We start from the raw sequence: 115,343 nt of genomic DNA, 5'->3' as shown, positions 1-115,343 counted from the left end.
AAACGGCTGCGAGCCCCAAATGTGGGCGAGTGAGTTAATGAAAAATGTACTGTGATGACTCAAGACTAAACGCAGTGCGCCAACCACGAGTAACATGCCGACATAGTCTTGATGAAGGGCACCAAGTAACAAAGGAATACCTAAGTTGGTGGCTATGGCTAAAGGCACGTAGTAGCGATGTTGCCACATCACGATGGGATCTTTTTGTAAATCACGGCAGTTAGTGTAGTCAGAATAACTCTCTTGGTTGTAGTGACGTAGCATCCAGCCAATATGTGAAAACCAGAATCCGCGTGATGCAGAGTAGGGATCTTTCTCGAAATCATCGACATGACGATGATGGCGTCGGTGATCGGATGACCAATGTAAAATGCTGTTTTGCAGCGAAAAGGCGCCACCTATGGCGAAAAATACTCGAAGCAGCGAATGTGCTTCATAAGTCTTATGACTCCATAGTCGGTGATAGCCTGCAGTAATCGAAAGGTTGGTGAAGCTAAAAGCAACAAAAAACCAAAGTACATGCCAGAGCGTCAGTCCATGCTCCCAGGCATACCAAGGAGTCGCTACCAATGCTAACAAGAGTGAAAAGCTGAAAATAAAGATATTCAACCAGATGAGTGGTGGTTTTTGCGTCTCCACAGGACACCTCATTTTTGAGCTAACAATTGTTCGCTAGATTATCAGCGTACACGTGTAAGTCAAATTAATTGATAAATAATGTGAACGACATGTTTTGCTTTGTTGGTAAGAGGATGTAGTATTAATACTCTATAAAAGGATTTCTAATAGACGGACGGACTGTTAAATGGAATTTAAAACGGCAGAATATGTGGATTATGAAAGGGTCGCTTATCTGCATGCGGATAGCTTAAAGCGACATTACAGCAAGATTCTCAGCAGACGTTACCTGCAAAACGATGTACAAACGGAAAAACTGGCCCTGTGGCAAACTCGTTTGACTAATCCGCCTTTTGGCCAACACGTCATTTTGGCCGAAGAGGGGGGACTTCTGTTGGGTTTTGCTTGTGTTTTTGGCAACCATGACTTCGAACTCGGGACCTTTATCGATTCTCTGCATGTGGATGGTGATTTTCAGCGACGTGGGATCGGTAAGAAATTACTACAAGAAGTTGCTAACTGGCAGCAGCACTATTTTCCAGAACGCGGGCTTTATCTGGAAGTGAATGTCAGCAATCGAGATGCGATCGAGTTTTATCAAAGCATTGGTGGCACACTGACTGAGTGTAGAAAGCGACATGCCTCCGATGGTACCGAGATGATTGAGCAGGTAATCACTTGGCCGTCGGCAGAAAAGCTCTCCGCTGGGTTATTAGCCGCAGTGATTTTTAGCTGAGCGACAAGCTCCCATAAATGATAAATGAACAGGCCGCAATAAACGCGGCCTTTCTTTTTGTTCAATATGTCATTTTGTATAATCAGAAAAATCTTGCACTTAGCTGCGTTTTGCAGCTTTTCTTTGTTTACCATATCTCATAAGGATATATACTAACCAGTAATCGGGGTGATTACCTGAAAAATACCTATAAATAACAAGGCTTATGCAAGATTGCACTAACGCAATCTATGACATTAACCACTATTGGCTAGTAGTGACATGGAATCGATTCGCAAGGTTTATCAATACGCTAACCCTAATTTGACGCTTGTCGGCTGGATGGGGTTTCTCGGCTTTCCGACCTACTACTGGGTTTGGACGCATCTTTTTCCTCAGTCTTACGAGAATCTTCCGCTCAGGCTACTTTGTTCAGCTTTATTCTTGCTGCTGGTTTTGCGAGAGCGCTTACCCATGCCGATCCGCACGCGTATGCCCATCGTCTATTTGATAGTGATAACGACCTGTTTGCCTTTTTTCTTCTTTTTTATGCTGTTGATGAATGAATGGTCGAACGTTTGGGTCATGTCTTTTATGGCGGCGATTTTCTTACACATCCTGTTAGTCCATATGACTAAGGTGATGTTTAGTCAAACATTTATCGGCGTTGGCATGGCGGTGCTTGCGGCGTATGTGTGCAATGACTTCCATCTGGTGATTTCCGTCGACTGGCGTCATGTGCCGATATTTCTCTTTATCTATCTGTTTGGCAACTTATTCTATTTTCGCAATCAAGTTGAACATGAATCACGGATTTCGATCGCCAAAGCGTTTGGTGCCGGAATCGCCCATGAAATGCGCAATCCGTTGAGCGGCTTGGTTGCTTCTATCGATGTGATCCAATCAGTGCTTCCCAACGATAAAGTTGAGAAACGCAGCAGCTACGCGTTAAGTGCCAAAGACGTCGCTTTACTACGAGAAGTGAGTGAAGAAGCAATGAAGATTATCCATTCGGGCAATGAGACGATTGATCTGCTTTTGACTTCGATTGATGAAAATCGTGTCTCTCGCTCAACCTTTAAGCGGCATTCGGCCAATGAGGTAGTAAAAAATGCCATTGAGAGCTTTAGTTATAAAAAAGCCGCAGACAGGCAGTGCATTCGTTACCACGAGGAAGGGCAGTTTGAATTTTTCGGTAGCCACACGTTACTGAAGTACGTCATCTATAACCTTGTTAAAAATGCGTTTAACTATCGCAATCCCGATGTGTTCACCATTGATATTACGATAAGTCGCGATGAAACAGAGAACATGATTACCGTGCGAGACAACGGGCAGGGAATTGCGCCAGCGTCGATGGAACATATTTTCAAGGACTTCTATACCACAGGAAAAAGCGGTAACTATGGTTTAGGATTGCCATTTTGTAAAAAGGTGATGCGATCATTTGGTGGCACTATCGCTTGTCAATCGGAGCAAGGGCACTGGACGGAGTTTACGCTGACGTTTCCGTTGGTGAAATCTAAAGTAGTTGGTGAAATAAAATATGAGCTGATGAAACTCAAGTCGGTCTTTTTTATCAGTGAGCAAGAGCTCTTGTGTAAAAAAATGGTGGAATCAGCCCGCTCAAGTGGTTTCGCTCTCACGATAAAAACGGCCGAGCAAGCGTGCTTAATGGCCGAATATGAATTTGAATATGATCTTATTTTTCTTGATTTGAGTTCGGTCGACTTAAAAAACAGCCAGTTAGATAGGCTAGAATCTTTATTACATTTTACCGAAGCACGCATTGTTTACTTGTATCAGGATGCGATAGTCAATCGCCGCAACCAAAGTACATTACCGCTATTGTGGGTGGAAACGCAATCTTGGTTACTCAATACGGCACAGATTATCGACAGACTCATGTTTGACGCGAACTTTGATGCTTACATGCCCGCTCCGGTCAGAAAATCCGACGATGGCAAGCGGGTGATTATGGTGGTTGACGATAATGATTCGCTGCGCAAGTTCACCTCATTGCTATTGGAGAAACAGGGTTTTGAAGTGATTCAAAGAGAAGATGGTCAGGAAGCGATTCAGGCATTAGATAAACATCATGTTGATCTCATTTTGATGGATATTGAAATGCCGATATTAGATGGTATAGAAGCGTCAATTCAGATCCGTCAGTCAAATCAAAAATATGCCCATGTCCCAATTATTGCTCATACTGGTGACAGCACTCCTGTGACACTGGAGAGAATTAATCAGTCAGGTATGTCTGATTATTTAGTTAAACCCGCCGATAAAAATAAGTTACTAGATAAAATATCGCACTGGATATAAGAAGAGCCCATAGGGCTCTTCTTTATTGAGCGTAATTTCTAGACAAAGGTAAATTGTCCAGATTGATAAGCCGAGCGGCACACTTCTATTGTTTTTTCTATATCTTGTTCGCTAAGTGATGCGTTAATAGAAAATCGGATGATATTCTTATTTTTTCCTGTTGCTGGACGACAAAATACTGAGCCAAAAATACCGTTGTCCTCTAAATAGTCTCGCACATGCTCGGTGTTCCGCTCATCGGCCGTTTCAATGGCGACAATTTGAGATTGGCTGCGAACTTGAAAACCGATCTGCTTGAGCCCTAGACGAAGCTGTCTTGCCAAGCGTCCGACTTGGGCTCTTCTTTCATCACTTCCCCGAACAATTTCCAGTGTTTTCTCTAATCTGTCGATTTCATATGGCAGCAAAGTAGAGCTGAATATCGCCGGGTAGGCAACAAACGGCAGAGTTTGTGAGATGAGCTCGTGGCCAAGAATCGCCCCGGCCCGATAAGCAAACGACTTGGCTAGGCTGACAGTAATAAAGTCAACTTTACTAGTCAGTTCTAGCTCTTTGACTAATCCCGCACCTTGTGGACCGTGCGTTCCCAACGAGTGAGACTCATCGACGATAATGGCGCATCCATATCTTTCTGCGATGTCACACAGCTCCTTGAGCGGTGCGACAGTGCCAATTGTGCTGTAGACAGAATCAACGATGATGATCCCAGCACCGTAGCGTTCAACCTGTTTAATCAGGTGATTGAGGTTGTTATGCATAAAGGGATGGATGGCCGCATCTGCGATACGCGCTCCTTCCCAAAGTGACATATGGGTAAAGAAGTCAATGTAGACAGGGGTTGTGGGGGCACAAATAGTCTGCAAAAGACCAATATTGGCTGCCCAGCCTGATTGCGACAGTAGACAAGATGACATCTCGGTATAGCTGGCGAGCTGCTTTTCAAAATTGGGTTTGCTCTTTTCGCTTTGCAAAAATATAGCCGACATGACAACACTAGCATCGCATTTATTTATTGCATCAGTATGAACCTGTTTGATTTCTGGATGATTGGCAATTGATAAATAATCATTGCTCTGCATGATTATCGAATCACTTTCTGGGCTTTTACCCATGACTAAATGTGTTTTGCTCTTGTTACTATGAATCAGGTCTTCTACCTGAAATAATAATCGATTTGTTATAAATTCAGGTAATTGTTTAGGAAACATGTTATTCATAATTTTATTCTCTATAAAAATACACAGACAAGCGCCAGCTGACGAGTAATTTATCGATCAATATTCAACGAATGTCATTGGAGAATAATTATATTTTTGTGAGAAGTAGCAAATATAGTTGCTGCCTATTTGATACTTTTAATTTTTATCTACCCTTAGGGGGTATAACCTAAATAGAATTCTTAGAGATTGGTTATAAAAGCAATAAAAAAGGGACGTTAAATACGTCCCTGAGGAAATGAAGCGATAATGGTTAGAACAAACTTTTTTGGTTCAGCGTTTGTTTTTGAGGTAGCGTTTTCTACGCTCCTCTTTTTGCTTGGCTTTTTCTTCTTCGCGGCGTGCGGCTTCGATTTCAACTTCAATCAGTTCTTGAGTGATCATCTCTGGTCTTTCAAGCGTTATCTGCCCTAAAGTGCCACTACGCAGCTCATGCAGTAGGATCTCACTGGCTTTATGTAGGTCCACTCGGCCACCAGAGCGCAATGCACCACGATTGCGGCCAATCTCTTCCATCAGCTCGACATCAGATTCTGGAAGTTCCTCTATCTGATAGCGATCTTTGAGTTTTTGTGGATAGTGTTTGGCGAGATACTCGACGGTGTAAAAAGCCACTTCTTCATACTCCATAGCGGTATCTTTAACCGCGCCCGTCGCTGCAAGGCGAAAGCCGCTGTGCGGGTTTTCAACTTTAGGCCATAAGATCCCGGGAGTATCAGAGAGCACAATGCCGTTTTGCAGATTGATACGTTGCTGACGGCGAGTTACGGCAGGCTGGTTACCTGTTTGAGCGATGGCACGTCCAGCCAGCGTGTTGATGATGGTTGATTTGCCAACGTTCGGGATGCCCATAATCATGGTACGAATGTTTTTGCCAATCTCTTCTCGATGCGGGGCCAGCTTGCGGCACAGCTCCATGATCTTGTGCACTTCCTGCGTTTGAGAGGTGGTGATCGCCATCGCTTTCACGTTTTGTTCTTTTTCAAGATGTTCGATCCACAACTGAGTCAGTTCTGGGTCGGCCAAATCGCGCTTGTTCAGGACCTTAACCACAGGTTTGTCACCGCGAATTTTAGAAATAAGCGGATTTTCACTGCTAAAAGGAATACGTGCATCAAGCACTTCAATAATCACGTCGACTTGTGGAATGGCTTCTTCGATCTCTTTGCGGGCTTTGTGCATATGCCCAGGAAACCATTGAATTGAGTTGTTCACCATTGGGAATTTTAATCCTTAACTTTATCGATTTTTAAGTGACACCTTGCGGTTCACATAAAAAGAAATGCTTTGCGCAAATTGGATGTGGAGCATTGTACTTGAGATTGGCTGCGGTATCCATTTTGCTTAGGTTTATTGCTCATTTTGCTTAAGCTTTTATTGCAAAACTCTGCGGAAAAACGGCGCTTGCGAGAAAGGTACGGCCGGTAAATCGTTCGAACCATAAGGCTTAGGATGTATGGTAAACAATGCAAAAACAGTAAAATAACTGGACGAAAGGTTGCGCTGAGACAACAATCAGTCACTTCAAACTTACTTGCCAGCGGGATGCTTGATGGAATCACTTTTAGCTCAGTTGCAGTTTTCCTTGTCGGTCACAGGCCCTATCTGTCTGATGTTGCTGCTGGGAGTGTTTTTTAAACGTATCGGATTGATCAACGAGCCTTTTATCGAAGTCGGTTCCAAACTGGTGTTCCAAGTCACTTTGCCCACCATGCTGTTTCTCAGTCTGGTCAGCGCCGAACACGACTTTTCCGCCGCCAGTCATTTTGTCAATTTTGGCATTGTTGCCAACATCGTTTTTTTTGTTTTTACCTTCATCTCCGTCAAACTGTTGTTTAAATCCTCTCCTGATCAAGGCGTGGTGATTCAAGGTGGTTTTCGCGCCAATACGGGCATTATTGGTATCGCTTATGTGGCCAACGCCTATGGCTCTCAGGGTGTCGCGCTGGCTGCGATCTATGTTGCGGTGACCACTTTTATCTACAACGTTCAAGCCGTGATCTGTTTGTCGCCGAAAGGTAAAAACAGCGGTGACAAAGCGCTCAAAGTGGTGTTTAAAACCCTAACCAAAAATCCGCTGATCATCGCGATCCTCTCTGGTGTCGCATTTTACTTGTTGTCTATCCCCGTTCCACAAGTAGCGATAGATGCCGGTAACTATCTGTCTAAGATGACACTACCTTTGGCGCTTTTGTGTACGGGTGGCTCACTTAATTTCAGTTTGCTCAAAAATGAAAGTCGCCCCACTTGGTTTGCCAGCAGCTACAAACTGGTTTTTGCGCCAGTGCTTGTGACCAGCGCTGCATATCTGCTCGGATTTCGCGGGATAGAACTGGGCATTCTCTTTTTCATGAATGCTTCGCCTGTCGCCGCAGCAAGTTATGTGATGGCGCGCTCGATGGGAGGAAATGCGACATTAGCGGCAAACATTATTGCCTTGACCACGGTACTTTCAACCATCACCTGTACGATTGGGTTGGTGTTTTTAAAAACCTACCAATTGGTGTAACGAGCTTGGTGCGAAGAGAAGTATTTGGCGAAACGGCGAGTGATGTATTGGCCTTATTCTTTGCTTGAGTCTGGTTTTGTCTCTGAGCATGAGAGTTTTGTCACAAGGTGACGAATTCCATACGCCATACTGCCTGTATAAATCACCACTTCATTGTTGTGGCTTAGCAGTTAATTTATATTTCTATCATAAATGTTTTGCGGCGGTTTCGTTGGTTGCCGTTTGGTTTAAAACCGCAGTGAAGGAAAAAGACGTAATGAGTAAAGTAAATTGGGGAAATCCCTGCATGCAGTTCAGGCAATTGGTGATTTTGATGCTGATCGCTTCGTTCTCGACTTCTCTTTTTGCTCAGCCACTACGTCTATCCGATTACTTCTCTGAAACCTGGAGTTCAAATCAGGGGCTACCCCACAATAGCATCAACGCCATTGCTCAAACGCAAGATGGCTACTTGTGGTTTGCCACTTGGGAAGGGGTTGCCCGTTACAATGGTCTCAATTTCAAACGTTTTGATCGAAATCCGCAGACACATATGCTGGATTCCGGCACACGCTCGCTGGCTGCAGACAGCGCCAATCGTTTGTGGGTAGGCGGTGCACGCGGTAGTTTAGCTCTTCGGCAAGGTTATACTTGGCATGCGCAAACCCCGCTCCCAAGTTTGGTTAACTTCATCTTGGTCGATTTGCAGCAGAACTTATGGTTTGCCATTGAAGGAAAAGGGGTGGTGTTTCGCCCGCATCTCGATGATGGTCGTTATGGCGAAGACCAATGGCGATTGACCAATACGAGCGCTTATCGTCTTGCTCAGGATGCGACTGGTGCGATTATTGCGGCGACGGATGCCGGTCTCTATCGCCTAACGGATAATGCGGCACAAAAACTCTCTTCAACGCAATTTGAGCGCGTCTCTTATGTCTCATCTGCGCCGAACGGTGACATTCTACTGGGTACAAATCGTGGCGCTTGGCGCTGGGACGGGAAAATCCTCAGCCCTGTAGAGAATGCTCTGTTAAGCACCGTGGTTACGGTGGTTGAGCAAGACAGCGCGGGCAGTATTTGGTTTGGCACTATCAATCGAGGAGTGGCACGCTTGAGTTGGCATGGGCTGGAATGGCTAGACGTTCGTCAAGGGTTGCCGAATAACCGCGTGCTCTCTTGGCTTGAAGATCAGCAAGGTAACATCTGGATCGGCACCAATGGCGGGATTATCCGTTTACGAGAAGCTCCCTTTGTTTCTGTGACTCAAGAACAAGGTTTGATAGGCAACTATGTCCGCACTCTGCTGGAGATCGCTGACGATCATCTATTAATCGGTAGCAGCAATGGCCTGAGTGTGCTGGATAGCTCAGGGGCGCGAGCGGTACCGAGTCACGGTGAGAATCTCTCCGTGCTGAGCTTGGCAAAGCGAAGCGCAGACAGCGCTTGGGTTGGCACCTACCAACATGGTCTGATGATGTTCCAAGCTGGACAGCTGAGCTTATTTCTTAGTGAAAATAGTGGCTTACCGACTAATGAAATTCGAGCTTTGCTTCAAGATAGTCAGAATAATTTATGGATAGGAACGCCTGCAGGGTTAGTGAAACGTTCACCAGACGGTACTTTGCGCTATTTCAGTAAAGAGAATGGCGAGCTGGTTGATAACTATGTGATGGCGCTGGCGGAAGATGAATTCGGTAAAATTTGGGTGGGAACGGGGCTTGGTGTCAACTATCTCTCCGGTGAACATTTTGCCAGTCTCAATTTAGACAAGCTGGAAGCCGCCCAATACGCTTTCGGCTTTTACACCGAACCAGGCTATGTGTGGATCGCCACAGATCGCGGTGTGGTGCGCTATCGGCAACGGGATAAAACCACTGCGCTTGTTGGGCGTCCGCAGGGGTTGCCCATCGACAAATTTTTCCAAGTGGTCAACGATGGCCAAGGCCATTTCTGGTTGTCAAGTAACCGAGGTATCTGGCGCATTGGCTACGAGCAGGCACATCGCGTCGCAGACGGCATGTATGCCAGTTTAGAGTTTGAGCATTACGACGAAAATGATGGCATGGCCAGCAGTCAGGCCAATGGCGGTTCCAATCCGGCCGCAATAATCACCAAGGCAGGCCGTCTCTACTTTGCTACTGCAAAAGGCGTAACATCAATCCATCCTGACAGCTTGGCGCACGACACCAAACATCAACTTCCTGTGGTGCTCGAATCAGTAAAGTTTGATTCCACCAGTGTCGATGTCGACTCTCGCGGTCACGTTCCTGCAGGCACGACGCGCGTCTCCTTTTCTTACGTTGGGCTTGGCTATGTCATGTCTGAGCGCTTGCAATACCGAACGAAATTGGAGGGATTTGACAACGAGTGGTCCTATCGCGGCAATGCGACCACGGTCGAGTACACCTATCTGCCGCCCGGCAAATACCGTTTGTGCATCAGCGCCCGCTCGCCGTATGGTGAGTGGCATGATGCGCAGCATGTGTACCAATTTACCGTTTACCCCTCTTTTTGGCAGCGTACGGAAGTGCGCATTGCCGTTGTGCTGGCAGCACTGATCCTTCTCGTGGCTGCGATTCGCTGGCGGCTAAGCGCGCTTAAACGCAATGAGCTTCAATTGAAAAAACAAGTGGCACTGCAAACGCAAGAGATCCGAGCGCAAGCGGAGAAGTACGAAAGACTGTCAAAAGAAGATGTCTTAACTGGCTTGGCGAATCGCCGCGCCTTTGATAATGAGATCAAAGCGACTTTCAATCACGCTAAGGAAAATCAGCAGCGTTTCTTTGTTGCGATCTTGGATATCGATTTCTTTAAGCGAATCAATGATAAATATTCCCATCTGGCTGGTGACAAAGCGATTGTCGCTATCGCTCACATTTTGCGAGATTACGCGCAATCACCTGAAAAAACCGCAAGATGGGGCGGGGAAGAGTTCACCCTGTTGTACCAAGGCGACCAGCCGTACGCCTATTTTGAGCAGTTGAGAGAGCGTATCGAGCAGAGCCGTTTTGATGATATCGATCCGGATCTCACTATCACCGCCAGCATTGGTTTTGCCGATAGCGATAATGCGCAGAGTTATGAAGAAGTGCTTAAACGCGCCGATCACGCACTGCTCAAAGCCAAACGTAACGGGCGCAACCGCACTGAGTGCTAACTCTAATACCGGTCATCAACACAGTATGAGTTTGTGGGCGTTTCGCCCATTTATTGCCCTTTCAATCACTTCGGATATCAATTTCACCGCTTGATACGATGAAATGGCCGATTTTTCAGGCTATGCTATCGCCTGAAAAACGTGGCATTCCGTCATACGTTCGTTGGTGTAAGTGACAATCCATGAAGTTTATTCATACCTCTGACTGGCATCTTGGCCGCCAGTTTCACAACGTCTCTCTGTTGGAAGACCAAAGCGCCGTTCTTGATCAACTGATTGAATACATCGCGCAGCATCCGGTCGATGCCGTTGTTGTGGCGGGAGATATTTTCGATCGCTCAGTGCCTCCGACCGCTGCGGTGGAACTGCTCGACCAAACCGTTACGCGCGTTTGCGGCGAGCTGAACACGCCGATGATCCTCATTCCCGGCAATCATGATGGCGCGCAGCGACTTGGTTTTGGTGCTTCGCAAATGAAACAAGCCGGGTTACACATCATCAGTAACTTCAAGCAAATGCTGACTCCTGTGGTACTGGAAAGTGAGCAAGCGGGTCAGGTGGCCTTTTATGGCATGCCTTATAGCGATCCAGAGCAGGTGCGCTTTGCCTTTGACGCTGATGTGAAAGACCACGACCAATCGCACCAAGTATTGGTTGAAGAGATTAAGGCCCGTTTGCAACACGCGCAGAAAAACGTGCTGCTGAGCCACTGTTTTGTGGATGGCGGAGAGAGCAGTGATTCGGAGCGGCCGCTCTCCATTGGCGGTTCGGATCGAGTTAGTGCGGGCCATTTTCGCTGCTTTGATTACGTTGCGCTTGGCCATCTGCATCAGCCGCAGCAGCGCAGTGAAGCCCACATTCGATACAGTGGATCGCTGATGAAATACAGCTTTTCCGAGCAGGATCAAAAGAAAGGGGTTACGCTGGTAACGCTCGATGAAAACGGATTTGCCAACGCTGAGCATATCGCGCTCAAAGCACCGCGAGAAATGCGCGTGCTGGAGGGGGAACTGGAGGACATCATTGCGCGTGGCAAAACAGATCCTAACGCGGACGATTACCTATTGGTGCGCTTGCTGGATAAACACGCGATCCTCAATCCGATGGACAAGCTTCGTGCGGTTTACCCGAACGTTTTGCATTTAGAGAAACCGGGCATGTTGATTGGTGTAGAACAACAAATGGCGCAAGCAAAACTGGCGCGCAGTGAAGCGGATATGTTCCGTGATTTTTTTCGCGAAGCGCAAGAGAGCGAATTGAGCAGCGCGCAAGAGAAGGCGCTCAGCGCCATTGTCAAAGATTTGTTGAAACAGTAAGGGCGAGAGAGCATGAAACCCATCAAACTCACCATGCAAGCATTCGGCCCTTTTGCTGGCCGTGAAGAGATCGATTTTACCTTACTCGGATCTAACCCACTGTTTTTGATCAACGGGCCAACGGGATCAGGGAAAACCTCGATATTGGACGCCATCTGCTACGCCTTGTATGGCGAAACCACGGGCAATGAGCGGCAGGGTACGCAGATGCGTTGTGATCTCGCCGATGTGAAAACTCCGACCGAAGTCACTCTCGAATTTGTCTTACACGGCAGACGTTACCGCGTTCAACGTTCGCCAGAGCAAGAAGCGGCCAAGGCGCGTGGCGAAGGGACGACGGTAAAAAAACACACTGCGTCGCTCTATTTACTCGATGACGAAGAAAAACTGATCACCGCCAAAACCAACGAAGTGAAAGGCAAAGTCGCTGAGTTGATTGGTCTGAGCGAGACTCAGTTTCGCCAAGTGATGGTGCTACCACAAGGGAAATTTCGCGAACTGTTGCTTGCGAGTTCCAAAGAGCGTGAAGAGATATTTGGCCAGCTGTTCCAAACGGAAATATACAAACGCATCGAATTTGCCCTGAAAGAGAAAGCGCAGGCGATCAGCAGCGCCAAAGAGAAGTTTGATGAGCAGATCCGTGGTGCGCTGGATGTGGCTGAGGTCAGTGATGAATCGTCTCTGACAGAGACATTGAAAGAGCAGCAAAGCGTGCTCGCTGAGTTGAACCTGCAAGAACAACAGTACTTAGGTCACTACAACGACGCCAAACAAGCTCTCCTTACGGCCAAATCCTTGCTGGAAGAGTTCAATAAACAAGCCGCCGCGAAAAGTGTGCTCGATACTCATCTGGGCAAAAAGGAGTCGATGCAAGCTTTAGCGCTGCAGCTTGAGCATGCCCGCCAAGCGCAGCAACTCGATGGGCCTTATCACCAGTGGAAGAGTATCCTTAACGATATTGTTCAACAGTAAAGCAAGATTGATAAGCTTAATGCTTCACTAAGCAGTGCAACACAGCAAGCGAATGAGTTAGAGCAGCAACATACCCAAGCCCAGCAACAAGCTGAACGCATTCCTGAGCTACAGCAAGAAAAGTTTGCCTTAGAAACCGCCAAGGCCAAGCTGATGCAAAAAGCGCAATTTGAACAAGAGATTGTCCATTTAGGCATAGAAGTAGAAAAGCTGGAGCATCAATTGCAGCGCGTGCAAGCGCACAAAACGGTGATGCAGCAAGAGCTGCAATCGGCCACCAGCGCCTTTGACCAAGGCAAGCAGGCACTGGCGGAGCAGCCAAGGCTTGAAGCGCGTGAAGGGGAGCTGAAACGCCAGATCAACGACTACACGCACCACCTGAAACTTCAGCAAGGTTTGCAAGATTTGCACTCGCAGACACAAGCCAAGCAGCAGGCGCAACAACAGGCAAAGCAGCACTGGTTAAACGCTCAGCAAAGTGCCGATCGGGTTGAGCTGAGCTGGCACACTGAACAAGCGGCGATCCTTGCTGAACGTCTTAGCCAAGGCGACCCTTGCCCGGTTTGTGGCAGCCGAGAGCATCCGGCTAAAGCGACCTTTGCGGGAGAGCCGGTTAGTAAAGTGCAAGTGGAGCAGGCGCGCGAGCGGGAGAAAAACGCGCTCGCCGTTTTTAACCAGAGCGAGAATGCGCTGGCGTTACACCTGTCTAAAATCACTCAACAGCAAGAAGCGGTTGCACAAAGCGCAGCACTGATGGGCGCCTTGCTGGATACCTCAATTGAGGCGCTGCAAGCCCAGCTGCTGGAGCTGCAAGCCGAGCTCAAAAAAATGCAAGAGATTAACCTTACTCAGTTGGAGAGTCATGTTCAGCAACTGACCGAGCGCTGTGGCAAAGGTGATGCTATGGAGAAAGAGCTCACCCAACAACTCATTTCTGCCTCTGCGACGTTAAAAGAAAAGCGTGAACAGCTAAGCAAATTTAGTCAGCAGATTGCCAGCGAATGGAGCGACGTGACATTGGTTGAGCAGAGAATAGCCACGCTCAGCCAACAGATCGAAACATGGCAACAAGCCAAAGATCTCAGTCAAAAACGCCTTGATGAGATCAAACAAACGCTATCGGCACAGCGTAGTGAACTAAAAGCGCACAGCGACATGTTGTTGCAAATACAGCATCGGAGTGAACAACATCAATTAGCTTGGCGTGAGGCTCTCGACGCGTCAGCCTTTAGCGACGAGCAGCACTATTTGGCGCAGCGGGCAGAGCCCAGCCAGTTGGAGCAATGGAAGCAAGAGTTGGAGCAATTTCAGCAGCAGACCACCCGTTTGCAGCAGACTTATCAGGATTTCCAGCAGCGATTGCAAGATAAACAGCCACCGGAACTGGCGCAGCAAGAGCTGGCGGTGATTGAATCCGAGCAGTGCTATCTGCGAGTGAAAAATGAGCGAGATAGTGTGCGCTCTTTGGTCACCAAACTGGAAAGTGTGCAGCGCAAGATCGCCGAGTTACACCAACACAACCAACGTCTTGAAGAGGAATACAAGGTTTACGGTACGCTTTATGATGTCGCCAGTGGTAAAACGGGCAGCCGAATCAGCTTACATCGCTTTGTGTTGGGCGTGCTGCTAGATGATGTGTTGATCCAAGCATCGCAACGTTTGAGCTTAATGAGTCGTGGTCGATATATCCTCAGCCGCAAAACCGAAGGCTTTAAAGGCGTGGCGGGGCGTGGCTTAGATCTCGTGGTGGAAGACAGCTACACTGGCAAATCGCGCGATGTTGCCACCTTGTCTGGCGGAGAATCCTTCATGGCGGCGCTCTCTTTAGCGCTCGGTTTGTCGGATGTGGTGCAATCTTATAGTGGTGGTATTCGCCTTGATACGCTGTTTATCGATGAAGGATTCGGCAGCTTGGATCCGGAATCGCTCGATCTGGCGGTGCAAACGCTGGTGGATTTACAACAGAGTGGGCGGATGATCGGGGTAATTTCCCACGTCGCAGAAATGAAAGAGCAAATGGCGCAGCGTATTGATGTTGTGCCGTCACGCAGCGGCTCCGCGATTTCTGTTAAAGGGACACTTCATTGAGACGACTGAGAGTCGCGAAAAGATGGGCTCTGCATTCGTGCGGGTAAAGAAGTCGTGCAGGTAACGCCACGCTAGGCAACGTGAAAACGGCATCGCCAGAGACTCTGAGCGATGCCGACAAGCTTACTTTTTATTGGCGTATTTCATCGAGTCGAGTGCCACGGCGAAGACGATGATCGAGCCTTTGATAATGTATTGCCAGTATGGGCTGACACCAATATAAGTCATACCGTAGTTGATTACGGTAAAAATCAGCACCCCGGTGACAACTCCGGCGATACTGCCCACACCGCCAGCAAAAGAGACCCCGCCGACGACACACGCCGCAATCGCATCCAACTCGTACAGGAAGCCAAGGTTGTTGGTAGCACTGCCGATGCGTCCTTGGGTCACAATCAGTCCGGCAACACCAAGGGCAATAATCACCAGGGCGTCCGCATGAATGGTTAGAATTTAGTCATTGACTTAAATCCAGCTAACAAAACTTGCTCCAAGAAGCCGGGGTTCATCATGCAACGTTTCTGCTTCATTGGCACACTAATTTTGCTTGGCTCAGCTCTTAGCATGTTAAGTGCCATGTGTCTTAAACCTGCCAAATTTTCAGCCGCGTTTTGTCGGTAAATCTGACAAGCGTCTTCTCGCATGCTCACATCTAAAATCCAGTGCATTGACTCTATGCCCCAGTGGGCTCGAATGGCATTTCCTGCCTGCTCCGCGGTCAGGTCTGCTGAACGAGTGAATCCTTCTGTGCTTAGTTTTCTATTTTAGTGTATGGGTAGTTATCTTTAATGTTCTCATTAAAGTATGTACCGTGACTTGTGGAATAATAAAATTCCTCCCAGGTTTCACGGTCTACACCCTCATATCGGTAACCACCTCCGTATCTGAACCGGATATCCAAAATATTAGAAACGTAGGAATGCCCAATGTGTGAGATAGCAGACGAACTAGAAGGATGCTGTTCGAACATCGGGTATGGCGTCAAATTATCGATAATTTCTTTCATGAGACCCGCTATATATGGTGCGGCGTTGTCTTGTAAATAGGAGTCTTTCAACCCATGACCAGAAAAATCAAAGGCGAGAGAAGCTGAAACCGGATTTGCTGCTATAGCACCGAAAGCAATACGAACGCCAGCCATTGGCAAATCGTTCGAATTAGTAAATGTCTTTGCTATCTCTGGATTGTTGACACCCTGGGGACCGCCATGTGAAAAAGTCGGGTTTGCAATACCCATATATCCAAGCATAGGGTATTCAGACAATTCAACACCATTAGGGTATACATAGTTATTGCTTACTTCTGTATATAAACGATTCCCGTAAAAGTTACCTTGCGAGTGCGTAACTAAAACCGTTCTGGCGCACTTGTCGAGATACGTTTCCAGCCTAAGTTTCATGTTCGCATAGTCAAGCTCATTGACCATATCATCGACGCCTTCATAGAGCTCAGTATAAAACCATGCAAATGCCTCAGCCGTGGCGTCAATGTTTTGTTTGAGGTTTCCCTTGAGTGCCGCTTTAACAATGCGCCCTTTTGCTCCATTCTTCTCTTCATCAGTAAGCTTATGAAATGCGACTTCTGCGATCTGATAGAGTAGCGGTTCATTAAAGTTATGAACGCCATCAGCGTCGTCTCTTATCGTGTAGTAATGAAGGTAGCTGGACTGAAAATCACTCAACGCGTCCAGATTTTGTTTAAAAGTCATTTCATCAGTAAACATTCCATTTACGTAGAATAACTGAAGAGAATCGACGCCTTTAGCGCAGTAACTATCTGCAAAGGCAGCGTTTGATAGCAACAGACTTAAGAGTGACAAACCAATCGTTTTACGTATCATTATTGTTGTCCTCCTGGTAGTAATGAAGTGGGGCAAGGACTTTCCTCAAAAACAAATGCATCAAAGTCTTCGCCCATTGCTTCAAACAGTCGTCGTTTACCAATACGATAATAAAGGGCTTGATATATTGTTTCGGTATATAGATCATCCGGCATTTCCTGAATCTGACCATCACGTCTTAATTGTTCGAAACAGCCTTCCATTCGAATGATGCTATTTAGTTGCGTCGTTGCCGCTTCTTTGGAAAGCGCAATCGAGTCGTCAAGGGCAATGTCGTGCAATAGCTTATATTCATGTGACGCACTCAAGGCGAGCTGGACAATTTCCGGAGAAGAGTAAGCGTCAATCACGGCCTCTTTATACGAATCCCGAACTCCGTCATTGTCGCTATCTACACCATGTATGGCTTCAGCAGATTTAGGGTCGAGATCTGGTTCAGGAGCCACAGGGAGTGAATCACCGCTATCGATTTGAAAATTTGCCAGATGGCGCCAGGCTGAAGATTCATCGGGGTTCTCCCCCTGAACCCACCATTTAGACAGGTAATACTCGCCCTTATAGTTAACTAATTGTGCACCGTTGTACGCTTCTTCACTTTGGAATAACGGAATTTCTCCGTTTTCAACGTAAAGCCAACCGTCCCAGGAAACATCATTCACTTCAGGCGCAGAGCCTGAATTCCAGTGGATAGAGACGAAGGTGTTTCCGTTATGGATGACAACGTCACCTGCATTGTAAACGGCGTCACTCTGCCAGGGCGTGGACGCAAAGCCGGATGTGGATGTGAGCAGCCCGATACTAAGGGCTATCAGGGTGTTTCTCATAAGGTCTTAATCCTCAAAAAGTGTTTTCTATGCCTTCTTGCGAAGACGTGTAGGTAACTGTGTGAATTTCTCGCTCATACCGGTCAAGCAGCGTGATGGTGTCCCCGCTGTTGTTTAATGTGACTCCGGAGCTGATAGTGAAAGTGACTTGTTCACCTTCGGCTAAGGTCGCTGTGAGCAACGTGCTCTTATTATCACTGGCATCCTTAAGCATTAACTGGCCGTTGAATGGCGAGCCGGTATTCAGAAGCGTTATGGTTTCGTTTTGATAATCGGTACCTACCGGGTTAGCTAATAGGGAAATGATGGTCAGTTTGGGTAGGGGATGTGCATTGATACCGAAAGTAGCTATGACGGGAATGTGGTCGGAAGCGCGGGAGTCTTCATTACCGACTACGGCGGTTAACTCTTCAAAGGTGTAAGCGTATTTTTGGTTGTTGTATGCCGATACCCAAGACGGGGTCACCAGTATCTGGTCATACATTGCATGTGTAACCTCAACGTCGGCTGCATAATTGTCGAGGTTAGTTAGTCGGCTGTTAGGAACTGCCGCATCGATAAGCTCAATGAGAGTGTCGGTTTTCGTGTTACTTTTCAGGCCATAGCTCACCAGGTTTTGAGCAACTAAAGGCTCCGCTAGATTGATAAAGTAATTGCCCGGTACGTTTTCAAGCGCTTGAGGTGATAATGCCCCAGTTTCTAAAGTATTCAGAGAAGCGTCATCCGGCGTGTCATTGAAATCACCAAGCAGGACGACTTTGTCATACGAGCTGGAGTCGATGTAATCGAGAATATCGAGCGATGCATTAACCCTAGAGGTCTCCGTGTCCAGTCTACCGCTGTAACGTGATTTGGCGTGGTGATTAAGTACGAGCACATCGCCGGCATCAGTTGACACAATCAGTTTCAATACTCTGCGCTCATCGATGAAGTTGGGGTTATGAGTATCAAACGCGAAATCCTGAATTGAATCGGCGTTCTTTTCGGCTCCGGAGGCCAGCGAGTAATTCAGACCTTTACGTACAGCAAACGCCAGGTTCATGTCATCGGTACTGTCATCATCGAGAATGACCACCCATTTAGCTGGGTCGAAATAGTATTCGGCAGCTAAGCGGTCACGGACCTCTTGCAGCGCTACAACATCCACACCTTCGAGCTGGTTGATGACTTGCTGGAAATTTTTTTGGCGCTCTTTGTGCATACACGCGGACAAAAACTTCACGTTATAGGTCGCCACGGAGAACGTTTTCAGCTCAATCCCAGATGGCTCGGCGTGCACTGATTTCGTTGAAATGATGAATAAAAATATTGAGAGATAGAGTAGTTTACTGACAGACATACAGACTCCTTCCTTTAGTAAATAAGAGAGTCTGATTTCGAAGATAATTGACCTAATTCATAGTAGATATTCACCGAGTCATGAGGCGGGTAACCTGTACTGATGAACTCCATATTTGCAAAATAGCATTGGGTGGGTCGCAACTCCGAGCGAAATTTAAACCATACAAAGCAGGCGAGAAATCGAGGAAATACGCGATTTCAATGTAATTTTGAATACATACTATAAGGTAGTAGGAGACCATGTTGCGCCCACTCCACCTTCTCGTGGCGTGGCCTTGCTAGAATTTCTTTTCTTTTCTTTTCTTTTCTTTTCTTTTCTTTTCCCTCTCTTTCCGTTCTTTTCCCTTCAGTTCGGCCTGCCAGGGGGATCAGGGCGTCCGTATGAATGGTTAGAAGATCGCGGTCAAGATGGTGTCGTGGTTTTTATGAAAAACCGATCGCCAGATCACACTATTTAGATTCTGGAATTAGCTGCGGAATGACGGGAGCGCCACGAGGTGCTCAACACTGCTCTGGGCAAGAGACGCAGCCAAGCGATTAAATGGCATAATAAGCCCAGAACGTTAACCTAAACAATGGGTTAAGTCCAGTAGGGTGCAAAGTCCCTACATAGGAAATTGCTAGTTCACCTAGAAGTCTGACTGGCATACATGATGGCAACAACATGATATGAAGCCCAGTGACAAAGACGAGAAATCGTTGAGACGCAATGTAGGCCGTAGCATTAAGCGAACTTGGTTAAGCATCGTCACGCAAGTGGAAATGGGGAGTCGCTCCGTCTATACGAACCCTGCCACATACAGTGAAGCAACTAGCGAAGGCAACTGTGTGGTTTCCCGGTGTAATACAAGATGGCATGCATTGAAGGATGTTGAGTAAACGTGGGAGAGCCTATTGCTGTGGGAGTCGCGCCCCAGCGCAGAGATATAAGAGGGGACCTCGAAATTCTCAGTGTATACACAATAGGCAGTCGGATGAGCCCATAGTACCGAAGATGATGAGGACAACATAACCTCATCTAGGGAAGGGGCCCAGACATAAATGACGTTTTTAAAGAAATTTCAGCAGGAGATTGCCGAATGGCTAGCACTTCAAATAAAGTTCGAGAATTTCAGCGAAAACTTTACCTGCGCTCAAAGCAGGAGCCAGACCAAGCATTTTATAGTCTGTATGACAAAATTTGTCGTTTCGACATCCTGTGGGATGCCTTCTATTTGTGTAAAGCAAACAAAGGGGCGGCGGGAGTCGATGGTGTCAGATTTGAGGACTTAAATAGCATTGAAACGTCTGGTAAGTTGATCAAAACATTAAGAGCGGAGCTGGTAGAAGGCAGGTACAGACCTCTGCCGGTCAAGAGAGTGCAAATACCAAAAGACAATGGTAAGACTCGAAATTTGGGCATACCAAGTATCAGAGATCGCATTGTACAAATGGCATGCACGCTTGTGCTAAGTCCAGTCTTCGAGCCTCACTTCCACTGTAATAGCTACGGTTACAGACCTAAGCGCAGTGCACAAGACGCAGTGATATGCATTAATGGCTATCTAAAACAAGGGTATCAGCAAGTCTATGATGCTGACCTATCAAAGTTTTTCGACACTATACCGCATTCACGATTACTGGATAAGGTAAGGTCTAAAGTGACGGATAGGGCAGTACTAAGACTGATTAAGCTATTCCTCAAAGCGCCGATAAGTGAGCCAACAGCAAAAGGAAAGAGCCGAATAGTGGGAAACCCTATCGGTACGCCTCAAGGCGGGGTGATTTCGCCACTATTGGCAAACATTTACCTAAATGACTTTTGTCGGAAGATTGCGACAAAGACACCATGCAAGATAATTTCTTATGCAGATGACTTTGTTATCCTGTCGAAAACGCCATTCAATTCAGCCCAACAGGACTGGATAAAGAATAAGCTGGAGCAGGAAGGACTAAAGCTCAATGAAGATAAAACTCACATCGTAGATATGACCCAAGTAGGAAATGAATTTGACTTCTTAGGGTTCACTTTCAAGTACATAGTGGGTTTCATCCAGCACACCAACTACGTAAAGATCTATCCATCGAAGAAGAGCCAAAAGAAGTATAAGGATAAGTTGCGAAGCATAGTGAAGCATAGAACGTCTCTGACCCTAGATCAGCTCGTTGAGCGGGTTAATAGAGTAGTAAGAGGCTGGAAGAATTACTTTGGCAAAGTAGGTTATCCTCGACAGGTCTTCTTCAAGATGGATTGGTTTTTGGTGGCACGCTTTTATCGATGGTCAAGAAGCCGAAGTCAACGTCGGAGCCTGTATCTTGCGCAAGATGCATGGGATAAGTTACACAAGGCAGGTCTTGTGTATCTACAACCGACGAAGATGAAAACTGCGAAGGTGAGCAGGTGAACATTTATGTGAAAGCCGTGTGAGGGAAAACCTCATGCACGGAATTGAAGAGGGGTTGCTGGATAAGGGTTGTGCCGAAGCCAGTGACCTACTCTACATATAAACTGTTTTTATATAATGCTGAATTAAAAGAAGTTAAATTCTGTTACAAATTGTATTGATATAAATAGTTATATAAATCAAAGTATTGAATAAACAGAGATTTGAAATCAGTTGATATGCTTATTTGCACCTATACTGTAAAAAAGAGCTCAGTTGGGGGGCCGTATGAAAAAGCATAATCACATTGTTGATGAAGAGGTTAAGTTTGGAAAGGAGATGGAGTTAGTCTCGACGACAGACACAAGAGGGGTGATCACTTATGCCAATGACGCGTTTTGTCAGGTCGCGGGGTATGAGCGTGAAGAAATGATCGGCAAGAATCACAATATGGTGCGCCATCCGGATATGCCCAAAGAGGCATTCAAAGATCTTTGGGAACATCTTAAGCAGCGTACGGCTTGGCGGGGCGCGGTTAAAAATCGCTGTAAAGATGGCCGCTATTACTGGGTGGATGCCTTTGTTACCCCGATTTATGAACATAATCAGCTGGTTGGATACCAGTCGGTAAGGCGTCAGCTTGATCCGAAAGTTAGGGCTAGAGCCGAAATGGCTTACCAAGCACTGCGGCAAAGCAAACCCGTCAAATCCCGTTTGGTAATGAGCAATCAGCTCAAGCTCGTGCTTGTAGCACTCTGTTCTGTGGCGATCACGGCTGGCAGTATTCTTTATAGTGCTTATCTCAGTATTTTGTTTCCTGTGCTTTTCTTCACACTGTTTTACAACGAATTAGTGGCCTATCCGAACTTTAACCAACAGCTTCAGCGTCAATACGACAGTGTGTCTCGTTGGATTTTCTGCACCAATCCGTCCAATCAAGCCGAGTTTCATTTACTGATGGATGAAGGGCGCAATCAAACCATTCTCGGACGAGTCTTGGACGCCAGTCGGGATTTGCTCACCCGAGTCAAAACACTGGAGCAAATCTCCGGCAGAACAAGCAACAGCATACGCATTCAGAATGAGGATCTCGAGTCCATTGCGACCGCGGTTGAAGAGATGGTGGCGACCATTTCCGAAGTGGCGAGAAACAGTGCGTTGTCATCGGAACAAGTACATCTTGCCGCTCAACTTTGCCAGCGCTCGAATGAGAAAGTGATTGCGGCTGAGCAGCAGGTTTCGATATTGGCCAAAGAAGTGAATGCCTCGGCGCAAAACACCGAGTTGATGGCGAACAAAATCTCTGCAATTGACAACGTGATGTCTGAAATCCGGGGAGTTGCTGAGCAAACCAACTTGTTAGCGTTGAATGCCGCGATTGAGGCGGCACGTGCTGGCGAGCAGGGAAGGGGCTTTGCGGTGGTGGCGGACGAAGTACGAGTACTGAGTCAAAGAACGCAAAAAGCAGTCGAAGGAATACAAAGCTCAATGCAAGAGATCTTTGACGCGTTGTATCTTTTGAAGTCAACCATGCAAAGCGGCACTGACGTAGCGCAATCTTGTATTGAATCGACTCGGGAAGCGCGCGCTGAGATAGAATCGTTAAATCAAGCAGTAGAAGCAATTGATGATTCCGCCATCCATATTTCGACTGCCGCTGAGCAACAAAGCGTGGTGGCTAAAGAGATCAGCAAGAGTCTGACAAATATAAAAACTGCATCGAACTCGAATGCACGGGATGTGGATGAGTTGGCGGGTCAAGCGCAGGATGTGCGAGGAATGGCTGATAAGATGGCCGCCTTAGGGCTTTCATTCCGTGTTTAATCTGGCGTTAGCCAAAACAGCCGCTGAACCATTGCGATTGCTATGGTCAGCGGTTTTATTTTGTGACAGCGTAATAGTTCATGATCAGTAGATTGTTTGAGTGACGTTATCGACAGCAGAGCACTTGAAAAAAATAGACACATGATAACGTTGTCAGCTTATAGATTTACGTTATGCTATCGACGCCGTAATATTGCGGTTCTCTTTGGTCTAGTTGGTCATGAATCCTATCGTCGTCAGCATTGGGCTGTTGGTATGCAGTAATGTCTTTATGACTTTCGCTTGGTACGCCCATCTTAAAGAACTGAACAATAAGCCATGGATTGTTGCTGCGCTTATCAGCTGGGGTATCGCACTGTTTGAATACTTGTTGCAGGTTCCTGCTAACCGTATTGGTTACAGTGAACTGAACGTTGGTCAGTTAAAAATTATCCAAGAAGTGATTACTCTGACAGTCTTTGTCCCATTCTCTCTCTTTTATTTGCGCGAACCTTTGAAGTTGGACTATTTGTGGGCTGGATTATGCCTGCTTGGTGCGGTGTATTTTGTTTTCCGCAGTAAGTTTTCTTAAAAATGTTATTTCTAATTTAGTTACATCTATATTAATAATGTTATATCCATCACACTTTAAATTCCGCTAAAGTGGGAATTCCTTCATTTAAGCTAATAGATTTTTGTTTATTAGCTTTTTCTAAACAAAATAAATGTTGATTTAAGGTTGAGAAACAATTCGTTTCACACGGATTTATTTTAATTCGTGAAATAAATTAACATAAAAATCATGCCAACATTAATTTTACTGCTCGAACTATTTTTCAGATTCGTGATGCCTATAGATTATTATCAAACACATCGCTATGGAACGTTCCCACTCGTGACCATGATCACTTAATAAATATGAATGGTGAATGTATGATGCAAGCGCTTCCGGTCGTGTAAATCTTACAATGCAGTGATCGCTCGGGAGTCACATCGGAGAAAACCCACTTTGATGTGCAGGGATTAAGGGCAGCAAGATCGCCCTAAATATGATTTGATAATTACAAATGATATAAATCATTGGAGAAAACCAATAATGAACACTCTTGTAAAACTTTCGCTTGCCTCTGTACTTGTATCTGCAGCTATTAATGCCCAAGCGGGCGTTTCTATTGAAAACGATATGGGTGCATTCTCTATCGGCGGTGATGTGGAATTTAACCTTGATTACACCGATAAAAATGCAACAAATAAACAAGAACTGAATCAAAATGGCCGTATTTTGGTACAAGTTGCCGCTGAGCACACGGTTTCTGGCGATCGCTACATCAAGATGCAAGCGCAGCCTCTACTGGATACTTCAGGTAACGTAAATCTAGATGACGCTTGGTTCGCGATGGGTAAGAAAGCCGATTGGGAACTAAAAGTGGGCCGTTTCGAAGCGTATGATCTTTTCCCTGTAGGCCAAGATACGATGCTGGATTACGCTGGTGTCGACGTTTACCGTGCTAATGCTGCGCGTGGTCGTGGTGACAACGGTCAAGTTGCTTTCTCTAAAACGTTCGACGGCGTTTACTTCGAGGTCTCATCTCTGTTCAAAAACGAGTCAGCTGCGGACAACAACGCTGTGTTCCTACGCCCAGTAGTTGCGTTCCAAGCAACAGATTCTTTCCGTGTAGCAGGTGGTTTGGAAGCCAACGTAACGGCTGATAAGCTAGATCCAGCGAATGATTTCATGGGCTACGGCGTTACAGCAAACTACTCTGCTGACGCAGTTAGCGTAAACTTGAACTACGCGTTCCGTGATTTTGATAGCCAAACTAAAGAGCAATCAACCATTGGTGCCAACCTATTGGTGAGTGGTTTTGGTCTAGGTCACGTTTATTCACAAGACGAAACCAATGCGACAAAAACGAAGCTAAACACCACTTACGCATCTTACGAAATCGCAAATGTTTGGGATGTTGATGCACTAAACATCTACTTGGGTACTTACTACTCAAAACAAAGCGACAGCGACAATAAAGATCTAGGCGCACGTATTCGCTTCAAATACTTCTTCTAATTAACCATTACGATCAACTGCTTTTTTGCCCACCACATGTTGGTGGGCCTTTTTATATTTAAAAGATCGTGGAATGAACCGTTTTATTGTCTTTAGCAAAGCGATAAGGCAAACAAGGAAAAATAAAAAGGCGAGCCAACTGTTGGCTCGCCTTGATGTGTATTGATACTGAACTTACTCAGCGTAATTATCAATGCTCGGGCAAGAGCAAATCAAATTACGATCGCCGTAGACGTTATCCACGCGATTAACCGTCGGCCAGTATTTGGATTTCTTGGTTGCAGTTGAAGGGAAACACGCCAACTCACGGGGGTATGGGTGTGTCCACTCTTCGGCCATCAGATCCACTTGGGTATGCGGCGCATTAACCAGCGGGTTGTCTTCAAGTGGCCATGCTCCTTCTTTGACTGCAGTGATTTCTTGACGAATCGCGATCATCGCGTCACAGAAACGATCAAGTTCCGCCAGATCTTCCGATTCAGTTGGCTCAACCATCAAGGTGCCTGCCACTGGGAAAGACATGGTTGGCGCATGGAAACCGTAGTCCATCAAACGCTTAGCGATATCTTCCTCGCTGATGCCTGTCTCGTCTTTGAGCGGACGGATGTCGATTATGCACTCGTGCGCGACACGGCCGTTTTTACCACGATAAAGCACAGGGTAGTGCGGGCGTAGACGCTCCATCACATAGTTTGCGTTGAGGATAGCCACTTTCGTCGCTTCTGCTAAGCCGTCGGCACCCATCATGGCGATGTAGGCCCAAGAAATTGGCAGGATAGACGCACTACCGAGATCGGCAGCCGAAACCGCGAACTCTTTGCCTTCTACACCGTTTTCGATGTGACCAGGTAGGAAAGGCGCAAGATGCGATTTCACACCGATAGGACCCATACCCGGGCCGCCGCCGCCGTGTGGAATACAGAAGGTTTTGTGCAAGTTAAGGTGCGATACGTCTGAACCAATAAAGCCCGGAGAGGTCAAGCCAACCTGCGCGTTCATGTTGGCGCCATCAAGGTAAACCTGACCGCCAGCGGCATGAACCATGTCACACACTTCCTTCACTTGCTCTTCATACACGCCATGCGTTGAAGGGTAAGTGATCATGATGCTAGAGAGATTGTCTTTATGCTTCTCGATTTTTTCTGCCAAATCAGCCAGATCAACGTTGCCGTTTTCGTCACATTTCACTACCACCACTTTCATCGACACCATAGAGGCTGTGGCTGGGTTAGTGCCGTGGGCTGAGCTTGGGATCAAGCAGACGTTACGATGACCTTCGCCACGGCTTTCATGGTAGCGTTGAATCGCCACTAGGCCGGCGTATTCGCCAGATGCGCCCGAGTTGGGTTGCAGCGAGAATGCGTCATAACCCGTGATCTCACACAGCTTAGCTTTGAGATCTTCGGCAAGCGCAGTGTAACCCGCTGCTTGTTCAATCGGCGCAAATGGGTGCAGAGCACCAAATTCTGGCCAAGTGACCGGAATCATCTCTGCCGCCGCGTTAAGCTTCATCGTGCAGCTGCCGAGTGGGATCATGCCGTGTGTTAGCGAGAAGTCTTTGTTTTCAAGCTTTTTCAGGTAACGCATCATTTGCGTTTCGCTGTGGTAGGTATTAAAAACTGGGTGGGTCAAATACTCACTCGTGCGACGACAGCTTTCTGGAATCGCGGCAAATTCATTGCTGGCAATGTCACTTGAAAGAGCATTGACGGCTTCATTCACGCCAAAGATAGCAAAGAGTGCTTCGACGTCAGCAACCGTGGTGGTTTCGTCAAAGCTGATGCCGATCTGACCCTCGAGCAAACGTAGGTTGATGTCGGCGGCTTGCGCTTTAGCGTAAAGCGCTTGAGTCTGGTCACCAGTGTTGATAGTGATGGTGTCAAAGAAAGCGTTGTGCGCCAGTTCAAAACCTGTTTTGGTTAGGCCCGCTGCCAAAATCGCGGTCATGTGGTGCGTGCGACGGGCGATGGTGCGAAGGCCTTGCGCGCCGTGATAAACGGCATAGAAAGAGGCCATGTTGGCAAGCAGAGCCTGAGCTGTACAGATGTTTGACGTCGCTTTCTCGCGACGAATATGTTGCTCACGCGTTTGCATCGCCATACGCAGAGCTTGGTTGCCTTTGGCATCGATAGAAACACCAATCACACGGCCCGGCATGGTGCGTTTGTATTGCTCGCGCGTGGCCATAAACGCTGCGTGCGGACCGCCGTAGCCCATAGGAACGCCGAAACGCTGCGCGCTGCCGATCACGACGTCAGCGCCCATTTCGCCCGCTGGCTTGAGTAGGGTAGACGCGAGTAAATCAGTGGCAACAGTAACCAGTGTTTTGTTCGCTTGCGCTTTAGCAATGATCTCGGTGAGATCGCGAACTTCACCGGTTGTGCCCGGGTATTGCAGTAGTGCGCCGAACGCTTCAGTTTGAGGCAGAGCATCTAGCGCGCCGATGACCACATCAAAACCAAAGTATTTGGCTCGCGTTTTAACCACTTCGATGGTTTGTGGGTGAACGTCGTCAGCGACGAAGAACACTTTGCTCTTGCTCTTACCTGCACGTTGACAAAGGGTCATCGCTTCGGCCGCCGCCGTGGCTTCATCAAGCAGCGATGCGTTCGCAATGTCCATGCCGGTTAGGTCCATCACCATTTGTTGATAGTTCAACAGCGATTCCAATCGACCTTGAGAAATTTCTGGTTGGTATGGCGTATAGGCGGTGTACCAACCCGGATTTTCCAGTACGTTACGCAAAATGACATTTGGTGTCAGCGTGTTGTAGTAACCTTGGCCAATGAAAGTACGTTTCACTTGGTTTAGGTTGGCGAACTGTTTCATCGCCAGTAGCATGTCTGCTTCGCTTTTCGCTTGTGCAAGCTGCATCGGTTTTTCCAAGCGAATTTGCGCAGGAACGGTTTGCTCGATCAAGGCGTCAAGGCTTGCGACGTTGATCGCTTGCAGCATTTTTTGTTGGTCAGATTGATTCGGTCCGTTGTGGCGAGCAACGAACTCGTGTTGGGTGTTGAGGCTTTGAAGTAATTCAGTCATGGTCCTTTACCTTCAAATAAGCTGTGTGTCCTCTGCGTCTCTTAGCATGCGCTTTGGGTCGTTCAGCCTTGAAAAAAAGCTGCCCACGGTGCAGGCAGCTTTATGTCGAAATGTCTTAATTAATCTTCTTCGATAGAGCTTAGATACTCTTCTGCATCTTTGAGATTATCCAGTTCAGATGGGTCAGCCATCTTGATCTTCGCAATCCAGCCACCCTCATAAGGTTCTTCGTTGATTAGCTCTGGACTGTCAGAAAGCTCTTCGTTGACTTCAACAATCTCACCAGTGACTGGCGCATAAATGTCAGAAGCGGCTTTCACGGATTCAACCAGTGAGAAGCTGTCGCCGGCATCGAACTCTGCTTCCAGCTCTGGTAAGTCGACGAATACCACATCGCCCAGCAATTCCTGTGCGTGCTCAGAGATACCGATAGTTACAGTACCATCACCGTTGTCACGTACCCACTCGTGGCTATCTGTAAACTTCAGTGTTTTGTCCATTGCTTAATCTCCAAAATATCTTACTAGGATTTAAAATCGGTTTATTGGTAAAGAGGGAAGCGGCCGCATAGTGCTTTCACTTCTTTGCGCACGCGTTGCTCTACTTCAGCGTTGCCTTCAGGGTTGTCAACCAATCCATCCAGTACATCGCCAATCCAATGACCAATGAGTTTGAATTCTTCTGCGCCAAAGCCTCGGCTGGTGCCTGCTGGCGTACCCAAACGGATACCCGATGTAATCATAGGTTTTTCCGTGTCGAATGGGATGCCATTTTTGTTACATGTGATCCCTGCACGCTCTAATGCTTCTTCTGCTTTGTTACCTTTTAGTCCTTTCGGACGCAGGTCCACCAGCATCAAGTGCGTGTCCGTTCCGCCAGTCACAATGTCACAGCCGCGAGTTTGCAACACTTCAGCCAGAACTTTTGCGTTATTGATCACCGAATCGATATAAGTGTTGAACTCAGGGCCAAGCGCCTCACCAAACGCCACCGCTTTAGCCGCGATAACGTGCATTAATGGTCCGCCTTGCAAACCGGGGAAAACCGCAGAATTGATTTTTTTGCTGATCTCTTCGTGATTGGTCAAGATCATACCGCCGCGAGGGCCGCGCAGAGTTTTGTGCGTTGTCGTCGTAACTACATGAGCATGTGGTAGTGGGCTAGGGTGAGCGCCGGTTGCGACTAAGCCAGCAATGTGCGCCATATCGACCATCAGTAGCGCGCCAACTTCATCGGCAATCGTCCGGAACTTGGCAAAATCGATGGTGCGTGGAATAGCACTGCCGCCTGCGATGATCATCTTCGGTTGATGCTCAAGCGCTAACGCGCGAACGTCATCGTAATTAATCTCGAGTGTTTGGCGATCCACCCCGTATTGCACCGCGTTGAACCATTTGCCTGAAAGCGCAGGGCGAGCGCCGTGGGTAAGATGGCCACCTGCATCAAGCGACATACCTAAAATGGTGTCACCCGGTTGAAGGAGAGCGAGCTTAACGGCCCCGTTAGCTTGCGCGCCAGAATGGGGTTGAACGTTTGCGTACTCACAACGAAAAAGTTTTTTCGCGCGCTCAATAGCAATCGCTTCGACGGTATCAACGTGTTCACAACCACCGTAATAGCGGCGACCGGGATAACCTTCTGCGTATTTGTTGGTCAGGCAGGTGCCTTGGGCTTGCATTACCGCTTTTGAGACAATGTTCTCAGAAGCGATGAGCTCAATCTGTTCGTTTTGGCGGGTGAATTCGGCTTGGATACCAGCAAATACCGCATCGTCGGTTGCTGACAAGTTAGTGGAGAAAAAATTTTCCAAGCTGTGGTTTTGGTAAGTGCTGTTCATGGTAGATAACCTTTCAATCATCTGTCGAATCTGTGTACCGTCGTTCTCTGATTCGACAGTCCTTTGTAATAGCTGAACCGGCTATAAATTAGCCGTCCTGTTCAGAGCGAAATCCATCCCAAATGGGTACAAAAGGCCGCAGATTGACGTCACTTCCTTCGGTCAATGCGTGCGGAAAAAGCATCTCTTCAACTAACAAGTTGGTAACATACCCGTTGTTAACTGAACAATCAACCGAAAATTTCCTATAGGAAACATGAATGCGTTTTTTGTTAACAAGAGCACGCTTTATTTATCCTGCTGCACTTTTCTCCACTTTAGGCTTCATGCACAATGATTTGTGAACAGGAAGCGAAGAATAAATACGAGGGAAATATGTCGGAAGATTTCTATGATGAGTACCCATCTCTGACACTGGCGAAAGAGTCGCAAGAGCAAAATATCGAGCCGCTTAAGCTCGGTCAGCGGATTAAAGAGGTGCGCGCCAAGTTGGGAATTACCCTCGAAGAGGCGAGTCAGCGCACGGGTTTAGCACGTTCAACTTTAAGCAAAATTGAGAACGAACAGATCTCGCCGACTTTTCAGGCAATGCAAAAATTGGCTCATGGGCTGAAGATTGATATGCCACAACTCTTTGAGCCGCCAAGAAAAAAAGTGGCCACTGGCCGTCGGGATATCACCAAGAAAGGGCTGGGTAAGCCACATCCAACCCAAACCTACGAGCATGAGTTATTAGCCACCCAACTTTCCAATAAGAAAATGATGCCATTCAAAAGCGTGGTTCATGCGCGTAGTTTTGATGAATATGGGGATTGGGTTCGCCACGACGGGGAAGAGTTCCTGTTGATTCTCTCTGGGGCGGTACAGTTCTTCTCAGAATTCTACGAACCTGTGGTGCTGAGCGAAGGTGACAGTGTCTACTACGATGCCAATATGGGGCACATGTTGGTGTCGGTCAGTGACGAAGATGCACACATTTTGTGGGTGACCGCTAAATAGTGCTAACAAGATGTAAATTTCCTATAGTGAAGGCAAACGTTTGCTTTTGCGAAAATCTTAATTACAATAGCGCCGCTTTGCTGATAAAACCCGCATTTCGGCGTTATTTCTGCCTATTTCTGCTGTGAATAAATTGTTAAATGTCACATTTTGAACGGTTCCAAACGAGTTGATCGTGCAAAACTCGTTAGCTCGTGTTTATTATAGGAAACAGAATTTTCCCTTGGTGGAAAACTGCTCAACTTAATTGCTGATAGATCGCTGTGCTGGGTCTAGCTAATGGAGACGAAAATGACTCAAGAACACTCTGACCAAGAATTACTGACAACACCGCTTCACGCGCTGCACATTGAAGTGGGCGCCAAAATGGTGCCGTTTGCTGGTTACGATATGCCAGTTCAATATCCGCTAGGCGTAAAGAAAGAGCACCTGCACACGCGCGACGCAGCAGGTTTGTTTGATGTTTCTCATATGGGACAGCTCAGACTACACGGAGAAGGTGCAGCGGCGTTTCTTGAGTCTTTGGTTCCCGTTGACATTATCGATCTTGCGCAAGGTAAGCAGCGTTATGCCTTCTTTACCAATGAGCAGGGCGGCATCATGGATGATCTGATGGTGGCGAACCTTGGCGATCATTTGTTCGTTGTGGTGAACGCGGCTTGTAAAGAGCAGGACATCAACCATCTGCAAGCGCACATTCCTTCGGATGTTGAGCTGGAAGTGATTGATGATCGTGCTCTGTTGGCGATTCAAGGCCCGAAAGCCGCTGAAGTTCTCGCGCGTTTCCAACCAGCGGTGGCTGAGATGATGTTTATGGATGTGCAGAAACTCGAATTGTTGGGCGAAGAATGCATCATCTCTCGCAGCGGCTATACTGGAGAAGACGGCTACGAAATCTCGGTTCCCGCCGACAAAGCAGAAGCGCTGGCTCGTGCACTGACAGCAGAGCAAGAAGTGGAATGGATTGGCCTTGGCGCGCGCGATTCTCTTCGTTTGGAGTGTGGTTTGTGTCTCTATGGTCACGACCTCGATCAAACCACCACGCCAGTGGAAGCAAGCCTGCTTTGGGGAATTCAGAAAGTGCGTCGCACAGGCGGTGAGCGTGAGGGTGGCTTTCCTGGCGCAGACATCATCCTAAAACAGATTGAAAGCAAAGATGTATCCCGCAAACGTGTTGGTTTGGTGGGGTTAACCAAAGCTCCCGTTCGAGAAGGAGCTGAACTTTTCGACGCAGATGGTAATAAAGTGGGTGTAGTAACCAGTGGTACCGCAGGTCCGAATGCAGGTAAACCAGTTTCTATGGCGTACTTACGCGCAGACCTTACTGAGATTGGCACCGAAGTGTTTGCCGAAGTTCGTGGCAAGCTGCTACCGATGGCGGTAGAGAAAATGCCTTTTGTACCGCAACGCTACTACCGTGGTTAACGAAGCGTTGTGCTGAATCCCTAAGCAAGTGAACTTGCTTTCTCCAATCAACACCGCGCTTCTATCTGGGGGCGCGGTGTTATGTTTTCTATCACTTCTTTATCCCGTTGTTCGCTGGTTGCCGCAGCCATGCTGGCATCGGCGGCGCTTTGCGCGCAATCTTTGCCACAAACTCGCGTGGTCAATGGCAGTGTGGTCAGTGTTTCCGATTACCCCTCGATTGCCAGTCTTTACTATGACTCGCTCGAATATAACGGTATCTATTATTCAGGTCCCTATTGCGGTGCGAGTATTCTCGACCCTCTGCATGTATTAACCGCAGCGCACTGCGTAACGGGTTCCGCGTCATTGCCTTTATTTATGGTGGTGGTGCCACAACTGCAAGATGAAAAGCAGTATCCCTTTGGCAATATTCAACGGCTACGTGTGAGTGAGATCTACTACCCGGACAGCTTTATCGATAGCGCACAAGTGCTGTTTCCCGATGATATCGCGGTGTTGAAACTGGCCACAGCGATGAATATCGATGCGATTAATGATGTGATAGTGCGACCAAGCGATGAATCATATCGAAGTGCCGGGCAGCCATTTTTCACTGTCGGGCATGGTAATACCCAAACCAATGATGACAGTGACACGCGCCTACTAGCCGCTTCGCTTAACTATGTTGCAAATGATCTTTGCGCTGCGACATTTTCGGCGGGTCGTTACCTCACATCAAAGCAGATCTGTTTCGATGGTAGCTATAGCAGTGTATCGCAGTTGAAAAACAGCACTTGTCATGGCGATTCTGGTGGCCCTGTCTACTGGAACAACAACGGCACGCTGGTCCAAGTAGGCCTGACCAGTTTTGGCCCGCAGACCTGTGGCGATCCGCAGTGGCCCGTTACGTCGGTATTTACTGAAATTCAAGACTACTCGACTTGGATCGACCGTGTGCTAAGTGGTAAAGAGACGGCCAAAATAGTGATCACAGAACAGATGCGTGTCGATTATCTCAACGGTGATTATGTGCCTGAGGCGGCGAATACCACCGCGGGATTAGAAGCGGTGTTGGCTTCACAGAGAAAAGGGGGCGCTTTGGGTGTTGGTTTGCTGGTTTGTTTGCTTCTGTGTTGGCTGCGAAACGCCACTGATTGGCAACGGCGTTTTGTGCAATTTTTCATTGTGAGGGATTACTGAGACGGCAAGCCACTTCAATAACAATATCGTCCAGTTTGCTGGGATGAATCATCTTGTCTTGATGGATATCGAGCTGCCTAGCAATCTGCTGGTTAAACAGTTCCCAATGCTTGAGCAAAAGCGTATCGGCATCGCTGATGCCCGGCCAGGTTTCGCCAAGAAATGGCGTTAAACTGCATGCACCATGGGCATGCAGTAACATTTGCCATTTCATTTCCCACATGCAGATAGGTTTTTCAGGGTGGCGTAAATTGTATTGGGTGTAAAGCGGCTCAAACGCGGCAGCGAACTCGTCTTTGGAACGTAGGAAATATTCCAGTAGCGCGTTGTCGTCTTGGCGAACCGCATCGGCAATCAGTTGGATTGGCTGCTTGTGCACCAACGTAAACGCGCACATGCGCACCAAAAATTGGTAAATTTGCTGTGCACAATCGCTATTCTGCTGCGAAATCTCACCAATCAACTCGGTAATGTAGGTTTGTAGATAGTCATCCAAAGCGTCACTGATCTCTTGCCAAATCTTTTCTTTGCTACCGAAATGATGGCGGATCAGGCTGTGCGAGACACCCGCTCGCTCGCTGATATTGCGTAACGAAACCCGCTCAAAGCCGAGGGTTGCAAACATATCTGCCGCGATTTTGAGGATCTCGCATTTGGTTTGCTCTGCCGCTTCAGCGCTACGACGACCTTGCTTTCTTTCTGACATAACCGAGCATTTTTCCTCTTTTGCAAAAAAACGCCTTAGTTTAACCACAAGGGCGTCGATTGACTAATTTTTTTGCTGTACATGTGGAAAATATATTGATCGCTTCTTGAATCTCAATATACTGCACATCCGTGTAATAAATGGATGATTGGAGAAGCGACTGTGCGAAAACCTTTGATAAAACGCACTTTGCTCAATAGCAGTGTGCTTTTAGCTACGATTGGCTTGCTTGTTGGGTGTAATCAGGCTGTTTCTGAAACGACGGCGTTGACGGTGAAACCTGTAAAGCTTTTGTCGGTGAAGGATTTGATGACAAGTTCGGCGGACAGTTTTCTCGCGCAAATTGATGCGACCAAACGAGCGCAACTCTCTTTTCAAGTTGCGGGGCAAATTGATGCATTGACTGTGCGTATGGGCGATGAAGTACAACAAGGAGAGCTGTTAGCCAGATTGGATCAAGCCGATCTGCAGTTGCAGTTGGATGCGGCGAGTGCGCAATACGCGCTGGCGCAAACACAATGGCAAAGAGCACAAAGCTTGTATCATAAGAAGCTGATTAGTACCGATGTCTATGATCAAGCGGAAACCGCATTGACTGCGGCGAGAGCAACCTATGAACAGGCAAAAACGGATTTAGGCTATGCGACGTTGAAAGCGCCGTTTAGTGGTGTGGTTTCTTACACCTACGTCAAACCCAATCAAGTGGTCGCGGCCAAACAGCAAATCCTTAACTTGATCGACAACAGTTCGCTAGACGTTTCGTTTACCATTCCTGTTTCCTATGTCGAGGCGAATGGCCTAGACAAACTTAAGAATCTTCCGATGTGGGTAACGATGGACAGCGAACCCGATAAACCTATCCCGGCTCAATTCAAAGAGATCACCACGCGCCCTGATGCTGATACCAACAGCTACACGGCGATTGTGACCATTACTCGCCCGCAAGATAGGAACTTACTCAGTGGGATGACAGGACAAGTTTCGATTGGTAAAGCCAATACAACGCCGTATTTCACCTTGCCAGAAGCGGCTTGGGTGTCAAAGAAAGGCTCGCAAGGTGAGGTTTGGCTGGTGGATGAAGAGAACCAACGATTGAAGAAGGTGACATTGTCACTCAACGCAAACGGGGATGTCATTTCGGGGTTGAACCGTCAAGATCGCGTGGTGATAGCCGGAGTGGAAAATCTTGCCGAAGGGCAGGTTGTCAAAGCGTGGCAACGTGAGGAAGGGATCTAATGAACAAATCTTTAATTACGCTGACACTACTTTCTGTATTGGCTTTAGCCGGGTGCCAAGAGCACGCTCCAGACCATCAAAGTGATGTACTGACCGTTTCGACTTACCAAGTCGGGGCGCCAGTGACAACGCAATATCGCGTGTTTAAAGGGCAAGTGGTGGCTGCCGAGCAGACGCCGATTGCCTTTCGTACCACTGGCGAAATTTTGCAAGTGTTAGTGCGTGCGGGCGATCGCGTAAAACAAGGCCAACTGCTGGCAAAACTCGACGACAGCAAACAAAAGCAGGCGCTTGAAGATGCCAAAGCGAAACATGCGTTGGCGCTTAAGCAGCATGAGCGTGGGAAAGAGCTGTTTGAGCGAGCGATGATCTCACAAGCGGAGCTTGATGAACTCACGGCCAATCGCCAGCTCGCCAACGCACAGTATCAGATGGCCAAAAATCAGATGGAATACACCCGCTTGGTGGCGCCATTTCCGGGGACCGTCACCGATGTGTTCAAAGAGCGTTATGAACGCCCAGAAATTGGTGAACCAATTCTTAATCTCTATCAGGATGATAAGGTCTACGTGCAAATTGAGCTATCCGATAACGTGCTAGCTAAAGTGGATCCCGATCGTCAATCAGCGACATATCAGCCGAAAGCGCGTTTCTCTGGCGTTGAGGGCGAGTTTCCTGTGCACTATTTGGAGTACACCAGTGAACCCGATCCCCAGTCTCGCAGCTATGCCATGTGGTTAGCGATGGAGCAGATCTCACCGCCGATTTTGCCCGGCACCAGCGCCAGTGTTGAAGTGGATATGCAGGCGGCGGGTATCACCTCGGTGGACGGCTATCAATTACCAATGACCAGCTTGGATGCCGGACGTGAATCTGGCGAATTCTTTGTCTGGAAGCTCAATCAAGGGCAGGTGACGCGAGTGGTAGTTAAGATCAGTCAAATCAATGGTCAAGGTGCCATTGTCTCTTCAGGTATTACGTCAGGGGATGTGATAGTGAATTCCAGTCTGCGCAAACTGCGTGAAGGAAAAACAGTCAAAATGGTGGAGAGCAATCAATAATGAATATCGCAGAATACTCCATCAAGAACCGGGTCATTAGCTGGCTATTTATTATTATTCTAGCCATTGGTGGCGTAACTTCTTTTCTTAATCTCGGCCGCTTGGAAGATCCCGCTTTTACCATTAAAGATGCAATGATTATTGCAACTTATCCCGGCGCGACCTCTAAAGAGGTGGAAGAGGAACTGACCTATCCGCTGGAGAAAGAGATCCGCCAGCTTCCTTACATAGACCATATTACTTCGACGTCATCCAATGGCATGTCGCAAATCATGGTGAGCATGAAGATGGATTATGGCCCCGCTGAGCTGCCACAGATTTGGGATGAAATGCGACGCAAGATCAATGATCTCAAGCCCACATTACCTTCGGGTGTTCAGTCTTTACAGATCATTGATGATTTCGGTGATGTTTACGGCGTGATGATCATGCTCAGTGGTGATGGCTACGATTATGTGGAGCTCAAACGTTATGCCGACCATCTGACTCGCGAGTTGGAATTGATTAACGGCGTGGGTAAGGTTGCGATTGCTGGCGATCAGCAAGAGATGTTGTTTGTCGAGATCTCACTTGATCGTCTGGCTGCGTTAAACCTCGACATGAATACCGTTGCTGGGCTGCTTAACCAACAGAATAATGTGGTGGCCTCTGGTGAAGTGATGGTGAACGGTGAAAGCCTGACCATTCGCCCGAGTGGCACTTTAACGTCAGTCGAAGCGCTGGAAAATTTGATCATTCATGGCCGTGATACGGGCAACCTGATCCGCCTCAAAGATGTGGCTACTGTCCGCCGAGATATTCAAGAGAAGCCGACTAACGTCGTCACTTTCAATGGCAAGCCAGCAATCAGTTTAGGGATCTCCTTTGCCTCAGGTGTCAACGTGGTGGAAGTCGGGCAGAAAGTCAGCCAAGAGTTGGCGTTGCTCGAATCGATAAAACCCGCTGGCGTTGAGTTGAACTATTTCTACAATCAAGCCGCCGAAGTCGATACCTCGGTGCAAGATTTTATCGTCAGCCTTGCGCAAGCCGTTGCTATCGTGATCATCGTTTTGTTGTTTGCCATGGGTATGCGCAGTGGCATCATCATTGGTCTTGTACTGCTTCTTACCGTATTTGGTACTTTTATCTTGATGGATTACAACAAGATAGAACTTCACCGTATCTCGCTTGGCGCGTTAATCATCGCACTAGGCATGCTGGTGGACAACGCCATTGTGGTGGTGGAAGGGATACTGGTTGGTCTGAAGAAAGGGCGCAGTAAAGTGCAGGCGGCGGTTGATATTGTCAAGCAAACGCAATGGCCACTGCTTGGAGCAACGGTGATCGCGATTACCGCCTTTGCTCCGATTGGCTTGTCGCAGGACGCGACAGGGGAGTTTATGGGATCGCTATTTTGGGTACTGTGCTACTCCCTTTTCCTCAGTTGGGTGACCGCGTTAACTATTACGCCATTTTTAGCCGATTTACTGCTCAAAGAGGAAGAAAAAGGCAGTGGTACAGAGGAAGACCCTTATAAGGGCGCGCTGTTTGTGATTTTCTCTGCGATGCTCAAATTTGCCCTGCGCTTTCGTTGGTTGACCGTCACCACCATGGTGGGGCTATTGGTTGCGGCGGTGCTTGCCTTTGGTATGGTGAAACAGTCATTCTTCCCGCCGTCGAATACGCCGATGTTTTACGTCGATATGTGGATGCCGCAAGGAACCGATATCCGCCAAACGGTGCTGCAGACCGAAAAGGTCGAGCGTTTTATTCGCCAGCACGAGCAAGTAGAGTTTGTGTCTACGTCCATTGGTCAGGGGATGCAGCGTTTTGCTTTGACCTATCAACCGGAAAAAAGCTATGAAGCGTATGCGCAGTTGCAGGTGCGCGCCCTCGACAGAGAAAGCATGTTTGCCCTGTTGGATGAACTGACGCAAGCGTTGCCGAGCCAGTTTGACAAGCCGACGTTTCAGTTTAAATTGATGGAATTTGGACCATCGCCAGCATCTAAGATAGAAGCGCGTATTTCAGGTCCTGATCCACAAGTATTGCGAGATATAGCAAAGCAGGTTGAGGATGTGCTGCACACTGATCCGGGAGCGAGAAACATTCGTCACGACTGGCGTGAACGCACCAAAGAATTAGTACCGCAATTTAACGAGTCGAAAGCACGTCGCTTGGGTATCTCCAAAGAAGATCTGTCGAACACGCTGCAAATGGCGTTTGGCGGCAATACCATGGGGCTACTGAGAGATGGAACGCACATTTTGCCGATCGTCGGTCGCTTACCCGAATCCGAGCGGGTCGATTTTGCATCGATGCAGAATGTGAAGATCTGGAGCCCGTCGCTACAGACTTACGTTCCGGTGGATCAGGTGATTGATGGGGTGACGCTTGAGTGGACGGAACCTTTGATTCAGCGTCGTGACCGTAAGCGCACCCTAACGGTGCTGGCTGACCACGACATTTTGAGTGACGATACACCAGCCAGTCTTTTCGCGCGTATCCAGCCGAAAGTGATGGCACTGCCTCTACCCGATGGCTACAGCATCACTTGGGGTGGAGAGTATGAGTCGTCGAAGGATGCCCAGCAAGCGCTGTTCGGCTCGCTTCCTATGGGTTACTTGCTGATGTTTGTTATTACTATTTTGCTGTTTAACTCGCTGAAAAAACCGCTGGTAATTTGGTTTACCGTGCCACTTTCGATTATTGGTGTTTCGTTTGGCTTGTTAAGCACCAATATGCCGTTTAGCTTTACCGCCTTTTTGGGGCTACTGAGCTTAAGTGGCATGATTTTGAAAAATGGCATTGTGCTGCTGGATCAAATTAATATTGAGCTTGCTTCGGGGAAAGAACCTTATCAGGCGATTATCGACAGTGCGGTGAGCCGGGTGCGTCCAGTGAGTATGGCGGCGCTGACAACGATTTTGGGTATGATCCCGCTGATGTTTGATGCCTTTTTTGGCTCAATGGCAATCACCATTATGGCAGGGCTAGGCTTTGCTACTGTTCTGACGCTGATTGTCGTCCCTGTGATGTTTGCCATTTTGTTTGGTATTAAGCCCAATATGGTGCGCTAAACCAAGTCAATGAATACGTCACAAAAAAGCCCCGTTGAAACATCAATGGGGCTTTTTTGTGCGCCAGTAAAAAGGTTTCCTCGGCAAACTTTTGTTTCTGGAGTTGGTCGACAGATTAGAATTTGTAGCTAGCGTCTCGCTAATATCCAGAAACATCGTTAGTTGTTGTGCTTTGGTCGTTCGCTTGCGCAAAAGCAGAAAGGTCATGTCTCAAATTTGAGTCGTTTCAGGCATTGGCTAGGATGCCAGCCACATAGCGGATTATAGGTATACAACCGAGGATGATGAAAGTGGGGAGCTGAAGGGGGAGCAATTAAAAAAAACACCTCCCGCAAGGGGAGGTGTGAAAGGCCAAATCGGGGGGATTTAGCGCATCAAGGTTTAAGCATTGGATTGTGTGGTTGCCGCTTCTTTTTGCTCAGCGCGGTTTTTAAGAAACGCATAGCCAAAGCCAGTCAGTGCGGTACCCGCAGCAATTGCGACTAAGTACATCAGTACCGGTGTGATCGCGTTAGGGATCAGTAGAACAAACAAGCCGCCGTGAGGTGCCATCAGCTTCGCGCCAAACAGCATAGAGAGAGCTCCCGTCAGTGCGCCGCCAGCCATACAAGCAGGGATAACACGCATTGGATCTTTCGCTGCAAATGGAATCGCACCTTCAGAGATAAAACACAGGCCAAGTACAAACGAGGCTTTACCCGCTTCACGCTCACTTGGCTCAAATTTGTCGCGAGCGAGGAAGGTGGCTAAGCCCATACCCAGCGCTGGCACCATGCCTGCTGCCATAATAGCGGCCATGGGGGCGTAAGTTTGTGAAGCCAGTAGACCAACACCAAAAGTGTATGCCGCTTTGTTCACCGGACCACCTAGGTCGAAACACATCATCGCGCCAAGGATCACACCCAGCAGTACTGCGTTAGCCGAGCCCATATTATTGAGGAACGCAGTCATGGCACTCATGATGCCAGAAACAGGGCCGCCGACGATGTAGATCATGGTGAGGCCAGTGATTAAGCTGGCGATAAACGGGATGATTAAAATGGGTTTCAGCGCTTCCATCGACTGTGGCAACTGAACTTTGTCGGCAATGAATTTCGCCGAGTAACCTGCAATAAAGCCGGCTGCAATACCACCAAGGAAGCCAGCGCCTGTCGAGCTTGCCAGCATGCCACCGATAAGACCTGGTGCAAGCCCCGGGCGGTCAGCGATTGAAAAAGCGATAAAGCCCGCCAAAACTGGGATCATCAGAGCGAAAGCGGAGCCACCACCAATCGTCATCAGGGCTGCGGCTAAGGTGCCTTCTTCTTTAAATGCTTCGATACCAAAGACGAAAGAGAGGGCGATGATCAAACCACCCGCGACAACCACAGGCAGCATGTGCGACACGCCAGTCATCAGGTGTTTGTACACGCCTTTTTTCTCTTCTGTTTCAGAAGAGGCGTTGGCGGAACCAGAATGCTGATAAACGGTAGCTTGAGCAAACGCTTTGTCCATCTCTTCGCCAGTTTTCTTCAGCGCTGGGCCCGTTTTTGTACGGTACATTTTCTTACCGTTGAAACGCTCCAGTGGCACTTCGATATCGGCGGCGATGATCACCAGATCCGCTTCTGCAATCTCTTGCGCGGTAAGTTGGTTTTTCGCGCCGACAGAGCCGCGAGTTTCCACTTTGATTTGGTGACCACGGCGTTTGCCTTCTTCTTCTAACGCTTCTGCTGCCATAAACGTATGAGCGACGCCAGTTGGGCAAGCGGTGATGGCAACAATTTTCTTTGTCGCTGCCACGGGTGCTGCTTGGCTGGTGGTCACCGACGCTTTTTCAAGCAACTGAGCTTGAGTGGCGGCGGTTTGTAGAAAGGCACTTGCATCGCTGGTAACTTGATCTATCGAAGCGCGATAGACTTTTTTACCGACGAAGCGGCGGTCATCTATCTCCGTATTGGCGGCGATAACCACCACTTCCGCGGCGGCGATTTGCTGCTCGGTCAGTGTAGGCGAATCCATTACCGTTGATTGACATTCAATACTGGCGTCCCAGTTCAGGGCTTTAGCCGCTTTTTCTAGCAATCCGGCAGCGATGATGCTGTTTGCGACGCCACTAGGGCAGGCAGTGATAATTGCAATTTTCATACTGTTAACCTTCTTGTCTCGTAGCTTGCACTGTCGTTAGTTCGTTTCAGTACAGAGCAGTTGAACTTGCGTTCTTTGTTGTATATTTTCCAGCTCTTGCTGGCTGGTTAATCCCACGCCAACCTGCGTGACCGCCATAGCGGACAACGCGGTGGCAAACTTCAATAATTCGGCTTTTGGCATCTGTTGCATGTGGCCCCAGCAGAGCCCTGCAACGAGGGTATCGCCCGCACCAACCGTGCTGACCACGGCCATTTTCGGTGGCTGGGCGCACAACCATTGCTGGTCATTCAGCCACATCACACCTTCTGCACCCATCGACACCACAACGTTGGCGATGCCTTTTTCAGCCAAGCTTTGCGCCGCGTTTTGGCACGCTTCTCGGCTAGTCAATGGTTGACCGACAAACTCGCTGAGCTCTTCATCGTTGGGTTTTATCAGCCAAGGTGTTGCTTCTAGGCCGGCTTTTAAGGCCGCGCGGCTGCTGTCAAACAGGACGTTTTTGCCTTCGCTTTGCAGTAGTGCAATCCACTTAGCGCACTGCTCTGGGCTAACGCCTTGTGGTAAGCTTCCAGCAAAGACAAAGTACTGATGGTCGGCCATCAAGCGCTGCAATGTCTGCTCGAACGCCAAAATGTCTGCACTGCTGACGGTGACGCCCGGGAAGTTGATGTCATTGACGCGGCCATCCGCTTCCACCAACTTGACATTGATGCGTGTCGCGCCGTTGACATAGACAAACTCATCGTGCGCGCCAATGTCACTAAACAACTGATGAAACATTTCTGGGTTATCTTTGCCAAGAAACCCGGTTACCGTGACCTTCGCGCCAAGATCGCTCAGCACTTTCGCCACATTAACCCCTTTGCCCGCAGCGTGCAGGCTGCTCTGGTTAACCAAGCTCACTGAACCGATATTCAATGCTGCTAGGCTGCCAGTGAGATCAAGCGCTGGATTGAGGGTAATGGTGACAACGTTATTGGTCTTGTTACTCATGTTCGCCACCTTTTAGCTTTCACCCAGGCCTGATGAGATAGCGGCACCAATCGCTTCTAGCGCTTGCGGTGCGTCTGGGCCTTCGGCGGTGAACTGCAACTGGTGGCCGTGTTTGACACCCAGCGCAATCACTTTCATTAAGCTCTTGGCGTTAACAGTAGAACCGTCACCGTTGAGGTTCGATACTTTGATCGTCGATTCAAACTTCTTCGCTTCAGCCACCAACATTGCACCTGGTCTGGCATGCAGACCATGGGCATTTTTGATCTTAAACACCGCGACATTGCCAGAGCTGGATGCATCGCTGGCCGCGTTGCTTTCTTCGCCTTTCAACAGCGCGATGACTTGTTCTGCGCTGGCGCTTAGCAGAGTCGATTGTTGTTTGTCGAACACAAGTTGGGTAAGGTTGGCCAGAATAGGTTGGTGTGCATCGTTACAGGCTGAGAATGCCAGCAGACCTTTAACCGGCAGGTTGTTGTATTCACAGTGATTAGCCGTGGTTACAAAAGAAACCGCTGTGCGAGAGACACCGACATGGCTGCCGACCAACCACAAACCGCCACCAAGGTGGGTTGGTGTTTTGGTGACTAAATCCGCAACAAAACTGGCGTCGCTGCAACCACTGTTTTTCAGCAAACCGCCAGCCACTGCACTCATCTGCACCATATCGCTGGCAGGGAACTGTAACTGGATAGATGCGGCGTCAAATTCCGCTTCAAGTTGCACTTCACCATTTAATAGCGCGATGATCTCTTTGGCGCTGGAGGCTTGCTTTAAACGCGCTTCAACGCCATCTGCGCTCAGCACTTTGGTGAGCTGCTTCAAAATGCCTAAGTGTTCGTCGGATTTGGCCGCAATACCAATCGCCAGATAAGCGGTGTTGCCATCACCCCAATCGACTCCTTGTGGGAAGTGGTAAACCGCCACTCCGGTCTGTTTGACCAAATCACGTGTATCGGTGGTGCCATGTGGAATGGCGATGCCGTTACCGAGAAATGTCGAGTTTTGTTCTTCGCGGTTGAGCATGCCTTGTACATAACCTTCGGCAACAAGGCCTTTGTTGGTTAAAGCCGCTGCAATGTGGCGGATGGCGTCCAGTTTGTTCTCGGCACTCTGTTGTAGAGTGATATCTGATTCATTGAGTTTAAGCATGTTGCCTCTTAGCCTTTGTGTGGCACTCGTTCATGGTTCGGTTCTAAGTCTAGTGCTGTATTTTCAGCTGAACCGATTCAGCAAGTCATTTAAAAAAATTCAGCAAAGGGTACTTTTCCTATGAATACCTATGCTGTGCGCTCTGTTGTCTCGTTAAGCTTGAACTAAGACAACTTTCAAAGTTTGCTGAATCCTTTCAGCTTTTATACTGAATCGATTCAGCGTATAATTCAACCGAGTTTAAGATCAAGAAGCGGATTCTATGATCCGGCGCACAGATTAAGGTGAGAACAATGACCCTAGATGAAATCGCCAAGTTGGCTGGTGTATCTAAGACCACAGCCAGCTATGTCATTAATGGCAAAGCGCAGAAATATCGGATCAGCGAAAAGACGCAAATGAAAGTGATGGCCGTGGTGGAAGAGTACAATTTTCGCCCCGATCATGCGGCATCGTCGCTAAGAGCAGGGAACTCGCGATCCTTTGGTTTGATTATTCCCGATCTCGAAAACACCAGTTATGCGCGGCTGGCGAAACTGCTTGAGCAAAACTCGCGCAAAGCGGGCTACCAAATTTTGATTGGCTGTTCTGACGATGACCCCGACACCGAACAAAAAGTGGCCGAAGCGCTGGTGAGTCGACGCATTGATGCGCTGTTTGTCGCGACCAGTATGCCGGGTGCTAATGACTACTACCTCAAGATGCAGCAAGCGGGCACGCCGGTGATCGCGCTCGACCGTCCTTTAGATGATGAGCACTTTAGTTGCGTTGTGAGTGAAGATTTTGGTGCGGCATACGAGCTCACCAGTTCATTAGTGAGTGATGAGATACACACCATAGGTTTGCTCGGCGCTTTGCCCGAGTTGACCATTTCGCGCGAGCGTCACCAAGGGTATGAATCGGCGCTGCGCAAGTGGGGGAAAACGGCGCAATCTGCCTATGGCGAGCATTTTCATCGCGATGAGGGCTATCGAATCATGCGCTTATGGATAGCGCAAAACCGCGTGCCCGACGCCATCATCACAACTTCTTACACACTCTTAGAAGGTGTGTTGGATGTACTTCTCGAAGAGCCGGAGTTGATTGACTCGCTAAAACTGGCCACCTTTGGTGACAATCGCTTGTTGGATTTTCTGCCGTTTAAAGTGAACTCATTACCACAACAGTTTGAGTTGATTGCCGACAGCGCGCTGGAATTGGCACTCAACGCCTCGGCCAAACGCTACAAACCGGGAGTTGAGCTGATCCCACGTAAAATCGTGCGCAGGATGTAGGGTTGGTAACATCAAAGCAATGACAAGGTGACAGAGACAAATGCGTGGTCGCTGGCGAACTGGTCATCAGCAAAATTGGGGCTGACTAAATGCTGATCCCAAACGGAAACTTGGCTTACGTTGGCGATTTTCTCGGCGTTTCTGGGGAAAAATTCTTCAGAAAGCAAAATGTAGTCAATTGTCAATCCAAGCTCTCCATGATAGTGGGTCGGCGGCCAAGTTTGCGTGTCGTTAGAAGAGACAAGCTGACGAACATCTTGCATGAGCGGTGTTTGGCTGGTGTCGAGCAAAGGGCGTAGCTCAATACTGTTTAAGTGCGTGTTAAAATCGCCCAGTACCACCATCGGCTGAGCACAGCTCAGGTAAGTCTCAACCAGATATTGACGCAGTAATAATGCTTCCCAACCTCTTTGTATGGTGGACAACCAGCTTCCAGCAACCTGCATCTGAGCATCCTCTGACCCATTTTGCAGCAAGGTAGGGCGTTGAGACTTAAAATGCACCACGATAAAGTGGCATGGCCCAAGATGGGGCAAGTCGACAACCGCATGCAGTGGCGTGCGGCTAAAAGTAAACTCACCATTTGCACCCAACTGTGTCAACTGCTGGCTTTCGGGCACCACAGGATCAACCGAAAGCAGTGGATAGCGTGAAGCCAGCGCTAACACAGGGGAGGTGTATATAAATTCGTCACTGATATCGGGCTTATCAACCACAGCAAAATGGCCGTAACCCAGTGTATGGCACAACTGCTGCAACTCGTCCGGGCTGAAGACTTCCTGAAACGCGAGTACATCGGCATTTATCTCCAGCAGCTTTTGCTTTAACCAAGTCTGCTTTTTTTGCCACTCTTCTAAGGTCAGAATATTACTGAAATCGTAAAAAGCCCCCGGAGGAGCCAAATAATTCAAAAGGTTACAAGTTGCCAGTGTGATCAAGGGCAAACCACTCCTCAAGATAGGCGTTAATCGGTATAGGTGCGAATCACCTGCTCGACCACGCCAGCTTGTTGTAGGTCGAGTAATATTCGGTCAAATTGTGCCACAAACTTTTCCTTGTAGGGAAAATCTTCCGCGTAGACGGTGTAACCGAGATAGCCATATTCTGTGCTCACCAGGGCGGCAAGTTGAAAATATTCACTTTTATCAATACGGCCAGAAAGCTTTAATCGTTTGATTTCCCAAGCGATAGAAAGCTTGTCATTGATGTAGCAATCGATGCGTTTTGCCCGCATTTTCAGAATGTTTTCTTGATTGTCTTTAGCCTCTTCGACTCGCAGTTGGCCATCGCGAGCTGCCTTCCAGAAAGCCTCTCCGCCAATGGAGAAAGCGGCATTAATTCCGATAGTCTTGCCGTAAAAGTCTTCTGGCCAACGCGTCAAGCTTGGCCCGTTGGGAAGTGTAACGTCGTTGTGACAGTACACCACCACCTCTTCTTTCAATATCGGCGTCGAATAAGGGTTTATGTAAGGACGGCGATTTAGGTACTTGTAGGGAGGAAACAATGCAAAACCTTTGCCTGTTTCCAGCAAGCGTAAACCGCGCTTGAATGGCACGGGTTTAATGATGACGGTAAACTCCGGCATTTTTTCAAAGACTTGGCGCAAAATATCGGGATAAATGCCGGTTGCTTTACCCTGAATTTGATAACTGTAGGGCGGGTAGGCGTCGTCACTGTAGATGATGACTTGGGTTGAATGCGCGCGCGAGGTCGTTGCCAGTGTGCTCAGCCCGATCAACAGTTGCCAACCTATCTTATTGGATTTCCGCATAATCCCTCTTCATCTGCCCGAGTTTTATTTAACTTTAGCTCATTACGTCTCTTACCATGGGAATTTCATCTCTGGAAAATCGAAGATGAACAAGGCCGCGAGTTAGTTTCAGCTATTTCGTTTGAGGTTGGCAGGCTATCAGTTTAAACTGCGGCAAATTCTGTAACGAGATAAACACATGACTCAAGACTACCCTTATGACGATGCCGATTGCGCTGAAGAGATAGAAATAGAAGCGATTGGTATTGAAGTCTCCAGTCAACCGATTGAACTGTATAAAGTGTTCAAAATTGCCAACTTGGTGAGCGGTGGCGGTGAAGCGAAACATGTGATCGCCGAAGGCTATGTGGCGGTGAACGGCGAATTGGAAACGCGTAAACGCCGCAAAATGTACGATGGGGATTTTTTTGAGTTCAATCAGGAATACTACGTGGTAGTGTGCGATGCGCCTGTGATTGAGCCAGAAGCGGTGGAGCAAGAAGCTGAAAAGCCGCTAGCCACCGTGCGTAAAGAGAAGTCTCGTCAAAATAAAGCGGCTAAACCCAAAGGGACGGGCCCCAAATCCACAGGCCGCAAAGCGGCACACAAAGAGCGCAAAGCACAGAAGAACGCGCTTTCTCAGGCTGCGGGTAAAGGAAAGAAAACAGAGAAGCCACAAGCGACGCGCGATCCAAGCAGTGGTCGCAATTCGATTGATTTTTTCTAACCCTATCAAAAAAGCCCGCTAGCGGGCTTTTTTGTACACGAAATAGTGTGTCATTGATTTGCCGACAAATAATGCCATCGAAGAACTAAGCAATCGCCGCCGTTAGGATCTGTTTCACCTCAGTTGGTGTCACGGATTGGTTCTCAGTTAACGCCACCATGCCGTGGTTGTTCAGTTGGCTGATCACCGCATCAATCGCAGCTTCTTTGTCGTCGCCATGCTCGGTAAGTTGAGTGGCAACGCCCATGCTGTGGTAGAAGGCTTCAATAGCATTAATGGTGCGCTCTGCCAACTGTTCATCGCCTTGTAAGGCAAACACTTCGCGACCCATCTGTTCTAATTTCGCGCGTTTGAACTCGATCTGGTTACGTAGCAGAGAAGGCTGAACGATGGCCAGAGAACGAGCGTGGTCAACATGCCACAGCGCTGTCAGTTCATGGCCAATCATGTGCGTTGCCCAATCCTGTGGCACACCACTACCGATCAAACCGTTCAGAGCTTGGTTGGCCGCCCACATCAGGTTGGCGCGCCATTCATCGCTGTCGCGATCGGCAAAGCGCTCGCCAAGTTTTTTCAATGTTTTGAGAAGCGCTTCTGCGTAAGCATCCTGTACCATCGCGCCAGTTGGACGGGTGATGTACTGCTCACACACGTGTACCCACGCATCGACAATGCCGTTCAGAAGCTGTTTTTCAGGCAGCGTTTTCATCACGTCAGGATCCATTACCGCAAACTTAGGCTGCACGTAAGGGCTAAGGAAAGCCAGCTTGTCTTGCGTTTCTGCTTTGGTGATCACCGCGCCGGAGTTGGATTCAGAGCCCGTTGCAGGCAAGGTTAGTACTGCGCCCAGTGGCGTTGCACTGTTCACCTGATGCTTGCCCGTCAAAATGTCCCAGCCATCGCCCTCGTATTGCGCCGCCGCCGCCACGTATTTTGAACCGTCAATTACTGAACCACCGCCCACGGCCAGAATAAAGTTGATCTGCTGCTGTTTCACGATGAGAACCGCTTTGTCCAAGGTTTCCTTGGTCGGATTGGGCTCAACACCAGAAAATTCCACCCAGTCAAATCCTTTTAGGGCACTGGCCACTTGGTCATAAACGCCGTTCTTCTTAATGGAACCACCACCGTAGATCACCAGAACTTTCGCTTGCGGATCCAACGCGCGAGTAATAGCGCTAATTTGCCCTTGACCAAAAAAAATCTGAGTTGGGTTGGAGTAAGAAAACTTCATGCTTCACCTCTTGCTTGGTTTGACTTGTCTTGCTTTTGTTGTTGCATAATAGTCCAGAGTGTTGGATGTTTGCAGGCCTAAAACTCGAATTATTTTGCCTATTACTACAAAAATTGTGTGGAGGGGATGAATGGAAACACTGGCAGAGACAATGCAGCGCTATGTGGAGTGCCGTGGCTTAAGCAGCTTGGAAGGGATCACACAGACGCCAATCTCCGGCGTGTGGTTTTATCGCAGTAGCCGAGGAAATTCGCGCCAGCCATTTGTTTATCAGTCTGGAATCATAGTGCTTGGTCAGGGATGTAAAAATATCCACATTGGTGATACGCCAGTTTGCTATGGACCGAATGATTATTTGGTGGTGGGTGTGCCGATGCCTTTGGAGTGTGAGGCATTTGCTTCCGAGCATCAGCCACTGCTGGGTATTTCAGTCGATATTCCTTTGCCCATGCTACAAAAAATGGTGCATAAACTGGAAAGCCTCAACTACCGTACTGGCGTACCTGTGAGTCAAGAAGCTTGCGGTTTGAAGTCAGTCAAGATGGATGATCGGATGCTGGATGTTTGTAAACGCCTCATGCGCGCACTGTGTGATGATGTTGAAAGTGAAATGCTCGGTGAATCTTTGCTTGAAGAGATCGTATTTCGCGCTTTGCTTAGCCAAGAAGGGTACGTGTTGTTTGAACTGGCTCAAAAAGAGGGTTTCTACTCAAAAATTGCCCGTGTGCTGGAAAAAGTACATCAGGATTACCCTAATGCAATGACGGTGCAAGGTTTGGCGGCCGAAGCCAACATGAGCGTTTCTGCTTTCCACAACGCCTTTCGCTCCGTTACTTTGGAGTCGCCGATCCAGTACATCAAAAAGGTGCGGCTTAATAAGGCGCGTGAACTGATCAAACTTGAAGGGCGTCGGGTCAACGATGCGGCGAGAATGGTCGGCTATACCAGCACTTCTCAATTTAGCCGCGAATACAAAAGACACTTCAATGAAACGCCGAGTGGCAGCGTTGCAGCATAGAAATGTGTCATCCCAATGACCGCGTTTTATCTGATGTGCAGCACCTATAAAACATATTGCACAATAATGTATTAGTGATGGGCTTATTCATAGAGAGATATACTCAAAAGCGCGTTTTAGGAACGATTTTTCCAGATTATTTAAGTGTACGAAATTAATCAGAAATTAGTTGTCGGTACAAAATAAGATCGATCCTGTTGCACGTTTGCACTGCTTTCTTGCGAGTCAATTTATAAATATCGCAATTAATAGGTGTGAAAACTCCATCTTGTACTTAAGTTATTTCACGATGAAATATAAGTCGTCGAAACGAAAGTTCGCTGACAGATTCACGTTGAAACAATCACTTAAGGAAAAGCAAGTATGCGCTTAAAGAATGGAAAAGCCGCCAAGAGTGTCTTTACACTCAGTACCCTAACGGCTTCATGTTTGATGGCCTTCAACAGCTACGCCGCCGTTGACTGCTCGCCATTGCAAGAATGGAACTCTGCAACGGTTTATACCGGAGGCGATAAAGTACAGCACCAAGGGCAAGCTTACGAGGCCCGCTACTGGACACAAAATAATAACCCTGCCGAATTTTCAGGCGACTGGGCGCAGTGGAAAGCGCTTGGCGCGTGTGATGGCGACCCGGTTGATCCCGTAAACCAAGCTCCAACGACCTCATTGACCTCACCACTCTCTACTGATGTGGTGAAAGAGGGTGATGTGGTTGTATTGTCAGCCAACGCAGCAGATCAAGATGGCTTGGTGGCAAAAGTGGCGTTTTTCATCGATGGAGTGGTTGTTGGTCAAGACAGCTCTGCGCCTTTCTCTGCAACCTGGACGGCGACAGCTGGCGCGCACACGTTCAGCTCAGTCGCTTATGATGATAAAGGCGCCGCTAGCCAGCCAAGCAAAGTTACGTTGACGGTCGAATCGACGCAACCGGGCAACAATGCGCCAACGGTCGATCTGGCTCTGTCTGCAACGACAGTTGAGCAAGGTGCTGTGGTGACCTTATCGTCAAATGTCGCAGACAGCGATGGTAAGGTTGAGAAAGTTGACTTTTTTGTTGGCGGCGTGCTGGTCGGTACGGCGGCGACTGCTCCTTATTCTCTCGACTACACCACTACTCAAGCGGGATCCCTGTCTGTGTTCGCTCGTGCGACCGATAATCTTGGCGCAACGACTGACTCTGCGGCGCAAACGCTCAAAGTAAACGGTGCGGCGACCGTGGCATCTTGTCGTCCGGATGGTTTGTACCAGACCGAGGGCGTTAACGTACCTTACTGTACTGTGTATGACGAGGAAGGCCGCGAAAAAATGGGCGCCGATCATCCTCGCCGTGTGATTGGTTACTTCACCAGTTGGCGTAGTGGCGACGATCCGCAAGCCGCTTATCTGGTCAAAGACATTCCGTGGGAACAACTGACGCACATCAACTATGCGTTTGTCAGCATTGGCTCTGATGGCAAAGTCAATGTTGGTAACGTCAATGATCCCAATAACGCCGCGGTGGGTAAAGAGTGGCCGGGCGTCGAAATTGATCCAACCTTGGGCTTTAAAGGCCATTTTGGTGCGCTGGCTACCTACAAACAGAAATATGGTGTTAAGACGCTGATTTCAATTGGTGGTTGGGCCGAAACTGGCGGTCACTTCGCTGAAGATGGCAGTCGTGTGGCCGATGGCGGTTTCTACAGCATGACGACGAATGCGGATGGTTCGATTAACCACGCAGGTATCGAGAAATTCGCTGCGTCTGCCGTCGAAATGATTCGCAAATACAAGTTTGATGGTGTGGACATCGATTACGAATACCCAACCTCCATGGCTGGCGCGGGTAACCCAGACGATAAAGCCTTTATGGAGCCCCGTCGTAAGTATCTCTGGGCCTCTTACCAAGAGTTGATGCGAGTACTGCGTGAAAAACTCGATCAAGCCTCGGCGCAAGATGGTCACCACTACATGTTGACCATCGCGGCACCTTCATCGGGTTATCTGCTGCGCGGTATGGAAACGTTCGATGTCACCAAGTATCTCGACTACGTCAACATCATGTCTTATGACCTGCATGGTGCGTGGAACGATCACGTTGGCCACAACGCGGCGCTGTTTGACACAGGCGAAGACTCTGAGTTGGCACAGTGGAATGTGTATGGCACGGCGCAGTACGGCGGTATTGGTTACCTTAACACTGACTGGGCTTACCACTACTTCCGCGGCTCCATGCCAGCAGGACGCATTAACATTGGTGTGCCGTACTACACGCGCGGCTGGCAGGGTGTGAAGGGCGGAACTAACGGTCTGTGGGGACGCGCAGCGTTGCCAAATCAGTCTGAATGTGCGCCGGGAACAGGCGAAGGTGAGAAGAACAACTGTGGCTATGGTGCAACCGGAATCGATAACATGTGGCATGATGTCAACGCTGCAGGTGATGAGATGGGGGCGGGCTCCAACCCAATGTGGCACGCGAAAAACCTAGAGAACGGCATTTTCGGTTCGTACGCGTCTGCCTATGAGCTTGATCCTATCAATGATCCACAAGACAAGTTGGTCGGCAACTATGTCCGCCACTATGACAGTGTCGCGGTCGCACCATGGTTGTGGAACGCGGAAAAATCGGTCTTCCTCTCTACGGAAGATAAAGCCTCGATTAATGTCAAAGCGGATTACGTGATCGACAAAGAGATTGGCGGCATTATGTTCTGGGAACTGGCGGGTGACTACAGCTGTTATGTGCTTGATGAAAACGGTAAGCGCACCACGATTGACGAGACGGAACAAGCTTGTGCCTCGGGCAATGGTGAATACCACATGGGTAATACCATGACCAAAGCGATTTACGATAAGTTCAAGTCAGCAACGCCTTACGGTAATGCGGTCGCAACCAGTGCGGTTCCAGCGCAAACAGTGGATATCGCGGTTTCTGTGGGCGGCTTTAAAGTCGGCGATCAGAACTATCCAATCAACCCGAAAGTGACCTTTACCAACAACACTGGCACCGCGATCCCTGGTGGAACTGAGTTCCAATTCGACATTCCTGTTTCCGCGCCGGATAACGCGAAAGATCAGTCTGGTGGCGGTTTGAAAGTGATTGCCTCTGGTCATACTCGCGCAAACAATATCGGCGGTCTGGATGGTGTGATGCACCGTGTGGCGTTCTCTCTTCCGGCTTGGAAAGAGTTGCCTGCGGGCGGAACCTATGAACTGGACATGGTCTACTATCTGCCGATTTCTGGACCGGCGAACTACAGTGTGAACATCAACGGTGTCGACTACGCGTTCAAATTTGAGCAGCCAGACTTACCGCTTGCGGATCTTAGCAGTGGCAATACAGGCGGTGACACGGGCGGCGATACTGGTGGAAACACAGGATCGGGTGAGGTCATTCAGTGGCAACCGGGTGTAACGCAAGCGAAAAGCGGTGACATCGTCACTTATAACGACAAGTGCTTCGTGGCGAAAAACAACCCGGGCGTGTGGGAATCACCAACACAATCGAACTGGTTCTGGGATGAAGTAACGTGTCCATAACCAGTTATCGATAGCTGCAAAAGGCAAACCCCCGTCTGAATGTCAGACGGGGGTTTTTTTAATACCAGCAGGAGGGAGGTTAAAATTGATAGCTCTCTGGAACCACGACGATGCCGTTTTCTGAAATTTTGAATCGTTTAGCGTCTTCGAAGCGATTGATACCTATCTGAGTGTAAGGGGGGATTTTCACATGTTTGTCGATAATGCAGTTGACCAGTTGGCATCCTTCGCCAACTTCGACCGCATCGAAAATAATGCTATCAACCACAGTGGCACCGTCGTTGATGCGCACGTTGGAAGAGACAATCGAGTGCTGAACTGAGCCACCTGAGTTAATCACGCCGTTGGCAATGATCGAGTTGATAAAGATCCCTTCATTACCTGTGCCCGAAGAGACCGTACGTGCAGGGGGGAACTGCGGTTCGTAGGTTCTTATCGCCCAGTTTTTCTGGTAAAGATTCATAGGTGGAATTGGCTCTAACAAGTCCATATTGGCTTGATAAAAAGAGTCAATGGTCCCGACATCTCGCCAGTAGCAGTCACGATCCACACGTCCTTTCGCTCCGCAGAACTGATACGCATAAACCCCTTCGGTTTCAATTAGTTTAGGAATGATGTCTTTACCAAAGTCATGCGAAGACTCTTCATTTTCTTCATCTTGCAACAGAACACTTTTTAGCGTTTCCATTTCAAATACGTAGATGCCCATTGACACGAGACTACGACTTTCGTTGCCGGGTATATGTGGTGGATTTTCTGGTTTTTCGACAAATGAGTGAACGCGGTTTTGGTCATCAACGCCCATGACGCCAAACGCAGACGCTTTATTACAGGCGACATCCATGCAGGCTACGGTTAATTTGGCCTGATTGGCCAAATGTTCTTCGATCGTCGCGGCGTAGTCCATGCGATAGATGTGGTCACCAGACAAGACGACGACATGCTTTGCTTCACTGCGGTTGAGGAGCCAAAGGTTGTGATAAATCGCATCTGCGGTTCCTTCATACCATTTGCCGCCTTTGCGCATTTGTGGGGGGACGGCCGTGATGTATTCCCCGAGCTCGGGATTAAAAATCGACCAGCCATCGCGCAAATGTTTGTGTAACGAGTGAGACTTGTACTGCGTCAGCACCAGAATTTTACGCAGACCGGAATGAAGGCAGTTGGTCAGCGTAAAATCGATGATGCGATATTTTCCACCGAATGGTACGGCTGGTTTGGCCCGGTTGTCGGTTAACGGACTCAAACGCGATCCGACACCGCCGGCAAGTATCACCGCGAGGATATCTTGCATATATTTTCTCCCTGAATTAGTGCATCCCTAATCAGATTAGTACAAGAATTACGCCACAATTTAGTCGCCCTAAAAAGCTCAGTTTTTTGTTAGATAATCTATGATTCTGCACAAAAAACATGCATTCATTGAGTGTTTTTGCACGATAAATGGGCATCGGGTCGTTTTGTTGATCTTTGTTCACCAAAGCAAGTGCTGTCATGCGCAGCGGAGATTAAAAGTATCTTGGAAAGTCGAGCCTTTGATACGCTTGGATGTTCAAGCGTTTAAAACTAATGTCCATGAATGATAAGTTTCTGATATTTAAAATAAATTGACAGGTATTAAATAGGCGCCAAGCCAACTTGGTGCCTATTTACACTGTAAATGCGTTAGTTCAGGTATTTGTCTGGTGAGCTTAACTTAAGCCGACAATCTCCCCATTCTCGTTGATATCCAACTGCATAAACGCAGGTTTGTCTGGCAACCCTGGCATGGTCATCACATTTCCAGTCAGAGCATAGACGAAACCCGCACCAGCGCAGAGCTTCACTTCACGGATGGTGATGGGAAAGCCACTGGGTGCGCCTTTTAGTGATGAATCTGAAGAAATGGAGAGCGGCGTCTTCGCCATACAAACCGCGAGCTCGCCAAAGCCAAGTTCTTGGTACAGAGACAGTTGTTGCTGCGCCAAAGGAGTGAATTCCACCTCGCCGCTGCCATACCCTTTGCGACATACGGTCGTGATTTTCTCTTGCAAACTTTGCTGAGGCTGATAAAGCGAGTGAAAATCAGCCTGCTCTGCACACGCTTCAATGACCTCACGTGCGACGGCTTCCATCCCTTTGCCACCTTTGGCAAAACCTTCACTCACCGCCACTCGTACATTTAGAGATAAATTCTGTACCCATTCGACAAGCTGTGAAAGCTCTTCGTCACTGTCTTGTGGAAAGCGGTTAACCGCGACCACCACAGGTAAGCCATATTTTTGCACATTGTCTATGTGCCATTTTAGGTTGCTGAAACCGGATTCGAGCGCTTTTGCATCACAGGAAAAGAGGGAATCTGGTAAAGGCATGCCCGGTCGTAAATCGTATAATCCTGAGTTGGCTTTCAGGCCTCTTAACGTGGCGACAATTACCACACAGTCTGGTGCTTTATGCGACGTGGACGACTTGATATTGCACGCTTTCTCAAGTCCCATGTCAGAACCGAACCCCGCCTCGGTGACAACGTAACTGGAGAGTTTTAACGCGATCTCATCAGCAATGATCGAGGAGTTACCATGTGCGATATTAGCAAACGGGCCTGAATGGATCAGTGTAGGCACTCCCTCAAGAGTCTGCATTAACGTTGGCTTGATCGCCTCTTTTAAGGTGACCGTCATCGCTCCGGCCACTTGCAGCTGCTCGGCACTCACTGGTGCGCCATCGAGATCGTACGCCAAAACTACTTTGCCGATCCGCGTGCGCATATCTTGCAAATTCTTGGATAAAGCGAGGATGGCCATCAACTCTGATGCCGCAGAAATATCAAACCCTTCCTCTCGTTCAAATCCATTGACGGTTTTGCCCTGGTCATTCAAACCGACTCGAACTTTGCGCAGCGCACGATCGTTGTGATCCATCACGCGCTTCCACACCACTCGATGCGGGTCAATACGCAGTGCTGTTAAGCCCGTGCGAGCTTCAAACGCCGCATAGCCTTCGCGTTGTTCATGATAAATTCGGGCATCGATGGCGGCGGCGGCTAAATTATGCGCTGCAGTGACCGCATGAATATCCCCAGTCAGATGCAAGTTGAGTTCGTCCATCGGCGCGACTTGCGAATAACCGCCGCCAGCTGCGCCGCCCTTAACACCAAAGACTGGCCCCATGGAAGGTTGGCGAATACACGCCATGACAGATTGTTCAAGTGTGCGTAAACCCTGCGCAAGACCAATGGTCGTGACTGTTTTCCCTTCGCCTAGAGGCGTTGGTGTGATAGCCGTGACTAAAATCAGCTTGCCGTCGGGTTTGTCTGCTAAGCGAGAGACGCATTTTGCCGATACTTTTGCTTTGTATTTACCGTGAGTCTCAAATTCGTCTGGCAGCAAACCGGCCTGTTGAGCAATTTTGTCTATGGAAAGGAGTGGAGTCGAGCGACAAATATCAATATCTGAAAGCATGTTGAACCTTTTGATTTCGCCAAAGCAAACGTTTGCGTGCGAATAATACGGATCTAAATATGGTAGTAAAGCAGTATATCTAACCTGATTGGGAGCAAACTAGATTATTTCGGTAAATATTGGCTGAGATCAAAAATAAAAGGCTGCCCGTTGGCAGCCATCTAGCTCAATGTTCCTACTAGCGATCCCAGTAGGCTTCTTCCAAGCTGTCTTCCCGCTCAGGAAGGGCACGTGAGAGGCGAGGAGAGTGCTGGGTAAGCACTTCGTAGCTCACGCGGTTGGCGTATTTACAAATTTGTGACAGAGAAGAGTAAGTCAGGCAAATATGCTGATGTTTCACTGAATTTGGCACGTTTCTTTGGTGAAAGGCGTTGGCTGCCATGTCATGCAGCAAAGCAGAGAGCGCGCCATCCCCTGCACCATTGGTATTTTTGATCTCCGCGGGCCCGCCAAGGTAAGGACCAATGTGCGAGTAAACGCGTATTGGTGCTTTACAATCACTGCGTCGCATCGCACGGCTAAACTCATACTGGTTAAAGCCTTCGATACTACCTGGGTAGATATCATGCGTGGTTTCTCGCTTGGCATCTTCATCGGTGTAACCCGCCATGTAGAGACCATCGGGGCCGGCAGTACAAAGTACCAAGTCGACCCACTGCAATGCTTTATCCGCTGCTTGTAAAGGATCTCGTTCTCCAGTCAATGCAAAGCCTTCTTCCTCATTCATCGCTACGACAGCAATGTTGTCACGTAGGTACTCTTGCCACCACTGTGGATTGCCTTCGATCACGTATTTGGTGCCGAGCGTTAATACCACAGGCACTTGGTGCTTTTTCGCATATTCGATTGCTTTTTGTACCGCTTGTGGCATCGGATCTTCGGGCTTGCCGCGCATCAAATAAGAGGAGACGACCAGCGCTGACGCTTTTTCAAATACTTCTTCAGGAATGCTCTCTGGCGCCAACTGGTTCATATGGCCTTCATTGATAGCAAAAGTGCGTTCGCCATCTTGAGAAATAAGGGTATAACAGCGGCCAATTGGTCCATCGACGGTTTGTAGATGATTGAGGTTCATTCGTGACGATGTACGGCACAAATAGCGATAGGCGTAAGAACCGACTTGAATATTCTTGGACATCACGCCCAGTAGCACCGATTTGCTGTCGGCCAGCACGGAGTAATTGTGCAGCGTGTTACCAATGGTGTCGCCTGGGTACTGATGGGTGATTAAACCGCGTTCAACCAACTCATCGTACAACGCATCCGCTTTGCTCTCTTCAAGAACCAGCGAGTGTCCTTTGCTCAGTTCGTATTTGGCTAAGAAATCGTCGTCCACACGCGCTTCGATATCGACAATAGTCTGTCCAACGCCAACCACGGTTGGGCGAAACATTTTGGGTGCGGCCTTTAATTCGTTGACCAGAGGATCTCGATCGTTCGTGGGGAAGTAATGTTTAGATTTACGCTGACCAGGAAACTTCATGCTAGTTAATGACTGAGAAAAAAAAAGAGGCGCATGATATCACATTTTTTTGTAATCAAGCGCCTTTTTGTTGCAACTAACCCTAGCCGATGAAGAAATGAACAGCAGAAGTGCGGGTTCATGATTTCTTGCCCCACTCTTCGTTCTCACCAGTGATGGTACAAACAGACATCTCAATCATTGCTTTATCCCTAAACGTTTAGCTAAACGGTGTAGGTTGCCACTATCCAATTCCAATTGGCGAGCCGTTGCTGCCCAGTTGCCTTGGTTGTGATTGAGAGTTTGAACAATGACTTTTTTCTGAAACTCATCTGTTGCTTCTTTAAGCCCCACGATAGGTTCACTAATCGACGAAATATCGGGTGTGTTGATTCCATCTGAACTTGCAGATGGTGATGTCTCGATATCAAAGTCTGACACCATCAATTCGATGTCCGCTGAGTGTGTGCGAGCTTTGGACAATACACCTGCACGTTTGATCATATGCTCCAGCTCTCGCACGTTCCCTGGCCATGAGTATTGTTTGAGTGCTTGGATAAGAGCGGGCGAAAAACGAATACTATTAAGCCCCAATTTACTTCGTAGCTGTTCTGCGAAAAAACCAGCTAACAATATTACGTCCTCCTCGCGTTCACGCAGTGGCGGAACGCGAATAGGGAAGACGCTCAAACGGTGATATAAATCGGCTCTAAATCGTCCTGCGGTAACTTCTTCATGTAACACGCGGTTGGTGGCGGCCACAATACGCGTATTTACACGGATATGACGATCATCCCCGACACGCTGAATGTCCCCATACTGCAACGCTCTTAACAGCTTTGCTTGTAATTCAAGTGATAGCTCTCCAACTTCATCTAGAAATAGAGTGCCACCATCGGCCTGTTCGAATTTGCCTTTGCGGTTACTTATCGCACCAGTGAATGCCCCTTTTATATGCCCAAACAACTCACTTTCTGCGACGGATTCAGGTAACGCTGCACAATTTAGGTAGACCAATGTTTTATCTGCGCGATTAGAACGATGATGAATGGCGTTGGCAACCAACTCTTTTCCAACCCCAGTTTCGCCCATGACCAATACGGACAGTTCCGTATCGGCGACCGCATTAATTTGTTGTTGCAATGACTTCATTTCTGGCGATTCGCCAATAATGTCGTCATTCAATGCCCGTTTTTCAGTAAACGATTCTCTCGGCAAGCTGGTCTGTGTTTCCAATTGTTCTAGAAGCAATGCGGTATGAAGTCCGCCAGCGGCCAACGCACTGATAAAACGCAGCTCATGATTTAGAAGTGAATCAAACTGGAAGGGATCAAAAGCATCAATGGTGATTGCGCCAATGAGATGATCGTCTATTAACAAGGGTAACCCGATGCATGAATGGATGTGTAATTTGTCATCATGGTTCGGGATCAAGCCGTCGTAGGGGTCGGGTAAGTTACTATCCGATGGAAAACGCACAATATCACCCGCGCGGGCAATCGCTTCTAATCTTGGATGTTCATTGATAGAGAAACGGCGACCCAATACTTCTTTTGCTAAACCGTTGATGGCTAGCGGTTTAAAGTGTTGATCTTCATAAAGAAGCAGAGCAGACGAATCACACTTTAAGACTTCTCGTATTGTGGTGAGCAAGGTGTCAAAGCGAGCTTGTCGAGTAAGAGCTGAATTCAGATCTTGTGTAATGTGAAGCCATTGGGCGATTAGTGTAGTCATATTGAATACCTATGATTGTCAATATGACAATTGTAATGTCGTAATGACAGCTGTCAACATTGTCATAGTGACACTAATTATGTGAGGTATTGTTTTTAAAGTATTGATAATTAAAGGAATTTTGTTATTGGCATGCCTTGTGCACTATCTAATGTATCAGAGATAAATTAACTTAAATTCACGTTAAGGTAGTGACAATGACAATTCATGTTAAAAACAATATTCACTGGGTAGGTCAACGCGATTGGGAAGTGCAAGATTTTCATGGTACAGAATACAAAATGACTAAAGGTACAAGCTACAACAGCTACCTTATTAGAGAAGAAAAAACGGTATTAATTGATACCGTTGATCATCGATTCAGTCATCAATTTCTTCAAAATCTTGAGATGGAAATTGATCTTAAGTCCATTGATTTTATCGTTGTAAACCATGCGGAAGAAGATCACTCGGGTGCCTTATCTGCATTAATGGAGAAAATTCCCAACACCCCCATTTATTGTACCGAAGCCGCGATAGATTCAATTGTTGGACATCACCATCACCCCGAATGGAATTTCAAAACGGTAAAAACAGGTGACAGCATTGATATTGGTAACGGAAAACAGCTCGTTTTTGTTGAGGCGCCCATGCTTCACTGGCCTGACAGTATGATGACTTATCTGACGGGTGACGCGGTGTTATTTAGTAATGATGCATTCGGTCAACATTATTGTGATGAACGATTATTCAATGATGAAGTCGATCAAAATGAGTTGATGGATCAGTGTTTACGTTATTACTCCAATATCTTGACACCGTTTAGCAGCTTAGTAACTGCAAAGATTAAAGAGGTACTCAGTTTTAATCTGCCTGTCGATATGATTGCTACATCACATGGTATTGTGTGGAGAGATAATCCTGCTCAAATTATTGAGCAATATTTAGAATGGGCGGACAACTATCAAGAGGATCGCATTACGATTTTCTACGATTCGATGTCAAATAATACTCGAATGATGGCGGATGCGATTGCACAAGGTATTCATGATGTTGATTCTGGCGTTGCCGTTAAGGTTTTCAACGTCTCTAAGCATGATAAGAATGAAATTCTAGCTAACGTCTTCCGCTCTAAAGGTATTTTGGTCGGGTCTTCAACCATGAACAACGTCATGATGCCAAAAGTGGCAGGTATGCTAGAGGAAATCACGGGGCTTCGTTTTAAAGCGAAAAAAGCTGCCGCTTTTGGTAGTTACGGTTGGAATGGCGGTGCAGTTGATCGTATACATGCGCGGTTAACCGATGCAGGATTCGAAACTGCGATAAGTTTGAAAACCAAATGGCGACCAGATGGAAAAGCAATGCGCGAATGTCGTGAACATGGTCAGGCGATTGCTAAATTATGGGCTAACAACTCGCTATCAAGATCTACAAAAGAACATTCGACAGCTCTCGAACCAGCATCTCAGGCTCCTCAAGTGAATCCGCGAAACGTCGAAGAAGTTCAGCTTGGTGTCCAACAGGAACAGCCACACCCTGAAGGTTGTCAGTGCATGATATGTACTGTATGTAACTGGGTATATGATCCTTCACAGGGTGAGCCAAACCAAGGCATTGAACCTGGAACAGTATGGTCTGACATACCCGATTACTTCTTATGCCCAGAATGTCACTTAGGCAAAGATGTCTTTGTAGAACATAAAGCGTAAGGAGGCAGTATGCAGACACCTATAGTGATCATTGGTAGTGGCTTTGCTGCTTACCAGTTAATTAAAACAGTGCGTCGTATGGACGCACATATTCCAATTCAGGTTTTTACTGCTGAAGATGGTGCCGAGTACAACAAGCCAGATTTGAGTCATGTTTTTAGTCGAAAACAAACAGCCTCGGATTTAGTTGTCAAACCTGGCGACATGTTTGCAAAAGAACATAACATCGACTTGTTTGCAAACACCAAGGTTGAAAAGGTAGATATTTACACGCAGCAGGTGACAGCAAATGGACAAGTTTACCCCTATGGAAAACTGGTGTTTGCTACAGGAGCAAAAGCATTTGTTCCACCAATGAATGGTGATGGAGTAGGAGACGTATTGACGTTGAACTCGCTACAAGAATATCAGGCGGCTGAAACACAAATTAGCCGAGCAAAGCGGGTTTTGATCATCGGTGGCGGGCTAATTGGTGTTGAAATTGCAATGGATCTTGCAACCTGTGGTAAAAACGTAACCGTTATTGAGCCAAATACTCGCTTATTGGCAAACTTAATCCCTGAGTTCATTGCTTTGCCAATTGAAAGACAGCTTAAGCAGCAAGGTATCCAACTGGGATTAGAAACTAGCGTAGTCGCAATAGACCGTTCAGAAAGTGGATTAACGGCCACATTACGCTCTGGGCGCACAGTTGAAACCGATATCGTGATTTCAGCGGCTGGCTTATGTGCCAATACACAGTTGGCTAAAGAAGCAGCTATTAGAGTTAACAAAGGGATTGTCGTCGATAGTCGTTTGCAGACCTCAGCTCGCAATGTTTTTGCGTTGGGGGATTGCGCAGAAATTCAAGATCGAATGATGCCATACCTACAACCTATAGTGCTAAGCGCTAACGTACTAGGTAAACAACTGTTGGGGCAAGACGCCGAGCTGGTGTTACCACCCATGATGGTCAAGGTCAAAACGCCTAGTTACCCAATCCAACTCGCAGGAACGGTAAACGAGGTTGAGAATTGGGAGGTGAGTATCTCTGACTCTGGTGTTGTGGCGAAAGCGAAAGATGATAACGGCCATCTCGTTGGTTTTGTTGTTACAAGCGAACAAGTCACGCAGGCATTCCCACTGCTTCGCGAATTGTCACAAACTCATGGACAATCGTAATATCGAATTTAAATAAAAGTTAAACAAGAGAGGGTATTAATTATGCCACATTTACGTATACCAAAAGAGTGGACGATTCAACGCTCAACACCTTTCTTCACAAAAGACAACGTACCGAGAGCTTTACTTTCGCACCATAACACAGCGGAAGGCGTGTTCGGTCAATTGTGTGTGATGGAGGGGCAAGTGACTTACTATGGCTTTGCCGATGCGAATGCCACGGAACCTGAAATGATGGTTGTCATTAATGCGGGACAATTTGCGACAAGCCCACCGCAATATTGGCATCGTATTGAGTTGAGTGATGATGCCCAATTCAATATTAATTTTTGGTCTATTTCAAATAAGACCAATCGGCCTATGTATCAGCCGCAGAATAAATAATTTTATCTACGTATCTTGGGGCAACATTAGTTGCCTCAAATGAAAATAAATATCTATGATTAGTCTTAAAATAAGGAAAATTGATGCGTTCACTATTTATTCGCATGCGATTTGTGCATTGGTTAGGTGTTGTTATTCTTGTAATGAATGCATTCTTTTTTACCGAAAATATGCTTTCTCAAATACTTCAAGGCATCGTTGTTATTTTTTTAATTATACACGATATAGATGAAAAAATTTGGGGTGTTGACTCTCTAAAGAATGTAACCATGTATATGAAAAACTTTGAAAGGAAAGATTTATCAACACCTTGCAACGTCAACAGCCAATACAACAGTGAAATTACCAATGTGTTGAATGTAATCAACACATTCAGACGCAATGTTAAGTTGGCGCTTGAAGAAATACAGCAACAAGCGATGGCGTCAGATGAGATTTCTACGCAATTGAAATATAAATCGACAAATATCTCGGATCGAATTTTAAGGCAGGATGCTAGTGTGAGTTCGCTAAATGAACAGCTTGAAAAGCTTGATAACACTTCAATCGCTCTTAAAGTGAAGGCTGAAGAAACCCAGATGCAAGTAAAGAGTACACACGCGAAGCTTGAGCATTCTGTTGGGATGATGGACAACCTTGTCCAAGGCCTCGATCAATACTTAGAAAGTAACCACCAGTTACAGAAGAGTTTCAATCAGCTTTCCGCGCAAACACTATCGATAGAAAATGTCGTTTCAGTTATTGCAAAATTAGCTGACCAAACGAATTTACTAGCATTGAATGCTGCAATTGAAGCGGCCCGTGCTGGAAATCAAGGTCGAGGTTTTGCGGTTGTAGCAGATGAAGTCAGAAGATTGGCGCAATCCACGCAAGAGAGCTTGCATGAAATTAACTCGATAGTTTCTGAGATATCAACGACTGTAAAAATGGCTGGAGCGCAAATGTCGTCGCAAACTTCGACGATAACTCTTCTATCTGAAAATACAATTAAAAGCCAAACTGAGGTTCGTAATGCCAATGAAAGCATTGGATCGGTTCTATCACTGATTGAACATAACGAAAGCGAGCATGAAGTTAACATTCATACAGTAAGTCAACTAGTTGGTGAAGCAAATGCCAAAGTTGATGAGTTGAAACAATTGTCTAGTTCGAACGCTATTGACTGTGAGGCCCTTATAAAACAGGGCATTAATTTAACAAAGGTCACAGAAAATGTTGTTGAAAAACTGAGTATGTTCAAAACTGCTTGAGCGAAATTGGTTGGTTTTAAACTATTAAATCAACCAACCATTTCAAAGGGAATAAATCTATCAACCGTTTAGTTTATTGTTTTAAGTTGTACAAGAATTCGATTAGATCTGACTGTGTGACCATTCCGATTAATTGGTTATGGTCATTTGTAATTGGTATATGGTGAAACCCCGAGGTCAAATATGGAATAAGACGAGCGACATGTTGATCTTCATGCATAGAAATCGGATTTCTTTTCATATATTGGCCAATAGTCTTAGACGTTTTTTTCTTCGCTAAGAGGTATAAACCTACGAATGAATTTATTTTTCTTTTTTCGACATAAAGTAAAAAATCGACTAATGAAAAAATACCTACAATTTCCTTATCGGAGTTTATAATAGGAATTGCGCTAAATTTATTTTTTTGAAGTGTGTTGAGACCTTCGTAGACTGAATCATGTTCTGTGAGTGCCAGAATGTTTTCTGTCATTACATGTTTGCAGGTCAATTTTTGACTTTTGTGCTCTAAAGCGAGCAGGTGGGTTTGTTTAAAAATTTCGTCGAGCGTTTTTTCATCAATGTCTAACCATTCATTTCTCGTTTCCAAAACTTCATGTAATTCATCAAAGTAGAGTGATGACTTTTCATGCGCAGACTTTGAGTTCATTGATGGTTTTTCAGTTGTGTTCGAAGATCTCATAGTGATCCATCTGCGATACACAATGCCAGATAAGGCTAGGGGCAGCACATTCAGTAAGACGGGATCGAGTAAGAAGTAGACATCTGGTTGAGATGTATTACTCAGCACAGGAACAAGCGCAGTCGCTACTCCAGGTGGATGGACACATTTTAGCGCAATCATAATGATGATTGTGCTAGTTATTGTCAGCGTTATCAACAATATGAGATCATCGAATGCCGTCGATAAACCAATACCCACCAACGCCGCCGTGAAATGTCCACCGATCAAGGGCCATGTTTTTCCCATTGGACTGCTAGGTATCACAAAAATGATCGTGACGGAAGCCCCTATTGATGCAATCAACAAAGGGGTTGCGGAAGTGGTATGCCCGTAGTTTGCAAGTACCGCAATGATAGCTGATGTAAGGAGCACAGGTATTGCAATGTATGAAAGGTTGAGTAAGCGGTCAAAATGCGACATAGGAATCAAAGTAAAAGTTAAAAACGGAATTCTATTCGATTATTAAATGTTAATAAAGCGTTTGATTTTTTTTAATTATAATTAAAAAGAACATGATTTAATGAATATTTATATAAATGGCCTTGATCTTTAAATGCCATTATCGTATGCAGTGGATAAATATGAAATGTTATTTTCCAGTATTGTCATAATCATTTGGTGGTAAATTTAAAATAATTGTATTTTACGACTAAGAGGTTAGGTATCTTTAGAGTAAAATAATAGTGTTATGAAAGGAGATAACTGATATGAACGTAAACAACATGACTCTGTGTGATATTATAAAAAACATTCCAGGTTCAATAAAAATATTAAAGTCGAACAACATCAATGCTTATATAAACTTAAGAAAAACATTAAATGAAATTTTAGTAATCGATGATATTGCTAAGTATTCTGACATGATTGATAAATTAAATAACTTGAGTCGAGACAATAAAGAGTTGCTGAAATTTTGTGATATCCCTCATCAAGAGTTGATAAAATATATCATTGCTAACTTTCACATAAAACACAGAGACCAGTTGAATCAAGCGATAGAGTTAGCAAAACGTGTTGAAACTATACATTATGATCACCCTCAATGTCCTATTGGTTTGAGCGAATGCTTAGAAGGAATTGCGAACGACCTATACAGTCATATGGAGAAAGAAGAACAAATTTTGTTTCCAATGATCAATCAAGGGATCTATCCTGATGGACCTATTTTCGTCATGGAGCAAGAACATGATGATCATATTCAGGCATTGAGTGAATTAATGACTTTGGTGAACTATTTGGAAGTGCATGAAGATGCATGTCAGTCGTGGAAAAAATTATATTTATTATTAGATCAATTTGAAAGTGATATCCTCACACATATTGCTTTAGAGAACAATATTTTATTCAAGCATTAATGTATAGTGAAAATGAATTTCTGCTTAATCTTATATGTTTAGGCAGAAATATTTCATTACTCGAATCTAACTTTTTCCTGATGTACCCAAACTGCTGCTTCAACTCGAGAGCGTAATTGTAATTTTTTCAAGATACTTTTTACATGAACTTTTACGGTGCTTTCGGAGATGAAAAGTTTATTAGCAATCATTTTGTTTGATAAACCAATAGCAATGTTTTTCAGTATGTCCTGTTCCCGAGCGCTAAGAACCTCAATAGTTACATTGGTTAGTTTTTCTTGTTTCTTTTCTCTTAGATTTCCTACTAAAATAGATGTTAACTCTGGGCTGATGACGGTTTTTCCTAGACAGGCATTTTCAATGGAGGCGAGTAATTCTTCGGGTTCCATATCTTTTAAAAGATATCCGTCTGCACCTAATTTAATTGCCTTAGACACATCTTCATCGTAATTTGAAACGGTAAAAATAATAATTTTACTTGTGATGTGTTTATCTCGAAGTAATTTTAACGTTTTTAAGCCATCTAACTCTGGCATGTTAATATCTAAGAGGATTAAATCTGGTTCGTAGTCAATTGCATACTCCACCCCTTGAAGCCCATTGCTTGCCTCTGCTACAACGGTCAGATGCTTTCTGGTATTAAGTAATTGCTTAATACCATTTCTCAGCATGGGATGATCATCGATTAAAAGTATTGTAGATGCATCTGCATTGGTAAATGTATGTTCTTTAATCATGTTATACTCGTGAATATATAGGAAAAGTTAGATAAAATTCAGTCCCTTTACCAGGAGAGGAGAGGATATCCCATTTTCCTGATAGAGACTGTGCTCTATCACCAATAATTTTTAGCCCGTAGCGAGAATTTTCTTGCGAAATAGAGAATCCACAACCATTATCGAAAATAAATAAAGATACTTCATTTTCTTTCATTGATAAATCTAGCGTTACATTGGAAGCTTTTGCATGCTTATAAACATTGTTTAATAGCTCGCGAATGATTTGTATTAAGTGTATTGAATGATGAATGGATATTGTGTTCGCTGGTATTTCATAACTAAAATTTATTTTTGTACCTATTTTTTTGTTGTATTCTTTTACCGTATTTTCCAGTGCAGGCAAAAAACCTAGTCCATCTAATTTCAACCTAAAAGTAGTCAACAGTTCTCTAAGTTGACAGTAAGCAACATTTACTTCCTCCCGCATTTCTCCAATAATCGAAATCTGTTCGTTGTTTAAGCTAGATAAATCCATCTGTAAAATACTCAATTTTATCTTCAGGCAAGAAAGGGACTGAGCGATGGAATCATGCAGCTCCCTAGCAATAGTATTCCTCTCTTTTAAGATTAATATCTGTTGGTCTTGCTGAACTTTATAGAAAGTGGAAAGTGACTGTGTTAATAGCTCTGAGAATGCAATTATAAGCTGTTCGTTTTCTATATTTAGTGAGTGTTTGCTATTTTTTGAGATGATAATCTCTCCATAATCATTACTAGAGTCTTTCAGATTTATATTGAATTCTGATAGGTTTTCAATAAACGTTTTTCCATCATCAAAGCAGAGGTTGCAGCTTAGGTTTTTGCAAAAAATAGGTCTATTTAATGCACCAAAATCAAAGATTTGAGTGTTATCACTTTCTTGGTAGTCCTTAATTAAAATAGTCACTTTATGTATGCCAGTCAGTTCGATCAACTCTTGAGTTAACGGTGCTAACATATCACAGCTATACTTTTCATTATTAAACTTTTTACATGCTCGGTAAAGAAAATCCAAGTATTTATTCTTTTGGTTAAGAGCTTCAGTTTTTTGATATACAATATTCTCTAAATTTACATATGTTTCTTTTAAACTGTCTGACATTAAATTAATAGAATCACCAAGTTCATTCATTTCATCTTTATTCTTCTGTACAATAAATCTTTTACTAAAGTCTCCAGATTTAATCGATCTTGATATGTCGATTAACGCCATCCAAGGTTTAAATAGTCTTGAGTATAAGTTGCTAACTGCATAAATACCAAAAATGATAACTAGAACCGTAAAACATTTTTGGATATTTTCTAATGATTTAATGTTGTTCTCAGTGTTTTGTTCAACTTTATCAATTAGGATGTTTGTTTTTTCTACGAATTCCTCAGCATTTAATTTTATTGAATTTATATTTCCACTTTCTATTTTTGTATGAAAGAAGTTTATCAACTCATTATGTTCACGATTCAAACCACTTTCTATCATGTACTCTTTTATTTTAGGATCATTCAGTCTCGATTTTATTATGCTAACATTTTCTGAAAATATTTTATTTTCTGCAGGGGAAATAGATTTATATATCAGCATTCTTATCGAACCAATTTGATTAACAATATGAGTTCGACCTTGAATATTATCAACTATTACGAGTGAAATCATCATGCCAGATATTGATATAATACAAAGCATTAATATAAAGAAGGATATCTTTTTTGTTATAGATATATTCAAAAAATTCATTATCTCATGTACACGACTAGTCTGGTGTGCGCCTAAATAGACATCATATCGCTTTTCTTTGGGATGCGATATACCACTTGTGGGTTACCACCTAATAGTTTGCGATAAGTTGTCTTTATGGTTTTTCTATTTTTATTTTATTTATCATAAAGTTATGTTTTTGTGTCGTAACCACTATGAGTAACATCAGAGAATGGGGAAGTTTTATCAAAATGATGTCATTGATCTAAATCAACAATTTGCAAGCGAAATTATCACTAAATGTAATGGTTTTTCCAATAACAATGGTGTTAATCATGTCAATAAATATAGATACAAAGGGCATGGAGTCGTCTGGTCGAGTAAGTGCGCATTCGATTAAACAATGGTTTCCTGAGGATAGACAGTTTTGGTTATCTCAAGGGCAATACATTGCAAAGCGAAACTTATGGATTTCGATTCCCTGCCTACTATTGTCTTTTTGTGTTTGGATGATCTTTAGTGCTGTTGCAGTTAATCTGCCTAAAGTCGGTTTTTCATTTACTACTGAGCAGCTTTTTTTACTAACAGCCTTGCCCTCTGTGTCAGGAGCTATCGGTCGCATTCCTTATTCTTTTACAATTTCAATATTTGGCGGTAGACGTTGGACTGCATTCAGTACACTGGTGCTTGTTGTACCAATGGTTTGGCTAGGAATCGCCATCAGTAATCCTCACACTTCGTACTCCACGTTCGTTATGATTGCATTGTTATGCGGTTTAGGCGGTGCAAACTTTGCGTCGAGTATGGCCAATATCAGTTTCTTTTACCCAAAGGAAATGCAGGGAAGTGCGCTTGGATTAAACGGAGGACTTGGAAACCTAGGTGTGAGTGTAATGCAACTGGTGGTTCCTATCGCTATTTCTGTTCAATGGTTTAATTCGCAATCTGAAGGACTACAACTACAAAACGCTGCTTGGGTTTGGGTCCCGTTTATTGTGCTTCTTAGTGTTATTTCTTGGTTTGGAATGAACGATATAGAAAGCGCAAAAGCTTCGTTCAAGGAGCAGGTCAAAGTGCTTAGGCAAGGGCACTTATGGCTGATGAGTTTATTGTATCTCTCAGCATTCGGTTCTTTTATCGGCTTTTCTGCTGGTTTTGCTATGTTGTCTCAAACTCAATTCCCCGACGTTGATGTTTTGAAATTTGCGTTTATCGGTCCACTCATTGGTGCGCTTATGCGACCTGTTGGTGGGGCTTGGTCAGATAAATTTGGTGGCATAAAAGTAACGTTTTTAAATTTTGTTCTAATGGCGTTATTAACAATTCTTATCTTCTTTACCACTCCATCGGAAAGTACGTCAGGTAGCTTTGTTCTCTTCCTTATTATCTTCATGGGATTATTTGCTTGTGCAGGTATTGGTAGCGGCTCAACATTTCAAATGATAGCGGTGTTGTTTCGCCGTATTGTCACGCAACAAGCGAAAATGGCTGGTTTGGATGAGGAAGTCATCGCGCGTAAATCCGGAACGGATACAGCAGCAGCATTAGGATTTATATCTGCCATTGGCGCGTTTGGTGGTTTCTTTATTCCACAGGCATTTGGTTTATCGCTCTCTCTTACAGGCTCAGCCTCAAGTGCTTTAATACTATTCCTATTTTTCTATGTCGTTTGCTCAATCATTACGTGGTTCGTTTATGGACGAAATATAGAGAATGGTTACGCAACAAAAAAATAAGTCACATATTTAATTCGAATTTTTATCGTAGATATTAACTTAAATTATCAATTAAATATAAATAATAATTAGTTCCTAAATATAGGAGAAACACTGAATGAGCAAGTTTTTGGATCGATTTCGATACTTTAAACAAGTCGGAGGTTCGTTTTCTGGTGATCACGGACAAACACTTAATACAAATCGTGATTGGGAAGATGGATACAGGACGCGTTGGCAGCATGACAAAATCGTTCGATCGACACACGGCGTAAACTGTACAGGCTCTTGTAGTTGGAAAATTTACGTAAAAAACGGATTGGTAACTTGGGAAACGCAGCAAACCGACTATCCGAGGACACGCCCAGATCTTCCTAATCATGAACCAAGAGGCTGTCCACGTGGAGCAAGCTACTCCTGGTATTTGTACAGTGCCAATCGTCTTAAATACCCTATGGTGCGTAAGCCACTATTGAAATTGTGGCGTGAAGCAAAGCGACGTTTTGCAGATCCGATAGAGGCATGGGAATCTATCGTCACGAATTCTGACTCAACGAATGCTTACAAAACAGCGCGGGGGCGAGGCGGATTTGTACGTAGTTCTTGGGCTGAAGTTAACGAAATTATTGCCGCTTCTAATATATACACCATAAAAGAACATGGACCAGATCGCGTGGTGGGTTTCTCCCCAATTCCAGCTATGTCAATGGTCTCTTACGCCGCTGGTGCGAGATACTTGTCTCTTATTGGTGGTTCATGTTTGAGTTTTTATGATTGGTATTGTGATTTACCACCAGCATCTCCGATGACGTGGGGGGAGCAAACTGACGTTCCTGAGTCAGCAGATTGGTACAATTCTTCATACATCATTGCTTGGGGGTCGAACATCCCGCAAACCCGCACTCCCGATGCGCACTTCTTTACGGAAGTTCGTTATAAGGGGACTAAGACCGTCGCTATTACCCCCGATTACGCTGAAGTTGCAAAACTCTGCGATCATTGGCTTAACCCAAAACAAGGTACGGACAGTGCTGTAGCACTCGCAATGGGTCATGTAATTCTCAAAGAATTTCATGTGAAACGGCAGTCTGAATATTTCCAGAACTACTTACGACAGTATTCAGATATGCCGATGCTGGTGAAGCTGGAAGCTAGAGCTGACGGTAGCTACAGTGCTGGTCAATTTTTACGGGCATCAGAGCTGGTGAATAACCTCGGCGAGCCCAATAACCCTGAATGGAAAACCATCGCCATTAATGAAGCGGATGGAGAACTTGTTGCACCAAACGGTTCTGCCGGTTTCCGTTGGGGGGAGAAAGGGAAGTGGAATCTCGATCAGCGAGCTGGTGCTGGTCAAGATAATGTGCAATTGCAGCTTGGGATAAAAAATGCTGATGACATTGTTGATGTCGCCTTTCCTTATTTCGGTGGCTTAGAGCACGAACATTTTACCCATGTGCCATTATCTGATCTGATTAATCGTAAGCTGCCTGCGAAGCGGATCATTTTAGAGGACGGAAGCGAAACCCTGGTTACTACGGTTTACGATTTAACACTGGCTAACTATGGCGTAGAACGTGGCTTTAACGATCCTAGTTGTGCGGCTGAATATTCTGAAGTCAAAGCCTACTCACCAGCATGGGCTGAACAAATCACCGGGGTATCGGCTGACGAGATCACTCGAATCGCCACTGAGTTCGCGGATAATGCGGAAAAAACACGTGGTCGTTCGATGATCATTGTCGGTGCAGGTTTAAACCACTGGTATCACATGGATATGAACTATCGCGGCCTGATTAATATGTTGGTCTTCTGTGGCTGTGTTGGGCAAAGTGGCGGCGGTTGGGCGCACTATGTTGGACAAGAAAAACTTCGTCCTCAGACCGGATGGCAACCCTTAGCGTTTGGCTTAGATTGGCAGAAACCGCCACGTCATATGAATGGCACATCTTTCTTCTACAACCATTCGAGTCAATGGCGATATGAGAAGTTAAAAGTCGATGAATTACTGTCTCCAGTTGCGGATAAAACGCGTTATAGCGAACACTTGATCGATATGAACGTAAAAGCCGAGCGAATGGGATGGCTACCTTCATCGCCACAACTTAACGTCAATCCACTGAACATCGCCAAACAAGCACAAAGCTTAGGGCAATCGGCAACGGATTACGTCGTGAATGCGTTGAAACAAGGCGAGATTCGCTTCGCATCAGAGCAACCTGAAAAACATTATCCACGAAATATGTTCATTTGGCGTTCGAACTTATTGGGTTCATCAGGTAAAGGCCATGAGTATATGCTCAAGTACCTGCTTGGGACCGAGCATGGCATTCAAGGTAAGGATCTGGGTGAGTTTAGCGAGACAAAGCCGCGAGAAGTGGAATGGAGTGACCAGCCAACACAAGGCAAGCTTGATCTTGTTGTCACGTTAGATTTTCGTATGTCGAGCACGTGTTTATTCTCGGATATCGTTCTTCCGACTGCAACGTGGTACGAAAAAGATGACATGAATACGTCGGATATGCATCCGTTTATTCACCCGCTATCCGCGGCGGTTGATCCTGCTTGGGAAGCGAAGTCTGACTGGGAAATATACAAAGGCATCACCAAAGCATTTTCGAATCTTTGTGAAGGTCATTTAGGTAAAGAAACCGACATCGTTACGTTACCCATCCAGCATGATTCCCCGGCAGAAATAGCTCAAGCATTTGATGTGCAAGATTGGAAACTGGGTGAATGTGAGCTGATCCCTGGTAAAACTGCGCCACATATTATGGTGGTGGAGCGTGACTATCCTAATACCTATGCACGATTCACCTCTTTAGGGCCTCTATTAAATAGCCAAGGCAACGGAGGAAAAGGAATCAACTGGAACACCGACAGTGAAGTGGAGCTGCTTAAAAAGCTCAATTATGTCCATCATGAAGGATCCGCAAAAGGACTCGCTAAAATCGAATCTGCCATTGATGCCGCAGAAGTGATTTTAACTCTAGCGCCAGAAACGAACGGACAGGTGGCAGTAAAAGCATGGGATGCCTTAAGTGAATTCACTGGGCGAGAACATCGTCATTTGGCCATCAATAAAGAAGAAGAAAAAATCCGCTTTCGTGACATTCAAGCGCAACCACGGAAAATCATTTCTAGCCCAACTTGGTCCGGCTTGGAAGATGAACATGTGTCTTACAACGCTGGTTATACCAATGTTCATGAATTGATCCCATGGCGAACCGTCACAGGGCGACAACAGTTATATCAAGATCACCAATGGATGAGAGATTTTGGCGAAAGCTTAATCGCTTACCGTCCACCTATTAATACGCGTACTGTTCACGACATTATGGGTAAGAAGGGCAATGGCAACAAAGAAAAAGCACTGAACTGGATTACCCCTCACCAAAAATGGGGAATTCACTCTACCTATAGTGAAAACTTACTGATGCTAACGCTATCACGGGGTGGCCCAATTGTCTGGATGAGTGAAATAGACGCAAAAGATCTTGGGATTGAAGATAACGATTGGATAGAAGCATTTAACTTAAATGGCTCACTAACCGCGCGCGCCGTCGTCAGCCAACGTGTGCCTGAAGGCATGGTGATGATGTATCACGCTCAGGAGCGACTGGTTAATTTGCCTGGTGGTGAGATTACTGGACAACGAGGCGGTATTCATAACTCAGTCACTCGTGTATGCCCAAAACCGACTCACATGATCGGCGGCTATGTGCATCAGGCTTATGGCTTTAACTACTATGGAACGGTCGGTTCGAACCGAGATGAATTTGTTGTTGTTCGCCGTATGAAGGAAGTGAAATGGCTCGATGGTGAAAACAACGATTACACCCAAGCGCCAAACCTGTATAGCGGTTTAGTGGGAGATAAATAAGTATGAAAATTCGTTCACAAGTCGGCATGGTATTGAACCTTGATAAATGCATCGGATGCCATACCTGCTCAGTCACCTGCAAAAACGTTTGGACCAGTCGCGAAGGCATGGAATACGCCTGGTTTAATAACGTCGAGAGTAAACCAGGTACAGGGTATCCAAGTGATTGGGAAAACCAAGACAAATGGAAGGGGGGATGGATTCGCAATATCAAAGGAAAACTTGAGCCCAAAATGGGCAATAAAATCGGCGTTATGGCAAAACTGTTCAATAACCCAGATATGCCAACCATAGATGACTACTATGAACCGTTTACTTTTGACTACGAGCATCTCCAAAATGCACCACAAAGTCAGCATCAGCCTACTGCTCGTCCTCGATCTCTGATCTCGGGGCTGCGAATGGATAAAGTGGAAAAAGGACCAAACTGGGAAGAAATACTGGGCGGAGAATTTTCCAAGCGCTCTGCTGATCAGAATTTCAATGAGATGCAGAAGGAGATGTATGGTCAGTTTGAAAATACCTTCATGATGTATTTGCCTCGCTTATGCGAACACTGTTTAAATCCTGCTTGTGTCGCGACGTGTCCAAGTGGAGCGATATATAAGCGGGAAGAAGATGGCATCGTATTGATTGACCAAGACAAGTGTCGTGGATGGCGAATGTGCTTGACAGGATGCCCATACAAAAAGATTTACTTCAACTGGAAGAGCGGCAAATCGGAAAAATGTATCTTCTGTTATCCAAGAATTGAGTCTGGTCAGCCTACGGTGTGTTCAGAAACCTGCGTCGGGCGCATTCGCTATTTAGGTGTGATTTTATACGATGCAGATAAAATTGAGCAGGCGGCATCCGCAGAAAATACGACGGATCTTTACCAAAACCAGCTAGATATCTTTTTAGACCCGAATGATCCAGTCGTCATTGAAGAGGCACTCAAACAAGGCATCACGGAAAATGTACTAGAGGCTGCGCAGAAATCACCCGTTTATAAAATGGCGATTGACTGGAAACTGGCGCTACCGTTACACCCAGAATATCGCACGCTACCAATGGTTTGGTATGTGCCACCTCTGTCACCGATTCAGTCGGCGGCAGATGCAGGATATGTGGGTAAGAATGGGGTGTTGCCAGATATCGAGAGTTTAAGAATTCCTGTGCAGTACCTTGCAAATCTTCTGACTGCAGGAGACACCGCTCCCGTACTACGAGCGTTAAAAAGAATGCTGGCAATGCGGCATTTCAAACGCGCTGAAACGGTTGATGGACAAACAGACGTGAGTGCATTGGAGCAGGTTGGCTTAACGGCACAACAAGCTGAAGAAATGTATCGCTATTTGGCAATTGCAAATTACGAAGATCGATTTGTCATCCCGTCGAGTCATCGGGAACTTGCACGTGAAGCTTTTCCTGAAGCCAAAGGTTGTGGATTCAGTTTTGGTAACGGATGTCATGGCGGTGATGATACTCGAATCAACCTATTTAATAGTCAGCGCATCAATTCTATAGATATTACCGCTAAGACGACAGGAGATAAGTAATGGAACTGAAATCTCTCAGATTAATTTCGGCCTTACTGGATTATCCCAACTGCGATATTTGGGATTATCCGCATGAATTGATCGGCATCGTGAAGTATTGTGAAGAATTAAGCGTCAATCAAAAGAAGACTCTGGTTCAATTTATCAACAAAATTTCAGATTTGGATCTGATGGATGCACAATCAAATTATGTCGATTTGTTTGATCGAGGGCGATCGCTATCCCTTCTCTTATTTGAACATGTGCATGGAGAGTCAAGAGATAGAGGGCAAGCAATGATTAACTTGATGAATCAATATCAAGAAGTTGGCTTGCATCTTAGTGGCGGTGAACTTCCAGACTATTTGCCTAGGTATCTAGAGTATGTATCTCAATTGAATACAAAAGATGCCAAAGAAGGGCTAAAAAACATTGCTCCAATTTTAGCGCTTATCACCGAACGGTTAAAACAAAGAGGCAGTTACTACTTTGAGTTATTTGAAGTGTTGTTGGCTCTATCGGAGGAGAATATAGACTCTAAAGCTTTACATCAACAAGTGTCCAACGAGGATGATGACTATACACCTGAAGCCTTGGATGCTGTTTGGGAAGAAGAGCAAGTCCGATTCTTGGGTGAAGAAGGTTGCAATTCTGCATTACAACATCAGCATCAAAGACGATTTGTAAATCATGTTTCGCCACAGTATTTAAACATGAGTGATATTAATGGAGTGCAGCAATGAGTTTTTTAAATGGTTTCTTTTTTAATATCTATCCTTATATCGCTGGTTCCGTATTCTTGATAGGTAGTTGGATAAGGTATGACTATGGCCAATACACCTGGCGTGCAGGGTCTAGCCAAATTTTAGACAATACCAATATGCGATTAGCTTCGGGGTTATTTCATGTCGGTATCATAGGCATATTTCTCGGGCATTTCTTTGGCATGTTAACGCCTCACTGGGTCTATGAATCATTTCTGTCATTAGCCGCCAAACAATTAATTGCGATGATCGCTGGTGGTATTTTTGGCATTATGACTATCGCAGGAGGAGCAATGTTACTGAGACGACGTCTGACTAATGTTCGAGTGCGTGCAACATCATCTTTTGCCGACATCCTCATTCTTACAATGCTTGTCATTCAAGCATGCCTAGGTGTCTTAACGATTCCGTTTTCTGCACAACACTTGGATGGCAGTGAAATGATGAAGTTAGTTGGTTGGGCGCAAGATGTCGTGACATTTCAATCTGGTGCAGCAAGCAACTTAGATGGCGTGAGTTTTATATTTCGCATTCATATGATATTAGGAATGACGATATTTCTTATTTTTCCATTCTGTAGATTGGTTCATATTTGGAGCGTCCCATTTGAATATATTTCAAGACGTTACCAAATAGTAAGAAGTAGAAGATAATACTCGTAAGCGAAGTGAGTACTGAATGCCTTTATTAAGTACTCACTTTGTTCTGTAACGTATTTTAAAGTGATTTTATTATGGGTTTAAAGTTAAAGGTAAATATATGGTTTACTATGTTTCAAGAAAATATATTTTACATAAAATATTAGAGCCATTTTTTATCGTGTTTTTTTGGCCTTTTTTGATTTTTCTAACTTCACAATTCGCTAACTTTGATATGAGTGAAGAGCTAATTTATCAAGTTAAAATATTTACCATTATTGTATTTTTGATTGCAATTGTTATTGCTGTAATAAATGTTTATTTTTTAAAAAATACTATTCTTGTCATAGACAAGAATGGAATGGTTTATCGGGTAAGAAATAAAGTTTTAAAGTTTCCATGGGCTCATATATCAAGGATTAAAATTTATAAGTCTAGAGGAAATATTATAAGCATCGTTCTATTTCCTTACAAAAACAAGTTGAGAGTATACTGTTTTGATAGGATGGACAATTTCATCAATGATATAGAAAGATATGGAAAAAATAAAGTTCATATTATTTATTAATTCACTAATATTTTATGGTTACAATTTCAAATATATTTTTTGAGAGAATACGAATGGAAACGTGTGGGAAATGTAGACATTTTTTCAGAGAAAAACTTACGGATAAGGAAATTTGTGAGGCATGGCAACAGCCTACCCATATGAAGAGACAGGCTTGTTACTCATATGTACCTAAAAAAATTAAAATTAAATATCTCAGAAATGATAAACAATAACGCTATATTCGTTTGTTTCGGACAAGAGCACGTCGCACGTTTTTGCACATTTTACCAAATGAATATATTTCGTCAAATGTAGGGGGAATTCCTCTGTTTAACTGATGTTGCCAATATGACAATTCGGAATCTACAAGTTCCATTAATTTTTTTGGACAACCGATACAATTGTTTTCTGTGCCACACTTAAAAGTATCCTCATGGTATAATGGGAACTCTTCTTTAACGGCATCAATTATTTCCTGCATCGCTGTGATTCTATCTGGTTTTCTACGCATAAAGTTACCTCCCGACAAGGTATTATCAGCAATAGAAATGTAAATTTCAGTTATCCTAAAGAGTTAAAAAATACCAACAACGGCAACATAATCACTATGTGTCGTTGTGAACTAGCAAGAAGTGATGCTCTGTTTGCTCTCTTTTACTGGTGATGATTCGGCGACTAGGCAATCTGATGAGGCAACACCATCGCGACCGATGGTAGTCGGCCATCGCTAAGCTTACTAAGATGGCCAACTTTGGTGTTGTTGATGTATGCAGTTCACTAAGGCGCTGGCAGTAATATCCTTTATGAATACATACATTTGTGATGCTAAATAGAGGGTGCGCATAGTAAGCTGTGCACTTTTGTTAATTTACTTTAACTGGTTCAACATACGCAGCAGTTCCCCAAAGTGGGACAGTCGATAAGCTGTGTTTAAAGCTTCCGGACGTCTCTTTGGTGGAATAGGAAACATACATTAAGGTCTGATTTTTGGCATCAAAGATGCGACGAATCTTCATCGACTTAAAGAAGACACTTTTTGATTTCTTAAACACCACTTCGCCCGAATCGGATTTGTCGATGGCAGCGATCATCTCGGGTGTGATTTCCCCAGTTTGGCGGCATGCGATCGAGCTATCACTGGGATCGGCCAAGCTAAAATCCGCCTCAATACTCGCAATATGGCAAGTTACGCCAGGCACCAAAGGATCCACCAGCGTATTGAGTTTAATGTCTTTCATAGTAAACAAGCCTAAAGAGACATCACCGACTTCGTCGCTACCGCAACCGTAAAGCAGTGGCGTTGCACAAAGCAGCAGAGCTAACATCTTTGTTTTCATATACTTTTCCTATTGACCGAGCCAATGTAAACCTTGCTACCTTAGCAGCTTTTGCGTTTATTCCCAAGTTGCCAGCAAATGTGCAGCGGTTTCCTTCACGCTGAGGAGTAACCATTTTTTGTTAGAACAGTCGCTATAGTGCGTGGTATGGTATAAAGCTTGCTGGGAAACATAAAACACCAAGGGAACCAGTTATGAAAGCTAAACTGATTGTCGTTGTGATCACGCTGGGGTTGCTGGCTGGCTGTAGCGCCTCGCCGAAATCTACTATCTGTACTCCGAAAATTTGCGATATTTGGGATTAATAAATGCATATTGAATCACCGCTGGTTGCGAGCAAGAATCAATGGCTCCACGACCAGGTGGAGTGTGAGTTTCCAACCAAAGAAAGCCTAGAAGGGCTGGCGCTTTATCAGCGTTCATTGAGTGAGCGTACTTTGCAACCGCTAAGCTGCTCGTTAGAGAAAAGTGATGACGAGCTGGAACATTTTCTAGTCGATTTCCACCGTTTAACCATCCTTTTTTCCATACTGCAATCAAAGCGTTGGGCAAGTGAAGCGGAACGAGCATTGATTGTGGAGTTTCTCACTCAGATTATTCTTGCCCCAGAGCATGCGTTGTATGTCAGTTTTTCAGCGGGCGAGCCAGTGGGGGCGGCGATGCTGACATACGGCGACGACCAACTTCTGGTTTCAGATGTCATTTATAGAGACAAAACAAAGTTAGAAGAAATAGAAAAATATGTCGCAGAGCTGGTTGCGACCGTGCAGAAGGAAAGCCCTGCTCCAACGTCAATTCTGCTCGAGGCCTGATCGCGCTTTGGGCTCTTGGCGGTCAACAAGGTGCAATGTGAACTTTGTGACTGATTAACAAATAGTTTTCAGTTTTCTTCCCCTTAGCGCTTGCTATCAACCTCAGGAAGCAGAGCATGCAAATTCTTGGTTTGAGCCAATAAATAGGTGATCTCTCCTAAATATTGGCAATTTAAATCGAGTCATTGTCGTCTTTTGCAGAGCGTGTCCTTTTCTCTTCATGACAGCGTTTTATAGTGAATATCTAAGTTGCCATCTGTGGCGACAACAATATTCAAATCTGGCTGGGATAAGAGAGGGCACGATGGCGATGAGTCCAATTCGGTGCGTAATTTTTGATTGTGATGGCACTTTGGTCGACAGTGAAACGCTCTGGTGCCAAGCACTCGTACATGTTTTCGCTCGTTTTAACGGTGATGTGCCGCTTGAGAAAGTGATCGCACAATTTAAAGGAGGCAAACTGGCGGACATTCTCGACGACGCCAAAACCTTGTTTGGCTTGAAGGTCTCGCTAGATGTACTTGAGCCTCTCTATCGTAGCGAAGTCAATAAACTGTTTTACCGCCATCTAAAGGCCATGTCAGGGTCGGTTGCGCTGCTTGATTTTCTTACAAAAATGGGGATTGAGCACTGCGTGGTTTCGAATGGCCCCAAAGAGAAGATTGAGTATTCTTTGCAGCTTACAGGCTTACTAGAACGTTTTCATGGGCGTATTTTCTCGGCATTTGATGCCAATAGTTGGAAGCCGGATCCGGATCTGGTGATGTATAGCGCTTTCAATATGGGCTTCTTACCCGAAGAATGTATTTATGTCGATGATACGGCAAAAGGAGTCAAAGCGGGCTTAAGTGCGGGGATCCGCACATATTATCTGGCCAATGGTTTTCAACCTAATCGAATCCAAGATGCTCGGGTAACGAAAATTGAGCATCTGGAAGAGTTGATAGCCTTAGTCGCGGATACAAACAAAATCAGTGACAAGCAGTACTGATGGTGTGTATATGCACGGGTTTACGTTGATAGACAGGTATTGCTTGTGCTGATTGAACAGCGCTGAAGTTTTTGGTGTGAAACCCACAGGCGGCACAGGTAAATTTCTCTCCATCCGATGACAGCATGTATTCATCGTTTTGGCAGAGAGGGCAGAGGATTTCATCGGTTGTGTTTATATATTTGTAAGTTGTCATTTTTAGTCACCAGCAGCAAAAAAATTGGCATCGATAGAATAGGTCAAATGTTTAACTTCACGACACTTTTTCATGCGAATTAACAAAAACTTGAGACGGACTTCATGCTATTTATACAACTTAGTGAGTATTTGAAAGTCTTTTCAGTGAAACCTCCCCAATAAACAAAAAGCTCCCGAGGGAGCTTTTTAAGTGCCATTTAGACCGATTCGGCTATTGGGTACGATACTGTTTCAGTATTTGCGCTAACGACACCGAGGCTTTGGTTAGGTTAGCAACTCCCAGAGAAGATTGCTCCGCAACCCGGCGAATCGCGTTTGACTGTGTACGGATATCACTGAGTTCGGCGGCGATGTCATTCGCAACCGCACTTTGCTCTTCGGCGGATGTGGAGATTTGAATGCTCATATCCATCAAAGAGCGTGCAGAGCTGGCAATGGCTTGGACATCTGAGCCAATATCGGCAATCAAATCGCTGCTGGTTTTCGCTTGATTTACCGTTTGTGCGGTGATCGAAGCGATGTTCTGACTTTCCGTCTGCAGTTTTTCGATCATCGCCTGAATTTCAACCGTGGCCGCTTGAGTGCGACTGGCGAGAGTGCGAACTTCGTCTGCTACAACCGCAAAACCCCGGCCTTGTTCACCCGCACGAGCGGCTTCAATCGCTGCGTTCAGTGCCAGCAAGTTGGTTTGCTCTGAAATGGCGTTGATGGTGGTGATCACCTCGTTAATCTGTGTAGTGTTTTCGTTGAGCGTTGAGACCGATGTCGACGCTTTTTCAATATAACCAGACAACCTTTCGATTTCAGCAATCGCAGATTGAACGCGTTTATGGCTGCCTTCGATGTGTTGAGCATCCAACTCCGTTTGCTGTGTGGCTTGCTGGGAAATGTTCGACACTTCTTTCGCCGAAGCGGTCATCTCTTCCATCGCGGTAGCAACGGAATCAAGAGAAGAGTACTGGTTATTAATCTGTACGCCACTTTGCTTCATCTCATTTTCAAACGAGGCACTGGTTTCACTAAGCGTGGTGGCGTTTTGTTTGACACTTTTTACCAGCTGAGTAAGCGTATCCATCGCCTTATCGAGAGCGCAACCTATGGTGCCGAACTCATCTCGACCGGGGTGAAAACCCAAACGAGAGGTGAGGTCACCTTCAGCAATTTTTTGTGTGGTGGTGTAGAGCACCCACAAAGCCCCGCCCAAGAAGGTTGCTACCCAGTAACAGAAAATGGCAAATGGAATCGCCCACAGGTAGCTCAGCAAAAATGTCGTGAGAGCAGAAGAGCGCTGAGTATTGTCGGCGTTTTTGCTATTGATTGTCAGTTGATAGTATTGCCCATCGCGACCTTGCTGCGTCACACGTGTCACGCCGTCTTGGTAGCTGGCCGTTTGCGCGCTGCTGACTCGCGATACCCCATTTTGCGCTAGGATCACGTTGGCATCATTGGTGGCGAGTATCCCTTTAAGTTGAGATTCGGCCGCCAATTTTGCTTTGCTTTCTATGTGCTCTAAGCTGCTTAAATAGTGATTACCCGCAACGGCGGATAGGGCAACAATAAACAGCGCGAAAATTACCCAGATTTTGTCATTGATGGACATCTTGATAAACAAGCGATCAATGGTTCTGAATTCAACTTCTCTCATATAAACTCCGTTTAGAGATCGATTCATGGCTAAAGTTATCGATATATTGGCCGAGATTATGAGATATAGATTAGAAAATCATGTAATAACAATTCATTCCATTCTTAAAAATGTGAACGGTAGCTCATTGTTATGTCATTTCCATGACAAATAATTTGCTCGCTTGCCGTTAAGCTATTGTGCAATGTGGCGCATTTAAATTAAGGCAAACGGTTACTTATGAGCTATCTCTCGGAGATAGAAGTTGTGTCTTTCTTGTGTTATTAATGTGGCCTATAACATCTGTTGCGACAAAGATAAAAGAGCAGAATGTATCTGCTCAACACACAAGGAGGTCTTATGTCAGACCAATATCTCAAGAATGAAGAATCTCTGGAATGGCTGGATGCGCTCGAAATTGGCTTTGACCTATCTGATTATCAAGAGCAAGAATCTGTGGCGGAAGCCGACGCATAATCTCGTGTTTCAACGCCGATATTTACCGCTCGCATTGCATTAATTGCCCATCCAGATATGAATTTTCTTGCTCACCTGCATCTCGCCCAGTTTGCTGGCAGTAATCTGTTAGGTAATTTGCTGGGCGATTTTGTCAAAGGTGATCCCTATCCACACTACCCGAAAGTGATTGCAGATGGCATCCGTTTACACCGACGGATCGATAGCTTCACTGATCAGCATGATTTACTCAGCGAATGCAAAATGCACTTTCCAGTTGAACTAAGGCGCTTTGCCCCTATCGCGCTAGATCTGTTTTGGGATCACTGTCTAGCGCGTCATTGGTCGAACTATCACCCGCAAACACTGGAGGATTTTGTCGTGCTCGCGCAAAGGGCAGTCAATGACGCTCCGCAAGTTGCCTTACCACATCGTTTTGTCTTGGTTAATGATAAAATTTGGTCAGGACGCTGGCTACAGTCCTACCAATCGATGCAAAATATTGAATTTGCTTTGTCAAGAATGTCACAGCGCAGCCCACGTATGGCGCCATTAAGTGAGTGTGGTATGACGCTTGCTCGCCACTATCCATTTTTCGTCGAGCAGTTTGCGCATTTGTATCCTGAAGTGATGACGTATGCTCTCAATCAGCAGAAAGAGTTGGCTTCATCGATAGTCTAATCATCTTGGCTCTGGTAAAATCCGCGCTCATTTTTACGGGGGCCCCATGACAGCGAAATTTATTGAACTCGGTTTAGAACCAGCGTTGAGCGACACTTTATCTGAACTCGGTTTTTCAACACCCACACCCGTGCAGCAGCAAGCAATCCCACATGTCCTTGCTGGCAGAGATGTGCTAGCTGGGGCTCAAACCGGGACAGGGAAAACTGCCGCGTATGGTTTACCGCTTATCCAAATGTTGTCAGCCAGCCACGTGAATACTGAAGAAGAAAGAGGAACGCCAAGAGCGCTGGTGGTTGTGCCTACCCGTGAACTGGCGCAGCAGGTATTTGACAATTTGAGTCAATACGCCAAGCACACCTCGTTAAAAATCGTCACTGTTTACGGTGGAACCAGCATCAATGTTCAAGTGAAGAATTTAGCCAATGGTGTGGACATTTTGATCGCAACCCCAGGTCGTTTGCTTGATCACCTGTTTACTAGAAAAACCACTTTAGTTAACGCGCAGCTGTTGGTGCTCGATGAAGCGGATCGCATGTTAGATATGGGCTTCTTGCCGGATATTCAGCGAATTTTAAAGCGTATGCCAGAGGCGAGACAAACCTTGCTGTTTTCGGCAACATTTGACACTCGAATTAAAGCCTTGGCTTACCGCTTGATGAAAGAGCCAGTAGAGATCCAAGTCGCGACTGCAAACAGCACCGCCGAGAAAGTGCGACAGGTGGTTTATCCGGTGGATAAAAAGCGTAAAAGTGAACTGTTGGCGTATTTGATCGGTTCACGTAATTGGCAGCAGGTATTGGTGTTTACCAAAACTAAGCAGGGCAGCGATCAATTGGTCAATGAACTGAAACTTGATGGCATTAAAGCGGCTTCGATTAATGGGGATAAAGCGCAAGGCGCACGTCAGAAAGCGTTGGATGATTTTAAGTGCGGTAAAGTGAGAGCCTTAATTGCGACGGATGTTGCTGCGCGCGGGCTGGATATCGCTCAGCTTGAGCAAGTGGTTAACTATGACATGCCTTACAAAGCGGAAGATTACGTGCACCGCATTGGTCGTACCGGACGCGCAGGGCAAAGTGGCTTAGCTGTCTCTTTTATGTCTCACGATGAAGAGTATTTGCTGACTGCGATCGAAAGCTTACTTGATCAACGTCTGCCGCAAGAGTGGTTAGCCGGTTTTGAGCCGAGCCCGGCCAGCACCTTCACAGATAACAATCCAGTGGGTCAACGTAAAAGTCGTTCGGCCGACAAGCGTAAACTGAAGGCAAAGCTGAAAATTCACCAAGGCCGTGGAAAGAAAAACTGATTAAGCGTAACAAGCTGTACTGAACAGGTGCTCTTCCGATAACGATTTGGGCATGGCAAGCAGGTAACCCTGATACATGTCCAAATTGAGCAACTTCATCAAAGCGAGCTGATGCTCAGTTTCAATCCCTTCGATCACTGTCATCGAATTCATTTCACCAGCAAACTCAAGCGCCGCCAGAAGTAATGCCGTCTCACCTTGCTCGTATCTTTGTAGTAAAGAGCGATCGAGTTTGATGATGTTGGGCAGTATGTTTCTGGTTCGCTCATGCGTCGACGCTTCCACGCCAAAGTCATCAATTGCCCACATAAAACCATTGCGACTGAGCGATCGAGTGGCAAACTGCAGCTCTTGCTCACAGTTAACATGCACTTCAATCAGCTCCATGACAATCTGACTCGGTCGTAAGTTTGCTTCTTGGATTGTCCTTAGCAGAAAATTGTAACTGAGCTCTTCATTGGCCAGTCGTTCGATGGCATGTGGCAGTACGTTCAAAAACAGATGTTTGTCTCTGTAGCGGGAAAGGGCAAAATTGCGGATATGAATAATGCGGCTCAATCTTTCGACATTGAGTCTATCCGTTGGCGACACATCATCGCTATGGAAGAAGAGATCCGGCCGGATTGTACTGCCGTCAGCGCAGTCTATTCGTACCAAGGCTTCCAAGCCGACCAAAGTCATGTCTTTCTTATAAATCGGCTGAAAAACACTGCGCAAAGTCATCTCTTTGTAGCGGGCAAAGAACTGTCCATCACTCGAGGTGTAAATGTATTCATCCAGTCTTTCTGCTGTTAGCGTATTCATTCTAAATAAGGCTCAAAATTCAATATGGTGAAACTGGCTCACCCAAAATTAATAAAGTTGTCAAAATAGCAACGTAAACTGTGCTAGCGGGTTTTGCGCCCTAGTTCTTTCTACCCCACAGGTTTTAGACTTAGCAAGCCCCCTTGTGGTTTTACTCAAGGATTATCGAAGCAGGTCAAACTTTGTTGTCGTCCTTGATATTCGTGCAGTTGCTTTATTCTACCTTGGTTGTGTAACGTATGTGCTCTCAGTTTTATATGATTTAATGCCACTGCAAAACCGCATAAAACTGAATATATTTGCGTATCATTTGCTGGTTCTTTGCACGACGTAATGGGTGGCCAAACTTAAGATAGCAGGGTGAAATGTTAAAACGCCCTTCAAGGCTTTGGGTGAACTGGGAATCACAGGTGTAGAGAGAGATGCCTTGTTCACTGTACTCAGTGACTTGATCTGGCAATGCACCCATCCACCAATAGAGCAGTTCACGGCTGGTTTTACTGCGGCTTATCCAATGATCGCCTACCAAAAACAGTAGATCGTTTGGCTGGATAGCATAACCATATTCACTTTGCCACTCGGTGATGGACGCCAATAGGTTGTCGCGACAGGTTTTTCCTGCACTGATCATGTGATGCGACAGCACCCATACTGTGCCGATATCCGACGAGATTCGGTACTGATGAGGGAGATCGGGCTGCTCAACGGTTTCCAACGCTTCAATCACACTTTCATGGTTAAACAGTCGGAAGGTGTTTTGCATGCGACGTGCAAACGCCAAAGCGAGATGATGCTCATTCATCCCGTGATTATGCACGGCTGGGTAGTGTTTTTCGCAAAGCTTCAAACAATCATCCTGAAAGTTATTGACGCTTTTTATAACCAAATCGAGTAGCAAGTCATTTCCCTATCAAATACGTTTCACGCCGGGTGAGGTTAGCATGTTTGATTTTATCCAACTAACATTTGCTTACAAGTTCTTGATCAAAACATCATATTTTTGCGCCTTTTAACATAGTGTTAACTCCTCTTACCTGTCATCCTATGCAACGGTGTTATCTGACTTATATTGAAAAAACTATCTATAAATCAAATGGAAAGAACTATGCAGCTCACAGTGTACTGGTATAAAAATGACCTATTCTTCGAGTGCTCGAAGTTCCTTCGAAATTTTCGAACAAGTTGATTCATCTGGCGAGGTCGCTGATGGGTAAAAGTTGGTAAATAATTTCGTTTAGCTTGTTTAAAAAGTTATATTAAGTCCGAGACTTATGCTTATTAACTATTTCGCAATGAGTGGTGATCTACACATGAAGAAAACTCAGGTAACACAATACAATGCGCTGGCTCGGATCTTACATTGGCTCTCGGCGGTGGTGATTGTCGCCATGTTTGCTGTCGGTTTATGGATGGTCGATCTTTCTTACTACAGCGAGTGGTACAAGACGGCGCCAGACTGGCATCGTTCAGTTGGCATTCTTTTGCTGCTCGTCACTGTGTTTAGGCTGCTATGGAAAGCGCTTACCGCGTCTCCGCAAATAGAAGGCTCTAAGCTGGAAATTGCGGCAGCTAAAGCGGCCCATCATTCGATTTATCTTCTGATGATGGTGATTTTCATATCAGGTTATCTCATCTCCACCTCTGATGGTCGCGGGATTGAAGTGTTCGGTTGGTTTACTGTGCCGAGTTTGGGTGAGTTGTTTGCAAATCAGTCAGACATCGCCGGTGCGGTCCATTTTTACGCAGCTTGGCTGCTTATCGGTTTAGCGGCACTTCACGCGCTTGCCGCCTTAAAACATCACTTTGTCAACAAGGACAATACGTTAAGAAAAATGATAGGAGCTTCAAAATGAAAAAATCACTGCTTGCTACAGGGCTTGCGTTTGCGATGGCACTGCCATTTACTGCCAACGCAGCGGACTATGTGATTGATACAAAAGGGGCACACGCGTCAGTTAACTTCAAAGTCAGCCACTTGGGTTACAGTTTTATCAAAGGCCGTTTCAATAAGTTTTCTGGTGAGTTGAGCTACGATCAAAACAATATTGCCGCTTCTAAGGTGCAGGTTGTCGTTGATACTCGCAGTCTCGATTCCAACCATGCAGAGCGTGACAAGCACATTCGCAGCAGCGATTTCATCGATGCGGGTAAGTTTGATACAGCAACGTTCACCAGTACCAAAGTGGTGGACAAAGGCAACGGTAAACTGGATGTAATGGGCGACCTGACGCTACACGGTGTCACTAAACCTATCACGATTGCCGCAGAGTTTGTCGGCGCAGGTAAAGATCCATGGGGCGGTGAGCGTGTTGGTTTCAGCGGTGAAACTCGCCTAGAGCTGGCCGATTTCAATATTGCGGTGATGGGTGCGTCTAGCTACGTGGACATGGAACTGCATGTTGAAGGGATAAAAAAGTAAGTTTTGATTCAACAAAAAGCAAAGCCTCCATTTTCGGAGGCTTTGCTGTATTGGAGAGCGTATTAAGCTCTTTCTAATTCGCGAGACATTACTAGGTTTAGTCGCTCGCCGTAGATTGGTCGTAGCGCTGCTAGTACTTCTTTGCGCGAGACCACGCCAGCGAGTTTGCCATTTTCCAGCACTGGCAGGACGTGCGGCTTGCTCACTTTCATGCTTTTCGCGCGCTCTTCCAAAGAGAGAGACGTCATGCGGGTGGCGATGCCCATACTGCTGGTCGGATAAAGCTGCTCTTTATCAATACAAAGAAACTCCACCACATCGACTAAGCGGTCGTTGATGTCAATCGCAATCACATCGCGGCTCATCAGATCCACCACTTTTTGCTCAGTGCTTGGGATGTAATCTTGGCACCATAGGTCAACCATCACATCGTGAGCGGAGAGAAAACCGACCAAACGGCCTTCGATATCGACGACTGGAGCACTAACCAGTTGATTATCTAACAAAGTATCGAGGGCAGTGGCAATCGGCATTTCAACCCCTAGTACCACGGGCGCGTCATTCATGATGTCCTTGACGATATAAGCGTTTTTCATAGTAAATTCCTTAACTGACGTAATGTTTGTTGTTTGTGTAATTGTGCTGATGCTGGCCGTTTTTAGTGATGGACGACGGTAAAGACACCAGTTTGCTAGCCCGACCAGTACCGCGCCACCGACGATGTTGCCAAGCGTTACCGGGATGAGGTTTGCAGTGATAAAGTGGCCGATGTTGAGATCGGCATAGTGGCTGGCCGATACACCGACTTGCGACCAAAATGCGTCCGGTGCAAAGTTGGCGATGACGATTCCAAGTGGCACCATAAACATGTTTGCCACACAGTGCTCAAAACCGCTGCTGACAAACATGGCCACGGGTAACATGGTCATCGCGGCTTTTGTCATCGCGTTAGCCGAGCTAAATGTCAGCCAAATTGCCAAGCAGACCAACAGGTTACATAAGATGCCTAACGAAAATGCTTCAACCGTGGTGTGGTGCAGTTTGTGTTGGGCAATATTGAGTGCATTCAATCCCCATTGACCACCATCCATTTGATACAGCCCGGCAGAGGTTACCAGCAGCAGCAAGAACATCGCGCCAATAAAGTTGCCGACATACACTTTTCCCCAAATGGTGAGCATTTTGCCAAAGCTGATCTGTCGATTTGCCCAAGAGATGCTGGATAGGACCGAACTGGTGAATAGCTCGCCGCCGCAGATGACGATGAGAATAAGCCCCATGCTGAATGCGAGCCCTCCAGCCAGGCGGCTTAATCCCCAGCCTGCGCTGCTGCTCCCCGTTGTTACCGTGATGTAGAAAAGAAACGCCAAGCTGATAAATGCACCAGCCATAATGGCGAGCCCAAGTGTCATGGCGCTGGTTTTATTCGCCTTACTGAGTGCGAATTTCTCTGCTTCTGCCATCATCTCTTTTGGTGAAAAGTATTGTGTGTTTTCAGAGGTAGCCACTGACATATCGACTCCTTTTTTCTGAATTCATTGTTGCTCCTTAGCTCATTTATATTTGTTAATCTAAGCCTTAAGTTATAAGCCCTGACGTTGTTAGTGATTGCGGTGTTCCCGAACCGCACAGTCAGATTAAGGGGCGGTTATCTAGAGGTGAAATTGATAATTTTTAGAAAGCTCATCAAATTCTTTGATATGTAAAAAGAGAAGCGTAAAATGAAACCCATTGCTCATCAATTTGATGAGACGCTTGAATTTAGGGAGGAAATTTTGCGCTATTCGTTAAAACAGTTGGCAGTATTTGATGCCGTCGCCGATTCTGGCAGTGTTAGTCAGGCGGCGGATAAATTGGCTCTCACCCAATCGGCAACAAGTATGTCGTTAGCTCAACTGGAGAAAATGCTTGGACGCCCGCTGTTTGAGCGCCAAGGTAAGCAGATGGCTTTGACACATTGGGGAATGTGGCTTCGGCCGAAAGCGAAACGATTGTTGCAAGACGCGCAGCAAATCGAAATGGGGTTTTATGAGCAGCATTTGCTCAGTGGTGAGATTCGACTTGGAGCGAGTCAGACCCCCGCGGAACACCTGGTTCCCGATCTCATCAGCATTATTGATAACGACTTTCCAGAGATGCGTATTTCTCTTGGGGTCAAAAGTACCAAAGGGGTCATTGAGGGTGTGCTGGACTACCGCTACGACCTCGGCATTATTGAAGGGCGTTGTGATGACAATCGGCTCAATCAGGAAGTCTGGTGTCGCGATCACCTAACGGTGGTGGCATCGGCCAACCATCCTTTTGCCAAACGTGGCACGGTGAGTTTGGCGCAGCTTGAACAGGCTCGCTGGGTATTACGTGAGCATGGTTCGGGCACTCGCAAAGTTTTTGATAGTTCCATTCATCATTTGGTGGAAGATCTGGATGTGTGGCGTGAGTACGAACACGTCCCGGTGCTGAGAAGTTTGGTGGAAAATGGCTCATACCTGACGTGCTTGCCGTATTTAGACGTTGAACGTCACATCGAAGCGGGGCGTCTGGTTGCGCTGAATGTGCCAGAGCTCAGTATGGAACGGACCTTGTCCTTCATCTGGCGCGCTGATATGGCAGAAAACCCTCTGCTTGAATGTATCAAGCGGGAAGGGCTACGTATGATGAAAGGGCGTCCAACGGTGTTATAAATAGAGTACAGCTCAGTTTTACGACTCAAAGCAATCATACCTAAATCTGTTGATTTATCGGTTGCGTCAAATTATCAATGCAATAAGTGAAATTTAATATTCTCTATTGTGATCATTGTCACTAGAGGGTAGGGGCGTTTCACTTAGTATTGGTTGCCTGATTGAGTTGTGAGTATGCACATGCAGTTACTCACGGGTTTGGGTCGAGAATACTATGAGTACATTAGTCGCTATTTCGCTGACAACAGGCATTCTGTCTGGTATCTGGGGATGGATTGCCATCTCGTTTGGGCTTTTATCTTGGGCTGGCTTCTTAGGATGCACCAGCTATTTTGCCTCACCTAACGCTGGCGTTAAGGGCTTGATTGAAAGCTTGCTCACCAATATGACAGGTGTGTTTTGGGCGATGGTGATCATTTACGGTTCGACATTCGCTGGCCTTGAGATTCTTGGCTATGTGATAACCGCTGTAGTGGCGTTTCTTATGTGTATTCAAGCGAAACAAACTTGGTTGGCTTACATTCCCGGAACGTTTATCGGTTCGTGTGCAACATTTGCTGCGGATGGTAACTGGCAGTTAGTTGTCCCTTCACTGTTGTTGGGCGGCGTATTTGGTTACCTGATGAAAACATCTGGCCTGTGGCTTCACCAGAAATCAGTTACTACATCACTTGCAAGGCAAGCGTGAGGTAGACCCCCGATCTTTTGTATCCCTGTGTAGAGTTTAATCCCGCTTTATACTTTCTATCAGTCAATATGATACTTGATACAAGCGCATCTTTTCAGATGCGCTTTTTTTCTCTTCGGTGTTTTGGCTGGGAAATGCAGCCAAGCTGATATATGCCATCACTCGCACTGATGTTTGTTTGAAATGCATTACTGTCTAGTAATGCAACTAGGTATTACCATTAGCCATTGTTACCACGCGCTTTAGTGTCCAACGCAGCAACACCGGAATACATTCCACGCCATTGAGTTCACAGTGAGACACAATTGCCAGCGCCAAATCGGGCTTGGCGTGTTTCTTCAACACACGCGTGACGACTTTTTTTGCCGGGATCGGATGTTCGTAAGGAATTTTGATAAGGTCCTTAAAGAACTTATCAAAGCCATGATTATATAGAAAATGCTCAATGTCATGATCGGGTAGTTCGGTTAAGCGATGCCGTGCTTGATCGTGACCAAGCATTGAGCGGACGGTTGTGGCGTATTTTTTCCCTGCGGCGTCGCCATCGGTCACAACATGCCAATCAATGCCAAATGCTTTCGCTACTTTGATCAAAGAACGTAAGCCAGACTGTGCGAACTCGATAATTTGTACTCCCTCCGCGGCTAGATTGTAGCCGCATTGATTGGCCAGCTCGTTAAACAGCCATACCTCGGTTTCTCCTTCGACCAACAACCAACAACGAGCAAACAGCGCCCCAGAGCGGTGAAAGCGAATGTGAAAACCAATCTTGCGCAACTCATCGACGCTAAAGCGGTGCGACTGAATCGATTTGGCGGTGGTGCGATCCGATTGGCGAATTAAGCGGCGGATCGAAGCCAGCGGCACGGAACCCAGCAGCGCGCCACTGTTGGTGGTGAGAATCTTCTGCATGGGCAACATTTGCAGCAAGCTCCAAGCGCGAGCGAGATGTGTGGGATGCAGACGACCTTCAGGATCCTCAATGATCAAAATCGGCCTTGCGCAGCGGCGTAAATCGCCCGGTCCTTTCGCTTGTAGATAGGCGTTTAGCAAGCCCATCAAAAGGAGCCTGGTCTGCTTGCTGTTTGTCTCTTCTATAAATTGGCTAAGGTTTTTTTCAGAAGAGGTTGAATTGTAGAACAGGCCATCGCGTGGTTTACGCGGGTCATTCTTACTGACACTTTTGAAGGAGAAGTAATGCTCAATCAGAGAATGCATCGATTTTAAACTGCTGCGCATTTCTCCCTTGTTCACATGGCCCGGGATAGCCATCAGCCTACGGCAGGTATTGTCGATACGTTTTTCAATCCGCGCATTTTTACCGTTGGCAGCCGAGCTTGGCAGCTCCGGAAACAGACGAGAGTCACGTAGGCGGATCACCGGATGCAGTGACATCAGCTCTTGGGCAATTTTTCCCGAATGATGAAGATTCTTTGTCGAACCATCAAGATTTAAGAAGGCGTAGCTGGTTGAAATGTCGTAGCCGTTACGCGATGCGCTGATACGGTAAAAAATACGATGATCGCCGTTGTCATCTCTGCACCAAACGGGTTTCAAACGTCGGTAACGGCCCGCTTTGTTTTCGTGTCTGTCGGTGGAACGAAAACAGAGCACAATTTGTAGATGTTGCGTTTGCGGATGAGAAATAGAGTAGTCGACATGAAAATCGGACATCTGAAATTGGTATGGTACACCATTGGGAGGCAGAACTACCGACAAGGCGTCTAACAGAGACGATTTACCCCAGGTATTTTCGCCAATCAAAGTGGTCAATTCATCAAACGCAAGAGATAACCGTCTGATACCACGAAAGCCAGCAACTTCGATCCGTTCTAACAACATAGGCATCCTCCTGAGACATCGCTGCACCACTAATTATTTGAATGTAAAGTGAAAGGTGCTGTTAGTAAGCATATGTCAATTTCTAAGCGCTTGTTTGTTATGGAGTCACAAATTGCGTGCGCTTGGCGATTTATTAAACATTCATGACAAACAGGCTGTGACAACCTACTCAGTCACTTTTTCTTTTTGCATTGGAGTTTCATAAAATTCACGATTCTGTCATCATTCTGTTCTAAGTATAAAGGAATGAAGAGAGAGAAAGTGACTATGATAAAAACGCATAAGCCAGTCACGCTGAAACTGGCACACATCAATGACACTCATTCCTATTTTGAGCCAACGTCATTACAGCTCGCGATTCAACTCGGCGAGAACCTCATTGAACCTTACGTAAGTGCAGGCGGTTTTGCTCGCATCGCCACTCGCGCTCAACAGATCAAACAAGAAGCGGAGAGACAGAAAAAAGGGTTTCTTTTCTTGCACGCTGGAGATTGTTTCCAAGGCACGCTCTATTTTTCGCTATTTAAAGGCAAAGCCAATGCGGATCTGCTCAATACCTTGGCCATTGATGCGATGGCGTTGGGAAATCATGAGCTGGACATGGGCAATGAACCGGTTGCTGAGTTCGTCCGCCGGGTGCGTTTTCCTCTGCTTGCCGGTAACTGGAACTTGAGTCACGAACGGCAAGACAAAGCATTAACACTACGTGATGCGGGCAATGTAAAAAGTTTTCAAAGTGAAACGCGCACCGCAGACTACATCATCAAAGAGATCGACGGTGAACCCGTCGCCATTTTTGGTCTGTCGCTGGATAAAATGGCCGATATTGCCAACCCCGATCCGGATACGCCGTTTGAAAATTCAATAGATACTGCGCGAAATACGGTTGAACTGTTGCAGCATCGTGGCATCAATAAAATTATTTTGCTTAGTCACCTTGGCTATGAAGGCGATATTGAGCTGGCGCGTCAGGTGGATGGCATCGCGCTTATTATCGGTGGACATAGTCACAGGTTACAGGGTGACTTTAGCGCAGTCGGACTCGGAAAAGATGACGACTACGGTTTGAAAGTTAACGAGACATTCATTGTGCAAGCAGGTTACCACTCGATGACCATGGGCCACTGTGAAATCCAGTTTGAAGCCGATGGTCGAGTGAGTAACTTCCAAGGGCGCAATGAGCTGCTGATTGGTCGGCGTATGTTCCTCGATCCGGGCCTTAACCAACAAGGGACTTGCGATTGGTATAATCAAGCGGCCGATTTTATTGATGGTCAGCTCAATGTGGTGGTGTGCAAAAAGGATGAACAGATCCAAGATATTATGCACAACAAATACATTCCTCGAGTGAGAAAGCTGCAGCAGTCGATCATCGCCAACGCAGAGCAAAAGTTACGTCACGTACGAATTCCTGATGACGAAGGTCCGAGCTCCTTAGCGCCAATCGTGGCCGCGTCTTTTGTCCATGCACTGAATAAGCGACGTCATAACGTCCAGTTTGCGCTACATAACGCTGGTGGCGTCAGAAACTCGCTAAATCCTGGAGAAGTCTCGGTGGCCGATGTGGCCGGAAAACTGCTGCCTTTTGCCGTTCCTGTCGGTTTTTATGATGTGCAGGGGAAGACGATTGCCGCGGCTATTGAGGGTGCGATTAATAACGCTACGAATAATGGTGTTGAAGGTACGGGCTCCGGAAGCTATCCATACACTTACGGCTTGCGCTTTGATTATCAGCCACATAACCCGATGGGACAACGGATTGAAAACTTGCAAATCTTGAACTCGGGTCATTGGCAGAATGTCGACGCCGATGTTTGGTATCGCGGCACATCGTCAGCCTATACAATGAAAGGCAAAGAGGGCTACGAAGCGCTGGGTGAGATGAAAGGTGATGGTTTTGTCAGTACGCTATCGATGGCGGACTGTTTTATAGAATACCTGCAAGATGTACCGAATGTGCTAAATGAGTCTGTGAGTGTTTCGTCCAACAGGTTAAAACTGGTATAGAGTTTGCTGTGTTTCCTGCAAAAAATGGGGGAAACGGATATGTGGAATAAAGATTGGATGGACACTGCCGTGGTAGTCGGTTGGGTGGCTGTATGGTCAACGCTGGTATACCTAGTTCCGCTAGGCGGCATGTAGCCAAAACAGATCAAGAGAGCTTCGGCTCTCTTTTGTTTTAGGCCAAGAAGATTATTTAGAGGTTCATTCTGGATCCGCTGACAAGAGTGGAATAAAATAGCTGGGTTTGGGGAGTAGTTAGCGCAAGTTTATTTGTCGTCATCCCGTTAGGCTAAGGCCTTTCCGGCAATTAAAGGTGTTTATCCAGTTGAGCCAATCGGCTTGCGGCTGTGATAGTCACTTTAACGAGACCAACGCATGCACAGAGTGTCAAAGCCTAAGGCTTTGGCGACATTTGTTGTCTGCGGAAGGTCCCGAACTATAAGGTTCCTTCTGCCCTTGGAGGAAACCATGTCCCCGATTGTATCTACTTCGCTATTGGCTGAATCTACGCCGTTTTTTACCAGCAGCGCTGCGATGTACGGCAGCTTCGCATTGCTCACCCTTGTTTTAGTCTCTCTTGATATTTGGCAAACTCGCGGCGGTTCTATTTCGATGCGCCGCGCACTGGGCTGGAGCTTAATGTGGTTTCTCTTGGCGTTTGCTTTTGCCGCGACCATTTTTCTTTGCTGGGACAGTTACGTTCCCAACAGCCCGTATAGTCACCAAGAAGCGACGATGGCTTTCATAACGGGTTATCTATTAGAAAAATCGCTAAGTGTCGATAATCTATTTGTTTTTGCCATTGTTTTTGCACAGTACCAAGTGCCAGAGTCGCTGCGTCCACGTGCTTTGCTCTGGGGCGTGATCGGCGCTTTAATACTACGAGCCATCATGATTGCTGTCGGCGCGCAGCTTCTTGCACAGTACCATTGGATTTTGTATCTGTTTGCGGCATTTTTGATTTGGACAGGCATTCAACTGGCTCGGGAGAAAGATGAACAAACGTCGCTCAACCCGTTGCCAGAACGTTTGCTCCGACGCTATTGCAAAGTGAGCGACACTTTTCATGGGCAATCGCTGATCGTGAAACGCGCAGGGCAGTGGTTTGCCACGCCGATGCTGATTGTCATCACTGTGATTGCCGTGATGGATGTGATGTTCGCTTTGGACTCTATTCCGGCTATTTTTTCCGTCACTCAAGAGCCGTTTCTCGTTCTTGCGGCGAATGTGTTTGCTCTGCTGGGGCTACGCTCACTCTATTTTGTACTGCAAGCCATGATGGATAAGTTCGTTTACCTAAAACCCGCTTTGTCGATCATCATGGTGTTTATAGGGGTGAAAATGCTGCTGGTTGGTTCTGTGTATGAGATCCCAACATTGTGGTCTCTGAGTTTTCTGCTGTTTGTTATGACATCAGCCATTGTGGCTTCTCTCAAGGCAAATCAAAATAGGGCTAAGCAAGCGCTTATTAGCCTTAATATAACTAATCAAAATAGTGAGAGGTGATGGTGTTAAAAGTGAAGTTAAAAATATTTAATGTGAAAAATATGTGAAATGCGTCGGTTTGGTTAAGTGCTAATTTTGAGTTTATGCAGCCATATTGGCTAAATTTTGAATTTTAATGCATAAAAGAGTATTGGTTAATCTTGGTGTGTGTTAAGGGCTTGTTTCATTAGAAAAAATAATCCGAATGGTTAAAAATAGTCATTTTTTGACCATGAAAAAAAGCCCTATTATTTGGCCAACGAAACGAAAAAGTTGAAAGATTTTAAGAGAGGCAATCATGGCACAAGCGATGCACATCAACAATGTAGCTTTACCAACCTCTATGGATAAGAGAACCTACTCGGTTAACTTCAAAGGATTGATTGCTCACCTATTGGATATTCTTTTTGTCGATAACAGTGCTCAGCGCAGTTATTACGCAGAAGAATTGCCAGTACATCTGCAACGAGATATCGGTATGTACCGTTAATCTCGCGCAAAGAAAACAAAAGCCGATGCCAATGTCGGCTTTTATTTTTTCTGCTCCTGATGCGGTAAAGGCGTGGTTTGTGGCTAACCCGCTGTGATACAGTAACGCAAATTATTCTTACTCCTTCCTCCTATGTCTGCAAAACTCGAATCCTGGCTGCCTGTTGGCGTGCGTTATATGCTTTTGTCTGCGTTGGGCTTTGCGCTGATGTCAGCCAGTGTGAAATACGTCAGCGTGCATGGTATTCCGCTGTTTGAGATTGTCGCCGCGCGTGCGTTGGTGTCTCTTATCCTCAGTTACGCGGATGTAAAAAGAAAACGCATCTCGATTTGGGGCAACAATAAAGCACTGCTATTCGCCCGTGGCACGGTTGGTACCGTTGCACTGATGTGCGTTTACTACTCAGTGACCACCTTGCCCTTGGCTGAAGCTACTATTTTGCAATACGTCCACCCGGTGTTTACAGCGCTTTTGGCCGTCCTCTTTTTGCAAGAGCGGGTTCAGATATCCACTCTGGCCTGCATTGGGCTGTGCTTACTCGGCCTTTTTTGCATGGTCTACCCAACACTTGGTCAGCATGCGGCAAACGAGTTGCCGATGTTCAGTGTTGCTATCGCCTTGCTTGGTGCATTCGGTAGCTCAATAGCGTATGTGATAGTGAGAAAGTTAAGCCGCACCGAAGACAGCTCAGTGATCATTTTTTACTTTCCCTTGGTCGCACTGCCGACAGCGTCGCTTTTAATTGGTGATGACTTTGTTCTTCCGGATCTCTGGTTGGTTTTTGCCTTGGTTTTAGTCGGTATCTTTACTCAAATTGGCCAGTTTGGTTTAACCAAGGCAATGCAAACGCAAACCGCTGGGAAAGCGTCTGCCTATTCTTACGTGCAAATCGTCTTTTCTGCGTTGTTAGGGGTATGGTTATTTAACGAAATCCCTTCTTTTTGGACTTTCCTCGGCGGGGCATTGATTGTGCTTGGTGCGTTGATTAATGTTTTTGGCGCTAAATTGGGTGGATTTTGGCAAAAAGCTCGGTAAGGTGATCTCGCTCGGATGAGGCGGTTTGGGGCTATGCCATCTAACGGAAAAATAAAAAAGGCGCCTCATTGAGACGCCTAATTTCTGAAACGAGCACGGCTTATTTCTTACGGCAGTATTCTGCGATCACGTACATTGACTGACCACCATTCACTTTACCAGAGATCAGTTTAGGGTCATCGCTCAGGCTGATGCCACGAATCACAGTGCCTTGTTTGATCACTTGGTTGGAGCCTTTAATTGGCAGATCTTTGATAACAGTAACATCGTCACCTTTCTTTAGCTCAGCGCCATTGCAGTCAACGGTTTTGTCATCTGCTGACATGCCTTTCATCGCCCAAGTTTTTTGCTCTTCTTCCATGTACATCATGTCGAGTGCATCTTGAGCCCAAGTTTCGGTGTTGAGGCGAGTCAGTTGGCGCCATGCTGTCACTTGAACGGCTGGCACTTGGCTCCACATGCTGTCGCTTAGGCAACGCCAGTGGTTAATGTCTTTTGGCTCATCGATTTCGCTCAAACACTTGTCACAGACCATAATCGCAGTATCCACAGTCACGTGAGTGTGCGGTGGTACCGGGTAGGCCGATAGCGAAGAATCAGAAGAACACAATTCACATTTAGACTGGCAACGATCCAGCAGAGTTGCTTCGATAGACATGAGAACTCACCTTAGTAGTATTAATTTGAGGCGGTATTATCCACTTTATCCTGAGAATTAAAAGGGTTTAGAAAATTAAAGTGAGTATTTTACAGATTTTCCCATCTAAAAAGAGGATTCGGTTAAGTAACAAATGCTCAACTTATATATCCTCTAATAAAATGCCCAGTGTCATAGAGAACACTGGGCATTGACTCAACACGGTAATCTTGGGATTACTTGCTCGCGTCTAGCAAACCTGCGTTAACAGTTAACGAACCGTCACCGTTTCCTTCGGTGCGTGTGAACTGAACAATCTGAGAGCTCATTTCACCATGAGCGAGTTCTTCCCCCGATCCTGGAGCAACTACCGTAGAGTGGGTTGCATTGGATGACTCATCAAAGTACGAAGCGACACGTGTACCAGTGGCATCAGTAGCCGTATTCACTAATCCGAGTTTCTTAAACAGTGGCTCTGTACCCGCTGTCGGAATGTTCGACACTTTATTAGGAATAGTTGCATCACCATTAGCTTGAATACCCAACAGAGATCCGCTTACTTGAGAGGCGATATTGAATGGGTCAACGCTATCTAACACGGTCTGGGCGGCGTAAGTGAATGAGGTCAAAGTATTATCGATGGTACTTTTCGTTTCGGCATCTGCATCACTATAGAAGCTATTGAAACAAGCGCCTGGGTCATCTTTGGTCGGACATGTATTCGCGTAGTAATTTAAGTAACTTGGTACTGCCGTAGCCGTGATACTGTGCTTGATGATTGGCGAGAATGACTCTGATTCAAGCAAGAACGGTGCAATACCGCCACCCGGATTGGCTAATGTTGCTGTCTTGTAACTAAACTTTGAATCAATCGCTGGATTAACTGATGTATTAGCAACAGCATAGCTACTAATACCAGTAATGCCGCCGATAGAGTGGCCAATAAGAGAAACATTGGCTTGGTCTACTGTTTGGAAAGCCACTTCCGCTGGATCTACGTAGTTTAATGCGTAACGTAGCCCTAATCCGTCAATAGCACCTTGGCGAATGTTGTCTCTTGCCACTGGCAAGTATTCAAGATTCATAAAGACCGTAGGCGTACTTGGCGTTGTTACGGTGCCATCAGACAAGGCACGTTGTCCATGCAATGGTTGATCAATAGCAATTAACGCATAAGGTGTTTTACCCGTTTTAATAGCGGTACTGATATGACTTAATGCCAAAGCATAAGCGCTTTCTTTAAGATTAGTAATTCCGTGCTGATATTGCAGTAACGGTACGTCGTCCGTGCCCGTTCCCTTAGGAACAAAAATAATGAAAGGAACCTCTTTCACTGCACGAATTTGTGGAACTGCGCTGTATCTGGTCATAATTCGATCAGCATCCAGTTGAGTGCCATCGGCCAATGTCAGTTTCGCACCAACAAGAAGTGCTTGATGCTGAACAGAGTAGAGCTGAGCTGGCAGATCCGTAAAACCTAAATCGATTAACTGCTGGCTAATCGCTGCTTTATCAGCGTTAGAGCCTGAACTCAAGGTCTTTAGGATCTTAAACACACTTGGCATACCACTGCGCCAAGGTTGTGTTTTCCACTCTTTACCATTGACTTGATCACTCAAGAAGTAGGGCAGTTTGACCGTACCACGAAAAACTTGAATGGAATCTAGTGTCGGTACGGCAGCTGTTAACTCCTCGTAACTATTCTTTAGTGCGTTGGCCTTGTCATCACCAAATGCCGCTTTGAAAAGTGGGTCATTGGTGACTGCTGCGCCGAAATCGGCACCAGCATCGTCTGCGTCAATGCTGTAAAGCGAGTTGAGCTCGTCAGCTGAGAGGTTGTTTGGGTTCGCGGTTCCTTTCCAAACACCAGCAGGCTTAACAGCAGGATTCACTGAGGCGGCAATCGCTGCTTTTGTTCCTTGCATTACATTGCCCGCTGATGCAGTCGTAAACCAAGAAGAGTAAACAATTTCATCTTTGCTGGTGACTTGATTGTTATCTTCGAAGGTTTTTTCAATGTTCCAGATAATTTTTTGTGGTGCCGCCAATAATCCAGATTGAGCTGTTGAAGTTTTCAAGCTTGCATATGAACTGGATGTACCTAACGGGTTGTTGTTGCTATCTTTGATCGAATCTGTAAGTGCATAGATGTAGTTTGAAGCAGGATCTAGACCTTTGAGAGGAAGGACTTTAATGCTCTTCAAATCGGTAGTGACGGCAAGAAAATCAACACCAGGAGTTAGTGCAGTAAAGTTAGTCATTGCTCCAGTCGCTAGGTCAACATCAACCTTTGCAACTCGAATGCCCGCATTGAGATTTTGGCTAAATGGCGAGCCATTGATCACAACGGTATCGTTCAGTAACGTCACACCATCAGCGAAGTTGAAGTTGATGCTGAATGGCATGATGGTACTCCAACCATCCGATTCACCCATCGCGACTTCGGGGTTATCTAAGCTGCTAGATTTGCCAGCACTTATAGGTATGTTTAAAGTGTGATCATTAGTGTCAAAAAGTAAAAAGGAAGGCAAAGGCACATCTGCTGAAGAACCCTTTAGAACGAATTTGACTGAAGCGTCACGCCCCAGAAGTGTTTGTACGTTTGGTTCAAAAGTAACCTTTCCTGTAGTTCCTGAGCTTTCAGTGTTATCGCCACAACCAGCGAGCAGGATTGCTGAACATAGCAGCGATAGCTTAAATGTGTGTTTCATTGTGTTACTCCGTCAATCCTGATTAGTTAAAGGTGTAGTTCATTTGAATTGCGCTGATGTACGCGGTACCTTCTGCGTCGAATTCAAACTTTTGACCCGCCGCGTTGGTCTCTTCAAATGGGCCTGATTTACTTTTCACTAACGCAAAACCCGCATCTAGCGTCATGTTTTTGCTCATGTTGTAAGTCAGACCTGCGCTGTACCATGTACGGTCACTATCAGGAATACTCAAGGTGGCTTTACCCGCTTGTTCGTCGAAGGCAAAACCCACTCGGAAGGTCCAAGTTTCATCCATCACATAGGTAGTACCAACAGAGTAACGGTTGTTGTCTTCGTATTTTTCCGGCTTGTAGAAACACACACCATTTTTACAATCTGGGCTGGTTGCTTTGAGCTCGGTAAACGTGCTCCAATCGGTTTGTTGCCAGCCTAAATGCATCGCCCACTGATCGTTTAGCTGATGATAAGCGGAGAGTTCCATAATCGCTGGCAGACTGATTTGCAAACGGCCATCGACTTTAGCTGAAGTGGCAATGCCAGAATCGTAGCTGCTAAATTCACCATCATCGAAATCAAGATCGACTTTAGAACGGTAACCGAAACCAAAACGAGTACTTTCGCCGAGTTCATACAGCGCGCCAACGTTCCAGCCATAGCCAAAAGTTGTGCCAGTCATACCAATCAAGTTTTCAGATTTATCATTAGAACCAAATAGAGGAGCAAGTGAACCTTTATGGCGGGTCAGCTCCGCGTGGGCATAAACGAAGTTAACCCCAGCACCGACGCTCAATGCTTCGTTGACGCGATAGGCGATATTGGGATTGAGACCAACAGAAACCAGTGCCGTGTCACCCGCCATATCTCCTGCTGAAATATCGTCGGGGTAGTCGGTTGCCACGCCATAGTTAGTAAACAGGCCAATACCCCATGCCCATTTTTCGTTTATTGGGCTGATGTAGTAAGCCGCTGGTACAACCTGTAGCGGAGCCACGTCGTCAGACTGCTCTTTGCTGGTTTTGTCATAGACGTTGACTTCAGGGTCAACGATAGAGATAGCGCCAGAAAACTGCGCTACGTCGAAAAGAGTCATCGCTGCTGGGTTGCGAGCGAGTACAGAGGCATTGTCGGCGACGGCACCTTCACCGGAAAATGCTCTGCCAAGGCCTGATGCTGAATGCTCCGCAACTTGGAAGCCGGCGGAATTAGCATGACACGCAAACAATACTGAGATTGCAAGCAGAGAGCAGTGCTTCTTATTCATCCTTGACCCTCCTAGGGTTCATAATTGTGGACTGAAGTCCTTGTAATTGTTGTTTGTTGTGTAGCGCAAACACAAAGAGTGCGTCTATGAGTCTGCAATGTAAATGTAATGTTAAGTGAATGTTTATAAACTTGTCAAAGTTTGCTGCTCTTTTAAGCATTAGATTTGATGCATAGGTCAAATGACAATTTATAAGGCGCTGTATTATGTAGATTTTTTTTCTAAGAATGGTACGACCAGAATTGTTTAGTGCTTTTTTATAAGAATCATCAGACAGAGAGGCGTTTATGCCAATTTCATCTCTTTTCACCTCTCCTGCACAAAGGCATAATGCCAACCATTGACTTCGCTTATCTCAGGTCTAATTTTGGAACTACTACATATTGAATTTCTTGGCCGTCCTTTACGTTTAGAAGGGTCAATGGCTGGGTGGCAGCAACTTTTTTGGGATAACGCGTTAGTGTCTCAAATCGATGCAACGCAAGGGCAAGATGCCGCTTTCCATCACCAGTTCGTGTTAATGGCAGGTGAAGCGGAGCTGCGCTGTGAAGTAAAGGGAGAGTTACATTGGCAGCCATTTGAGTTTCACTATCATTGTTTAGTCAATGGCGAGACAAGCGCTCAAGGTACTCGGAGAGAAAAGGACATCGAGCAGCAAACGCCGCTTACCCCAAGGCAAGAACCGCGTAAGTTCAGCCTGATCGGCTTGGTTTCGCTGGGAATGAAAGCGCTAAAGAGTGCCAAGCTGATTAAAGTAGCGTTAGCGTCGATGAGTTTGGCGGCGTACTCTTGGCTGTTCTCTTTTCAGTTTGCCTTAGCATTGATTGCCTGTTTGGTGATCCATGAGTACGGTCACGTACGAGCGATGAAATATTTCGGCATGAAAACCAAAGGGTTTTATTTGATCCCATTTTTTGGTGGTATGGCGCTCAGTGATGAGAAAATTAACACTCGCTGGCAGGATGTCGTTATCTCCATCATGGGGCCGTTCTTTGGCTTAATATTGAGTGTGCTGCTGACGTTGATCTATTGGTTGACCGGAGAGATGTTTTTTGCCGCTTTAGCCGTGTTTAACGCCTTGCTAAACCTGTTTAACTTGCTGCCAATTTTACCCTTGGATGGCGGACATGTGCTCAAGAGCATCACTTTTTCGATGAACAGCTGGGTCGGCTTGGCGGGGGGCGTACTGACGGCGGCGGCTGGCGTTTATCTTTCGTACACTTTCGGCTTAACCCTGTTTGGTTTTTTGTTGGTTATGGGGATGTTAGAGATAGTGCTTGAGTGGCGAGGCCGACATAACAGCCATCTTTTACCCTTAACACGCAATGGTCAGACAATTTCTTTTACTTGGTACGTTGTGTCGGTAATGAGCTTTGTCGCCATCATTTGGCATTTTGCGTCTACAGGCGATGAGTTGATGCGCCTGCCACTGCTGATTCTCGGCAGTTAAATAATGTCTGCAAAAAACATTACCTGAAAAAACATGGCTTGCAAAAACAAAGAGCTCCGAGTTTTGGAGCTCTTTGTCTATCTGCGCTGCGATAGGTTTACGCTTTGCATTTTGGTGCAGCCACGCTGCTTTTGGGTAGCTGGCTTATCTTGGTTTGCAGATCTTTTATCCGCGTGTTGTGTGAAGGGTGAGTAGAAAGCAGTTCTGGTGGTTGTTTACCCCCAGACGCTTTGGCCATATTTTTCCAAAGTTCAATGCTCTGGTTTGGATCAAATCCTGCTTTGGCCATGTACTCTAAACCGACCAAATCTGCTTCCGATTCTTGGGTGCGGCCATAAGGCAGAATCACGCCGTACTGCACGCCAACGCCGAGCGCCGCCATCGTCACCTTCTGATATTCTTTGTATTCCGATGCGCCGATGGCAACGTTTGCCAGTTGCAAGCTGGCATTCGCTATCTGGCTTTGTGAGAGACGTTCATTGCTGTGCTCTGCCAACACGTGGGCGACTTCATGACCAATCACAGTGGCTAACTGATCTTGATTGACCGCAACATTGAGTAGCCCGGTATAAACACCGATTTTCCCGCCAGGTAGAGCAAACGCGTTCACTTGCTCACTGTCAAACACCACCACTTCCCACTCTTTGAAACTGGGCTGAGGCGGAATCGTATTGGTGATCGCTTTTGCCACGCACTGGACATATTGGTTGAGGGCTTTGTCTTGGCTAATCGGCGTCTCTTTTTTCATCTGCTCAAAAGAGTTTGCCCCGAGGGTAGACATTTCCGCATCAGAAAACATCAGTAGCTGATTACGCCCGGTCGGGGAAGAGCTGCAAGCTGTAAGGCCAGCGACAGCGAGCAGGGCTGCGGCTTTTAATCGTGTCGACATCACCATCTCCATATCATCGAACTTTGGGTATATACTAGCGCCGATTATAACCAAAATCAGGTAAAACGATGAGTATCTGGAAAAAACCGATTGATCTTGAAACCTTAAACGCGACCTCTAAGAACACCTTGATCGAGCACTTGCAAATTCGATATACCGATTTTACTGATCAAACGCTCACGGCGACGATGCCCGTGTGCAGCTTCACTCATCAGCCACTTGGCATGCTGCATGGCGGTGCGTCGGTGGTGTTGGCCGAAACCTTGGGGTCACTGGCGGCCAATTTCAGTGTCGGTCCGGGGCACTACTGTGTCGGCCTAGACATTAACGCCAACCACATAAGGCCGATGCGCAGTGGTTTGGTTATCGGTACCGCTTCACCGTTGCACTTAGGCGTTTCGACTCAAGTTTGGCAAATTAACATCAGCGATGAACGGGAAAGATTGGTGTGCACCAGCCGGTTAACGATTGCGGTCAAACAGCATAAAGAGCGGGGCGTATAGCGATGGTGGTTGAGTTTAGCCAAGGGAAGATCATTGCAACACTGCACGAAGTGGTGATCAAATTGGCTTGCCACTCCGGTATCACTCTACAAGCTCAGGTAGACGCGTTGCAGTTAATTGGCCGTGGTGCGAATGTGATTGTTGCCAATGGTGCGGAATGTAAATGGTCGGTAAAACTGGACAACGAAAACCAACTTACTGAAATTTCAGCGCAAATTGGCGTTGCTATCGAATAGAGAAAATCGTTTGCACTCACTTTGAAAAATAGGGAAACTGGTAGTCACGAAAATTGACGACTTGATTTCCCTTTTTATGAGTAGCCCGCGTCTTAGAGTTCAATTCGAAACCCTTTTTCAGCACTTCGATGGCAAAAATAGCGGAGTGCAACTGGAAGACATCACCGAAATTCTCTTCTGTACCCGCCGAAATGCCCGCATTGTCCTTAACAAGCTGGAAGAAGAAGGTTGGATCGAATGGCATCCGGCGGCAGGGCGGGGTAAGCTCTCGACGCTGATCTTCAAGCGCAGCAAAGCCGACGTCAGTGAAAATCTCGCCAGACGGTATCTCGAAGAAGGGAAAATTGGTCAGGCGCTCGAAGTGCTCGACAGTGACGCGGCGAAGCTGACGCAAGTGATCCAAGGCTATCTTGGTGTCTCACATCGCGAAGGCGAGCAGGTGGTGCGTCTGCCTTATTATCGTCCGCTGTCGATGCTCAACCCGCACTTGCAAATGCGCCGCACCGAAATTCATATCGCTCGGCAAATTTTTAGTGGTTTAACCAAGCTAGACGACAACGATCTGCTGCAGCCAGATCTGGCCCATACGTGGGAAATGCTCTCAAAAGCGCATTGGCGATTCTATCTTCGTCCGGGAGTGCGCTTTCATAATGGTGAGCTGTTGACCACCGAAATGGTGATTGAAAGCCTGCGAGAGTTACATCACCTCAACCTTTTTGCCCATGTGCAATCGGTGAGCTCGCCCAGTCCTTGGGTAGTGGATATTCGGCTGTTTAAAGACGATCTGTACTTGCCGCTGGCCTTGAGTGAATCGCAGGCGAAAATTCTCTTGCCCCAGCGACTGCGCAGTGAAGACTATCATATTCGCCCAGTGGGTACGGGCCCATACATGGTGCAATCGAATGACGATAAGCGACTGATTTTAAGAGCTTTCGATGGCTATTTCGGCTTTCGTCCACTGCTCGACCAAGTGGAGGTGTGGGTGATCGATGAATCGTACTCCTCGATGGTCTATCCAAGTTTAAGTAAGCCGATCATGAACGCTTCGTCGCGCTCTGATGAGGTTGAACTCGATCCCGGTTGCACCTTTTTACTGCTCAATAAACGTAGCGGTGTGGCGAAAGATCCGCGCTGGGCGGAGTTTTTATCCGCCGTGCTCAATGGCTATCAACTGTTTAGTCATGTGCCTCAGGACAAAGTGATCGAACTTGGTTTGCTGCAAGCGTACGGCATCAAACCGGGTTGGATTGATCTTTATCCCAATCCAAACGCCCAGCCGCCGGGCGAGCTGGAACGTATTTCGGTCGCTTATCAAGCCAAGCACCCGATGTTTCCTGTGATCGCCAAAACGATTAAAACCATCTTAAAGCGTTATCGAATCGAGGTTGATTTTGTCAAATACGATTGCGCCTTAGAAAAACCTGAAGAGGTCGACATTTGGCTCAAAGCGATGGGCATTGCCACCAACCGGGAAGACGCGTTGGCAGGGTGGCTGCTTGATTACAGCAATATGGAATCCATGAGCACAGACTACGATTTCCAGCGTTGGCTGGCGCTGGTGGAGAGTTGGCGCAGTGGCGTGCTAAACGATTTTCCTGCCAGAGAGATTGGTAAACAGTTGGTGAAAAGTTTCCAAGTGATCCCAATGTTCCACTGCTGGCTTGGTGTCAACAAAGATCATAGTGGTGCGCTGCAAAACGCCAAATGCAATGCGCTAGGCTGGTTTGATTTTAGCCAAGTCTGGGTTAAGCCCGATCTGCAGCTTGAAAACGAAAATTGAAGATCTGCGAGTTAGAAAAGAGGCCCAATATCGGGCCTCTGCGTATTCAAATGGTTGTTTAATTGAGCTTAAATGCCAAAGATTCATATGGTTTGAGTGACAATGTCACGTCAAGATGCTGCTTCGCTTCATAGTTGCAAATCAAACATTCCACCGACTGGTTTCTTAACGCTTCGGGCAGCTCAACACTCAGCGCCGTTTCGCTAAAGTTGTTAATCACCAGCAAAGTTTCATCCTGATGTTTGCGCAGGTAAGCAAACACACTGTCGTGGTCTTCAAACAGTGGGGTGAAATCACCATACACAATCGCTGGGTGAGCTTTGCGCAACTGAATCAACTTCTGGTAGTGATAGAAGATCGAGTTCTGGTCGGCTAACGCTTGCTCAACGTTAATCGCTCCATAATTTGGATTGGTTTCAATCCACGGTTCCACTTGGCTAAAACCAGCATGAGGTTCATTTGACCACTGCATCGGGGTGCGGGCGTTGTCTCGGCTGTTTTCATGGATCGCTTGCATCATATGCTCGTGTGAGACGCCAGACTGCGTTTTTACCTGATAGAAATTGAGCGTTTCAATGTCTTTGTACTGCTGCAACGAATCAAAAGCGACATTGGTCATCCCAATCTCTTCCCCTTGGTAGATGTAAGGCGTACCTTTGAGGAAATGGAGCGCCGTTGCGAGCATTTTGGCGGATTCTACCCGCAATTCTCGATCATTGCCGTATTTGGACACCACACGTGGTAAGTCATGATTGTTCCAGAACAGTGAATTCCAGCCCTGATCGGCCAGTTCGGTTTGCCATTTAGTCAGCACTTGTTTGAACTGTTTTAGATCCAACGGAATAGGGTTCCACTTATCGCCATGCTGCCAGGTGAGCGTAATGTGTTCAAACTGGAACACCATAGAAAGCTCGTGGCGCGCTGGATCGCTGTAGAGTTTGGCGATCTCCGGCGTTGCGCCCCAAGTTTCGCCAACGGTGAGCAGATCTTTGTCGCCAAAGGTGGCACGATTCATCTCTTGCAGCAGCGGGTGTAACCTTGGCCCATTACCTGTGATGCCTTTGTCGATCTCTTTACCAATCAAATCGATCACATCCAAACGAAAACCGCCGATACCTTGCTCAATCCACCAGTTCATCATTTGGTGCACTTCTTGTTGAACTTTAGGATTTTCCCAGTTCAGATCCGGTTGGCGTTTGGAAAAGAGGTGGAAATAGTACTGCTGTGTGGTTTCATCCCACTGCCAAGCACTGCCACCGAAAATGGACCCTAGATCATCAGGCGCACTGCCATCGGGCTTGGCATCTCGCCAGATATAGTAATCGCGATAGGGATTATCTTTGGACTTTTTCGCTTCAATAAACCAAGGATGTTCATCGGAAGTGTGGTTAACCACCAAATCCATCACAATCTTGATATCACGCTGTTTGGCTTCGGCCAGCAGCGTTTTCATCTCATCCATGGTGCCAAATTCAGCCGCGATATCTTGGTAATCCGAGATGTCGTAACCGTTGTCGTCCATTGGTGACTTATACACCGGAGAGAGCCACAGCACGTTAACGCCGAGCTGTTGCAGATAATCAAGCTTGCTAATGATGCCGTTGATATCGCCGATGCCATCGTTGTTTGAGTCACAAAAACTGCGCGGGTAAATCTGATAAACCACCGCGTCATGCCACCATTTTGTTTCCATTTGTTCTGCCTTCTAAACTCACATTTTATGCCTAACTATAGTGAGAAGTGGGCGGCAGATAAAATAGAATGCATGCCTCTTGATATAGATAATAGCTATATCATTACGTATACTCTGCCTGCTGCGTGAAATTGGACAGGAATGCAGCGTGTAAAATGTGACTTTTATCTGAATGCTATGAATAGAACCTATCGATATTTTCTGATGGTGGCACGCGAATGCAACATCAAACAAGCTGCTGAAAAGCTCAATATCAGCCAACCATCGCTTACCACAGCGATTAAAAAACTCGAAAGCGATATGGGCGTTGCGTTGTTTCATCGCCGTTCTAAAGGGGTAGAACTGACCGAATATGGTCGTCTGTTTAGAAACTACGTCGAAGAGCAGCAAGAAAAACACTCTCAGCTAATCCACCAGATGATGGACATGCAACAGCGCCACTGTGGCAAGTTGAAAGTGGGGACAGGAGAGGCGTGGTGGGAGTTGTTTGTGCGTGAAGCGATCGCCCGATACCAGCAACAAGTGCCCAATTGTTCGCTGCATCTCGAGTTTGGGAACAATCTCTCGTTGATGCACCACTTGGTACAGGGGGAGATTGATCTCTTTATTGGCCATGAAGTGCATGGGCTGCATGAACGCTGCCAAGTTAACTTTATTCCTCTGTTTCGTGATTACGAGGCGCTGTTTGTTCGCCGCGGACATCCTTTGCTGCAGAAATACAAAACCGACACCAGTAAGCGTTTGATAGCGCAAAACGACTTTGCGCTCCTGCGTGTTACGCCTGATCATGCAAGGCATCGCTCGGTGTTGGCTGAGCACATGAGCTCACCGTTTGATTTAGCCAACCAGCGTTTTCAAGGACGGGCGATTTACGATGTGGACTCACTCTCTGCCAGCCTTGATCTGCTCAAAGCCAGCGATGCCGTGATGCCGTACACCGATAAAATGTGCCTGTGGATGGCTGAGCATCAAATCGAAACGCTGGTGGTGAATCAAGAGCAGCGTGGCAATATCGGTGTCTATACTAAGAAAGGCGTGGATGATGAAAAAACGCACCATTTCGTTCAGTTACTAAGGGAAAGCCATGGTCGATAACAAGCAAGCCTTCTGTGTCGTGTTGACGACAACCAATAACGAAGCCAACAAAAATCAGATAATCAAAGCATTATTGACGCAAAAACTGGCGGCGTGTGTTCAAGAAATGGCGATCAACAGTCATTACGTTTGGCAAGGTGAGGTGTGTCAGGACGTGGAAACCTTGCTGGTGATCAAAACTCGCAAAGACTTATATCCTCAAGTTGAAGAACAAATCAGCCAGTTACACAATTACGAAGTACCGCAAATTGTGCAACTGGAAATCCAAGATGGCTTTAATCCTTACTTAAGCTGGATTGCGGCCAATACGCTGGAGCTGTAATAACGCGAGCGCGCTGATTGCGCCCAAAGTGTCGCATAACATATCTTTTTGCGCGTCCCACACATCTCCTTGAGAGCCTAAGAATGCAATGCCTTCGTCTCCACCGGCGAGGGCTGCGTACCACCATTCCACAATCTCATAGCCTGCCGCCAAGCTCATGATGGCAAACAACGCGAATAGTGAAGCAAACAGAGCAGATTGCTTGTGCTGACGAACAAGGTATTCGGCTACTGGGTAGGCGTATAAACCGATAGAAAAGTGGGCGATTCGATCAAAATTGTTGCGCTCAGAGCCAATCAGTTGGTTAAACCAGTCAAAAGGCACTTCAGCAAAGGTGTATTTCGCCCCAATGGTGTGCAGCCCCAGCCAAGCAAACATCAGTAGATAGGCCGTTTGGCTAAATTGAAACGAGCGGCTAAGCCACAAGATCACAGCAAAAATCGCCACGGCGGGAATGATCTCTGCAATCCAAACCGCGCGAGAGCTCGGAGCAATAGCAGAAAAAAGAAAAATGGATAGATAAGCAATGGCAAAAAGCAGCAGTGTACGGTTCAATTTCATGCAGCAGTTCCTTGTTGATATTCAGGCGAATGATGACAGCATAATGAACGTTGTTCAATTGCTTTGTCGTTGGAGAGACGCTTACAAAAGGTGTTGAATGTGAGGTAGCTCGCGCAACATTTGATCGTTTGCATTAAAACACTTCATTAAAGTTTGATTTACATTTGATGCGAGCGATAAAATCCGCCTCTCAAATTAAATAACAACAATCAGAAGTAAAGTCATGAAACTGGAAACCGTCGATTATCTCGCTGAAGATGCCGCTGAGCAGTTTGTTAAGTCCCTGCGTGAAACAGGCTTTGGCGTTTTAAAAAATCATCCTATCCCGAAAGAGTTGGTCGAATCGATTTACAAAAATTGGTACGAGTTCTTTTGCACTGAAGAGAAACACGATTTCCACTTTAACGTTGAAACCCAAGATGGTTACTTTCCCCCATCGGTCTCTGAAGTGGCTAAAGGTCACAGCGTCAAAGACATTAAAGAGTACTTTCACGTTTACCCTTGGGGACAAATTCCTGCTCAGCTGAAAGAAGAGATTCTAGACTATTACCAGCGCGCCAATGCGTTCGCGTCTGAGCTGTTGGGCTGGGTTGAAGAGCACGCGCCAAAAGAGGTGCAAGAGAAATTCTCAATCGCGCTGTCTGAAATGATCAACGGTAGCGAAAAAACGCTGCTGCGTGTGCTGCATTACCCACCGATGAAAGGTGATGAAGAGCCGGGAGCAATTCGCGCCGCGGCTCACGAAGATATCAACCTCTTGACTGTGTTACCTGCCTCAAACGAGCCGGGTTTACAGGTGAAAGCGAAAGATGGCTCTTGGATTGATGTGCCTTGTGATTTTGGCAACCTCATCATCAACATTGGTGATATGTTGCAGGAAGCTTCCGGCGGTTACTTTCCATCCACCACCCACCGCGTGATCAACCCAACGGGTGAGCGTCAGGAACAATCTCGCATTTCCCTGCCGCTTTTCCTTCATCCAAAACCAGAGGTGGTGCTTTCAGAGCGTTACACGGCGCATAGTTACTTGATGGAGCGTCTGCGTGAGCTTGGTGTGATTTAAGCCCATCTTTTGCGTAAATCTGAACGAGACAGCCAAGCGGCTGTCTCTTTTTTTGTACATTGCTTCACGAACTGACATTCAAAACGAAATCTTGCTCGACAAATTGGCGGGGTTGGCTTTGAATGAAAATAGGAAACAAGGTAAACCTACCGTTCATACTTAACTTTATCTGAGCAAATAGTATTAAAGGCGTAAGACAATGCAGGAGCAGACCAATCTGGCGAGTACGTTTCAGACGTACATGGAAAACCCGCTGTTGTGGCCAATATTGGAGGTTCTTCGTAAGCAGCCCAGTGGATGGAAAGTGCACACGTTAGCCGCCCATTTAGGTGAGCAGGGTTTTATCTATGAGCTTGACCCTCTGCCAGAGAAAGATCTATTTAAACGCAACTTTCTCATCATGAACGCGCTCTATCAGCTGCAAGAAACGCTGTATCCAGACAATTGGCTGCAAGTGGAAGCGATGGATATCGTGCTGATGTCAAGCCACGCCTGCGCTGGCCATACCATTGATGTCGATGATCCGCTGCGTGAGTATTATGTGCAGTGGCAAAACTACGAAGCCAATGAAGGGGAAGTGAAGCGACTGTTAAATGAGTTCTGGACCCGATATCGCCGTTTTGTGGGGCACCACGAAGGTGATGATATCGATAGAAATAAGGCATTGCAGCTTTTTGAACTGGATCAACACGCCACCGCCGCAGACATTCGTAAACGTTGGCGTCGATTGGCGCTACGTTGGCATCCAGATCGCGACAATGGCAACGCAGAGCGCTTTCGCATTCTGTGCGAAGCCTGGAACGTTTTGCGTCACTAATTTACCATCTATGAAGTTCACCATCGATTAAGTCCACCACATAAAAAACGCCCTGCATTGTGCAGGGCGTTTGTTATCAAGCTGAAAACCTAGTTGTTATTGCGAAACTGAGACTTACGCATGCGGTTAAGCGCAGCCATCACATCGAGTGGGCGAGGCTTGGCGAGGTCGCCATGCTGAGGCATCTTCTCAAACCATGCGCCTTGCAGTAGTTCGGTAACAGCTTTTGCCGGGTTGTTGCACCAACCGGGCATTTGTGCCAACTGATACCAAACCCAACCGATGGCATTCACCTCGTCAGATGATTCCAACTGTTCTAACGCTGAGATATCCGCAAACTCTTTACCAAAGCGTAGCGACTCTTTTCCTTTGGCGGAAACGCGGAACTTGCCATCGGTGAGAATGTTCATCAACGCCTGACAGTTTAACGCGCGAGGCGGAAATGTGACCAAAGGTGATTCAGATTCGTTGTGACGCTGAGTTGGGTGCAATGCAATCACTTGCTTCGCTTTTTCTGTCACATCAACCGCTTGGTAATCGTGCATCTGGATTACGGTATCGGCAACGTCCAGATAATCGCCTGAGCCACCCATGACAATAATGGTAGAGATGTCCAACTCGTCACGCAATTGGCCAATTCGGTCAACCAATGGCGTGATAGGTTCGTCGCCTTTGGCAACCAATGCCTGCATACGCTCATCACGGATCATAAAGTTGGTGGCTGAGGTGTCTTCATCAATCAGCAAAGTGCTCACGCCACTTTCAACCGACTCCTGTAACCAAGCAGCTTGTGATGTCGAGCCTGAGGCATCCTGAGTGGTAAAATCGGCCGTCTCTTTCCCCATCGGCAAATGGTTGATGTAGTTCGACAGATTGAGGTGATGCACGCAGCGACCGTCTTCCGCTCGGATCTTCATCGCATTGATGTCGGTGACACTGTACTCTCGGCCATCACCCGGAATGTGGTTGTAAATAGAGCGCTCAATGGCGCTCAGCAGCGTCGATTTGCCGTGGAAACCACCACCGACAATCAAGGTAATGCCTTTGGGAATACCTAAACCGCTGACAAAACCACGATTCGGCGCATGCAGTGTTACTTGCAATGAGGCTGGCGCTTGAAACTCCACCGCCTCTTTCATGGGCAAATCGCAGTTACCCGCTACGCGTGGCAAACGGCTTCCATTGGCGACGAACGCAACTAAGCCGTGACTGGCTAACTGTTCGCGCAGCGACTCTTGGTCTTCGACGGTTTGACAATGTTTGATCAGCGCCTCTTT

87 protein-coding genes and 3 pseudogenes (2 of these 90 only partly in view) are annotated in these 115,343 nt (G+C 46.3%); 51 read left to right on the top strand and 39 right to left on the bottom strand.

What is annotated here, in order from left to right; all coding sequences use genetic code 11:
* Positions 1 to 651, bottom strand: partial view of a fatty acid desaturase gene (locus tag EA26_RS11740; RefSeq protein WP_039427674.1) — the 5' portion only. The gene continues 486 nt to the left of window position 1, outside the view; 651 of the gene's 1,137 nt are visible here — the first part of the coding sequence; it begins with the start codon at positions 649 to 651; its stop codon lies off the left edge, out of view.
* A 154-nt stretch (positions 652 to 805) separates the two neighbouring features.
* On the opposite strand from EA26_RS11740, the gene EA26_RS11735 reads away from it, so the two are divergent.
* Together EA26_RS11735 and EA26_RS11730 are read left to right on the top strand one after the other, a co-directional pair.
* Positions 806 to 1,354, top strand: coding sequence for a GNAT family N-acetyltransferase (locus EA26_RS11735; protein ID WP_039427671.1), 549 nt, complete (start codon positions 806 to 808; stop codon positions 1,352 to 1,354).
* A gap of 261 nt (positions 1,355 to 1,615) precedes the next feature.
* A complete protein-coding gene (locus EA26_RS11730) occupies positions 1,616 to 3,661 on the top strand; it encodes a hybrid sensor histidine kinase/response regulator (RefSeq protein WP_039427670.1) in 2,046 nt (681 codons plus the stop codon).
* Between the two features lie 38 nt (positions 3,662 to 3,699).
* On the opposite strand, the gene cqsA is transcribed toward EA26_RS11730, so the two are convergent.
* Entirely contained in the window at positions 3,700 to 4,878 is a 1,179-nt protein-coding gene (gene cqsA, locus EA26_RS11725; RefSeq protein WP_039427668.1) for an alpha-hydroxyketone-type quorum-sensing autoinducer synthase, read from the bottom strand.
* Positions 4,879 to 5,151: 273 nt separating this feature from the next.
* On the bottom strand, positions 5,152 to 6,096 hold the full coding sequence (gene ylqF, locus EA26_RS11720; RefSeq protein WP_039427666.1) for a ribosome biogenesis GTPase YlqF: 945 nt from the start codon (positions 6,094 to 6,096) through the stop codon (positions 5,152 to 5,154).
* A gap of 334 nt (positions 6,097 to 6,430) precedes the next feature.
* On the opposite strand from ylqF, the gene EA26_RS11715 reads away from it, so the two are divergent.
* The 4 genes and pseudogenes from EA26_RS11715 (at position 6,431) to EA26_RS11700 (ending at position 14,899) form a co-directional block, all read left to right on the top strand.
* Positions 6,431 to 7,387 carry an AEC family transporter gene (locus EA26_RS11715; protein WP_039427664.1) on the top strand — a complete coding sequence of 319 codons (957 nt, stop codon included), beginning with the start codon at positions 6,431 to 6,433 and terminating at the stop codon, positions 7,385 to 7,387.
* Positions 7,388 to 7,643: 256 nt separating this feature from the next.
* A complete protein-coding gene (locus EA26_RS11710; RefSeq protein ID WP_226978361.1) occupies positions 7,644 to 10,523 on the top strand; it encodes a ligand-binding sensor domain-containing diguanylate cyclase in 2,880 nt (959 codons plus the stop codon).
* A 182-nt stretch (positions 10,524 to 10,705) separates the two neighbouring features.
* Positions 10,706 to 11,839: an exonuclease SbcCD subunit D gene (locus EA26_RS11705; RefSeq protein WP_039427660.1), complete on the top strand. Its 1,134-nt coding sequence runs from the start codon at positions 10,706 to 10,708 to the stop codon at positions 11,837 to 11,839.
* A 12-nt stretch (positions 11,840 to 11,851) separates the two neighbouring features.
* Positions 11,852 to 14,899 (top strand): annotated as a pseudogene (locus EA26_RS11700) (AAA family ATPase).
* Between the two features lie 123 nt (positions 14,900 to 15,022).
* Here the strand turns inward: EA26_RS11700 and EA26_RS11695 are convergent.
* The 5 genes and pseudogenes from EA26_RS11695 to EA26_RS11680 form a co-directional block, all read right to left on the bottom strand.
* Positions 15,023 to 15,352: pseudogene (locus tag EA26_RS11695) on the bottom strand (ABC transporter permease subunit); the annotation flags it as partial.
* Positions 15,346 to 15,639 (bottom strand): annotated as a pseudogene (locus EA26_RS20480) (ISAs1 family transposase); the annotation flags it as partial. The pseudogenes EA26_RS11695 and EA26_RS20480, both read right to left, overlap by 7 nt.
* Positions 15,640 to 15,650: 11 nt before the next feature.
* Complete coding sequence (locus EA26_RS11690; RefSeq protein WP_052079262.1) at positions 15,651 to 16,739, bottom strand: KTSC domain-containing protein; 1,089 nt, start codon at positions 16,737 to 16,739, stop codon at positions 15,651 to 15,653.
* Positions 16,739 to 17,563 (bottom strand): carbohydrate-binding protein, encoded by an 825-nt coding sequence (locus EA26_RS11685; RefSeq protein WP_039427658.1) that lies wholly within the window; start codon positions 17,561 to 17,563, stop codon positions 16,739 to 16,741. The genes EA26_RS11690 and EA26_RS11685 overlap by 1 nt, the downstream gene beginning before the upstream one ends.
* Positions 17,564 to 17,576: 13 nt before the next feature.
* Positions 17,577 to 18,902, bottom strand: coding sequence for an endonuclease/exonuclease/phosphatase family protein (locus EA26_RS11680; RefSeq protein ID WP_039427655.1), 1,326 nt, complete (start codon positions 18,900 to 18,902; stop codon positions 17,577 to 17,579).
* A 1,081-nt stretch (positions 18,903 to 19,983) separates the two neighbouring features.
* Between EA26_RS11680 and ltrA the strand changes: the two genes are divergently transcribed.
* The 4 genes from ltrA to EA26_RS11660 all read left to right on the top strand — a co-directional run bounded on the left by ltrA (position 19,984) and on the right by EA26_RS11660 (position 25,135).
* Positions 19,984 to 21,288 carry a group II intron reverse transcriptase/maturase gene (ltrA, locus tag EA26_RS11675; protein ID WP_052079731.1) on the top strand — a complete coding sequence of 435 codons (1,305 nt, stop codon included), beginning with the start codon at positions 19,984 to 19,986 and terminating at the stop codon, positions 21,286 to 21,288.
* Between the two features lie 267 nt (positions 21,289 to 21,555).
* Positions 21,556 to 23,091, top strand: coding sequence for a methyl-accepting chemotaxis protein (locus tag EA26_RS11670; RefSeq protein WP_039427652.1), 1,536 nt, complete (start codon positions 21,556 to 21,558; stop codon positions 23,089 to 23,091).
* Between the two features lie 220 nt (positions 23,092 to 23,311).
* Positions 23,312 to 23,662, top strand: a complete 351-nt coding sequence (locus EA26_RS11665) for a DMT family protein (protein ID WP_039427650.1) — start codon at positions 23,312 to 23,314, stop codon at positions 23,660 to 23,662.
* 504 nt (positions 23,663 to 24,166) lie between these two features.
* Positions 24,167 to 25,135 carry a carbohydrate porin gene (locus tag EA26_RS11660; protein ID WP_039427648.1) on the top strand — a complete coding sequence of 323 codons (969 nt, stop codon included), beginning with the start codon at positions 24,167 to 24,169 and terminating at the stop codon, positions 25,133 to 25,135.
* 174 nt (positions 25,136 to 25,309) lie between these two features.
* Here EA26_RS11660 and gcvP read toward each other — a convergent pair whose 3' ends face one another.
* The 3 genes from gcvP to EA26_RS11645 all read right to left on the bottom strand — a co-directional run bounded on the left by gcvP (position 25,310) and on the right by EA26_RS11645 (position 30,011).
* Complete coding sequence (gcvP, locus tag EA26_RS11655; RefSeq protein WP_039427646.1) at positions 25,310 to 28,174, bottom strand: aminomethyl-transferring glycine dehydrogenase; 2,865 nt, start codon at positions 28,172 to 28,174, stop codon at positions 25,310 to 25,312.
* Positions 28,175 to 28,293: 119 nt separating this feature from the next.
* On the bottom strand, positions 28,294 to 28,674 hold the full coding sequence (gcvH, locus tag EA26_RS11650) for a glycine cleavage system protein GcvH (RefSeq protein WP_039427645.1): 381 nt from the start codon (positions 28,672 to 28,674) through the stop codon (positions 28,294 to 28,296).
* Positions 28,675 to 28,715: 41 nt separating this feature from the next.
* Positions 28,716 to 30,011, bottom strand: a complete 1,296-nt coding sequence (locus tag EA26_RS11645; RefSeq protein WP_039427643.1) for a serine hydroxymethyltransferase — start codon at positions 30,009 to 30,011, stop codon at positions 28,716 to 28,718.
* A 375-nt stretch (positions 30,012 to 30,386) separates the two neighbouring features.
* Here EA26_RS11645 and EA26_RS11640 point away from each other — a divergent pair, with 375 nt between their 5' ends.
* The 3 genes from EA26_RS11640 to EA26_RS11630 all read left to right on the top strand — a co-directional run bounded on the left by EA26_RS11640 (position 30,387) and on the right by EA26_RS11630 (position 33,617).
* Positions 30,387 to 31,010: a helix-turn-helix domain-containing protein gene (locus tag EA26_RS11640; protein WP_039427642.1), complete on the top strand. Its 624-nt coding sequence runs from the start codon at positions 30,387 to 30,389 to the stop codon at positions 31,008 to 31,010.
* Between the two features lie 291 nt (positions 31,011 to 31,301).
* Positions 31,302 to 32,435 carry a glycine cleavage system aminomethyltransferase GcvT gene (gene gcvT / locus EA26_RS11635; RefSeq protein WP_039427639.1) on the top strand — a complete coding sequence of 378 codons (1,134 nt, stop codon included), beginning with the start codon at positions 31,302 to 31,304 and terminating at the stop codon, positions 32,433 to 32,435.
* 81 nt (positions 32,436 to 32,516) lie between these two features.
* Complete coding sequence (locus EA26_RS11630) at positions 32,517 to 33,617, top strand: S1 family peptidase (protein ID WP_081946386.1); 1,101 nt, start codon at positions 32,517 to 32,519, stop codon at positions 33,615 to 33,617.
* Here EA26_RS11630 and EA26_RS11625 read toward each other — a convergent pair.
* Positions 33,598 to 34,323, bottom strand: coding sequence for a TetR/AcrR family transcriptional regulator (locus tag EA26_RS11625; protein ID WP_039427637.1), 726 nt, complete (start codon positions 34,321 to 34,323; stop codon positions 33,598 to 33,600). The two genes, EA26_RS11630 and EA26_RS11625, sit on opposite strands and share 20 nt — an antisense overlap.
* 162 nt (positions 34,324 to 34,485) lie before the next feature.
* On the opposite strand from EA26_RS11625, the gene EA26_RS11620 reads away from it, so the two are divergent.
* Genes EA26_RS11620 through EA26_RS11610 form a run of 3 tightly spaced genes read left to right on the top strand, consistent with a single transcriptional unit; the run spans position 34,486 to position 39,679 of the window.
* Entirely contained in the window at positions 34,486 to 35,559 is a 1,074-nt protein-coding gene (locus EA26_RS11620; RefSeq protein ID WP_039429049.1) for an efflux RND transporter periplasmic adaptor subunit, read from the top strand.
* Positions 35,559 to 36,620, top strand: coding sequence for an efflux RND transporter periplasmic adaptor subunit (locus EA26_RS11615; RefSeq protein ID WP_039427635.1), 1,062 nt, complete (start codon positions 35,559 to 35,561; stop codon positions 36,618 to 36,620). The genes EA26_RS11620 and EA26_RS11615 overlap by 1 nt, the downstream gene beginning before the upstream one ends.
* Positions 36,620 to 39,679 carry an efflux RND transporter permease subunit gene (locus EA26_RS11610; protein WP_039427633.1) on the top strand — a complete coding sequence of 1,020 codons (3,060 nt, stop codon included), beginning with the start codon at positions 36,620 to 36,622 and terminating at the stop codon, positions 39,677 to 39,679. The genes EA26_RS11615 and EA26_RS11610 overlap by 1 nt, the downstream gene beginning before the upstream one ends.
* A 381-nt stretch (positions 39,680 to 40,060) precedes the next feature.
* Here EA26_RS11610 and fruA read toward each other — a convergent pair whose 3' ends face one another.
* From fruA to fruB, 3 genes are read right to left on the bottom strand one after another with little or no spacing between them, the layout of a single operon-like run.
* Entirely contained in the window at positions 40,061 to 41,806 is a 1,746-nt protein-coding gene (gene fruA / locus EA26_RS11605) for a PTS fructose transporter subunit IIBC (protein ID WP_039427631.1), read from the bottom strand.
* 36 nt (positions 41,807 to 41,842) lie between these two features.
* A complete protein-coding gene (gene pfkB, locus EA26_RS11600; RefSeq protein ID WP_039427629.1) occupies positions 41,843 to 42,802 on the bottom strand; it encodes a 1-phosphofructokinase in 960 nt (319 codons plus the stop codon).
* A 12-nt stretch (positions 42,803 to 42,814) separates the two neighbouring features.
* The gene (gene fruB / locus EA26_RS11595) at positions 42,815 to 43,954 is read right to left on the bottom strand and encodes a fused PTS fructose transporter subunit IIA/HPr protein (protein ID WP_039427627.1); all 1,140 of its coding nucleotides are present in this window, start codon (positions 43,952 to 43,954) and stop codon (positions 42,815 to 42,817) included.
* Positions 43,955 to 44,247: 293 nt separating this feature from the next.
* Between fruB and cra the strand changes: the two genes are divergently transcribed.
* On the top strand, positions 44,248 to 45,228 hold the full coding sequence (cra, locus tag EA26_RS11590) for a catabolite repressor/activator (RefSeq protein WP_039427625.1): 981 nt from the start codon (positions 44,248 to 44,250) through the stop codon (positions 45,226 to 45,228).
* 11 nt (positions 45,229 to 45,239) lie between these two features.
* On the opposite strand, the gene EA26_RS11585 is transcribed toward cra, so the two are convergent.
* The gene (locus EA26_RS11585) at positions 45,240 to 46,166 is read right to left on the bottom strand and encodes an endonuclease/exonuclease/phosphatase family protein (RefSeq protein WP_039427623.1); all 927 of its coding nucleotides are present in this window, start codon (positions 46,164 to 46,166) and stop codon (positions 45,240 to 45,242) included.
* A 26-nt stretch (positions 46,167 to 46,192) separates the two neighbouring features.
* A complete protein-coding gene (locus EA26_RS11580) occupies positions 46,193 to 46,999 on the bottom strand; it encodes a substrate-binding periplasmic protein (protein ID WP_052079206.1) in 807 nt (268 codons plus the stop codon).
* 178 nt (positions 47,000 to 47,177) lie between these two features.
* On the opposite strand from EA26_RS11580, the gene EA26_RS11575 reads away from it, so the two are divergent.
* The gene (locus EA26_RS11575) at positions 47,178 to 47,705 is read left to right on the top strand and encodes an RNA-binding S4 domain-containing protein (protein WP_039427621.1); all 528 of its coding nucleotides are present in this window, start codon (positions 47,178 to 47,180) and stop codon (positions 47,703 to 47,705) included.
* A gap of 85 nt (positions 47,706 to 47,790) precedes the next feature.
* On the opposite strand, the gene EA26_RS11570 is transcribed toward EA26_RS11575, so the two are convergent.
* Complete coding sequence (locus EA26_RS11570; RefSeq protein WP_039427619.1) at positions 47,791 to 48,939, bottom strand: iron-containing alcohol dehydrogenase; 1,149 nt, start codon at positions 48,937 to 48,939, stop codon at positions 47,791 to 47,793.
* A gap of 130 nt (positions 48,940 to 49,069) precedes the next feature.
* Here EA26_RS11570 and EA26_RS11565 point away from each other — a divergent pair, with 130 nt between their 5' ends.
* A complete protein-coding gene (locus EA26_RS11565) occupies positions 49,070 to 49,957 on the top strand; it encodes an AraC family transcriptional regulator (protein WP_039427617.1) in 888 nt (295 codons plus the stop codon).
* 363 nt (positions 49,958 to 50,320) lie between these two features.
* Entirely contained in the window at positions 50,321 to 53,473 is a 3,153-nt protein-coding gene (locus tag EA26_RS11560) for a chitinase C-terminal domain-containing protein (RefSeq protein ID WP_039427615.1), read from the top strand.
* Positions 53,474 to 53,552: 79 nt separating this feature from the next.
* On the opposite strand, the gene glgC is transcribed toward EA26_RS11560, so the two are convergent.
* From glgC to norR, 4 genes are all read right to left on the bottom strand, one after another.
* Entirely contained in the window at positions 53,553 to 54,767 is a 1,215-nt protein-coding gene (gene glgC / locus EA26_RS11555) for a glucose-1-phosphate adenylyltransferase (protein ID WP_039427613.1), read from the bottom strand.
* A 397-nt stretch (positions 54,768 to 55,164) separates the two neighbouring features.
* Entirely contained in the window at positions 55,165 to 56,913 is a 1,749-nt protein-coding gene (locus EA26_RS11550) for a formate--tetrahydrofolate ligase (protein ID WP_039427611.1), read from the bottom strand.
* Between the two features lie 178 nt (positions 56,914 to 57,091).
* Entirely contained in the window at positions 57,092 to 58,396 is a 1,305-nt protein-coding gene (locus EA26_RS11545; RefSeq protein WP_039427609.1) for an inosine/guanosine kinase, read from the bottom strand.
* A gap of 177 nt (positions 58,397 to 58,573) precedes the next feature.
* Positions 58,574 to 60,109, bottom strand: a complete 1,536-nt coding sequence (norR, locus tag EA26_RS11540) for a nitric oxide reductase transcriptional regulator NorR (RefSeq protein WP_039427607.1) — start codon at positions 60,107 to 60,109, stop codon at positions 58,574 to 58,576.
* Positions 60,110 to 60,306: 197 nt separating this feature from the next.
* Here norR and norV point away from each other — a divergent pair, with 197 nt between their 5' ends.
* From norV to EA26_RS11520, 4 genes are all read left to right on the top strand, one after another.
* A complete protein-coding gene (gene norV, locus EA26_RS11535) occupies positions 60,307 to 61,797 on the top strand; it encodes an anaerobic nitric oxide reductase flavorubredoxin (RefSeq protein ID WP_000152377.1) in 1,491 nt (496 codons plus the stop codon).
* Between the two features lie 9 nt (positions 61,798 to 61,806).
* Entirely contained in the window at positions 61,807 to 62,958 is a 1,152-nt protein-coding gene (gene norW / locus EA26_RS11530; protein WP_039427604.1) for an NADH:flavorubredoxin reductase NorW, read from the top strand.
* A 42-nt stretch (positions 62,959 to 63,000) separates the two neighbouring features.
* Positions 63,001 to 63,342 carry a TehB family protein gene (locus EA26_RS11525; RefSeq protein ID WP_039427602.1) on the top strand — a complete coding sequence of 114 codons (342 nt, stop codon included), beginning with the start codon at positions 63,001 to 63,003 and terminating at the stop codon, positions 63,340 to 63,342.
* An 83-nt stretch (positions 63,343 to 63,425) separates the two neighbouring features.
* A complete protein-coding gene (locus EA26_RS11520) occupies positions 63,426 to 64,592 on the top strand; it encodes a methyl-accepting chemotaxis protein (RefSeq protein ID WP_039427600.1) in 1,167 nt (388 codons plus the stop codon).
* Between the two features lie 73 nt (positions 64,593 to 64,665).
* Here EA26_RS11520 and EA26_RS11515 read toward each other — a convergent pair whose 3' ends face one another.
* A complete protein-coding gene (locus tag EA26_RS11515) occupies positions 64,666 to 65,736 on the bottom strand; it encodes an HPP family protein (RefSeq protein ID WP_039427598.1) in 1,071 nt (356 codons plus the stop codon).
* A gap of 287 nt (positions 65,737 to 66,023) precedes the next feature.
* Here EA26_RS11515 and EA26_RS11510 point away from each other — a divergent pair, with 287 nt between their 5' ends.
* Positions 66,024 to 66,671, top strand: a complete 648-nt coding sequence (locus tag EA26_RS11510; protein WP_039427596.1) for a hemerythrin domain-containing protein — start codon at positions 66,024 to 66,026, stop codon at positions 66,669 to 66,671.
* 56 nt (positions 66,672 to 66,727) lie between these two features.
* Here EA26_RS11510 and narL read toward each other — a convergent pair whose 3' ends face one another.
* The gene (gene narL / locus EA26_RS11505) at positions 66,728 to 67,408 is read right to left on the bottom strand and encodes a two-component system response regulator NarL (protein WP_039427594.1); all 681 of its coding nucleotides are present in this window, start codon (positions 67,406 to 67,408) and stop codon (positions 66,728 to 66,730) included.
* Position 67,409: 1 nt separating this feature from the next.
* Entirely contained in the window at positions 67,410 to 69,083 is a 1,674-nt protein-coding gene (locus EA26_RS11500; protein ID WP_226970695.1) for a histidine kinase, read from the bottom strand.
* Between the two features lie 374 nt (positions 69,084 to 69,457).
* Between EA26_RS11500 and EA26_RS11495 the strand changes: the two genes are divergently transcribed.
* The 6 genes from EA26_RS11495 to EA26_RS11470 all read left to right on the top strand — a co-directional run bounded on the left by EA26_RS11495 (position 69,458) and on the right by EA26_RS11470 (position 78,210).
* Entirely contained in the window at positions 69,458 to 70,858 is a 1,401-nt protein-coding gene (locus tag EA26_RS11495; protein WP_269416896.1) for a NarK family nitrate/nitrite MFS transporter, read from the top strand.
* 97 nt (positions 70,859 to 70,955) lie between these two features.
* On the top strand, positions 70,956 to 74,720 hold the full coding sequence (locus tag EA26_RS11490; RefSeq protein WP_039427590.1) for a nitrate reductase subunit alpha: 3,765 nt from the start codon (positions 70,956 to 70,958) through the stop codon (positions 74,718 to 74,720).
* 2 nt (positions 74,721 to 74,722) lie between these two features.
* On the top strand, positions 74,723 to 76,261 hold the full coding sequence (narH, locus tag EA26_RS11485) for a nitrate reductase subunit beta (RefSeq protein ID WP_039427588.1): 1,539 nt from the start codon (positions 74,723 to 74,725) through the stop codon (positions 76,259 to 76,261).
* Positions 76,261 to 76,983: a nitrate reductase molybdenum cofactor assembly chaperone gene (narJ, locus tag EA26_RS11480; protein ID WP_039427586.1), complete on the top strand. Its 723-nt coding sequence runs from the start codon at positions 76,261 to 76,263 to the stop codon at positions 76,981 to 76,983. Before narH ends, narJ begins: the two co-directional genes overlap by 1 nt.
* The gene (narI, locus tag EA26_RS11475; protein ID WP_039427584.1) at positions 76,980 to 77,657 is read left to right on the top strand and encodes a respiratory nitrate reductase subunit gamma; all 678 of its coding nucleotides are present in this window, start codon (positions 76,980 to 76,982) and stop codon (positions 77,655 to 77,657) included. Before narJ ends, narI begins: the two co-directional genes overlap by 4 nt.
* A 106-nt stretch (positions 77,658 to 77,763) precedes the next feature.
* On the top strand, positions 77,764 to 78,210 hold the full coding sequence (locus EA26_RS11470) for a hypothetical protein (RefSeq protein ID WP_039427582.1): 447 nt from the start codon (positions 77,764 to 77,766) through the stop codon (positions 78,208 to 78,210).
* A gap of 217 nt (positions 78,211 to 78,427) precedes the next feature.
* Here the strand turns inward: EA26_RS11470 and EA26_RS22220 are convergent, their stop codons facing one another.
* The gene (locus EA26_RS22220) at positions 78,428 to 78,703 is read right to left on the bottom strand and encodes a hypothetical protein (protein ID WP_039427580.1); all 276 of its coding nucleotides are present in this window, start codon (positions 78,701 to 78,703) and stop codon (positions 78,428 to 78,430) included.
* A 352-nt stretch (positions 78,704 to 79,055) separates the two neighbouring features.
* On the bottom strand, positions 79,056 to 79,529 hold the full coding sequence (locus tag EA26_RS11460; RefSeq protein WP_039427578.1) for a CreA family protein: 474 nt from the start codon (positions 79,527 to 79,529) through the stop codon (positions 79,056 to 79,058).
* Between the two features lie 308 nt (positions 79,530 to 79,837).
* On the opposite strand from EA26_RS11460, the gene EA26_RS11455 reads away from it, so the two are divergent.
* Both EA26_RS11455 and EA26_RS11450 read left to right on the top strand, forming a co-directional pair.
* A complete protein-coding gene (locus tag EA26_RS11455; RefSeq protein WP_039427576.1) occupies positions 79,838 to 80,341 on the top strand; it encodes a hypothetical protein in 504 nt (167 codons plus the stop codon).
* Between the two features lie 304 nt (positions 80,342 to 80,645).
* A complete protein-coding gene (locus tag EA26_RS11450) occupies positions 80,646 to 81,332 on the top strand; it encodes an HAD-IA family hydrolase (RefSeq protein ID WP_039427574.1) in 687 nt (228 codons plus the stop codon).
* Between the two features lie 409 nt (positions 81,333 to 81,741).
* Here EA26_RS11450 and EA26_RS11445 read toward each other — a convergent pair whose 3' ends face one another.
* Positions 81,742 to 83,175, bottom strand: a complete 1,434-nt coding sequence (locus EA26_RS11445) for a methyl-accepting chemotaxis protein (protein ID WP_039427572.1) — start codon at positions 83,173 to 83,175, stop codon at positions 81,742 to 81,744.
* A gap of 513 nt (positions 83,176 to 83,688) precedes the next feature.
* Between EA26_RS11445 and EA26_RS11440 the strand changes: the two genes are divergently transcribed.
* Together EA26_RS11440 and EA26_RS11435 are read left to right on the top strand one after the other, a co-directional pair.
* A complete protein-coding gene (locus EA26_RS11440; RefSeq protein ID WP_039427570.1) occupies positions 83,689 to 84,291 on the top strand; it encodes an acyl carrier protein phosphodiesterase in 603 nt (200 codons plus the stop codon).
* A gap of 46 nt (positions 84,292 to 84,337) precedes the next feature.
* Positions 84,338 to 85,600: a DEAD/DEAH box helicase gene (locus tag EA26_RS11435; RefSeq protein ID WP_039427568.1), complete on the top strand. Its 1,263-nt coding sequence runs from the start codon at positions 84,338 to 84,340 to the stop codon at positions 85,598 to 85,600.
* On the opposite strand, the gene EA26_RS11430 is transcribed toward EA26_RS11435, so the two are convergent.
* Together EA26_RS11430 and EA26_RS11425 are read right to left on the bottom strand one after the other, a co-directional pair.
* A complete protein-coding gene (locus tag EA26_RS11430; RefSeq protein ID WP_039427565.1) occupies positions 85,601 to 86,404 on the bottom strand; it encodes an EAL domain-containing protein in 804 nt (267 codons plus the stop codon). It lies immediately after the preceding gene.
* A 262-nt stretch (positions 86,405 to 86,666) separates the two neighbouring features.
* Positions 86,667 to 87,302 (bottom strand): hypothetical protein, encoded by a 636-nt coding sequence (locus tag EA26_RS11425; RefSeq protein ID WP_039427564.1) that lies wholly within the window; start codon positions 87,300 to 87,302, stop codon positions 86,667 to 86,669.
* 412 nt (positions 87,303 to 87,714) lie between these two features.
* Between EA26_RS11425 and EA26_RS11420 the strand changes: the two genes are divergently transcribed.
* A complete protein-coding gene (locus EA26_RS11420; protein WP_039427562.1) occupies positions 87,715 to 88,257 on the top strand; it encodes a cytochrome b in 543 nt (180 codons plus the stop codon).
* Positions 88,254 to 88,823 carry a YceI family protein gene (locus tag EA26_RS11415; RefSeq protein ID WP_039427560.1) on the top strand — a complete coding sequence of 190 codons (570 nt, stop codon included), beginning with the start codon at positions 88,254 to 88,256 and terminating at the stop codon, positions 88,821 to 88,823. Before EA26_RS11420 ends, EA26_RS11415 begins: the two co-directional genes overlap by 4 nt.
* A gap of 62 nt (positions 88,824 to 88,885) precedes the next feature.
* On the opposite strand, the gene focA is transcribed toward EA26_RS11415, so the two are convergent.
* Positions 88,886 to 90,337, bottom strand: coding sequence for a formate transporter FocA (gene focA / locus EA26_RS11410; protein WP_039427558.1), 1,452 nt, complete (start codon positions 90,335 to 90,337; stop codon positions 88,886 to 88,888).
* Between the two features lie 261 nt (positions 90,338 to 90,598).
* Between focA and EA26_RS11405 the strand changes: the two genes are divergently transcribed.
* A complete protein-coding gene (locus EA26_RS11405) occupies positions 90,599 to 91,504 on the top strand; it encodes a LysR substrate-binding domain-containing protein (protein WP_039429042.1) in 906 nt (301 codons plus the stop codon).
* A 214-nt stretch (positions 91,505 to 91,718) separates the two neighbouring features.
* Positions 91,719 to 92,192 carry a DUF1097 domain-containing protein gene (locus EA26_RS11400; RefSeq protein WP_039427557.1) on the top strand — a complete coding sequence of 158 codons (474 nt, stop codon included), beginning with the start codon at positions 91,719 to 91,721 and terminating at the stop codon, positions 92,190 to 92,192.
* A 207-nt stretch (positions 92,193 to 92,399) separates the two neighbouring features.
* On the opposite strand, the gene EA26_RS11395 is transcribed toward EA26_RS11400, so the two are convergent.
* Positions 92,400 to 94,034 carry an ATP-dependent endonuclease gene (locus tag EA26_RS11395; protein ID WP_039427555.1) on the bottom strand — a complete coding sequence of 545 codons (1,635 nt, stop codon included), beginning with the start codon at positions 94,032 to 94,034 and terminating at the stop codon, positions 92,400 to 92,402.
* A gap of 246 nt (positions 94,035 to 94,280) precedes the next feature.
* Here EA26_RS11395 and EA26_RS11390 point away from each other — a divergent pair, with 246 nt between their 5' ends.
* The 4 genes from EA26_RS11390 to EA26_RS11375 all read left to right on the top strand — a co-directional run bounded on the left by EA26_RS11390 (position 94,281) and on the right by EA26_RS11375 (position 99,048).
* The gene (locus EA26_RS11390; protein ID WP_039427553.1) at positions 94,281 to 96,041 is read left to right on the top strand and encodes a bifunctional metallophosphatase/5'-nucleotidase; all 1,761 of its coding nucleotides are present in this window, start codon (positions 94,281 to 94,283) and stop codon (positions 96,039 to 96,041) included.
* 465 nt (positions 96,042 to 96,506) lie between these two features.
* On the top strand, positions 96,507 to 97,544 hold the full coding sequence (locus EA26_RS11385; RefSeq protein ID WP_039427551.1) for a TerC/Alx family metal homeostasis membrane protein: 1,038 nt from the start codon (positions 96,507 to 96,509) through the stop codon (positions 97,542 to 97,544).
* 277 nt (positions 97,545 to 97,821) lie between these two features.
* Positions 97,822 to 98,013 (top strand): hypothetical protein, encoded by a 192-nt coding sequence (locus EA26_RS11380; RefSeq protein ID WP_039427549.1) that lies wholly within the window; start codon positions 97,822 to 97,824, stop codon positions 98,011 to 98,013.
* 132 nt (positions 98,014 to 98,145) lie between these two features.
* The gene (locus tag EA26_RS11375; RefSeq protein ID WP_039427547.1) at positions 98,146 to 99,048 is read left to right on the top strand and encodes a DMT family transporter; all 903 of its coding nucleotides are present in this window, start codon (positions 98,146 to 98,148) and stop codon (positions 99,046 to 99,048) included.
* 100 nt (positions 99,049 to 99,148) lie between these two features.
* Here the strand turns inward: EA26_RS11375 and EA26_RS11370 are convergent, their stop codons facing one another.
* The 3 genes from EA26_RS11370 to EA26_RS11360 form a co-directional block, all read right to left on the bottom strand.
* On the bottom strand, positions 99,149 to 99,706 hold the full coding sequence (locus EA26_RS11370; RefSeq protein WP_039427545.1) for a PhnA domain-containing protein: 558 nt from the start codon (positions 99,704 to 99,706) through the stop codon (positions 99,149 to 99,151).
* Positions 99,707 to 99,921: 215 nt separating this feature from the next.
* Positions 99,922 to 102,396 (bottom strand): VolA/Pla-1 family phospholipase, encoded by a 2,475-nt coding sequence (locus EA26_RS11365; protein WP_039427543.1) that lies wholly within the window; start codon positions 102,394 to 102,396, stop codon positions 99,922 to 99,924.
* Positions 102,397 to 102,418: 22 nt separating this feature from the next.
* Entirely contained in the window at positions 102,419 to 103,657 is a 1,239-nt protein-coding gene (locus EA26_RS11360; protein ID WP_039427541.1) for a porin, read from the bottom strand.
* Between the two features lie 367 nt (positions 103,658 to 104,024).
* Between EA26_RS11360 and EA26_RS11350 the strand changes: the two genes are divergently transcribed.
* Complete coding sequence (locus EA26_RS11350) at positions 104,025 to 105,107, top strand: site-2 protease family protein (RefSeq protein WP_039429040.1); 1,083 nt, start codon at positions 104,025 to 104,027, stop codon at positions 105,105 to 105,107.
* Positions 105,108 to 105,204: 97 nt separating this feature from the next.
* Here the strand turns inward: EA26_RS11350 and EA26_RS11345 are convergent, their stop codons facing one another.
* The gene (locus tag EA26_RS11345) at positions 105,205 to 105,996 is read right to left on the bottom strand and encodes a M48 family metallopeptidase (RefSeq protein WP_152593684.1); all 792 of its coding nucleotides are present in this window, start codon (positions 105,994 to 105,996) and stop codon (positions 105,205 to 105,207) included.
* A gap of 68 nt (positions 105,997 to 106,064) precedes the next feature.
* Between EA26_RS11345 and EA26_RS11340 the strand changes: the two genes are divergently transcribed.
* The 3 genes from EA26_RS11340 to EA26_RS11330 all read left to right on the top strand — a co-directional run bounded on the left by EA26_RS11340 (position 106,065) and on the right by EA26_RS11330 (position 108,515).
* Complete coding sequence (locus EA26_RS11340) at positions 106,065 to 106,499, top strand: hotdog fold thioesterase (RefSeq protein WP_039427536.1); 435 nt, start codon at positions 106,065 to 106,067, stop codon at positions 106,497 to 106,499.
* Positions 106,500 to 106,501: 2 nt separating this feature from the next.
* Entirely contained in the window at positions 106,502 to 106,735 is a 234-nt protein-coding gene (locus EA26_RS11335; protein ID WP_039427534.1) for a DUF3389 domain-containing protein, read from the top strand.
* 76 nt (positions 106,736 to 106,811) lie between these two features.
* Positions 106,812 to 108,515, top strand: a complete 1,704-nt coding sequence (locus EA26_RS11330) for an SgrR family transcriptional regulator (RefSeq protein WP_039427532.1) — start codon at positions 106,812 to 106,814, stop codon at positions 108,513 to 108,515.
* A 58-nt stretch (positions 108,516 to 108,573) separates the two neighbouring features.
* On the opposite strand, the gene EA26_RS11325 is transcribed toward EA26_RS11330, so the two are convergent.
* A complete protein-coding gene (locus EA26_RS11325; RefSeq protein ID WP_039427531.1) occupies positions 108,574 to 110,208 on the bottom strand; it encodes a glycoside hydrolase family 13 protein in 1,635 nt (544 codons plus the stop codon).
* Positions 110,209 to 110,385: 177 nt separating this feature from the next.
* On the opposite strand from EA26_RS11325, the gene EA26_RS11320 reads away from it, so the two are divergent.
* Together EA26_RS11320 and cutA are read left to right on the top strand one after the other, a co-directional pair.
* Positions 110,386 to 111,303 (top strand): LysR family transcriptional regulator, encoded by a 918-nt coding sequence (locus EA26_RS11320; protein ID WP_039429037.1) that lies wholly within the window; start codon positions 110,386 to 110,388, stop codon positions 111,301 to 111,303.
* The gene (gene cutA / locus EA26_RS11315; RefSeq protein WP_039427529.1) at positions 111,293 to 111,625 is read left to right on the top strand and encodes a divalent-cation tolerance protein CutA; all 333 of its coding nucleotides are present in this window, start codon (positions 111,293 to 111,295) and stop codon (positions 111,623 to 111,625) included. The genes EA26_RS11320 and cutA overlap by 11 nt, the downstream gene beginning before the upstream one ends.
* On the opposite strand, the gene EA26_RS11310 is transcribed toward cutA, so the two are convergent.
* Positions 111,590 to 112,186, bottom strand: coding sequence for a DUF2238 domain-containing protein (locus EA26_RS11310; RefSeq protein ID WP_039427527.1), 597 nt, complete (start codon positions 112,184 to 112,186; stop codon positions 111,590 to 111,592). The genes cutA and EA26_RS11310 overlap by 36 nt on opposite strands.
* Positions 112,187 to 112,409: 223 nt before the next feature.
* Here EA26_RS11310 and EA26_RS11305 point away from each other — a divergent pair, with 223 nt between their 5' ends.
* Complete coding sequence (locus EA26_RS11305; RefSeq protein ID WP_039427525.1) at positions 112,410 to 113,249, top strand: isopenicillin N synthase family dioxygenase; 840 nt, start codon at positions 112,410 to 112,412, stop codon at positions 113,247 to 113,249.
* Between the two features lie 199 nt (positions 113,250 to 113,448).
* Positions 113,449 to 114,066 (top strand): DNA-J related domain-containing protein, encoded by a 618-nt coding sequence (locus EA26_RS11300; protein WP_039427523.1) that lies wholly within the window; start codon positions 113,449 to 113,451, stop codon positions 114,064 to 114,066.
* An 89-nt stretch (positions 114,067 to 114,155) separates the two neighbouring features.
* Here the strand turns inward: EA26_RS11300 and EA26_RS11295 are convergent, their stop codons facing one another.
* Positions 114,156 to 115,343: the 3' portion of an ABC-ATPase domain-containing protein gene (locus tag EA26_RS11295; RefSeq protein ID WP_039427521.1), read on the bottom strand. Its footprint extends 468 nt past the window's final position; the window shows 1,188 of its 1,656 coding nt (coding positions 469-1,656); its start codon lies off the right edge, out of view — the gene reads right to left on this strand; the stop codon is at positions 114,156 to 114,158.

The sequence above is a fragment of the Vibrio navarrensis genome, from assembly GCF_000764325.1.
Taxonomy (GTDB): Bacteria; Pseudomonadota; Gammaproteobacteria; order Enterobacterales; family Vibrionaceae; genus Vibrio; species Vibrio navarrensis.
This window is presented reverse-complemented; position numbering and strand designations above follow the sequence as displayed.

Coding starts and splice junctions, on each gene's coding strand:
- EA26_RS11550 (WP_039427611.1), bottom strand. CDS start 56,913: ATGCTTTCAGATATTGATATTTGTCGCTCGACTCCACTCCTTTCCATA.
- EA26_RS11420 (WP_039427562.1), top strand. CDS start 87,715: ATGAAGAAAACTCAGGTAACACAATACAATGCGCTGGCTCGGATCTTA.
- narJ (WP_039427586.1), top strand. CDS start 76,261: ATGGAACTGAAATCTCTCAGATTAATTTCGGCCTTACTGGATTATCCC.
- EA26_RS11450 (WP_039427574.1), top strand. CDS start 80,646: ATGGCGATGAGTCCAATTCGGTGCGTAATTTTTGATTGTGATGGCACT.
- EA26_RS11375 (WP_039427547.1), top strand. CDS start 98,146: ATGTCTGCAAAACTCGAATCCTGGCTGCCTGTTGGCGTGCGTTATATG.
- EA26_RS11440 (WP_039427570.1), top strand. CDS start 83,689: ATGAATTTTCTTGCTCACCTGCATCTCGCCCAGTTTGCTGGCAGTAAT.
- EA26_RS11360 (WP_039427541.1), bottom strand. CDS start 103,657: ATGAATAAGAAGCACTGCTCTCTGCTTGCAATCTCAGTATTGTTTGCG.
- EA26_RS11340 (WP_039427536.1), top strand. CDS start 106,065: ATGAGTATCTGGAAAAAACCGATTGATCTTGAAACCTTAAACGCGACC.
- EA26_RS11705 (WP_039427660.1), top strand. CDS start 10,706: ATGAAGTTTATTCATACCTCTGACTGGCATCTTGGCCGCCAGTTTCAC.
- EA26_RS11430 (WP_039427565.1), bottom strand. CDS start 86,404: ATGAATACGCTAACAGCAGAAAGACTGGATGAATACATTTACACCTCG.
- norV (WP_000152377.1), top strand. CDS start 60,307: ATGACAATTCATGTTAAAAACAATATTCACTGGGTAGGTCAACGCGAT.
- EA26_RS11385 (WP_039427551.1), top strand. CDS start 96,507: ATGTCCCCGATTGTATCTACTTCGCTATTGGCTGAATCTACGCCGTTT.
- EA26_RS11335 (WP_039427534.1), top strand. CDS start 106,502: ATGGTGGTTGAGTTTAGCCAAGGGAAGATCATTGCAACACTGCACGAA.
- cqsA (WP_039427668.1), bottom strand. CDS start 4,878: ATGAATAACATGTTTCCTAAACAATTACCTGAATTTATAACAAATCGA.
- EA26_RS11390 (WP_039427553.1), top strand. CDS start 94,281: ATGAAGAGAGAGAAAGTGACTATGATAAAAACGCATAAGCCAGTCACG.
- EA26_RS11665 (WP_039427650.1), top strand. CDS start 23,312: ATGAATCCTATCGTCGTCAGCATTGGGCTGTTGGTATGCAGTAATGTC.
- fruB (WP_039427627.1), bottom strand. CDS start 43,954: ATGCTTAAACTCAATGAATCAGATATCACTCTACAACAGAGTGCCGAG.
- gcvT (WP_039427639.1), top strand. CDS start 31,302: ATGACTCAAGAACACTCTGACCAAGAATTACTGACAACACCGCTTCAC.
- EA26_RS11575 (WP_039427621.1), top strand. CDS start 47,178: ATGACTCAAGACTACCCTTATGACGATGCCGATTGCGCTGAAGAGATA.
- norR (WP_039427607.1), bottom strand. CDS start 60,109: ATGACTACACTAATCGCCCAATGGCTTCACATTACACAAGATCTGAAT.
- fruA (WP_039427631.1), bottom strand. CDS start 41,806: ATGAAAATTGCAATTATCACTGCCTGCCCTAGTGGCGTCGCAAACAGC.
- EA26_RS11325 (WP_039427531.1), bottom strand. CDS start 110,208: ATGGAAACAAAATGGTGGCATGACGCGGTGGTTTATCAGATTTACCCG.
- EA26_RS11610 (WP_039427633.1), top strand. CDS start 36,620: ATGAATATCGCAGAATACTCCATCAAGAACCGGGTCATTAGCTGGCTA.
- EA26_RS22220 (WP_039427580.1), bottom strand. CDS start 78,703: ATGCGTAGAAAACCAGATAGAATCACAGCGATGCAGGAAATAATTGAT.
- narI (WP_039427584.1), top strand. CDS start 76,980: ATGAGTTTTTTAAATGGTTTCTTTTTTAATATCTATCCTTATATCGCT.
- EA26_RS11445 (WP_039427572.1), bottom strand. CDS start 83,175: ATGAGAGAAGTTGAATTCAGAACCATTGATCGCTTGTTTATCAAGATG.
- EA26_RS11400 (WP_039427557.1), top strand. CDS start 91,719: ATGAGTACATTAGTCGCTATTTCGCTGACAACAGGCATTCTGTCTGGT.
- EA26_RS11380 (WP_039427549.1), top strand. CDS start 97,822: ATGGCACAAGCGATGCACATCAACAATGTAGCTTTACCAACCTCTATG.
- EA26_RS11495 (WP_269416896.1), top strand. CDS start 69,458: ATGTCAATAAATATAGATACAAAGGGCATGGAGTCGTCTGGTCGAGTA.
- cra (WP_039427625.1), top strand. CDS start 44,248: ATGACCCTAGATGAAATCGCCAAGTTGGCTGGTGTATCTAAGACCACA.
- glgC (WP_039427613.1), bottom strand. CDS start 54,767: ATGCAAGATATCCTCGCGGTGATACTTGCCGGCGGTGTCGGATCGCGT.
- EA26_RS11395 (WP_039427555.1), bottom strand. CDS start 94,034: ATGTTGTTAGAACGGATCGAAGTTGCTGGCTTTCGTGGTATCAGACGG.
- EA26_RS11300 (WP_039427523.1), top strand. CDS start 113,449: ATGCAGGAGCAGACCAATCTGGCGAGTACGTTTCAGACGTACATGGAA.
- EA26_RS11730 (WP_039427670.1), top strand. CDS start 1,616: ATGGAATCGATTCGCAAGGTTTATCAATACGCTAACCCTAATTTGACG.
- EA26_RS11510 (WP_039427596.1), top strand. CDS start 66,024: ATGAACGTAAACAACATGACTCTGTGTGATATTATAAAAAACATTCCA.
- EA26_RS11310 (WP_039427527.1), bottom strand. CDS start 112,186: ATGAAATTGAACCGTACACTGCTGCTTTTTGCCATTGCTTATCTATCC.
- EA26_RS11630 (WP_081946386.1), top strand. CDS start 32,517: ATGTTTTCTATCACTTCTTTATCCCGTTGTTCGCTGGTTGCCGCAGCC.
- EA26_RS11345 (WP_152593684.1), bottom strand. CDS start 105,996: ATGTCGACACGATTAAAAGCCGCAGCCCTGCTCGCTGTCGCTGGCCTT.
- EA26_RS11370 (WP_039427545.1), bottom strand. CDS start 99,706: ATGTCTATCGAAGCAACTCTGCTGGATCGTTGCCAGTCTAAATGTGAA.
- EA26_RS11330 (WP_039427532.1), top strand. CDS start 106,812: ATGAGTAGCCCGCGTCTTAGAGTTCAATTCGAAACCCTTTTTCAGCAC.
- EA26_RS11520 (WP_039427600.1), top strand. CDS start 63,426: ATGCGTTCACTATTTATTCGCATGCGATTTGTGCATTGGTTAGGTGTT.
- EA26_RS11455 (WP_039427576.1), top strand. CDS start 79,838: ATGCATATTGAATCACCGCTGGTTGCGAGCAAGAATCAATGGCTCCAC.
- EA26_RS11640 (WP_039427642.1), top strand. CDS start 30,387: ATGTCGGAAGATTTCTATGATGAGTACCCATCTCTGACACTGGCGAAA.
- ylqF (WP_039427666.1), bottom strand. CDS start 6,096: ATGGTGAACAACTCAATTCAATGGTTTCCTGGGCATATGCACAAAGCC.
- EA26_RS11615 (WP_039427635.1), top strand. CDS start 35,559: ATGAACAAATCTTTAATTACGCTGACACTACTTTCTGTATTGGCTTTA.
- EA26_RS11660 (WP_039427648.1), top strand. CDS start 24,167: ATGAACACTCTTGTAAAACTTTCGCTTGCCTCTGTACTTGTATCTGCA.
- EA26_RS11560 (WP_039427615.1), top strand. CDS start 50,321: ATGCGCTTAAAGAATGGAAAAGCCGCCAAGAGTGTCTTTACACTCAGT.
- EA26_RS11365 (WP_039427543.1), bottom strand. CDS start 102,396: ATGAAACACACATTTAAGCTATCGCTGCTATGTTCAGCAATCCTGCTC.
- narL (WP_039427594.1), bottom strand. CDS start 67,408: ATGATTAAAGAACATACATTTACCAATGCAGATGCATCTACAATACTT.
- EA26_RS11490 (WP_039427590.1), top strand. CDS start 70,956: ATGAGCAAGTTTTTGGATCGATTTCGATACTTTAAACAAGTCGGAGGT.
- EA26_RS11305 (WP_039427525.1), top strand. CDS start 112,410: ATGAAACTGGAAACCGTCGATTATCTCGCTGAAGATGCCGCTGAGCAG.
- EA26_RS11470 (WP_039427582.1), top strand. CDS start 77,764: ATGGTTTACTATGTTTCAAGAAAATATATTTTACATAAAATATTAGAG.
- EA26_RS11685 (WP_039427658.1), bottom strand. CDS start 17,563: ATGAGAAACACCCTGATAGCCCTTAGTATCGGGCTGCTCACATCCACA.
- EA26_RS11580 (WP_052079206.1), bottom strand. CDS start 46,999: ATGCGGAAATCCAATAAGATAGGTTGGCAACTGTTGATCGGGCTGAGC.
- EA26_RS11545 (WP_039427609.1), bottom strand. CDS start 58,396: ATGAAGTTTCCTGGTCAGCGTAAATCTAAACATTACTTCCCCACGAAC.
- EA26_RS11680 (WP_039427655.1), bottom strand. CDS start 18,902: ATGTCTGTCAGTAAACTACTCTATCTCTCAATATTTTTATTCATCATT.
- EA26_RS11525 (WP_039427602.1), top strand. CDS start 63,001: ATGCCACATTTACGTATACCAAAAGAGTGGACGATTCAACGCTCAACA.
- EA26_RS11735 (WP_039427671.1), top strand. CDS start 806: ATGGAATTTAAAACGGCAGAATATGTGGATTATGAAAGGGTCGCTTAT.
- pfkB (WP_039427629.1), bottom strand. CDS start 42,802: ATGAGTAACAAGACCAATAACGTTGTCACCATTACCCTCAATCCAGCG.
- EA26_RS11515 (WP_039427598.1), bottom strand. CDS start 65,736: ATGTCGCATTTTGACCGCTTACTCAACCTTTCATACATTGCAATACCT.
- EA26_RS11625 (WP_039427637.1), bottom strand. CDS start 34,323: ATGTCAGAAAGAAAGCAAGGTCGTCGTAGCGCTGAAGCGGCAGAGCAA.
- focA (WP_039427558.1), bottom strand. CDS start 90,337: ATGTCAGTGGCTACCTCTGAAAACACACAATACTTTTCACCAAAAGAG.
- norW (WP_039427604.1), top strand. CDS start 61,807: ATGCAGACACCTATAGTGATCATTGGTAGTGGCTTTGCTGCTTACCAG.
- gcvP (WP_039427646.1), bottom strand. CDS start 28,174: ATGACTGAATTACTTCAAAGCCTCAACACCCAACACGAGTTCGTTGCT.
- EA26_RS11690 (WP_052079262.1), bottom strand. CDS start 16,739: ATGATACGTAAAACGATTGGTTTGTCACTCTTAAGTCTGTTGCTATCA.
- EA26_RS11500 (WP_226970695.1), bottom strand. CDS start 69,083: ATGATGATTTCACTCGTAATAGTTGATAATATTCAAGGTCGAACTCAT.
- EA26_RS11670 (WP_039427652.1), top strand. CDS start 21,556: ATGAAAAAGCATAATCACATTGTTGATGAAGAGGTTAAGTTTGGAAAG.
- gcvH (WP_039427645.1), bottom strand. CDS start 28,674: ATGGACAAAACACTGAAGTTTACAGATAGCCACGAGTGGGTACGTGAC.
- EA26_RS11710 (WP_226978361.1), top strand. CDS start 7,644: ATGAGTAAAGTAAATTGGGGAAATCCCTGCATGCAGTTCAGGCAATTG.
- EA26_RS11645 (WP_039427643.1), bottom strand. CDS start 30,011: ATGAACAGCACTTACCAAAACCACAGCTTGGAAAATTTTTTCTCCACT.
- EA26_RS11715 (WP_039427664.1), top strand. CDS start 6,431: ATGGAATCACTTTTAGCTCAGTTGCAGTTTTCCTTGTCGGTCACAGGC.
- EA26_RS11415 (WP_039427560.1), top strand. CDS start 88,254: ATGAAAAAATCACTGCTTGCTACAGGGCTTGCGTTTGCGATGGCACTG.
- narH (WP_039427588.1), top strand. CDS start 74,723: ATGAAAATTCGTTCACAAGTCGGCATGGTATTGAACCTTGATAAATGC.
- EA26_RS11565 (WP_039427617.1), top strand. CDS start 49,070: ATGGAAACACTGGCAGAGACAATGCAGCGCTATGTGGAGTGCCGTGGC.
- EA26_RS11460 (WP_039427578.1), bottom strand. CDS start 79,529: ATGAAAACAAAGATGTTAGCTCTGCTGCTTTGTGCAACGCCACTGCTT.
- cutA (WP_039427529.1), top strand. CDS start 111,293: ATGGTCGATAACAAGCAAGCCTTCTGTGTCGTGTTGACGACAACCAAT.
- EA26_RS11435 (WP_039427568.1), top strand. CDS start 84,338: ATGACAGCGAAATTTATTGAACTCGGTTTAGAACCAGCGTTGAGCGAC.
- EA26_RS11320 (WP_039429037.1), top strand. CDS start 110,386: ATGAATAGAACCTATCGATATTTTCTGATGGTGGCACGCGAATGCAAC.
- ltrA (WP_052079731.1), top strand. CDS start 19,984: ATGGCTAGCACTTCAAATAAAGTTCGAGAATTTCAGCGAAAACTTTAC.
- EA26_RS11570 (WP_039427619.1), bottom strand. CDS start 48,939: ATGAAGTTTTCTTACTCCAACCCAACTCAGATTTTTTTTGGTCAAGGG.